111 protein-coding genes, 4 tRNA genes and 1 pseudogene (1 of these 116 only partly in view) are annotated in these 111,675 nt (G+C 66.1%); 66 read left to right on the top strand and 50 right to left on the bottom strand.

The window, feature by feature from the left end; translation table 11 throughout:
* A protein-coding gene (locus tag DDE75_RS07950) for an NUDIX domain-containing protein (RefSeq protein ID WP_108501850.1) crosses the window boundary here: on the top strand, window positions 1–67 show its final stretch. The gene continues 386 nt to the left of window position 1, outside the view; 67 of the gene's 453 nt are visible here — the last part of the coding sequence; the start codon falls outside the window, past its left edge; its stop codon occupies window positions 65–67.
* Here the strand turns inward: DDE75_RS07950 and DDE75_RS07945 are convergent.
* The 3 genes from DDE75_RS07945 to DDE75_RS07935 all read right to left on the bottom strand — a co-directional run bounded on the left by DDE75_RS07945 (window position 64) and on the right by DDE75_RS07935 (window position 3,322).
* On the bottom strand, window positions 64–1,356 hold the full coding sequence (locus DDE75_RS07945) for a PP2C family protein-serine/threonine phosphatase (protein ID WP_108501849.1): 1,293 nt from the start codon (window positions 1,354–1,356) through the stop codon (window positions 64–66). The two genes, DDE75_RS07950 and DDE75_RS07945, sit on opposite strands and share 4 nt — an antisense overlap.
* Before the next feature lie 102 nt (window positions 1,357–1,458).
* Entirely contained in the window at window positions 1,459–2,697 is a 1,239-nt protein-coding gene (ilvA, locus tag DDE75_RS07940; protein ID WP_108501848.1) for a threonine ammonia-lyase IlvA, read from the bottom strand.
* A gap of 40 nt (window positions 2,698–2,737) precedes the next feature.
* Complete coding sequence (locus tag DDE75_RS07935) at window positions 2,738–3,322, bottom strand: hypothetical protein (protein WP_162798949.1); 585 nt, start codon at window positions 3,320–3,322, stop codon at window positions 2,738–2,740.
* Between the two features lie 264 nt (window positions 3,323–3,586).
* Between DDE75_RS07935 and DDE75_RS07930 the strand changes: the two genes are divergently transcribed.
* Together DDE75_RS07930 and mog are read left to right on the top strand one after the other, a co-directional pair.
* Entirely contained in the window at window positions 3,587–4,816 is a 1,230-nt protein-coding gene (locus tag DDE75_RS07930; RefSeq protein WP_108501846.1) for an argininosuccinate synthase, read from the top strand.
* Window positions 4,813–5,349 carry a molybdopterin adenylyltransferase gene (gene mog, locus DDE75_RS07925; protein ID WP_108501845.1) on the top strand — a complete coding sequence of 179 codons (537 nt, stop codon included), beginning with the start codon at window positions 4,813–4,815 and terminating at the stop codon, window positions 5,347–5,349. The genes DDE75_RS07930 and mog overlap by 4 nt, the downstream gene beginning before the upstream one ends.
* Window positions 5,350–5,415: 66 nt before the next feature.
* Here the strand turns inward: mog and DDE75_RS07920 are convergent, their stop codons facing one another.
* Together DDE75_RS07920 and DDE75_RS07915 are read right to left on the bottom strand one after the other, a co-directional pair.
* The gene (locus tag DDE75_RS07920; RefSeq protein WP_108501844.1) at window positions 5,416–6,135 is read right to left on the bottom strand and encodes an LrgB family protein; all 720 of its coding nucleotides are present in this window, start codon (window positions 6,133–6,135) and stop codon (window positions 5,416–5,418) included.
* Window positions 6,128–6,508: a CidA/LrgA family protein gene (locus DDE75_RS07915; RefSeq protein ID WP_108502072.1), complete on the bottom strand. Its 381-nt coding sequence runs from the start codon at window positions 6,506–6,508 to the stop codon at window positions 6,128–6,130. The genes DDE75_RS07920 and DDE75_RS07915 overlap by 8 nt, the downstream gene beginning before the upstream one ends.
* A 178-nt stretch (window positions 6,509–6,686) precedes the next feature.
* Between DDE75_RS07915 and DDE75_RS07910 the strand changes: the two genes are divergently transcribed.
* The 4 genes from DDE75_RS07910 to DDE75_RS07895 all read left to right on the top strand — a co-directional run bounded on the left by DDE75_RS07910 (window position 6,687) and on the right by DDE75_RS07895 (window position 12,612).
* A complete protein-coding gene (locus tag DDE75_RS07910) occupies window positions 6,687–10,136 on the top strand; it encodes a chromosome segregation SMC family protein (RefSeq protein WP_108501843.1) in 3,450 nt (1,149 codons plus the stop codon).
* Between the two features lie 48 nt (window positions 10,137–10,184).
* Window positions 10,185–10,640, top strand: coding sequence for a RidA family protein (locus DDE75_RS07905; protein ID WP_108501842.1), 456 nt, complete (start codon window positions 10,185–10,187; stop codon window positions 10,638–10,640).
* The gene (locus tag DDE75_RS07900; protein WP_108501841.1) at window positions 10,640–11,395 is read left to right on the top strand and encodes a glycerophosphodiester phosphodiesterase family protein; all 756 of its coding nucleotides are present in this window, start codon (window positions 10,640–10,642) and stop codon (window positions 11,393–11,395) included. Before DDE75_RS07905 ends, DDE75_RS07900 begins: the two co-directional genes overlap by 1 nt.
* 86 nt (window positions 11,396–11,481) lie before the next feature.
* The gene (locus tag DDE75_RS07895) at window positions 11,482–12,612 is read left to right on the top strand and encodes a GNAT family N-acetyltransferase (protein WP_108501840.1); all 1,131 of its coding nucleotides are present in this window, start codon (window positions 11,482–11,484) and stop codon (window positions 12,610–12,612) included.
* Between the two features lie 36 nt (window positions 12,613–12,648).
* Here the strand turns inward: DDE75_RS07895 and DDE75_RS07890 are convergent, their stop codons facing one another.
* On the bottom strand, window positions 12,649–13,134 hold the full coding sequence (locus DDE75_RS07890; protein ID WP_108501839.1) for a peroxiredoxin: 486 nt from the start codon (window positions 13,132–13,134) through the stop codon (window positions 12,649–12,651).
* A gap of 87 nt (window positions 13,135–13,221) precedes the next feature.
* Here DDE75_RS07890 and DDE75_RS07885 point away from each other — a divergent pair, with 87 nt between their 5' ends.
* Both DDE75_RS07885 and rsmD read left to right on the top strand, forming a co-directional pair.
* A complete protein-coding gene (locus DDE75_RS07885) occupies window positions 13,222–14,424 on the top strand; it encodes an NAD(P)/FAD-dependent oxidoreductase (RefSeq protein WP_108501838.1) in 1,203 nt (400 codons plus the stop codon).
* Window positions 14,425–14,509: 85 nt separating this feature from the next.
* A complete protein-coding gene (rsmD, locus tag DDE75_RS07880) occupies window positions 14,510–15,079 on the top strand; it encodes a 16S rRNA (guanine(966)-N(2))-methyltransferase RsmD (protein ID WP_108501837.1) in 570 nt (189 codons plus the stop codon).
* Here the strand turns inward: rsmD and DDE75_RS07875 are convergent.
* Window positions 15,076–16,245, bottom strand: a complete 1,170-nt coding sequence (locus DDE75_RS07875; protein WP_108501836.1) for a pyridoxal-phosphate-dependent aminotransferase family protein — start codon at window positions 16,243–16,245, stop codon at window positions 15,076–15,078. The genes rsmD and DDE75_RS07875 overlap by 4 nt on opposite strands.
* A gap of 313 nt (window positions 16,246–16,558) precedes the next feature.
* Here DDE75_RS07875 and DDE75_RS07870 point away from each other — a divergent pair, with 313 nt between their 5' ends.
* From DDE75_RS07870 to dinB, 3 genes are read left to right on the top strand one after another with little or no spacing between them, the layout of a single operon-like run.
* Window positions 16,559–18,229, top strand: coding sequence for an ABC transporter ATP-binding protein (locus DDE75_RS07870; RefSeq protein WP_108502071.1), 1,671 nt, complete (start codon window positions 16,559–16,561; stop codon window positions 18,227–18,229).
* Window positions 18,226–18,957, top strand: coding sequence for a CAF17-like 4Fe-4S cluster assembly/insertion protein YgfZ (gene ygfZ, locus DDE75_RS07865; protein WP_108501835.1), 732 nt, complete (start codon window positions 18,226–18,228; stop codon window positions 18,955–18,957). The genes DDE75_RS07870 and ygfZ overlap by 4 nt, the downstream gene beginning before the upstream one ends.
* Window positions 18,954–20,057 carry a DNA polymerase IV gene (gene dinB, locus DDE75_RS07860; RefSeq protein ID WP_108501834.1) on the top strand — a complete coding sequence of 368 codons (1,104 nt, stop codon included), beginning with the start codon at window positions 18,954–18,956 and terminating at the stop codon, window positions 20,055–20,057. Before ygfZ ends, dinB begins: the two co-directional genes overlap by 4 nt.
* On the opposite strand, the gene DDE75_RS07855 is transcribed toward dinB, so the two are convergent.
* Window positions 20,054–20,419 carry a DoxX family protein gene (locus DDE75_RS07855; RefSeq protein ID WP_108501833.1) on the bottom strand — a complete coding sequence of 122 codons (366 nt, stop codon included), beginning with the start codon at window positions 20,417–20,419 and terminating at the stop codon, window positions 20,054–20,056. The genes dinB and DDE75_RS07855 overlap by 4 nt on opposite strands.
* 92 nt (window positions 20,420–20,511) lie before the next feature.
* On the opposite strand from DDE75_RS07855, the gene pdxY reads away from it, so the two are divergent.
* Window positions 20,512–21,363: a pyridoxal kinase PdxY gene (gene pdxY / locus DDE75_RS07850; RefSeq protein WP_108501832.1), complete on the top strand. Its 852-nt coding sequence runs from the start codon at window positions 20,512–20,514 to the stop codon at window positions 21,361–21,363.
* A 66-nt stretch (window positions 21,364–21,429) separates the two neighbouring features.
* Here the strand turns inward: pdxY and efp are convergent, their stop codons facing one another.
* Entirely contained in the window at window positions 21,430–21,993 is a 564-nt protein-coding gene (efp, locus tag DDE75_RS07845) for an elongation factor P (protein ID WP_108501831.1), read from the bottom strand.
* A gap of 360 nt (window positions 21,994–22,353) precedes the next feature.
* Between efp and DDE75_RS07840 the strand changes: the two genes are divergently transcribed.
* Window positions 22,354–22,680 carry a DUF6280 family protein gene (locus tag DDE75_RS07840; protein WP_042251710.1) on the top strand — a complete coding sequence of 109 codons (327 nt, stop codon included), beginning with the start codon at window positions 22,354–22,356 and terminating at the stop codon, window positions 22,678–22,680.
* 60 nt (window positions 22,681–22,740) lie between these two features.
* Here DDE75_RS07840 and DDE75_RS07835 read toward each other — a convergent pair whose 3' ends face one another.
* Both DDE75_RS07835 and DDE75_RS07830 read right to left on the bottom strand, forming a co-directional pair.
* Window positions 22,741–23,703 carry a 1-phosphofructokinase family hexose kinase gene (locus DDE75_RS07835; protein WP_108501830.1) on the bottom strand — a complete coding sequence of 321 codons (963 nt, stop codon included), beginning with the start codon at window positions 23,701–23,703 and terminating at the stop codon, window positions 22,741–22,743.
* Window positions 23,700–24,107: a metallopeptidase family protein gene (locus tag DDE75_RS07830; protein WP_108501829.1), complete on the bottom strand. Its 408-nt coding sequence runs from the start codon at window positions 24,105–24,107 to the stop codon at window positions 23,700–23,702. Before DDE75_RS07830 ends, DDE75_RS07835 begins: the two co-directional genes overlap by 4 nt.
* 79 nt (window positions 24,108–24,186) lie before the next feature.
* Here DDE75_RS07830 and gltX point away from each other — a divergent pair, with 79 nt between their 5' ends.
* On the top strand, window positions 24,187–25,506 hold the full coding sequence (gltX, locus tag DDE75_RS07825; RefSeq protein ID WP_108501828.1) for a glutamate--tRNA ligase: 1,320 nt from the start codon (window positions 24,187–24,189) through the stop codon (window positions 25,504–25,506).
* A 161-nt stretch (window positions 25,507–25,667) separates the two neighbouring features.
* A tRNA-Met gene (locus DDE75_RS07820) sits at window positions 25,668–25,744 on the top strand.
* 20 nt (window positions 25,745–25,764) lie between these two features.
* On the opposite strand, the gene DDE75_RS07815 is transcribed toward DDE75_RS07820, so the two are convergent.
* From DDE75_RS07815 to DDE75_RS07805, 3 genes and pseudogenes are all read right to left on the bottom strand, one after another.
* On the bottom strand, window positions 25,765–26,082 hold the full coding sequence (locus DDE75_RS07815; protein WP_245894658.1) for a hypothetical protein: 318 nt from the start codon (window positions 26,080–26,082) through the stop codon (window positions 25,765–25,767).
* Window positions 26,079–26,615 carry a DNA-3-methyladenine glycosylase gene (locus DDE75_RS07810; RefSeq protein WP_108501827.1) on the bottom strand — a complete coding sequence of 179 codons (537 nt, stop codon included), beginning with the start codon at window positions 26,613–26,615 and terminating at the stop codon, window positions 26,079–26,081. The genes DDE75_RS07815 and DDE75_RS07810 overlap by 4 nt, the downstream gene beginning before the upstream one ends.
* Before the next feature lie 38 nt (window positions 26,616–26,653).
* A pseudogene (locus DDE75_RS07805) lies at window positions 26,654–27,084 on the bottom strand (MgtC/SapB family protein).
* On the opposite strand from DDE75_RS07805, the gene DDE75_RS17625 reads away from it, so the two are divergent.
* Window positions 27,001–27,177 carry a hypothetical protein gene (locus tag DDE75_RS17625; RefSeq protein WP_245894680.1) on the top strand — a complete coding sequence of 59 codons (177 nt, stop codon included), beginning with the start codon at window positions 27,001–27,003 and terminating at the stop codon, window positions 27,175–27,177. The pseudogene DDE75_RS07805 and the gene DDE75_RS17625 sit on opposite strands and share 84 nt — an antisense overlap.
* On the opposite strand, the gene DDE75_RS07800 is transcribed toward DDE75_RS17625, so the two are convergent.
* Together DDE75_RS07800 and DDE75_RS07795 are read right to left on the bottom strand one after the other, a co-directional pair.
* Window positions 27,174–28,838, bottom strand: coding sequence for a mechanosensitive ion channel family protein (locus tag DDE75_RS07800; RefSeq protein ID WP_162798948.1), 1,665 nt, complete (start codon window positions 28,836–28,838; stop codon window positions 27,174–27,176). The two genes, DDE75_RS17625 and DDE75_RS07800, sit on opposite strands and share 4 nt — an antisense overlap.
* A gap of 147 nt (window positions 28,839–28,985) precedes the next feature.
* The gene (locus tag DDE75_RS07795; RefSeq protein ID WP_108501825.1) at window positions 28,986–30,626 is read right to left on the bottom strand and encodes a BCCT family transporter; all 1,641 of its coding nucleotides are present in this window, start codon (window positions 30,624–30,626) and stop codon (window positions 28,986–28,988) included.
* Window positions 30,627–30,836: 210 nt separating this feature from the next.
* Between DDE75_RS07795 and DDE75_RS07790 the strand changes: the two genes are divergently transcribed.
* On the top strand, window positions 30,837–32,321 hold the full coding sequence (locus DDE75_RS07790) for a phospholipase D-like domain-containing protein (RefSeq protein WP_108501824.1): 1,485 nt from the start codon (window positions 30,837–30,839) through the stop codon (window positions 32,319–32,321).
* Here the strand turns inward: DDE75_RS07790 and DDE75_RS07785 are convergent.
* Complete coding sequence (locus tag DDE75_RS07785; RefSeq protein WP_108501823.1) at window positions 32,310–32,792, bottom strand: helix-turn-helix domain-containing protein; 483 nt, start codon at window positions 32,790–32,792, stop codon at window positions 32,310–32,312. The genes DDE75_RS07790 and DDE75_RS07785 overlap by 12 nt on opposite strands.
* Before the next feature lie 540 nt (window positions 32,793–33,332).
* Between DDE75_RS07785 and DDE75_RS07780 the strand changes: the two genes are divergently transcribed.
* Together DDE75_RS07780 and DDE75_RS07775 are read left to right on the top strand one after the other, a co-directional pair.
* Window positions 33,333–34,391 carry an aldo/keto reductase gene (locus DDE75_RS07780; RefSeq protein ID WP_108501822.1) on the top strand — a complete coding sequence of 353 codons (1,059 nt, stop codon included), beginning with the start codon at window positions 33,333–33,335 and terminating at the stop codon, window positions 34,389–34,391.
* Between the two features lie 57 nt (window positions 34,392–34,448).
* Window positions 34,449–35,375 (top strand): DnaJ C-terminal domain-containing protein, encoded by a 927-nt coding sequence (locus DDE75_RS07775; protein ID WP_108502069.1) that lies wholly within the window; start codon window positions 34,449–34,451, stop codon window positions 35,373–35,375.
* On the opposite strand, the gene DDE75_RS07770 is transcribed toward DDE75_RS07775, so the two are convergent.
* From DDE75_RS07770 to ccmI, 3 genes are all read right to left on the bottom strand, one after another.
* Window positions 35,372–35,545, bottom strand: coding sequence for a DUF1289 domain-containing protein (locus DDE75_RS07770; protein ID WP_108501821.1), 174 nt, complete (start codon window positions 35,543–35,545; stop codon window positions 35,372–35,374). The genes DDE75_RS07775 and DDE75_RS07770 overlap by 4 nt on opposite strands.
* A gap of 78 nt (window positions 35,546–35,623) precedes the next feature.
* A complete protein-coding gene (gene ruvX, locus DDE75_RS07765) occupies window positions 35,624–36,094 on the bottom strand; it encodes a Holliday junction resolvase RuvX (RefSeq protein WP_108501820.1) in 471 nt (156 codons plus the stop codon).
* The gene (gene ccmI / locus DDE75_RS07760) at window positions 36,091–37,323 is read right to left on the bottom strand and encodes a c-type cytochrome biogenesis protein CcmI (protein ID WP_108501819.1); all 1,233 of its coding nucleotides are present in this window, start codon (window positions 37,321–37,323) and stop codon (window positions 36,091–36,093) included. Before ccmI ends, ruvX begins: the two co-directional genes overlap by 4 nt.
* Window positions 37,324–37,513: 190 nt before the next feature.
* Between ccmI and DDE75_RS07755 the strand changes: the two genes are divergently transcribed.
* The 9 genes from DDE75_RS07755 (at window position 37,514) to der (ending at window position 47,371) form a co-directional block, all read left to right on the top strand.
* Complete coding sequence (locus DDE75_RS07755) at window positions 37,514–38,779, top strand: sarcosine oxidase subunit beta family protein (RefSeq protein WP_108502068.1); 1,266 nt, start codon at window positions 37,514–37,516, stop codon at window positions 38,777–38,779.
* Between the two features lie 91 nt (window positions 38,780–38,870).
* Complete coding sequence (locus DDE75_RS17495) at window positions 38,871–39,101, top strand: hypothetical protein (RefSeq protein WP_211659314.1); 231 nt, start codon at window positions 38,871–38,873, stop codon at window positions 39,099–39,101.
* Window positions 39,102–39,215: 114 nt separating this feature from the next.
* Window positions 39,216–39,548, top strand: coding sequence for a sarcosine oxidase subunit delta (locus DDE75_RS07745; RefSeq protein WP_108501818.1), 333 nt, complete (start codon window positions 39,216–39,218; stop codon window positions 39,546–39,548).
* Window positions 39,548–42,478 (top strand): sarcosine oxidase subunit alpha family protein, encoded by a 2,931-nt coding sequence (locus DDE75_RS07740; protein WP_108502067.1) that lies wholly within the window; start codon window positions 39,548–39,550, stop codon window positions 42,476–42,478. Before DDE75_RS07745 ends, DDE75_RS07740 begins: the two co-directional genes overlap by 1 nt.
* Window positions 42,471–42,989 (top strand): sarcosine oxidase subunit gamma, encoded by a 519-nt coding sequence (locus tag DDE75_RS07735; RefSeq protein WP_108501817.1) that lies wholly within the window; start codon window positions 42,471–42,473, stop codon window positions 42,987–42,989. Before DDE75_RS07740 ends, DDE75_RS07735 begins: the two co-directional genes overlap by 8 nt.
* A 98-nt stretch (window positions 42,990–43,087) precedes the next feature.
* Window positions 43,088–43,687, top strand: coding sequence for a superoxide dismutase (locus DDE75_RS07730; protein WP_108501816.1), 600 nt, complete (start codon window positions 43,088–43,090; stop codon window positions 43,685–43,687).
* 159 nt (window positions 43,688–43,846) lie between these two features.
* Window positions 43,847–44,518 carry a tetratricopeptide repeat protein gene (locus tag DDE75_RS07725; protein ID WP_108501815.1) on the top strand — a complete coding sequence of 224 codons (672 nt, stop codon included), beginning with the start codon at window positions 43,847–43,849 and terminating at the stop codon, window positions 44,516–44,518.
* Window positions 44,519–44,558: 40 nt separating this feature from the next.
* Window positions 44,559–45,884 (top strand): outer membrane protein assembly factor BamB family protein, encoded by a 1,326-nt coding sequence (locus tag DDE75_RS07720; protein ID WP_108501814.1) that lies wholly within the window; start codon window positions 44,559–44,561, stop codon window positions 45,882–45,884.
* A complete protein-coding gene (gene der, locus DDE75_RS07715; protein WP_108501813.1) occupies window positions 45,881–47,371 on the top strand; it encodes a ribosome biogenesis GTPase Der in 1,491 nt (496 codons plus the stop codon). Before DDE75_RS07720 ends, der begins: the two co-directional genes overlap by 4 nt.
* Window positions 47,372–47,410: 39 nt before the next feature.
* Here der and DDE75_RS07710 read toward each other — a convergent pair whose 3' ends face one another.
* The 4 genes from DDE75_RS07710 to DDE75_RS07695 all read right to left on the bottom strand — a co-directional run bounded on the left by DDE75_RS07710 (window position 47,411) and on the right by DDE75_RS07695 (window position 50,453).
* Window positions 47,411–48,175, bottom strand: coding sequence for a hypothetical protein (locus DDE75_RS07710; RefSeq protein ID WP_108501812.1), 765 nt, complete (start codon window positions 48,173–48,175; stop codon window positions 47,411–47,413).
* 88 nt (window positions 48,176–48,263) lie between these two features.
* A complete protein-coding gene (gene serS / locus DDE75_RS07705; protein ID WP_108501811.1) occupies window positions 48,264–49,556 on the bottom strand; it encodes a serine--tRNA ligase in 1,293 nt (430 codons plus the stop codon).
* Between the two features lie 91 nt (window positions 49,557–49,647).
* Entirely contained in the window at window positions 49,648–50,043 is a 396-nt protein-coding gene (locus DDE75_RS07700; RefSeq protein WP_418304176.1) for an ArsR/SmtB family transcription factor, read from the bottom strand.
* Window positions 50,040–50,453 carry a thioredoxin domain-containing protein gene (locus tag DDE75_RS07695; RefSeq protein WP_245894656.1) on the bottom strand — a complete coding sequence of 138 codons (414 nt, stop codon included), beginning with the start codon at window positions 50,451–50,453 and terminating at the stop codon, window positions 50,040–50,042. The genes DDE75_RS07700 and DDE75_RS07695 overlap by 4 nt, the downstream gene beginning before the upstream one ends.
* 167 nt (window positions 50,454–50,620) lie before the next feature.
* Between DDE75_RS07695 and meaB the strand changes: the two genes are divergently transcribed.
* The 5 genes from meaB to DDE75_RS07670 all read left to right on the top strand — a co-directional run bounded on the left by meaB (window position 50,621) and on the right by DDE75_RS07670 (window position 54,154).
* Window positions 50,621–51,592: a methylmalonyl Co-A mutase-associated GTPase MeaB gene (meaB, locus tag DDE75_RS07690; protein WP_108501810.1), complete on the top strand. Its 972-nt coding sequence runs from the start codon at window positions 50,621–50,623 to the stop codon at window positions 51,590–51,592.
* Window positions 51,593–51,656: 64 nt separating this feature from the next.
* On the top strand, window positions 51,657–52,736 hold the full coding sequence (locus DDE75_RS07685) for a bifunctional transcriptional activator/DNA repair enzyme AdaA (protein ID WP_108501809.1): 1,080 nt from the start codon (window positions 51,657–51,659) through the stop codon (window positions 52,734–52,736).
* 132 nt (window positions 52,737–52,868) lie between these two features.
* Window positions 52,869–53,168: a 50S ribosomal protein L28 gene (rpmB, locus tag DDE75_RS07680; protein WP_072295908.1), complete on the top strand. Its 300-nt coding sequence runs from the start codon at window positions 52,869–52,871 to the stop codon at window positions 53,166–53,168.
* Window positions 53,169–53,293: 125 nt separating this feature from the next.
* Window positions 53,294–53,635 carry a hypothetical protein gene (locus tag DDE75_RS07675; RefSeq protein ID WP_162798947.1) on the top strand — a complete coding sequence of 114 codons (342 nt, stop codon included), beginning with the start codon at window positions 53,294–53,296 and terminating at the stop codon, window positions 53,633–53,635.
* A gap of 39 nt (window positions 53,636–53,674) precedes the next feature.
* Window positions 53,675–54,154 carry a copper chaperone PCu(A)C gene (locus DDE75_RS07670; RefSeq protein ID WP_162798946.1) on the top strand — a complete coding sequence of 160 codons (480 nt, stop codon included), beginning with the start codon at window positions 53,675–53,677 and terminating at the stop codon, window positions 54,152–54,154.
* A gap of 3 nt (window positions 54,155–54,157) precedes the next feature.
* On the opposite strand, the gene DDE75_RS07665 is transcribed toward DDE75_RS07670, so the two are convergent.
* Both DDE75_RS07665 and DDE75_RS07660 read right to left on the bottom strand, forming a co-directional pair.
* Entirely contained in the window at window positions 54,158–54,802 is a 645-nt protein-coding gene (locus DDE75_RS07665) for an arylesterase (protein ID WP_108501806.1), read from the bottom strand.
* Window positions 54,799–57,198 carry a heavy metal translocating P-type ATPase gene (locus tag DDE75_RS07660; protein WP_108502064.1) on the bottom strand — a complete coding sequence of 800 codons (2,400 nt, stop codon included), beginning with the start codon at window positions 57,196–57,198 and terminating at the stop codon, window positions 54,799–54,801. The genes DDE75_RS07665 and DDE75_RS07660 overlap by 4 nt, the downstream gene beginning before the upstream one ends.
* Before the next feature lie 202 nt (window positions 57,199–57,400).
* Here DDE75_RS07660 and DDE75_RS07655 point away from each other — a divergent pair, with 202 nt between their 5' ends.
* Both DDE75_RS07655 and mnmH read left to right on the top strand, forming a co-directional pair.
* A complete protein-coding gene (locus DDE75_RS07655) occupies window positions 57,401–57,970 on the top strand; it encodes a L,D-transpeptidase (protein WP_108502063.1) in 570 nt (189 codons plus the stop codon).
* A 35-nt stretch (window positions 57,971–58,005) separates the two neighbouring features.
* Window positions 58,006–59,025, top strand: a complete 1,020-nt coding sequence (mnmH, locus tag DDE75_RS07650; protein WP_245894655.1) for a tRNA 2-selenouridine(34) synthase MnmH — start codon at window positions 58,006–58,008, stop codon at window positions 59,023–59,025.
* A 34-nt stretch (window positions 59,026–59,059) separates the two neighbouring features.
* Here mnmH and DDE75_RS07645 read toward each other — a convergent pair whose 3' ends face one another.
* The 9 genes from DDE75_RS07645 to DDE75_RS07605 all read right to left on the bottom strand — a co-directional run bounded on the left by DDE75_RS07645 (window position 59,060) and on the right by DDE75_RS07605 (window position 66,802).
* A complete protein-coding gene (locus DDE75_RS07645; protein WP_108501804.1) occupies window positions 59,060–59,866 on the bottom strand; it encodes a purine-nucleoside phosphorylase in 807 nt (268 codons plus the stop codon).
* Window positions 59,850–60,878, bottom strand: coding sequence for an ABC transporter permease (locus DDE75_RS07640; protein ID WP_108501803.1), 1,029 nt, complete (start codon window positions 60,876–60,878; stop codon window positions 59,850–59,852). The genes DDE75_RS07645 and DDE75_RS07640 overlap by 17 nt, the downstream gene beginning before the upstream one ends.
* Window positions 60,875–61,978 carry an ABC transporter permease gene (locus DDE75_RS07635; protein WP_108501802.1) on the bottom strand — a complete coding sequence of 368 codons (1,104 nt, stop codon included), beginning with the start codon at window positions 61,976–61,978 and terminating at the stop codon, window positions 60,875–60,877. Before DDE75_RS07635 ends, DDE75_RS07640 begins: the two co-directional genes overlap by 4 nt.
* Complete coding sequence (locus DDE75_RS07630; RefSeq protein WP_108501801.1) at window positions 61,978–63,627, bottom strand: ABC transporter ATP-binding protein; 1,650 nt, start codon at window positions 63,625–63,627, stop codon at window positions 61,978–61,980. The genes DDE75_RS07635 and DDE75_RS07630 overlap by 1 nt, the downstream gene beginning before the upstream one ends.
* Window positions 63,627–64,616, bottom strand: a complete 990-nt coding sequence (locus DDE75_RS07625) for a BMP family lipoprotein (RefSeq protein WP_108501800.1) — start codon at window positions 64,614–64,616, stop codon at window positions 63,627–63,629. Before DDE75_RS07625 ends, DDE75_RS07630 begins: the two co-directional genes overlap by 1 nt.
* Before the next feature lie 79 nt (window positions 64,617–64,695).
* Entirely contained in the window at window positions 64,696–65,118 is a 423-nt protein-coding gene (locus tag DDE75_RS07620) for a GNAT family N-acetyltransferase (protein ID WP_108501799.1), read from the bottom strand.
* Window positions 65,115–65,711 (bottom strand): tRNA (adenosine(37)-N6)-threonylcarbamoyltransferase complex dimerization subunit type 1 TsaB, encoded by a 597-nt coding sequence (gene tsaB / locus DDE75_RS07615; RefSeq protein WP_108501798.1) that lies wholly within the window; start codon window positions 65,709–65,711, stop codon window positions 65,115–65,117. Before tsaB ends, DDE75_RS07620 begins: the two co-directional genes overlap by 4 nt.
* Window positions 65,704–66,264 carry a NifU family protein gene (locus DDE75_RS07610; RefSeq protein ID WP_072295918.1) on the bottom strand — a complete coding sequence of 187 codons (561 nt, stop codon included), beginning with the start codon at window positions 66,262–66,264 and terminating at the stop codon, window positions 65,704–65,706. The genes tsaB and DDE75_RS07610 overlap by 8 nt, the downstream gene beginning before the upstream one ends.
* An 82-nt stretch (window positions 66,265–66,346) precedes the next feature.
* The gene (locus DDE75_RS07605; protein WP_108501797.1) at window positions 66,347–66,802 is read right to left on the bottom strand and encodes a universal stress protein; all 456 of its coding nucleotides are present in this window, start codon (window positions 66,800–66,802) and stop codon (window positions 66,347–66,349) included.
* Between the two features lie 159 nt (window positions 66,803–66,961).
* Here DDE75_RS07605 and DDE75_RS07600 point away from each other — a divergent pair, with 159 nt between their 5' ends.
* Window positions 66,962–67,777, top strand: coding sequence for a sugar transferase (locus tag DDE75_RS07600; protein ID WP_108502062.1), 816 nt, complete (start codon window positions 66,962–66,964; stop codon window positions 67,775–67,777).
* On the opposite strand, the gene truA is transcribed toward DDE75_RS07600, so the two are convergent.
* The 9 genes from truA to tsaD form a co-directional block, all read right to left on the bottom strand.
* The gene (gene truA / locus DDE75_RS07595; RefSeq protein WP_108501796.1) at window positions 67,717–68,529 is read right to left on the bottom strand and encodes a tRNA pseudouridine(38-40) synthase TruA; all 813 of its coding nucleotides are present in this window, start codon (window positions 68,527–68,529) and stop codon (window positions 67,717–67,719) included. The two genes, DDE75_RS07600 and truA, sit on opposite strands and share 61 nt — an antisense overlap.
* The gene (locus DDE75_RS07590; protein ID WP_108501795.1) at window positions 68,529–69,509 is read right to left on the bottom strand and encodes a 5-bromo-4-chloroindolyl phosphate hydrolysis family protein; all 981 of its coding nucleotides are present in this window, start codon (window positions 69,507–69,509) and stop codon (window positions 68,529–68,531) included. The genes truA and DDE75_RS07590 overlap by 1 nt, the downstream gene beginning before the upstream one ends.
* 145 nt (window positions 69,510–69,654) lie before the next feature.
* Complete coding sequence (lpxK, locus tag DDE75_RS07585) at window positions 69,655–70,644, bottom strand: tetraacyldisaccharide 4'-kinase (RefSeq protein ID WP_245894654.1); 990 nt, start codon at window positions 70,642–70,644, stop codon at window positions 69,655–69,657.
* Window positions 70,641–71,822, bottom strand: a complete 1,182-nt coding sequence (locus tag DDE75_RS17620; protein WP_108501794.1) for a 3-deoxy-D-manno-octulosonic acid transferase — start codon at window positions 71,820–71,822, stop codon at window positions 70,641–70,643. The genes lpxK and DDE75_RS17620 overlap by 4 nt, the downstream gene beginning before the upstream one ends.
* On the bottom strand, window positions 71,822–72,067 hold the full coding sequence (locus DDE75_RS07575; RefSeq protein WP_108501793.1) for a DUF4170 domain-containing protein: 246 nt from the start codon (window positions 72,065–72,067) through the stop codon (window positions 71,822–71,824). Before DDE75_RS07575 ends, DDE75_RS17620 begins: the two co-directional genes overlap by 1 nt.
* A 43-nt stretch (window positions 72,068–72,110) precedes the next feature.
* Window positions 72,111–72,530: an EVE domain-containing protein gene (locus tag DDE75_RS07570; protein ID WP_108502060.1), complete on the bottom strand. Its 420-nt coding sequence runs from the start codon at window positions 72,528–72,530 to the stop codon at window positions 72,111–72,113.
* On the bottom strand, window positions 72,530–72,802 hold the full coding sequence (locus DDE75_RS07565) for a YciI family protein (protein ID WP_108502059.1): 273 nt from the start codon (window positions 72,800–72,802) through the stop codon (window positions 72,530–72,532). Before DDE75_RS07565 ends, DDE75_RS07570 begins: the two co-directional genes overlap by 1 nt.
* Window positions 72,802–73,743, bottom strand: a complete 942-nt coding sequence (locus tag DDE75_RS07560; RefSeq protein WP_108501792.1) for an NAD(P)H-dependent glycerol-3-phosphate dehydrogenase — start codon at window positions 73,741–73,743, stop codon at window positions 72,802–72,804. Before DDE75_RS07560 ends, DDE75_RS07565 begins: the two co-directional genes overlap by 1 nt.
* On the bottom strand, window positions 73,740–74,807 hold the full coding sequence (gene tsaD, locus DDE75_RS07555; protein WP_108501791.1) for a tRNA (adenosine(37)-N6)-threonylcarbamoyltransferase complex transferase subunit TsaD: 1,068 nt from the start codon (window positions 74,805–74,807) through the stop codon (window positions 73,740–73,742). Before tsaD ends, DDE75_RS07560 begins: the two co-directional genes overlap by 4 nt.
* A 66-nt stretch (window positions 74,808–74,873) precedes the next feature.
* Between tsaD and DDE75_RS07550 the strand changes: the two genes are divergently transcribed.
* From DDE75_RS07550 to DDE75_RS07535, 4 genes are all read left to right on the top strand, one after another.
* Window positions 74,874–75,539 carry a uroporphyrinogen-III synthase gene (locus tag DDE75_RS07550; RefSeq protein WP_108501790.1) on the top strand — a complete coding sequence of 222 codons (666 nt, stop codon included), beginning with the start codon at window positions 74,874–74,876 and terminating at the stop codon, window positions 75,537–75,539.
* Between the two features lie 95 nt (window positions 75,540–75,634).
* Window positions 75,635–76,957 carry a COG4223 family protein gene (locus DDE75_RS07545; RefSeq protein ID WP_108501789.1) on the top strand — a complete coding sequence of 441 codons (1,323 nt, stop codon included), beginning with the start codon at window positions 75,635–75,637 and terminating at the stop codon, window positions 76,955–76,957.
* A gap of 10 nt (window positions 76,958–76,967) precedes the next feature.
* A complete protein-coding gene (locus tag DDE75_RS07540; protein ID WP_108501788.1) occupies window positions 76,968–78,689 on the top strand; it encodes a heme biosynthesis protein HemY in 1,722 nt (573 codons plus the stop codon).
* Between the two features lie 84 nt (window positions 78,690–78,773).
* Window positions 78,774–78,849, top strand: a tRNA-Thr gene (locus tag DDE75_RS07535).
* Between the two features lie 69 nt (window positions 78,850–78,918).
* Here DDE75_RS07535 and DDE75_RS07530 read toward each other — a convergent pair.
* From DDE75_RS07530 to secG, 3 genes are all read right to left on the bottom strand, one after another.
* Window positions 78,919–79,470 (bottom strand): MrcB family domain-containing protein, encoded by a 552-nt coding sequence (locus DDE75_RS07530; protein WP_162798945.1) that lies wholly within the window; start codon window positions 79,468–79,470, stop codon window positions 78,919–78,921.
* Window positions 79,471–79,514: 44 nt separating this feature from the next.
* Window positions 79,515–81,158, bottom strand: coding sequence for a CTP synthase (locus DDE75_RS07525; RefSeq protein ID WP_108501787.1), 1,644 nt, complete (start codon window positions 81,156–81,158; stop codon window positions 79,515–79,517).
* Between the two features lie 155 nt (window positions 81,159–81,313).
* Window positions 81,314–81,841, bottom strand: coding sequence for a preprotein translocase subunit SecG (gene secG, locus DDE75_RS07520; protein WP_108501786.1), 528 nt, complete (start codon window positions 81,839–81,841; stop codon window positions 81,314–81,316).
* Window positions 81,842–81,913: 72 nt separating this feature from the next.
* On the opposite strand from secG, the gene DDE75_RS07515 reads away from it, so the two are divergent.
* The 6 genes from DDE75_RS07515 (at window position 81,914) to queF (ending at window position 86,613) form a co-directional block, all read left to right on the top strand.
* Window positions 81,914–83,344: a cobyric acid synthase gene (locus DDE75_RS07515; protein WP_108501785.1), complete on the top strand. Its 1,431-nt coding sequence runs from the start codon at window positions 81,914–81,916 to the stop codon at window positions 83,342–83,344.
* Between the two features lie 63 nt (window positions 83,345–83,407).
* The gene (gene ispH / locus DDE75_RS07510; protein WP_108502057.1) at window positions 83,408–84,364 is read left to right on the top strand and encodes a 4-hydroxy-3-methylbut-2-enyl diphosphate reductase; all 957 of its coding nucleotides are present in this window, start codon (window positions 83,408–83,410) and stop codon (window positions 84,362–84,364) included.
* A 28-nt stretch (window positions 84,365–84,392) separates the two neighbouring features.
* Window positions 84,393–84,992: a glutathione S-transferase family protein gene (locus DDE75_RS07505; RefSeq protein ID WP_108501784.1), complete on the top strand. Its 600-nt coding sequence runs from the start codon at window positions 84,393–84,395 to the stop codon at window positions 84,990–84,992.
* The gene (rnhA, locus tag DDE75_RS07500) at window positions 84,985–85,434 is read left to right on the top strand and encodes a ribonuclease HI (protein WP_108501783.1); all 450 of its coding nucleotides are present in this window, start codon (window positions 84,985–84,987) and stop codon (window positions 85,432–85,434) included. The genes DDE75_RS07505 and rnhA overlap by 8 nt, the downstream gene beginning before the upstream one ends.
* Complete coding sequence (locus tag DDE75_RS07495) at window positions 85,431–86,069, top strand: trimeric intracellular cation channel family protein (RefSeq protein ID WP_108501782.1); 639 nt, start codon at window positions 85,431–85,433, stop codon at window positions 86,067–86,069. The genes rnhA and DDE75_RS07495 overlap by 4 nt, the downstream gene beginning before the upstream one ends.
* 82 nt (window positions 86,070–86,151) lie before the next feature.
* On the top strand, window positions 86,152–86,613 hold the full coding sequence (gene queF, locus DDE75_RS07490; protein ID WP_108501781.1) for a preQ(1) synthase: 462 nt from the start codon (window positions 86,152–86,154) through the stop codon (window positions 86,611–86,613).
* Window positions 86,614–86,622: 9 nt separating this feature from the next.
* On the opposite strand, the gene DDE75_RS07485 is transcribed toward queF, so the two are convergent.
* Complete coding sequence (locus DDE75_RS07485; RefSeq protein WP_108501780.1) at window positions 86,623–87,450, bottom strand: DUF6635 family protein; 828 nt, start codon at window positions 87,448–87,450, stop codon at window positions 86,623–86,625.
* Between the two features lie 207 nt (window positions 87,451–87,657).
* Between DDE75_RS07485 and ileS the strand changes: the two genes are divergently transcribed.
* Window positions 87,658–90,582, top strand: a complete 2,925-nt coding sequence (ileS, locus tag DDE75_RS07480; protein ID WP_108501779.1) for an isoleucine--tRNA ligase — start codon at window positions 87,658–87,660, stop codon at window positions 90,580–90,582.
* Window positions 90,575–91,624 carry an L-glyceraldehyde 3-phosphate reductase gene (gene mgrA, locus DDE75_RS07475; protein ID WP_108501778.1) on the top strand — a complete coding sequence of 350 codons (1,050 nt, stop codon included), beginning with the start codon at window positions 90,575–90,577 and terminating at the stop codon, window positions 91,622–91,624. Before ileS ends, mgrA begins: the two co-directional genes overlap by 8 nt.
* 33 nt (window positions 91,625–91,657) lie before the next feature.
* Here mgrA and DDE75_RS07470 read toward each other — a convergent pair whose 3' ends face one another.
* Together DDE75_RS07470 and DDE75_RS07465 are read right to left on the bottom strand one after the other, a co-directional pair.
* Window positions 91,658–92,662 carry a hypothetical protein gene (locus tag DDE75_RS07470; RefSeq protein WP_108501777.1) on the bottom strand — a complete coding sequence of 335 codons (1,005 nt, stop codon included), beginning with the start codon at window positions 92,660–92,662 and terminating at the stop codon, window positions 91,658–91,660.
* A 185-nt stretch (window positions 92,663–92,847) separates the two neighbouring features.
* Window positions 92,848–92,931 (bottom strand) — tRNA-Tyr (locus tag DDE75_RS07465).
* Window positions 92,932–93,053: 122 nt separating this feature from the next.
* On the opposite strand from DDE75_RS07465, the gene rlmB reads away from it, so the two are divergent.
* The 17 genes from rlmB to DDE75_RS07380 all read left to right on the top strand — a co-directional run.
* Window positions 93,054–93,857, top strand: a complete 804-nt coding sequence (gene rlmB / locus DDE75_RS07460) for a 23S rRNA (guanosine(2251)-2'-O)-methyltransferase RlmB (protein ID WP_108501776.1) — start codon at window positions 93,054–93,056, stop codon at window positions 93,855–93,857.
* A gap of 93 nt (window positions 93,858–93,950) precedes the next feature.
* On the top strand, window positions 93,951–94,361 hold the full coding sequence (locus DDE75_RS07455; protein ID WP_108501775.1) for a YHS domain-containing (seleno)protein: 411 nt from the start codon (window positions 93,951–93,953) through the stop codon (window positions 94,359–94,361).
* Between the two features lie 212 nt (window positions 94,362–94,573).
* Window positions 94,574–94,999: a CoA-binding protein gene (locus tag DDE75_RS07450; RefSeq protein ID WP_211659313.1), complete on the top strand. Its 426-nt coding sequence runs from the start codon at window positions 94,574–94,576 to the stop codon at window positions 94,997–94,999.
* 101 nt (window positions 95,000–95,100) lie between these two features.
* Window positions 95,101–95,176, top strand: a tRNA-Trp gene (locus tag DDE75_RS07445).
* Window positions 95,177–95,280: 104 nt separating this feature from the next.
* Window positions 95,281–95,478, top strand: coding sequence for a preprotein translocase subunit SecE (secE, locus tag DDE75_RS17240; protein ID WP_072295946.1), 198 nt, complete (start codon window positions 95,281–95,283; stop codon window positions 95,476–95,478).
* Between the two features lie 170 nt (window positions 95,479–95,648).
* Window positions 95,649–96,185, top strand: coding sequence for a transcription termination/antitermination protein NusG (gene nusG, locus DDE75_RS07435; RefSeq protein WP_108501772.1), 537 nt, complete (start codon window positions 95,649–95,651; stop codon window positions 96,183–96,185).
* 76 nt (window positions 96,186–96,261) lie between these two features.
* The gene (gene rplK, locus DDE75_RS07430) at window positions 96,262–96,714 is read left to right on the top strand and encodes a 50S ribosomal protein L11 (RefSeq protein ID WP_108501771.1); all 453 of its coding nucleotides are present in this window, start codon (window positions 96,262–96,264) and stop codon (window positions 96,712–96,714) included.
* Between the two features lie 3 nt (window positions 96,715–96,717).
* Window positions 96,718–97,416, top strand: a complete 699-nt coding sequence (gene rplA, locus DDE75_RS07425; RefSeq protein ID WP_108501770.1) for a 50S ribosomal protein L1 — start codon at window positions 96,718–96,720, stop codon at window positions 97,414–97,416.
* A gap of 262 nt (window positions 97,417–97,678) precedes the next feature.
* Window positions 97,679–98,194, top strand: a complete 516-nt coding sequence (gene rplJ / locus DDE75_RS07420) for a 50S ribosomal protein L10 (protein WP_108501769.1) — start codon at window positions 97,679–97,681, stop codon at window positions 98,192–98,194.
* 65 nt (window positions 98,195–98,259) lie between these two features.
* Entirely contained in the window at window positions 98,260–98,631 is a 372-nt protein-coding gene (gene rplL / locus DDE75_RS07415) for a 50S ribosomal protein L7/L12 (protein WP_108501768.1), read from the top strand.
* 230 nt (window positions 98,632–98,861) lie between these two features.
* Window positions 98,862–103,007, top strand: coding sequence for a DNA-directed RNA polymerase subunit beta (rpoB, locus tag DDE75_RS07410; protein ID WP_108501767.1), 4,146 nt, complete (start codon window positions 98,862–98,864; stop codon window positions 103,005–103,007).
* A gap of 52 nt (window positions 103,008–103,059) precedes the next feature.
* Window positions 103,060–107,292 carry a DNA-directed RNA polymerase subunit beta' gene (gene rpoC / locus DDE75_RS07405; RefSeq protein ID WP_108501766.1) on the top strand — a complete coding sequence of 1,411 codons (4,233 nt, stop codon included), beginning with the start codon at window positions 103,060–103,062 and terminating at the stop codon, window positions 107,290–107,292.
* Between the two features lie 121 nt (window positions 107,293–107,413).
* The gene (locus DDE75_RS07400; protein ID WP_162798944.1) at window positions 107,414–108,229 is read left to right on the top strand and encodes a glycosyltransferase; all 816 of its coding nucleotides are present in this window, start codon (window positions 107,414–107,416) and stop codon (window positions 108,227–108,229) included.
* 264 nt (window positions 108,230–108,493) lie between these two features.
* Window positions 108,494–108,865: a 30S ribosomal protein S12 gene (gene rpsL / locus DDE75_RS07395; protein ID WP_022705687.1), complete on the top strand. Its 372-nt coding sequence runs from the start codon at window positions 108,494–108,496 to the stop codon at window positions 108,863–108,865.
* Between the two features lie 12 nt (window positions 108,866–108,877).
* Window positions 108,878–109,348 carry a 30S ribosomal protein S7 gene (gene rpsG / locus DDE75_RS07390; RefSeq protein WP_072295953.1) on the top strand — a complete coding sequence of 157 codons (471 nt, stop codon included), beginning with the start codon at window positions 108,878–108,880 and terminating at the stop codon, window positions 109,346–109,348.
* An 18-nt stretch (window positions 109,349–109,366) separates the two neighbouring features.
* A complete protein-coding gene (fusA, locus tag DDE75_RS07385) occupies window positions 109,367–111,490 on the top strand; it encodes an elongation factor G (protein ID WP_108501764.1) in 2,124 nt (707 codons plus the stop codon).
* Between the two features lie 59 nt (window positions 111,491–111,549).
* A partial coding sequence (locus DDE75_RS07380; RefSeq protein ID WP_240758241.1) for a GTP-binding protein occupies window positions 111,550–111,675 on the top strand: 126 nt, incomplete at its 3' end.

The raw sequence follows: 111,675 nt of genomic DNA, 5'->3' as shown, positions 1-111,675 counted from the left end.
TCTTCTGGTCGATCCTGGATCGCGCCACGCGGTCCGCAGGTGGCTGGACCTGGGCGGGCGGGCCTAGCGCGACTTGCGGGGCAGGCGCACCAGCTGTGCATCCTCGCGGATTTCCAAAAGCACGGCAGAGATGTCGTCCTGACGTTCGCCCCGGCAATATTCCGACACCGACCATGCCATGGATTCCAGGAAGGGATGCCCCTTGAGGAAGGCGTTAGTGCGCAGTATCGCCTCCAGCCCCTCATTCCCCAACTGCTGGCCGTTGGGGGTCGTGGCCTCGGTCAGCCCGTCCGAGGCGATCAGCAGCCGGTCGCCCGGCAGCAGCTGGACCTCGATCTCGTCGAAGACGGGGTTCTCGAAGACGCCGACGGGCATGCCGCCCTGACCCAGGTGGATGATGCTGCCGTCCGCGCGTTGCAGCACCGGGTGGGGGTGGCCCGCCTGCACCATGCTCAGCGCGCCGGTGCTGTGGTTCAGCTCGGCGAAGATCATGGTGAAATAGCTGTCGGTGTTCATCTCCTCCAGCATCATGTTGTTGAAGAAGCGGGCCAGCGCACCGGGGCCGACAGCCTCACCCCCGGATTGCGCGCCGCGCAGCGCCACGTTCTGATCCGACGACCCCGACAGATGCACCGACAGCTGCGCGGTCAGCAGCGCCGCCGTCACGCCATGCCCCGACACGTCCAGCGCATAGATGCCCACGCGTTCGCTGTTGATCGGGAAGAAGCCGACCAGATCGCCGCCGATGTGACCGGCGGGGCGCAGCAGCAGGCTGATCTCGGCCTTGCCGAAGCGGCCCGATCGTTCGCGCACCAGTCCCTGCTGCAGCTTGCGCGCCTCGCGCAGGTCGCGTTCGATCGCGGCCTGAGTCTCGTTCAGCTGATCAAGCGCCTGCTGAAGCTGGGTGTTGCTGGCGCGCAGTTCGTCTTCCACGCGCAGGATGCGTTCGGCGGCGGCGATGCGGGCCAGCAGTTCCTGCGCCACGACCGGCATCGACAGAAAGTCGTCCACCCCCGCCTGCAGTCCCGCGTCCAGCGCCTGCCGATCACCCGTCGTGGTCAGAAGCACGAAATACCCGTAGGACGACCGTTCCAGCTTGCGAAAGGCTTGGCAGAACTCCAGCCCCGAGATGCCGGGCAGATCCCAATCCGACAGGACCAGGTCCGGCGTCAGGTCCCGGCACAGCCGCAGCGCATCTTCGCCCGAGGCGGATTGCACGACGGTATAGCCGCGCCCCTCCAGCACCGCCGCGATGGGCAGGCGGTGATCGGGGTTGTCTTCCACCAGCAGCGCCAGCCGATGCACCTTGTGCTGGCTGTCATCCTGGTCAGAGAGGGAGAGATTCGCGGCTTTCATGCGCCCTGTCTAGCGCCTTGGTCGTAAACAGACGGTAAAGGCGGGCCGCGATGCGCGCTTAACTTTTCGCAGCCCGCCCCCGGGGACCGGGGGCGGAAATCCTCATACCAGGAATTCCGACAGGATCTGGTCGTTGGTGATGTCGCGATAAGCGAAACCGCCCTGTTCCAGCCGCGCCATCAGCGACGACAGGTTCGCCGGCTGCGAGGTCTCGATCCCGATCAGGACCGAGCCGAAGTTCCGCGCCGATTTTTTCAGGTATTCGAAGCGCGCGATGTCGTCATCGGGTCCCAGCATCTCCAGGAAATCGCGCAATGCACCGGGGCGCTGCGGCATGCGCAGGATGAAGTATTTCTTCACGCCCTGATAGCGTTGGGCACGTTCCTTGACCTCGGGCAGACGCTCGAAGTCGAAATTGCCGCCCGAACAGACGCAGATGACGGTCTTACCGGTCAGATCGCCCAGATCCTCCAGCACGTCCAGGGCTAGGGCGCCTGCGGGTTCCAGAACGACGCCTTCGGTGTTCAGCATTTCCAGCATGGTGCGGCAGATGCGGTCTTCGGGGGCCAGATGGACGTCATCGGGGGAAAAGCGCGACAGGGCCTCGAAGGGCAGGGCGCCGATGCGGGCCACGGCCGCGCCATCGACGAAGCTGTCGACGGCGGGCAGGGCCACGGGCGCACCCTGACGCAGCGCCGCCTGAAGGCTGGCCCCGCCAAGCGGTTCGGCAAAGGCGAAGCGCGTGTCGGGGGCCTCGGTCCGCAGATAGGTCGTGACGCCCGCCGAGAGGCCGCCGCCGCCCACGGGCAGGACCACCAGATCGGGCGCGCGGCCCAGCTGGGCCAGCATTTCCAGCCCTACCGTCGCCTGTCCCTCGATTACGTCGGAGGCGTCGAAGGGCGAGAGGAACTGTGCGCCCTCATCGGTGCAGAAGGCCTGGGCCGCGGCCAGCGTCTGGTCGAAGTAATCGCCGGTCAGCACGACCTTGATGGCATCGCCGCCGAAGATCTTGGTCTTGTCGATCTTCTGCTGCGGCGTGGTCACGGGCATGAAGATCGTGCCGCGCGCGCCGAAATGGCGGCAGGCGAAGGCCACGCCCTGCGCGTGATTGCCCGCGCTGGCGCAGACGAAATGGCCGGGACCATCGTCGATCAGCTTGCGCATGGCATTGAAGGCGCCGCGCAGCTTGTAGCTGCGCACGGGCGTCAGATCCTCGCGCTTGAGCCAGATGTCGGCGCCGAACTTGGCGGACAGGTGGTCGTTGCGCTGCAACGGGGTAGGCTCGAACAGGTCGCGAAGCGCGGCCTCGGCCAGACGGACGGAGGCGACAAAGTTTTCCATGCCCTCGCCAATGCCGCGAATGCGCCCAATTGGCAAGGGTTCAGCGCAGATCGCGCCCTTCGACGAAATACCCCCACATCGTGGTCAGCAGCGACAGCGCCAGCAATGCGGCCGCCCATGAGACCACCACGCCTGTCGCAAGCGCCGCTGTGACCGACCCCGTTCGCGATATCACCGCCGCCGGCAACAGCGGCATTGCCGCCTGCGCGACCATGGCAAGGGCCGCCAGCAGCAGGAAGCTGCCAGCATGGCCCCGCGTCGCGCGCCATGCGGTCCTGATCGGGCGAACCGATCGTAGCGCGGCCCCCGGCAGGGCGACGCATAGCCGCATGACTATGGCATTCGCCAGCACATAGAACAGGATCACCAGCATGAAGGGCAGCCACAGCGTGTCGCCCATCTGCGACAGCTGCGCAAACGATATGCCAATCAAGGCCGATGTGATCATGACGGGCGGGATAAAGGCCAGCGCGATCAGGACGGCCGTCCCTTGATAGGACAGCATCTGCCATCCCCGCCTTGGCGCGACCAGCCGCGGCGCATCGCCCAACAGCACATGCCGGTGCCACGACACGGCCAGCGCCAGGAACAGCAACGCCGCAATCAGCACCATTGGCAGGGTCATTGCACTATTGCCGGGCTGTAACGCGCGACCTTGTCCTGCCAACCCCGCGAACTGTGATGCCGATATGACCAGAAGATAGGGAAGCGACATTCGCGCGACAGCAAGACGTGCATCAAGAAGCATCAGCACCGAATGGCGCAAAAGTCGAAATACCAGCATGAAATCACCTGAATGAATGCTGTCGGACCCTAATCGGTGTCAAACCCTTGTGACAACGCGCGGAACGCCGTATTCCCTGCGAAAATTCGATGAAGGGTTAACCGCATGACCGACGCGCCGAAAAAAGTCGTCCTTGCCTACTCGGGTGGGCTGGACACCTCGATCATCCTGAAGTGGCTTCAGACCGAATACGGCTGCGAGGTCGTGACCTTTACCGCCGATCTGGGCCAAGGCGAGGAACTGGAGCCTGCCCGCGCCAAGGCGGAGCTGCTGGGCATCGCCCCCGAGAACATCCATATCGAGGATCTGCGCGAGGAATTCGTCCGCGATTTCGTCTTCCCGATGTTCCGCGCCAATGCGCTCTACGAGGGGCTGTACCTGCTGGGCACCTCGATCGCGCGGCCGCTGATCTCGAAGCGGTTGGTCGAACTGGCGCAGCAGCACGGTGCTGATGCCGTGGCGCATGGCGCGACGGGCAAGGGCAACGACCAGGTCCGGTTCGAGCTGTCGGCCTATGCGTTGGACCCCGCCATCAAGGTCATCGCGCCTTGGCGTGAATGGGACTTGTCCAGCCGCACCAAGCTGATCGAATTCGCGGAAAAGAACCAGATCCCGATTGCCAAGGACAAGCGCGGCGAGGCGCCCTTCAGCGTGGATGCGAACCTGCTGCACACCAGCAGCGAGGGCAAGGCGCTGGAAAACCCCGCCGAGGCCGCGCCCGACTACGTCTATCAGCGCACCGTGAACCCCGAAGATGCGCCCGACACGCCCGAATTCATCGAAGTGACCTTCGAGAAGGGCGATGCGGTCGCCATCAACGGTGAGGCGATGTCGCCCGCCACGATCCTGACCAAGCTGAACGAGCTGGGCGGCAAGCATGGCATCGGTCGTCTGGACTTCGTCGAGAACCGCTTCGTCGGCATGAAGTCGCGCGGCATCTATGAAACCCCCGGCGGCACCGTCCTGCTGGAGGCGCATCGCGGGATCGAGCAGATCACCCTGGACAGCGGCGCGGGCCATCTCAAGGACAGCCTGATGCCCCGCTATGCCGAGCTGATCTACAACGGCTTCTGGTTCAGCCCCGAGCGCGAGATGCTGCAGGCGGCCATCGATAAGTCGCAGGAACATGTCAGCGGCACCGTCCGTCTGAAGCTCTACAAAGGCATGGCGACCTGCGTGGGCCGCTGGTCGGATCACTCGCTCTATTCCGAGGCGCATGTGACCTTCGAGGATGACGCAGGGGCATACGATCAGAAAGACGCGGCGGGTTTCATCAAGCTGAACGCCCTGCGCCTGAAGCTGATCGCCAACCGCAACGCCCGCGTCGCGAAATGACCGCCCGGGCCGCCCGCATTGCCATCGTCACCGTCAGCGACCGCGCGGCCGCCGGCGTCTATGAGGACAAGGGCGGCCCCGGCGCCGAAAGCTGGCTGCGCGACACCATCACATCCCCGATGGAGATCGCGCGCCATATCATCCCCGACGGACGGGCCGAGGTCGCCGACAAGCTGCGCGAGTTGGCCGATGGCGGGGCCGACCTCATCCTGGTCACCGGCGGCACCGGCCCGGCACCGCGCGACCTGACCCCCGAGGCCGTGGCCGATGTCATGGACAAGGAGTTGCCCGGTTTCGGCGAGGCAATGCGCCGTGCCAGTCTGGCCGAGGTTCCCACCGCCATCCTGTCACGCCAGACGGCCGCGATCCGTGGGGCGACACTGATCATCACCATCCCCGGCAAGCCCTCGGCCATCGCGACCTGCCTGAATGCGGTCTTTGCGGCCGTGCCCTATTGTCTGGATCTGATGGGTGCCGCCCGGATCGAAACCGATCCCGCCCGTATCAAGGCTTTCCGCCCCAAGTCGGGCTGAGCGCCTGCGGCGGCCGATGAGATCGGGTATTTGGGCAACCGAGAAGGGCTGTCCGTCAAAGTGTGATCACCCGCCGAATAGCTGCAGGGCCAAGGGCGCGATGATCGCCGTCAGCACCGCGTTCAGCCCCATGCCGATGCCGGAAAACGCGCCTGCGGTCTGGTTGACCTGAAAGGCGCGCGCCGTCCCGATGCCATGGGCCGCCACCCCGATGGCAAAGCCCCGCGCGCGCCAGTCGCGGATGCGCATGGCGTTCAGCAGGGGCGTCACGATGATTGCCCCGAAGATGCCGGTCAGCAGGACCAGCGCGGCGGTCAGGGTGGGTTGCCCGCCGATACGCTCGGCGATGCCGATGGCCACGGGGGCGGTGGTGGATTTCGGTGCCAGCGAGGCCAGGACCGATCCGGTGATGCCGAAGGCCCGCGCGATCATCAGGGCCGATACGACCGCCGTGATTGACCCGGCCAGCAGACCCGCCAGCATCGGCAAGGCGGCTTTGCGCACCAGTGGCAGGTTGTCGTAAAGCGGCAGGCCGAGGGCCACGGTCGCAGGCCCGAGCATGAAGTGGACGAATTGTGCGCCCTCGAAATAGGTGGCGTAATCGGTGCCCGTGCCGATCAGCAGCAGCGCCAGCAGGATCACGGCGACCAGCACCGGATTGGCCCAGCTTTTGCGATTCGCCGCGCGAAAACAGGCGTCACCGATCAGATAGGCGACCAGCGTGGCCGTCAGCCAGACCAGCGGGCCTTGCGACAGATAGGACCAGATCAGCAGCGGATCACTCATGCCCCTGGTCCCTTAAGGCATCCGGTTCCTCGGATCCGGTCAGGCGGGCGACCCAGGTGAAGGCCAGCGCCCCTGCCGCGATCGCCAGCAGGGTCGATGCCATCAGTGCCACGGCGATGCCCAGACCGTCGCTGCGCAGCGATTGCCAATGCGCGATGATCCCCACGCCTGCGGGCACGAAGAACAGCGACAGATGCGACAGCAGCCCCGATGTCGTGGGCCGGATGCGGTCTGCGACGGCAGGACGTGCGATGCAGGTCGCGACCAGCAGCAGCATTCCCGCCACTGGCCCTGGCAAGGGCAGGTCGGCGATGCGGGAAATGACCTCTCCGGCAAGCTGGAAGCCAAGGATGATGGCAAGCGTCTGAATCATGGGGGCGAACTTATCGCGCCCTGCGGCATGGCGCCAGCGGGCAGCGGACATGGCGGGGTTGCGCGCGATGCATCTTGTGGATATCCGCTGGCTTTCCGCGATATCTTGCGGTGCCATTGACACGATGGGGCCATGCAGGAACAATCCCTGATCGCCTCAGCCATGACGGACCCGACCTTTGCGCTTTGACCGCCTGCGATTGAACGGCTTCAAGAGCTTCGTGGACCCGACCGATCTGGTCATCCGCGAGGGGCTGACGGGTGTGGTCGGTCCCAACGGCTGCGGCAAGTCCAACCTGTTGGAGGCGCTGCGTTGGGTCATGGGGGAAAACCGTCCCTCGGCCATGCGTGGGGGCGGGATGGAAGACGTGATCTTTGCGGGCACCACGCGCCGCAGCGCCCGCGCCCATGCCGAGGTGTCGCTGACCATCGACAACCGCGACCGGCTGGCACCCGCGGGCTTCAACGAGGACGACCAGTTCGACATCACCCGCCGCATCACCCGTGACGCGGGCAGCGCCTACAAGATCGCAGGCAAGGATGTGCGGGCGCGCGACGTGCAGATGTTGTTTGCCGATGCCTCGACGGGGGCGCATAGCCCGGCGCTGGTGCGGCAGGGGCAGATCAGCGAGTTGATCAACGCCAAGCCCAAAAGCCGCCGCCGCATTCTGGAAGAGGCAGCCGGGATTTCGGGTCTTTACCAGCGGCGGCATGAGGCCGAGCTGAAGCTGAACGGGGCCGAGGCGAACCTTTCGCGGGTCGATGATACGCTGGACAGCCTGTCCACGCAGGCCGCATCGCTGGCGCGTCAGGCCCGTGCCGCCGCGAAATACCGACAGATCGGCGCGGCGCTGCGCCTGGCCGAGGGCGTGCTGCTGTATCGTCGTTGGGCCGAGGCCGAGGCGGCCCGCACCGCCGCCGCCGAAGCCCTGTCCCAAGCCGTCCGGCAGGCAGCCGAGGCCGAAGCCGCCGCCGAGGAGGCCGAGGCTCGGCGTGTGCAGGCAGACGACGCCCTGCCGCCGCTGCGCGAGGAGGAGCAGGTCGCCGCCGCCATCCTGTCCCGTATCACCGCCGAACGCGAGGCCCTGGACGAGGCCGAGGCGCGCGCCGATGCCGCCATCGCTGCCCTGACCGCCCGCATCGCCCAGCTGGACCGCGATATCGAGCGCGAGGAAGGGCTGAACCGCGATGCCGGCGAGGTCGTCGAAAAGCTGGCCGCCGAGCGCGATCAGCTGGAGGCCGCAGGGCAGGGCCATGACGACCGGCTGGAGGCTGCGACCGCCATGGCCGATGAGGCCAGCGAAACCCTGCGCGATCTGGAAGGTCGTCTGGCCGAACTGACTGACGAATCGGCCCGCCTGGCCGCCCGCCACCAATCCGCCGAACGGCTGGCCGCCGATCTGCGCGCCATGTTCGACCGTGCCGACCGCGCCGCGACGGATGCCACCCAAGCCGCCGAAACTGCCACCGCCGCAGGGACCGCCGCGCAAGCGGCCCTTGAGCAGACCGATGCCGCCCAGGATCAGGCCCGCGCCCGCGTGGACGCCGCCGAAGACGCGCTGGCCCAGGCCGAGGCCACCCGCGCCGATCTGGAGACCGGCGAAGCCGCCGCCCGCGCCGCCCGGGCGCAGGCCGAAGGCGAGGCCGGTGCGCTGGCCGCCGAAATGACTGCCCTGCGCCGTCTGGTCGAACGCGGCCAGTCCGACGGGCAGGCGCTGCTGGATCAGGTGCAGGTCGCGCGGGGGTATGAGACCGCTTTCGGTGCAGCGCTTGGCGACGATCTGCGGGCGGGGGTCTCGACCGAGGGCTCGGGGTGGCACGCGCTGCCGGGATGGGACGCGCCCCAGCCCTTGCCCGCGCAGGTGCAGCCGCTGGCGCCGCATGTCTCCGGCCCCGATGTGCTGGCCCGCCGCCTGTCGCAGACCGGACTGGTGGTCGATGCCCGCACGGGTGCTGCGCTGCAGGCCGATCTGCACCCCGGTCAGCGTCTGGTCACGCCCGAGGGCGATCTGTTCCGGTGGGACGGGTTGTGCGTCATGGCGGGCGAGGCCTCCTCTCAGGCGGCGCTGCATCTGCAGAAGGTCAACGAGCTGGCCGAGATCACCAGCCAGACCGAACAGGCCCGCGCCCGCGCCGAGACCGCGATCGAGGCGCATGAGGAGGCCAGGGCCGCGCTTGCCGACGCCGCCGCCACCGAGAAATCCGCCCGCGATGCCCGACGCGAGGCCGAGCGCCAGCTGTCGGATGCCGCGCGGGCATCCACCCGCGCCGAATCCGATCTGGCCATGGCAGGCAGCCGCGCCGAGGCTGCCCGCGCCGAACTGGCCCGCCATCAGGCCGATGCAACCGATGCCCGCACCCGTTTGGACGATGCGCAGGCTCAGCTGGATGCGCTGCCCGACCGGGCCGATGCCGCCACGGCGGTCGAACACGCCCGCACCAGCGTCGAGGCTGCCCGCATCGCCACCATGACCCGCCGTGCCAGCCTTGACGAATTGCGCCGCGACGAGGACGCGCGTCTGAAGCGGATCGCGGCGATCGACCGTGAAACCGCAGGCTGGCAGCAGCGGTTGGAACAGGCGGGCACCCGCGCCGCCGAACTGGCCACGCGCCGTGACGGGGCGCAGGATGAACTGGCGGGTGCCAAGGCCCAGCCCGCGCTGCTGGCCGAACGCCGTGATGCCCTGACCGAGCGCGAGGCGCAGGCCCAGACCCGCCTGACCCGCGCCCGCGACGCGCTGGCTGCGGCCGATGACGCCGCCCGCGCCGCCGCCCATGCCGAACGCGACACCGCGCGCCTGGCCTCCGAGGCCCGCGAGGCCCGCGCCGCCATGGATGCCCGCGCCGAGGCCGCCACTGCAGCCGAAACCGCCGCCCGCGAGCGGATCGCGGAGGAAACCGACCAGACCCCCGCGGACCTGCTGGCCAGCCTTGGCGATGTCGACCCCAAGGCCCCGGCCGACGCACTGGAACACCAGATCACCCGCCTGCGCACGCAGCGCGACGCGCTTGGCGCCGTCAACCTGCGCGCCGAGGAGGACAAGCGCGAGCTGGAGGCCGAACGCGATCAGCTCGCCGCCCAGAAGGCCGACCTCGAGGAAGCCATCCGCAAGCTGCGCGCCGGCATCGGCAGCCTGAACCGCGAGGGGCGCGAACGCCTGCTGGCCGCCTTCGAGACCGTGAACGCCAATTTTGCCACGCTTTTCACCGCCCTTTTCGGGGGCGGCGAGGCGCGGCTAGTGATGGTCGAATCCGACGACCCGCTGGATGCGGGCCTCGAAATTATGTGCCAGCCACCGGGCAAGCGCCTGTCGACGCTGTCGCTTCTGTCTGGGGGCGAACAGACGCTGACCGCGATGGCGCTGATCTTTGCGGTCTTCCTGGCCAATCCCGCCCCCATCTGCGTGCTGGACGAGGTCGACGCGCCCTTGGACGACGCCAATGTCAGCCGCTTCTGCGACCTGCTGGACGAGATGACCCGCCGGACCGACACGCGGTTCCTGATCATCACCCACCATGCGGTGACGATGGCGCGGATGGATCGCCTCTTCGGCGTCACCATGGTCGAACAGGGCGTCAGCCAGCTGGTCAGCGTCGACCTGAAACGCGCCGAGGCACTGGTCGCCTGAGGAATGCCTTGCTAGGGTCCGGCCAACGCCAACCCAAGCGAGGATATCATGAGCGTCGAACAGACCCTGGCCGACAAAGGCATCACCCTTCCCGAAGCCCCCATGCCTGCCGCGAATTACGTCCCCTTCGTGCAGACCGGCAACCTGGTCTTCATCTCGGGTCAGATCAGCGCGGATGAGAACGGCTTGATCACCGGCAAGCTGGGCGATGGCACCAGCGTCGAGGACGGCGCCGCCGCCGCCCGCCGCTGCGGTCTGGCCCTGATCGCGCAGCTGAAGTCCGCCGTCGGCGATCTGGACCGCGTGACCCGCGTCGTGAAGCTGACCGGCTTCGTGAACTCGACCCCCGATTTCACCGATCAGCCCAAGGTCATCAACGGCTGCTCGGACCTGATGGTCGAGGTCTTCGGCGATGCGGGCCGACATTCGCGCGCTGCCGTCTCGGCACCCTCGCTGCCCTTCGGCGTCGCGGTCGAGATCGAAGCCATCTTCGAGGTGAAGTGATGACCGCGCTGCCGCAAGCCTTCCTGACCGCCCCCATCGCCCATCGCGGGCTGCACGGGGACGGCGTGCCGGAAAACAGCCTTGCGGCAGCGCGTGCCGCCATTAAGGCCGGCTACGGGATCGAGCTGGACATCCAGCCCGCAGCCGACGGCACGCCCATGGTCTTTCACGACTATGACCTGACGCGGCTGACAGGGCAGACGGGGCTGGTGTCCCAGACCTCGGTCGATACGCTTCAGGGCTATCGCCTGCTGGGCAGCGACCAGCATGTGCCGACGCTGTCCGAATTCCTTGAACTGGTCGCGGGGCAGGTCCCGCTGCTGATCGAGATCAAGGATCAGGACGGCACCCTTGGCCCCGATATCGGCGATCTGCACCTGCGCGTGGCCGAGGCGCTGGAGGGTTACGACGGGCCGGTCGCGATGATGTCCTTCAACCCCCATCAGGTCACGGCCTTCCACGCGGCCGCACAGGGCATCGCCGTCGGGCTGACCACCTGCGATTACAGCGAGGAACACTGGCCCACGGTCCCGCCGGAACGCCGCCTGGAACTGGCCGGGATCGGCGATTTCGACCGCAGCGGGGCCAGCTTCATCTCGCATGCCATCGGCGATCTGGACAACCCGCGCGTAGATGCCCTGGCCGCCCAGGGAGTACCGATCCTTTGCTGGACGGTCCGCACGCCCGAACAGGAAACCGCCGCCCGCAAGGTCGCCCAGAACATCACCTTCGAGGGCTTCACGCCCACCGAATGACCAGCCGTCAGGGCGTCACGCGATTGCGACGTCCTGACCGCATCTGCCCCCTGACATTCGCGCGCCCGCACCCTATCTTGCGGGACATGAGCGACATGCTGACCCTGACGACCCATCCCTCCATCGCAGAGATCGATCCGCAAACCTGGGACGGTCTTGGCGACGGCAATCCCTTCACCTCGCACCGCTTTCTGCTGGCGCTGGAGCAATCGGGATCGGTGGGCACCGGCACCGGCTGGCAACCGCTGCACCTGACCGCCGAACGCGACGGCCATATCGTCGGGGCCGTGCCGCTTTATGCCAAGGGGCACAGCCAGGGCGAATACATCTTCGACCACGCTTGGGCGCAGGCCTATACGCGGGCGGGTGGGCGCTATTACCCCAAGCTGCAGGCGGCGGTGCCCTTCACCCCCGCCACCGGCCAGCGCCTGCTGGCCCGCGATGACGGGGCGCGCATGGCGCTGCTGCAGGGCATGATGCAGGTCACCGACCACGTTCAGGCATCCGGCGCGCATGTCACCTTCTGCACCGAGTCCGAGGCTGCCTTGGGCGAACAGGCGGGTTTCCTGCCGCGCATCACCCAGCAGTTTCACTGGCTGAACCGCGGCTATGCCAGTTACGACGATTTCTTGGCCGCTTTGTCCTCGCGCAAGCGCAAGGACCTGCGCAAGGAACGCGCCCGCGCCCAAGGCTTCGGCGGCACCATCCGCCATCTGACGGGCGACGATCTGCAACCCCGCCACTGGGACGCCTTCTGGGAGTTCTATCAGGACACCGGCGCCCGTAAATGGGGCCAGCCCTATCTGACGCGCCGGTTCTTCGACCTGATGCAGGAAACGATGCGCGACGACATCCTGCTGGTGCTGGCCGAACAGGACGGCGAACCCATCGCCGGGGCGCTGAACTTCCTTGGCCCCGACGCCATCTATGGCCGCTATTGGGGCTGCACCGAGGATCACGCCTTCCTGCACTTCGAGCTGTGCTACCATCAGGCCATCGACCATGCGATCGCCCATGGCCTGTCGCGGGTCGAGGCGGGGGCGCAGGGCGATCACAAGCTGGCCCGCGGATACGAGCCCGTCCCGATCCATTCGCTGCATTGGGTTCAGGACGCTGGCTTCCTGAAGGCGCTGGAAAACTATCTGGATCAGGAACGCCACGCCATGGGAGATGAAATCGAGGCGCTTGCCGATTTCACCCCGTTCCGGAAGGGCTGACCGGGGCCAGCCCCTCCGGGTCTTGCTACTCAGGGATCAGACTTTTTCCAGCAGGGTCTCGCCCGCGCTGACACTGCAGGTGCCGGGCGAATCCTCGACATCGACCGTCTGGAAGGTGCCGTCGCTCAGCAGCGAGGCGAAGCGCTTGCAGCGGCCCTGGAAACCGACCGGCGGCGCGTCGAAGTCAAGGCCAAGCGACTTGGTCAGGCTGCCGTCCGCATCGGCCAGAACCTCGATGCCCGCATCCTTGGCGCCGGTCTGTTCGGCCCATGCCGCCGCCACGAAGGGGTCGTTCACGGTGATGCAGACGATGCGCGACACGCCCTTGTCGCGGAACTGGTCCGCGGTGCGCACGAAGCTGGGCATATGGGCGTTGGTGCAGGTGCCGGTGAAGGCGCCCGGCAGGCCGAACAGCGCGACGCGTCCGCTGGTCAGCTCGGTGGTCGAGACGCTTTCGGGGCCGTTCTCGCCCACGCGCAGCAATTGCCCCTCGGGCAGCTTGTCTCCAGCCTTGATGGTCATCGGTCTCTCCTGAATTGCAACGGATTCGGCGCGACTATAGGGTGCGGCCCGAAGACAGGCCAGACGACAGCAGAGGGGCGCAGGCGGATGCGGATCGTGATACTGGGGGCAGGGCAGGCGGCGGCCTCGATGGCGGCGCGGCTGCGGGCCAAGGAACATGACGGCCCGCTGACCGTGATCGGCAGCGAACCTGCCGCGCCCTATCAGCGCCCGCCCTTGTCCAAGGCCTATCTGCTGGGCGAGATGGCGCTGGACCGCCTGACGCTGCGCGCGCCCGACTGGTGGCGCGATCAGGAGATCGACCTGCGCACCGGCGAAACCGCGACCGCCATCGATGCGCAGGCCCGCGTGGTCACGACCGATGCGGGCGAATACCCCTATGACGCGCTGGCCCTGACGCTTGGCGCGGAACCCCGCCGCCTGCCCGCCGCGATGGGGGGCGATCTGCCCGGCACCCATGTCATCCGCGATCTGGCCGACATCGACGCGTTGGCCCCCGAATTGACCGCGGGGCGCAAGCTGGTCGTCATCGGCGGCGGCTATATCGGGCTCGAGGCCGCAGCCGTCGCCCGCAAGCTGGGTCTGGACGTCACGCTGGTCGAGGCCGCCCCGCGCATCCTGGGCCGCGTGGCCTCGCCTCAGACCTCGCAGATCATCGCGGCCCTGCACCGTGCCCATGGCGTGACCATCCTGGAAGACACCGGCATCAGCGCCATCCAAGGCGATGACCGCGTCACCGGCGTCGCGCTGAACGACGGGCGCATCCTGCCCGCCGATCTGGTGGTGATGGGCATCGGCGTGCTGCCTCGGGTCCAGCTTGCCGAAACCGCCGGCCTGGCGCTGGACAACGGGATCGCCACGGACGCCACAGGCCGGACCTCGGACCCCGCCATCTGGGCTGCGGGCGATTGCGCCAGCTTCCCGCATCAGGGCGCGCAGATCCGGTTGGAGAGCGTCGGTGGCGCCATCGACATGGCCGAATGCGTGGCCGACAACATGCTGGGGCAGACGCGCGATTACGTCGCCAAGCCATGGTTCTGGTCGGATCAGTTCGACGCCAAGCTGCAGATCGCGGGGCTGAACACCGGCTATGACAGCACGGTGCTTCGGGCAGGGCAGGGCGATCATTGCGCCTCTGTCTGGTATTACCGTGATGGCCGCCTGATCGCGGTCGATGCCCTGAACGACGCCCGCGCCTATATGATCGGCAAGCGGCTGATCGAGGCCGGACGCAGTCCCGATCCGCAACAGATCATCGACGCCCCTGACCTGAAGGCGCTGATGTCATGACCCAGCCCATGCACCGCCCTTGCCACGATCCCGCCCCCGGGGGGTGCGGGGGGCAGGCAGCCCCCCGCTGTCGCGGGACGCAATCATGAGGATCGTCGGCGGCTCGATGCGCGGTCTCAAGCTGGTCGATATCGGCGCGGGCGATCCCGCCGCCCATCTGCGCCCGACCACCGACCGGGTGCGCGAATCCATCTTCAACCTGCTGATCAACGGCAGCCACGGCAATCCCGTCCCCGGCGCACGGGTGCTGGACCTTTTTGCAGGCACCGGCGCCTTGGGCCTCGAGGCATTGTCGCGCGGCGCGGCCCATGTCTCTTTCGTTGACGACGGCGCCAAATCCCGCACGCTGATCCGCCAGAACATCGAACGCGCCCGCGCCGAAGGACGAAGCGATCACTGGCGCCGCGACGCGACCAAGCTCGGCCAGAACCCCGGCGCGCCCTATTCGTTGATCCTGCTGGACCCGCCCTATGCGCAGGGCAAGGGCGAGGCCGCTCTGGCCTCGGCCACAGATGGCAACTGGATCGCCCCCGGCGCCACCATCGTGTGGGAGGAATCGCGCCCGCCCCTGCTGCCGATCCGCGCCAAGCTGCTGGACCGGCGCAGCTATGGCGATACGATCGTCACGCTGGCCCGCTGGTCCGAGGGCGCTTAGGCCGACCGCGCGATGCTGGTGGCCGCAGCCTCCAGCGCGCCTTTTCCATGGGGGATGTCCAGCGCGGTCAGGCCTGCCTCGATCGCGCCAAGCGTGCCCATCATCATGGCGGCGTTGCAATGCCCCATATGGGCGATGCGCAGCGCGTTGGCAGGGTCCTGCGCCCCCAGCCCCACCCCAAGCGTCACGCCGCATTCACGCGTGACCCATGCCCGCAGATCGTCCGCGCGCGGCATCCGCACCGCGGTGACCGACAGCGCCCGCGCCGCCGGAGCCTTGACCGGCAGCGCGATGTCGCCCTGCATCCCCCAGGCATCGACCGCAGCCCAGACCACCTGCGCCAGACGGGCGTGGCGTGTCCAGACAGCCTCCAGCCCTTCCTCGTCCAGGATCATGGTCAGCGCCTCCTGCAACGCGAAGACCTGCTGGACCGGCGGCGTGCCACCCCAGAAGCGCCACAGCGCCTCGGCATCGGCACGCAGCTGCCAGTCCCAATAGGGCGACGCGCCGTCCTTGCGCCCACCCTTGGCCGCGCGGTCTGAAAACCAGACGAAGGCGGTGCCTGGCAGGCACATCATCCCCTTCTGGCTGGCCGCGATCAGCACATCGACGCCCCATTCGTCCATCTTCATCGGCGCACACCCAAGCGAGGCGATGGCATCCACCACCAGCAGCGCCGGATGATCGCCCATCGCCGCCTTGATGGCCGGAATATCGGCCATGGTCGCGCTGGCGGTATCGGTCTGGCAGACCAGCACGGCGCGGATGCTGCCCGCGCGGTCCTGCGCCAACCTGTCGGCCAGACGGTCGGGGTCGGCGGGCAGGTTGCCAAAGTCCAACCGCTCGACCCGGATACCGGTCTGGGTCAACATCTCGGCCCAGGACCGCCCGAAATGACCGCAGGTGACGACCAGCACGTGATTGCCCGGATCGAACAGGTTGTCCGCCGTCGCCTGCCACCCCGCATGGCCGTTGCCGATATAGGGCGCCAGGTTCTGCGAGGTGCCCGCCAGCCGCTTCAGCTGCCTCATGACGTCGCGGTTCACCTGCGCCAGAGCATCGCCATAGATGTCGGGCGAGGCGCGATGCGCCGCATTCAGCACGCGGGCCGGAACGGGCGAGGGGCCGGGAATGGCAATCAGGTCGTGACCGTGGGCAAGGCTCATCTGTGGTATCCTTCACATCATGCAGTGATCGGTAGGGCCACGCCCTGCCATCGTCAACAGCCGCGGGCCGGGGATGGGCTTGGCCTTGTGGGGGGATGGCGGAACGCGGTAAAGCAGGGGCGAGCCATGGCGTGCCCGACCGGGGCGGGCCGCCCACCCCGTGACCGAAAGGCCGACCAGACCCGTGGACCCGCGCAAAGACAGCCCCGCCCGCCTGATCGCAGCCTCGCACAGGGGCGATCCCGCACCGACACCCGGCAAGGTTCCGGGCCTGCTGCGGCGGCTTTATGACGGTTACCTGCGGCCCCACCGGATGGGCATGATCCTGGCCTTCGTGCTGATGACGCTTGAAGGGTCGACGCTGGCGCTGATCAGCTGGATGCTGAAGCCGCTGTTCGATCTGGTCTTCATCGGCAAGGAACCGGGCGCCATCTGGTGGGTGGGCAGCGCCATCTTCGGCATCTTCCTGCTGCGGGCGGTGACGCTGATCGCCAGCCGTGCCCTGCTGACGCGGGTGTCGCTGTCGGTCTCGACCGCGATGCAGACGAACCTGCTGGCCCATATCCTGACGCTGGACCAGCGCTTCTTCCGCGACAATTCCCCCGGCGCCATGATCGAACGTATTCAGGGCGACACCATCGCCGTGCAGGGGGTCTGGGCCACGCTGATCACCGGTGCGACGCGCGACGCCATCGCGCTGGTCATGCTGTTCGGGGTGGCGATGTCCATCGACCCGGTCTGGACGCTTGGCGCGCTGATCGGCGCGCCGATCCTGATCATGCCCGCAGCACTGGTCCAGCGATACATCCGCCGCAAGGTCCGCCAGAACCGCGCCAATGCCAGCCTGCGCGCCACCCGCCTGGACGAGGTGCTGCACGGCATCGCCTCGATCCGCCTGAACCGGGCCGAGGCCGATCAGACCGCGCGTTTCGCCAGCATCGTCGGCCGCATCCGGCGGGCCGAGACCAAGGTCGCCGCGACCTCCAGCGTGATCCCGGCGCTGACCGACATCGTCACGGGCATCGGCTTCGTCGCCGTGCTGGCACTTGGCGGCAATGAGGTGATGGAGGGCGACCGCAGCGTCGGCGACTTCATGGCCTTCTTCACCGCCCTTGCGCTGGCCTTCCAGCCCATGCGCCGCCTTGGCGGTCTGGCCGGCACATGGCAGACCGCCGCCGCCAGCCTTGAGCGCATCTATCAGGTCTTCGACACGCAGCCGACGGTCGTCTCCGGTCCGCGCAAGTATGCACCCGACAGCACCCGGATCGAGCTGGACGACGTCTGGCTGTCCTATGACGGCCAGCCGGTGCTGCAGGGGCTGTCGCTGGTCGCCGAGGAAGGCCAGACGACCGCCTTGGTCGGACCTTCGGGGGCGGGGAAATCCACCGTCTTCAACCTGCTGACGCGGATGGTCGATGCCGACCGGGGCCGGGTGCTGCTGGGCGGCGTTCCGGTTACTGAATACGACCTTGGGCTGCTGCGCGACCAGTATTCGACCGTGGCGCAGGAATCGGCGCTATTCGACGAAAGCCTGCGCGACAACGTGCTGATGGGGCGTCCCAACGCCTCGGAGGAGGATCTGCAGAAGGCGCTGGATGCCGCCTATGTCAGCAACTTCCTGGACGATCAGCGCAGCTTGGACAGCGCGGCGGGTCCGCGCGGATCATCCCTGTCGGGCGGCCAGCGTCAGCGCGTGGCCATTGCCCGCGCCCTGTTGCGTGACGCGCCCATCCTGCTGCTGGACGAGGCGACAAGCGCCCTGGACACGGCCAGCGAACGCATGGTCCAGCAGGCCTTGGACAGCCTGTCCAAGGGCCGCACCACGCTGGTCATCGCACACCGACTGTCGACCGTCCGGGATGCCGATAAGATCGTGGTGATGGATGCGGGCAGGGTTGTCGAACAGGGCAGCCATGACCAGTTGATGGCCAAGGGCGGTGCCTATGCCCGCCTTGTTGCCCTTCAATTCGGAGACCAGGAATGACCCGCAAGATCATCCGCGTGACCGGCGCCGACAGCACCGCCTTCCTGCAGGGGCTTGTCACCAACGACGTCACCCGCGCCCCCTGCTGGGCGGCCATGCTAACGCCGCAGGGCAAGTATCTGGCCGATTTCCTGATTGTTCCCGATGGCGATGCGCTGCTGATCGACGTGGATGCGGGGCTGGCCGACGACCTGCTGCGGCGGCTGACCATGTACAAGCTGCGCAGCAAGGTCGACCTGGAAGTGACCGATCTGGCCGTGGCCCGTGGCACCGGACCCGCCCCCGATGGCGCCATCCCCGATCCGCGCCATGATGCGCTTGGCTGGCGGCTCTATGGCGCGCCCGCCGATCTGCCCGCAGATGACGGCACCGATTGGGACGCCATCCGCGTAGCCCATCTGATCCCCGAGACGCTGATCGAGCTGATCCCGAACGAGACCTTCATCCTTGAAACCGGGTTCGAGCGTCTGAACGGCGTTGACTTCCGCAAGGGCTGCTATGTCGGGCAAGAGGTCACCGCCCGCATGAAGCACAAGACCGAACTGCGCAAAGGCCTGAAGACCCTACGGATCGAGGGGCAGGCCCCCGTGGGCACCGCCATCACCGCGGACGGCAAGGATGTCGGCACGCTGTTCACGCAATCGGGTGGCGGGGCCATCGCCCATGTCCGCCACGACCGCGTGACCGATGCCATGCAGGCCGCAGACGCGCGGCTGTTCCCTGAATGAGCGGCGGGGCGGCAACGCCCCCTGACGGTGCAGCCCCGCCGCTGCGCAAGATCATCCATATCGACATGGATGCCTTCTTCGCCTCGGTCGAACAGCGGGACTTTCCCGAATTGCGCGGCAAGCCCGTGGCCGTCGGCGGATCGGCGGCCCGCGGCGTCGTCGCCGCCGCCAGCTACGAGGCGCGGGTCTTCGGCGTCCGCTCGGCCATGCCCTCGGTCACGGCGGCGCGGCTCTGCCCCGACCTGATCTTCGTGCGCCACCGCTTCGAGGTCTATCGCGCCGTCAGCCAGCAGATCCGCGAGATCTTCGCCGAACACACCCCCCTGATCGAGCCCCTGTCGCTGGACGAGGCCTATCTGGACGTCACCGACCACCTGGCCCCCGGCCAGACCGCCACGCAGGTCGCCAAGGCCATCCGCGCCCGCATCAAGGCCGTGACCGACCTGACCGCCAGCGCCGGCGTTAGCTACAACAAGTTCCTGGCCAAGCTGGCCTCCGATCAGAACAAGCCGGACGGGCTTTGCGTGATCACGCCCGACAAGGGGCCGGACTTCGTGCTGTCCTTGCCGGTGGGAAAATTTCACGGCATCGGCCCGGCGACTGTCGCCAAGATGCAGGCCATGGGCATCCACACCGGCGCCGATCTGCGCGCGCAGGATCTGGACTTCCTGACCCGGCGCTTCGGCAAATCGGGTCGCTATTACTGGAACATCTCTCGTGGGGTGGATTACCGGCGGGTCAGCCCCGACCGCATCCGCAAGTCGGTGGGGGCGGAGAACACCTTCTCGGCCGACCTGATGACGCTGGAGGCCGCGTCGGATGCGCTGGCCCCCCTGGCCGAGAAGGTCTGGACGCATGTGTCGAAACACCGCCTGCAGGGCCGGACTGTGACGCTGAAGGTCAAGTTCAGCGATTTCCAGCAGATCACCCGCGCCCGCAGCAAGGGGTCGGCGGTGGCGACCCGCGACCAGATGCTGGCCGTGGCGCGGGATCTGGCGGCGGGGGTGCTGCCCGACCCGCGCGGGGTGCGGCTGCTGGGGATCACGCTTTCTGGCTTCGATGCCGAACCCGACGACGGGCAACTGAGCCTGTTTGACTAGCGCCAGCGCACGCGTTTGCCCGGCCCCTGCGCCGCCAAGATCAGCAGGCCCCCGGCGATGGCCCAATTCTTGACGACGATCGTCACCTGCCAGGGGTCCGCCCGCAACTGCCAGTGAAACCAGCTGGTCCCGATGCAATAGAGTGCCAGCACCAGCGCCCAGCCCCGCACCCAAGGCCCGAAGATCAGCGCCAGCCCCGCGACCAGGTTGAAGACCGCCACCGGCCAGACCAGATCGGCGGGCAGGCCGATGCTGGCGATCATGCGTTCGACCTGGCCGGGGTCGGTGAACTTCTGCGCGGCCCCGCCAAGGAACAGCAGGGCGATCAGGATGCGGCCCAGAAGGTTCAGGTAATGCTGCATGGGATATCCTCTCTGGCGGGGCGCTTTCCAATCCCCTTCCAAGGGCTTATCGAAAGACCGTCCGAACCGGCAAGCGTTTCAGCGGGGGCCCCATGAACATCCTCTCCATCCAGTCGCATGTGGCCTATGGGCATGTTGGAAATTCAGCCGCGGCCTTTGCGATGCAGCGCCTTGGAGTCGAGGTCTGGCCCGTCCATACCGTCCAGTTTTCCAACCATACCGGTTACGGCGACTGGAAGGGCCGCGTCTTTGACGGCCCCGCGGTCGAGGAGATCGTGGCGGGCATCGCGGACCGGGGCGTGCTGGGCAGCTGCGACGGCATCCTGTCGGGCTACATGGGGTCGTCGGACATCGGCAATGCGGTTCTTGGCGCGGCGCGGGCGGTCCGGGCGGCCAATCCGGATGCGATGTGGTGCTGCGACCCGGTGATCGGCGATGTGGGACGCGGCATCTTCGTGCGCCCCGGCATCCCCGAGTTCATGCGCGACGTCGCCGTCCCCGCCGCCGATATCGTCACCCCCAACCATTTCGAGCTGGAGTATCTGACCGATGCCAAGATCCATGACATCGCCGCCCTGAAGGGGGCCTTGACCAAGCTGCATGGCATGGGGCCGCGGGTCGTTCTGGCGACCTCGGTCATGCTGGAGGACACGCCCGCCGATTGCATCGACATGGTGGCCAGCACGGCGCAGGGGCAATGGCGCCTGCGCAGCCCCCGGCTGGATCTGAACGTCAACGGAACGGGCGATCTGGTCGCGGCGCTATTCTTCGTCCATCTGCTTCGCGACGGCGATGCGGCATTGGCCCTGGAACGCGCCGGTGCCGCGGTGCATGGCGTCCTGTCGGACACCGCCCGCATGGGCAGCCGCGAGATCCGCCTGATCGCGGCGCAGGATGAACTGGTCGCGCCGACCCGCAGCGTCAGGGCCGAAGCCTTGGTGTAAGCAACCTGAAACGTGAAAGGGCCGTGCGCGACGGCACGGCCCCTTTACGATGTCATCGGGCGCGGATCAGGCGCGTTCGCTGTATTCGAAGGCCTCGGTGTTGACGACGATGGCTTCGCCCTCGCCCACGAAGGGCGGGATCATGATGCGGACGCCGTTGTCCAAGGTCGCGGGCTTGTAGCTGTTGGCAGCCGTCTGGCCCTTCACGACCGGCTCGGTTTCCGCGACCGTGCAGGTGACCTTCTGCGGGATCGAGACCGAGAGGGCTTCCTCGCCATAGTATTCGATCGTGGCGATCATGCCGTCCTGCAGGAAGGGGCGGCGGTCGCCCAGCAGGTCGGCGTCCAGCTCGGTCTGCTCGAAGGTCTCGTTGTCCATGAAGACCAGCTTGCCGTCGGCCTCGTAGAGGAACTGCTGGTCCTTCTGGTCCAGGCGCACGCGCTCGACCTTGTCTTCGCTGCGGAAGCGTTCGTTCAGCTTGCGGCCGTCGCGCAGGTTCTTCATCTCGACCTGGGCGAAGGCGCCGCCCTTGCCGGGCTTGACGTGGTTGACCTTCACGGCGCCCCACAGGCCACCATCATGTTCCAGCACGTTGCCGGGACGAATTTCATTGCCGTTGATTTTGGGCATGGGATGCTCTTGCGTGTTTGCGGAAAATTCCGGCCGTCCGCGTGTTGAACGGCATGATGCTGCCCCTATATCGAGGCAGAACGGATGAGGCAACCAGAACGGATCTGCCGCGTTGTCAAGGCGCGATCTGCGGCACTGAATCGCTGACGTGACGAAACAAGGGTAAAAATTCCCGCATTTTGGGCGTCATGCGCTAAGGACATGGCAGACATGCGATCCAAGGGATACCGAATCGGCGGGCTGAAGGTCTAAGGCAGGCGTCACCGTCGGAGAAACGGATTTCAAGAAACTGGGAAAGCGCCAAGTTTTCCCCCAAGGCTCTGTTGCCTAATCAGAGCCGCAAGAGATGGACGAAACGAGATGCGCGATTTTGTTGACGGCTCGGCCTTCAATTTTGAACAGGGCCAGCGGGCCCGCAAGCTGTTTGCAGCCGTTGTTCTGGCTGCCCTTGATGATGCCATCGCCGATGACAAGAAATATGGCAATGGTCCCGAACAGATCGCCCGTTGGGCACGTTCGCGCGACGGCCGCGAAGTTCTGTCCTGCGCCGGCATCGACCCCAACGAACGCGTCGTGAAGGGTCTTATGGAATTCGTGTCGAAAGGTGTCCGCACCTCGGTCGCGTTGTCGCGCGAGGAAAGCGAACGCCGCATGGCTGCCGAGGCCGAAGAGGCCGAAGCCGCCTGATCACGCTGTCGCATCACGATTTCTGGGTCGTCCCTCGGGGCGACCTTTTTTGTTGGTGCGTCAGCCGATTGCCAGCTTGGTGATGTCACGTTGCGAATAGAAGTGGCGGACATCCTCGGGGCGGCACAATTCGGTGGCGGGGGTCATCACGGCGGCCGATGCTGCGGCGGTGCCGAGGGCCAAGGCCTCGGAGATGGGCCAATCGCGGGCCAGCGCCAGCACGAAGCCCGCGACGAAGCTGTCGCCTGCGCCCACCGTGCTGACGACATCGACGGGGGCGGCGGCGGCATGCCAAGCACCCTCGCTTGTGGCGACGACCGATCCATCGGCACCGCGTGCCACGACGACGGCATGGGCCGCGCCGTTCCGGACAAGATCGGCGGCGAAAGCGGCGCTGTCCTCTCGCAGGGGCAGGGGGCGACCGCATAGGGCCTCGGCCTCGCGGCTGTCCATGCGCAGGACGTCCACAGGGCTGGAGGATCCGGCAAGGGCACGCAGAGCCTCGCCCTCGGCATCGACCATCAGGCGGGCGCGCCCGTCCTTCAGGCGCACCGTCAGCATCTGTTCGAAGCCCGCCGCGACGCCGGGCGGGTTCGATCCCGACACCACGACCCAACCGCCGGCGCGGGCGGCCTCGGCAATGGCGGTCATCGCGGCCGAGACATGGGTCATGTGCCATTCCGGCCCGGGCATCACGAAGCGGAACTGTCCCCCGGTGGCACGGTCGGTCACGGCCAGCGACTGGCGCGTTTCACCCGGCGCGGTCATGCGCAGCACCTCCAGCCCCGAGGTCTTCAGCATCTCGGACATGCGGGTGCCGGTCGCGCCACCAAGTGCCACGATGGCGGTGGACTGCCCGCCGATCAGCTTGATCGCGCGGCTGACGTTGATGCCGCCGCCGCCGGGAAAGGTCGCGGGCTTGTCGCAACGCAGCTTGCGGTCGGGGCCGATGTGATCGGCGGCGGTGGTCAGGTCCAGCGCCGGGTTCAGCGTGACCGTCAAGATGGGGGACTGGCCGCTCATTCCCACCAGCGATCTATGCTGGCGATATCATCGTCGGACCAGCCGAAGTGATGCGCCATTTCATGGGTGACGACATGGATCACCAGTTCCTGCAGGCCGATGTCGCCGCGCGTCGCCCATTCGTCGATGATGGGGCGGCGGAACAGCCAGATGATGTCCGGCCCGCCGGGCTGATCTGCGACGGATTTCTGCGTCATGGGGATGCCGTCATAGATGCCCGTCAGCTCGAACGGGTCGTCGATCTGCAGTTCGTCCAGCATCTCCTCGGGGGCGAATTCGGCCACCTGGATGGCCACCGCCGCGGCGGCGGATGCGAATTCGGCGGGCAGCGCGTTCATGGCCGCGCGGGCCATGGCCTCGATCTCTGCGGCGTCGGGGGCTGCAAGCCCGTCCCAGTCACTCATCCGTGCCTCCTGCGTTTGGCCCATGATATGGACAAAAACCGGTCTATGTGAAAGAGCATCCGGTAACAGGAGACGCCCCATGACCATCACCCGCTTCGCGCCATCGCCCACCGGCAACATCCATGTCGGCAATCTGCGCACCGCCTTGTTCAACTATCTGATCGCCCGCAAGAACGGCGGGCAGTTCATCCTGCGCCTGGACGACACCGATCAGGAACGGTCCAAGCAGGAATATGTCGACGGCATCAAGCGGGACCTGGACTGGCTGGGCCTGCATTGGGACCGGGTGGAACGCCAGTCCCTGCGTCTGGACCGCTATGCCGAGGTCGCGGCCGAGCTGCGCGCCAACGGCCGCTTCTACGAGGTCTTCGAAACCCCGACCGAGCTGGACCTGAAGCGCAAGAAACAGCTGAACATGGGCAAGCCGCCGGTCTATGACCGCACCGGCCTGAACCTGAGCGGCGCCGAGAAGGATGCCCTGCGGGCCGAGGGTCGCCAAGGCTACTGGCGCTTCCAGCTGGATCACGAGCGTATCGAGTGGCATGACGGCATCCTTGGCGACATCTCGATCGATGCGGCCTCGGTCAGCGACCCGGTGCTGCTGCGTGCGGACGGGCAGGTGCTTTACACCTTCGCCAGCAGCGTGGACGACACCGACATGGGCGTCACCGACATCGTGCGCGGCTCGGACCATGTCACGAATACCGCGACCCAGATCCAGATCATCAAGGCCATCGGCGGAACCCCCCCCAGCTTTGCCCACCACAGCCTGCTGACAGGTGCCAAGGGCGAGGAGCTGTCCAAGCGTATCGGCGCCCTGTCGCTGAAGGACCTGCGCGAAAGCGGCGTCGCCCCCGAGGCGCTGCTGGGCCTGATGGCGCGGCTTGGTTCGGGCCAGCCGGTCACGCTGGCATCCCTGGACGAACTGGCCGACAGCTTCGATCTGTCGAACTTCGGGGCCTCGCCCACGAAATTCGACGCCGAGGATCTGTGGCCGCTGACCCGCGAACGCAACCAGTCGCTGCCCTTCGATCAGGTCGCGGACCGCATTGCCGAACTGGGCGTCCCCGCCGATCAGGCCGAGCGTTTCTGGCGCGTGGCATCGCAGAACATCACCCGGCTCGAAGATCTGGACGCCTGGTGGCAGATATTCAGTCAGGGCGCCGAGCCGCAGATCGACCCCGAGGATGCCGATTTCATCACCCAGGCCATGACCATGCTGCCGCCGCCGCCCTATACCGACCAGACCTGGGGCGAATGGACCGCTGCTGTCAAGGAGGCCACGGGCCGCAAGGGCAAGGGCCTGTTCATGCCGCTGCGCAAGGCCGTGACCGGTCAGGCGCATGGTCCCGACATGTCCGACGTCATGCCGCTGATCCAGGTGGTGAAGGCCCGCTGAGGCGACAGCCCGCACCATCATGCGACGCCGCCCCCGCGCCATCGGGGGCGGCGTTTTTCATGGGTGCATCGGGCCTCTGCAGGAATCTGGAGAATGATAAAAAAACATGTCGCAAAGCGCTTGACGCCCCCCGCCGAACCTTCTAAATCCGCCGCACTTGTGGCGGAGTAGCTCAGTTGGTTAGAGCAGCGGAATCATAATCCGCGTGTCGGGGGTTCAAGTCCCTCCTCCGCTACCAGGTCTTCCCCTCAGTCGTGATCAGCCTGACAGCGCCGCATGCCATTCGGCATAGGCCGTGTTCCGCACCATCTTGCGGTTCAGATCGGGCGCGCCGTCCTGCCACCAAACGGGGCCGCGTTCACCCAAGGCACGCTTGGCCTTGTCGACGCGGGCGCGGGCCTGACGCAGGGCTTGCGCGTCGTCCCTGGCCGATTTCACCGCGCGACGGGCATCCATCAGCTCATCGACCAAATCCTGCCGGTCCCTTTCGGGCAGATGGGGGTTGGTGGCCCGCCACAGGCGTCCCCTGACCACGATATAGCGCCCGTCCGGTGTGTGCAGCACACCCTCGGTCACGACGGAAACCTGCGGCTGAGGCCGCTTGCCCCTGCCAGCCCGAACCGCCACGGCAAGTCCTGCGCGCGGCTGATGCCGATGCGCGGGCCTTGCAGCAGGGGCTGGGGCTGGGGGGGCAGGGCGATCGCAAGGTCGCCGCCGTCGAAGGGCGCGCCATCATCGGTGATCCTGACGTCCAACGCCTGCGTCAGCCGCCCCGGGCCGTCGCAGAGGGACCGGTCCCCGCGGCGGTCCTGCATCGCATCCAGCCCGTGATCCGGGGTCAGTGCGCGGATCAGCACGGCCTCGGCCGGGCGGGCGACGACGTTCAGGCACAGGTGGATGCCGTAGGAGCGATAGACATAGGCATGCCCCGCCGGCCCGAACATCGAGGCATTGCGCGGCGTGGGGCCGCGATGGCTGTGGGAGGCGGGGTCCTCGGCGGTATAGGCCTCGGTCTCGATGATGATGCCGCCGCAGCCGCGCAGGGACAGCCGCGCCCCGATCAGCGCCTGCGCCAGATCGACCGCGCCTTGGCCCGCGATCAGTTGCATGAAATTACTGGCAGGATGATGGCTGGCCGCGTCACGCATCACTCGGCACCGTCCTTCGCGCGGCTTTCGAACCAGTCGTGCAGGTTCAGGATGGCGAAGGTAACGGCGGCCAGAAAGGCGGCCTCGGCCAGATAGCCCAAGCCGCAGGCAATGCCGATGGCGCCCGCCCCCCAGATCGCCGCGCCGCTGCCCACGCCCCGCAGGCGCTTGCTGTCCTTGCCCCCCATGATGGCGCCCGCACCCAGGAAGCCATGCCGCCGACGATGCCCTGGATCAGCCGACTGGGGTCCACCGTCATATCCTGATCGTCCGCCATGGTGCTGAGCGAGAAGTTCAGCGTCACCACCATCAGCGCCGCCGATCCAAGCGCCACGAGGATATAGGCATGCGCCCCAAGCGGCTTGTTCTTGATCTCTCGGTCCAGGCCGACAAGCAGGCCGCAGCCACCGGCGAAAAGGGTGCGCAGCATGAATTCCGAAAACTCGACCATGTTCGGTTTCCCTTCTTTGACGATGTGGCGATCCAACGCCTTGAGAAGTCTGGCGTTCCGATCCGGCCCTAGTCCGGACCGACGGGCAGGTTGGTGGGAAACACCGGCTTGCCGGTCTCGGCCTCGTATCGGGCAGCCTGTGCCACCAGCCTTTCGCGCACGGCACAGGAGAGTTCCCACGATGTGTTAGGGTCCGCGCAGGGCACGCTGAACCAGACCTCGAGGCCATAGACGTCGTGGCCCGCGACATTCACGCTGGAGCCATCCAGCTGGCTAAGGTTGTTGCCCATGTCCTCATGGGCGACATCCTCCAGGATCTGGTCGAAAATCTTGCGCAGTGCCGCGATATCGGCGCGCGAATCCAGCCGCAGCTTGATGACGCGCAGCATTTCGGGGTTCTGCAGGGTCCAGTTGGAAAAGGTCTCGGAAACGAATTCCTCGACCGGGACGATCAGGCGGGTGCTGTCCCAGTTGCGCAGCTGGACATAGGTCATGTTGATGCGCTCGACGTGGCAAAGCTCGTTCTTGTAGAGCACGCGGTCGCCGACGCGCGCCGATTGGTTCAGCGCGATCTGCAGCGATGCCATGATGTTGCCAAGGACGTTGCGCGCGGCAAAGCCCAAGATGATCGTCATGGCCCCGGCGGATGCCAGCAGCGACAGCCCCAGGGTCCCCGCCAGATCGGCCGAGGACATGACGATCCCCGCCCCGATCAGGAAGACCACGATGACCAGCACCCGTCGCGCGGCATTCAGGCGGGTGGCCAGGACGCGGGCCTCGGCCTGTTCAGCGACGGTCAGGTCGACCTCCTCTCCGGGGGCGATCAACCCGTCCAGCAGGACCTCGACACCGTTGACGATGAACAGCAGCGTGGCGGTGACGAAGCCTGCCGCGATCAGCGGTGCCAGAAAGACGTCGATCTTGCCGGAAAAGACGAAGACGTTGCCCGTGACCCACCAGATCAGGCTGGTCACGCTGATGATGATCAGCGGCTTCGAGGCTGCACGCAGGATGCCCGTGGCGATCTTGCCGTCGGCGCGACGCCACGCCATCTTGAGCGTCCGGTGGACCAGCCATCCCAGCAGCACCGCCGCCGCGATCAGCAGCGGCAAGCCGATCCATTCCCAACGCATCAGCCCGCCAAGCGTCTTTTCCCGCATCATCGGCGGCAGGGCGGTCTCGAAATTCGAGGGGCCATAGACGTCGTGAAGGGCGGGGATGTCGCGGACGGTCTGGGTCGGGAACATCCAGACCGGCGCGTCGCTGTCCGGGGGTTCCAGCCGGTTCATGCGGATCTCGGCGGGGACCAGCCCGACGGAGAGATCGCGCAGCAGCAGGGATCGGCGCGGATTGCCGGCCATCGCCTCGGTATCGCCCCCCTTGACCTGCAGCGCATCGGGGCGGTCGTTCAGCATCGACCAGTCCAGCACGGCCTTGCGGTCGATCACGTCGTAAAGCTGGCGGGCCAGTTCGGGGCCTTTCCGCGCCTGCTGGTCTTCGGGAATGTCCGAAAGGTCCAGCACATGGGCGGCGGAGGGCCAGTCCCCTTCGTCGGCAGCCTGCAGGAAGCTTGCCATGGCTGCGCGAGGGGATCTGCGATCGATGCGGTCGGGTACCGGTCCCAAGCCGACGTTCAGGGGCGGCGCCTGATAGGTGGCATCCTGCGCCTGCACGGGCTGCGGCAACGGCAGGCAAAGCGCGATGATCAGCAAAAGAACGCGCCACGGGGTCATGTCGGTTCCTCGGTCAGGATGATGGGGCATGGCATGGTCATTCGGGGTCGTCTCTCTGGGGGCTTCCGCAGCGTCATCGCGACGCGGACGCCGGTCCTGCCAAGGGGCTTCGTCGACCGGGCAGGAATATCCCGCCCGGTCGATGGCTCAGCCTCGGGCCTCGGTGGTTTCCTCGGGCTCGAACTCGCTCAGCGCGGGGCGCTTGCCGATGGTGATATGGTCGATATCCTCGGCTCCCAGCCCCCGGATCAGCGCCGGGATCATCATCGAGACCAGCAGGAAGATCGGCAGGCCGATGACTGTGATGACCTCTTGCAGGGCGGTCAGGCCTGCCTCGCCCGCCAGCAGGATCAGGGTGGCGGCAATCAACCCCTCGGCCACGCCCCAGAAGACGCGCTGATGCACGGGACCCGGTTCCGCCGTGCCGCTGCACAGCATGTCCACCACCAGCGAGGCCGAATCCGACGAGGTCGCGAAGAAGATCGCCACGACCAGCACCGCGATCCCCTGCATCACCGGTGCCCAGGGCAGTTCGGCGAAGAAGGCGAACATGGCCAGCGGGACCGATTGCTCGACCGCGGCGCTGATGCTGCCTGCGGCCCCACCCATGGCGGCACGGGCAGCCTCGCCCAGACCGTCCATCTGCATCGCCTGCCACCCGAAGATCGAGAACCAGATGATGGTGAACAGCGACGGCGCCAGAAGCACGCCGAAGACGAATTCGCGGATCGTCCGCCCGCGCGAGATGCGTGCCACGAAGAGGCCGATGAAGGGCGACCAGGTCACCGTCCATGCCCAGTAGAAGACGGTCCAGTTGCCTTGCCAGCCCCAATTGCCGGTTTCCATGCCGTCGCCGTGCAGCATGTCATTCCAGAAGGCCAAGCGCGGCAGGTTCGACAGATAGAGGCCGACGGTCTCGACCATGCCGCGCAGCAGGAACAGCGTCGAGCCGGTCACCAAGACGAAGACCATCAGACCGACCGCCATGCCGATGTTGACGTTCGAGAGGATCTTCACCCCCTTGTCCAACCCTGCAACGATCGAGGTGGTCGCAACCGCCGTCAGAACCGCAAGGATGGCCAGGCGCAGCCAAGTGCCGTTTTCCAGGTCGAACAGGGCGGAAAGACCTGCCGCCACCTGCGACGACCCCAGCCCCAACGACACGGCAACGCCGAACAGCGTCCCCAGGATCGACACGATGTCGATGGTCTTGCCGATAGGCCCGTGGATGCCTTCGCGCAGCAATGGATAGAAGACCGAGCTGACCCGCACCGGCAGGTCATAGCGGTTGATGAAATAGGCGAAGGCCAGCCCCGGCAACGCAAAGATCGTCCAGGTGTGCAGCGCCAGATGATAGAGCGAGATCGAGATCGCGTCCTGCGCGGCCTGCAGCGTGAAGGGGTCGACCCCCGGCAGGGGCGGTTCCTTGTAGTGGCTGATCGGTTCGGCCACGCCCCAGAACATCAGGACGGTGCCGATGCCGCCGGCGAACAGCATGGTGAACCACGACAGGTTCGAATATTCGGGGCGCGAGTTGCGCGGACCCAGCCGGATATGTCCGTGGCGCGACATGGCGGCATAGATCAGAAAGCCCAGCCAGACGTTCACCGCCAGAATGAAGAACCACCCCAGGTTGGTGACGATCCAGGCGCGGCCTGCCGAAAATGCGCCCCCGATCTGATCCGGCAAGGCAACCAGCAGGATGACGAAGACCAGGCTCAGCCCGGCCGAGATGAAAAAGATGGTCGGATCGACCCGAAGGCCCAGCCTCTGCGCGAATTTCTCCATGAAGATCCCCCTCGTATTCCGGTATGCCAAGGGTCAAGTTCCAGCGGGCCGGAACGTTCCATCGGATCGATTGCCCGTGGCGCGCGAATGGGCGACAGTGCCGCGCGGGGATCGTCGTGGAACGAAGCCCGCACGACCAAGTTGGAAGGGGGGCGGTCGGGCATCGGCCGTCCTTTGGACCGAATGCGACATCAGGACGGGGAATATCCTATGAACAAGCGACTGGCGCGACCCGGGCACAATTGCTGGCGGGTCGAGCAGACCGGGCGCTTCGTGATGATCGCCGATGCCGACGACTATTTCACCGCCGTGCGCCGTGCGATGCTGAAGGCGCGGCGCAGCATCCTGATGATCGGCTGGGACTTCGATGCCCGGATCGAACTTGGCGATCCCGGCGACGACGGCGGCCCGGCCAAGCTGGGCGATTTCGTCATGTGGCTGGCACGCCGGACACCCTCGCTGCATGTGCGCCTGCTGCGCTGGGACACGGGGGCGTTCAAGGCGATGTTCCGCGGGTCCACCCTGCTGACGATCCTGCGCTGGAAAGCGCACAAGCGCATCACCCTGCGGCTGGATTCGAAACATCCGCTGGCCAGCTCGCACCATCAGAAGATCGTGGTCATCGACGACTGCATCGCCTTCTGCGGTGGCATCGACATGACCGAAGGCCGTTGGGACACGCGGCAGCACGTCGACGACGACCCCCGCCGCGTCAGCCCCAAGGGCGAGCCCATGCCCCCCTGGCACGATGCGACCAGTGCCTTCGACGGCCCCGCGGCCCGTGCCATGGGCGATCTGGCGCGCGACCGCTGGCGCATCGCCTCGGGGGAAACGCTGGCGCCGGTGACCGATGGTGCGAACTGCTGGCCCGAGGGGTTGCAGCCCACCTTCCGCGACGTGGCCTTGGCCATTGCCCGCACCCGCCCCGAGATCCCCGACGTCCAGGCCTCGTTCGAGATCGAGCAGATGTATCTGGACCTGATCGCGCGGGCGAAGCATCGCATCTATGCCGAAAGCCAGTATTTCGCGTCACGTCGCGTGGCGCAGGCCATTGCCAAGCGCTTGGTCGAGGATGACCCGCCCGAGATCGTCATCATCAATCCGATCACAGCGCAGGGCTGGCTGGAACCCATCGCCATGGATACCGCCCGCGCCAAGCTGTTCGAGGCCTTGAAGCGGCTGGATCATCGCGACCGGTTCCGCATCTATCACCCCGTCACCGATGCCGGGGCCGAGATCTATGTTCACGCCAAGGTCACCATCGTCGACGACACCTATCTTCGGGTCGGATCGTCGAACTTCAACAACCGCTCGATGCGGTTGGACACGGAATGCGATGTTGTCGTGGCGGGGGAACAGGAAGGCCAGTCCGATCTGCGCCGCAAGATCACCGCACTGCGCGACGACCTGCTGGCCGAACATTTGGATATGACCCCGCAGCAGGTGACGGATGCGCTGAGGCAAAACCCCGACCTGATTGCCCTGATCGATGCGAATGCCCGCCCTCGCGGGCAGGGCCGCACCCTGATCCCCTTCAAGATGCCGGACCTGAACAGCTTTCACGAATGGCTGGCCGAGAATGAGATCCTGGACCCCGAAGGACCCGACGAGATCTTTGAATCCCTCAGCAAGCGGGGGCTGTTCCGCAAGTGGAACCTGCGCCGCTGGCGCCGGAAGAACCGATCACGCGGGTGAGGGGGCCTCCGGCAGTCCCTTGACCATCCCTGTATAGCTGTTGCTGCTGAGCAGCCCCAGATCGATGGCTCTGCGGATGGCCTCGGGGTTGTCTTCGACACCAAGCGATGCGCGGGCGGTATGCAGGCGATATCGCAGCGCGGTGCGCGAAATGCCCAAATGCGCGCAGGCCTGCGCATAGGTCATGCCGCAGGCGATGGCCTCCAGTGCCTCGACCAGAATGGGACGCATGGCGGTCGCCTGGTCCAGAATGCCATGGCCCTGTCGCAGCAGGTCCTGCATCCGCGCGATCTCGGGATCGGTGAATTCCCGGTCCGCGCGGGCGGCCCCCATGATCGATCGCGACTCGGGGGGGCCGCAGCTGACCGTGACCCCATGCTTCAGCCCCATGCATGCCGCCTGTCCCATGACGTCCAGCGGATCGGGGACATGGCCGGCAAAATCGCTCCAGCGCAGGGCGCCTTCGTTCATGACGCCCCAGATGACAGAGGGGGTCCGCCACGATCATGTTCAGCCGCGTGTATTCGGTGATCCAATCGCTTGGATATGTGCAGACCCGCCTGACGGGCCGCGAGTACCTGACGTGATAGCCGATCATGCAGCCGCGCGGGGCCATGGTGGCCAGCGACGCCTCGATACGGTTCAGCATGTGGATCGGCATAATGTGCCCGTACCGTTATAAAATGGGGACTGCCCAAAAGGATAGCATACCCGCTGGCGGGGTCAGGGCAACCGCTTCGTGCAACCTGCGGGGGGGGGGCATGGTTCTTCGCCCACGCGTTGCCACCATGTCACATAGCCCTATGGGGCTATAGGCGGTCCCGGCCATATGGCTTAGCTACGCAGCCGAGATGACCGTGTTTTTTACGAGTATTGAGCCAAGGCTTTGATTTATCCGGTAGGGGGGGTGGCCCATGGGTCGCCCCTCTTGCGTTCCGGCGTGATGTCGCTTGCACCCATGTCGCTGTCGGTTAGCTTGCCCCCGAACTTCTACCAAGGGAAAGCACAGCCATGAAGCGCGTGACATTGGGCGGCAGCGATATCGAGGTCAGCCAGATCTGCCTGGGGACCATGACCTTCGGCAATCAGACGGACGAGGAACAGGCCCATCGCCAGATGGACATGGCGCTGGATGCAGGCATGACCTTCATGGATTGCGCCGAGATGTATCCCGTGAACCCCGTCCGAGCCGAAACCGTCGGCATATCCGAAGAGGTGATCGGCCGCTGGCTGGCGCGCACCGGCAACCGCGATCGGGTCGAGATCGCCACCAAGGTCACCGGCCCCAGCCAGATGGTCCGCGACGGCAAGCCCTTCGACGGCGACACCATCCGTCAGACCATCGACGCATCCCTGCGCCGCCTGCAGACGGACCGCATCGACCTCTATCAGCTGCATTGGCCGGTGCGGGGGTCCTATGGGTTCCGGCAGAACTGGAATTTCGACCCCTCGGGTCAGGACAAGGCGCGGACGCTGGACCACATGGGCGACGTCTTGGACGCGCTGGCCGAGGGCGTGCGTTCGGGCAAGCTGCGCGGCGTGGGCCTGTCGAACGAATCCGCCTGGGGGCTGACGCGCTGGTGCGATGTCGCCGACCGGACGGGCGGGCCGCGCATGGCCGCGATCCAGAACGAATATTCGCCGCTCTATCGCCTCTATGACACCGACCTGGCCGAGGCGGCGGTGAACGAGGACGTCACGCTGCTGTCCTATTCACCGCTGGCGGCAGGTCTGCTGACCGGGAAATACGCCGATGGTGCCATGCCCGAGGGCAGCCGAGCGGCGGTGGACAAGGCCACCGGCGGTCAGGGCAACCTGGGCGGGCGCAAGACCAAGCGCGGGCTGGAGGCGGCGGCGGCCTATGGTGCGCTGGCGGCGGAACATGGCTGGGACGTGGTGCATATGGTCATCGCCTGGCAGCTGACGCGGCCCTTCAAGGTCGTGCCGATCATCGGGGCCACCACGACCGACCAGCTGGCCCATCTGATCGAGGGTCTGGGGCGCGAGCTGCCCGAGGATCTGGTGCGCGGCATCGACCGTTTGCATCGCACCCATCCGCTGCCCTATTGATGAGGGACGCGGCGCCTCTATCTTGTCGATGAGGCGATGGAAGATGAAAGGCCGGACATGGCAGGCGATCCCTATGAAGCACTTGGCGTATCGCGCGGCGCGACCGCTGACGAGATCAAGAAGGCCTATCGTCGGATCGCCAAGACCGACCATCCGGACCTGAATTCGGACCCCGCCGCCGTGGCACGCTTCACGGCGGCCTCGGCGGCCTACGACCTGCTGAAGGACCCCGAACAGCGCAGGCGCTTCGACGCGGGCGAGATCGACGCCCAGGGTCAGGAACGGGCCACCGCGCGGCAATGGCGCCAGCAGCCGGGGGGCGGCAATCCCTTTGGCGGCGGCGGTTTCGGCGGCCATGCGCAGGATCCCGATCTGGCGGATGTCTTTGCCGATCTGTTCGGGCAGCGTCAGCAACCCCGGGGCGGTTTCGGCGGCTTTGGCGGTTTCAGCGGGCGTGGCGATCAGCGCGGGCAGGATCTGCGCCTGCCGCTGCGGGTGGATTTCATGACGGCTGCCAAGGGTGGCCGCATGCGGATCACCCTGCCCTCGGGTGGGACGCTGGAGGTCGCGGTGCCCAAGGGTGTCCGCGAAGGCCAGACCATCCGCCTGCGCGGCAAGGGCGAACGCGGCATGGGGCGGGGTGAACCGGGGGATGCCTATCTGGACGTCTCGATCGCCGAGCATCCGCATTTCCGCCGCGATGGCGACGATATCCTGCTGACGCTGCCGATCAGCCTGGACGAGGCGATCCTGGGCGCCAAGGTCGCAGCGCCTACCATCGACGGGCCGGTGAACCTGACGATCCCCAAGGGCGCGACCTCGGGGCAGAAGCTGCGGTTGCGGGGGCGGGGCATCAATGGTGGCGATCAGCATGTCGAGCTGCGCGTGGCCATGCCCCCGAAGATCGACCCCGAGCTGGAGGCTTTCGCGCAGAAATGGCGGGATGCCCATGCCTATGATCCGCGCAAGGGGATGACCGGCTAGGCCTGGTCGTAGCGGCGTTCCCGTTCGGGCAGTCGGGCCATGACGGCCTTGCGCGCGGCGGGGGACATGGAGCCCCATGCGGCGATCTCGGCCAGTGTGCGGAAGCAGCCGATGCAGAGGTCTTGGTCGGGATCGATCTGGCAGATCCGGATGCAGGGGCTTTCAGTCATCTGAACCGTCTTTTCTGGTTGAAAGGGGACGGGACGGGCAAAGCCCGCCCCGGACGCTGCCGCTTGGCCCCGCGCGCCCTATCGGGCGAGATAGCGCAGCCTGTCCAAGGCGCCCTGCAGGATGTAGCCGGCAGCGACCTGATCGATGACCTCGGCCCGGCGCTTGCGCGAGGTGTCGCCTTCCAGAAGCGCACGTTCTGCCGCGACGGTGGAAAGGCGTTCGTCCCAATAGCCGATGGGCAGTTCGGTCAGCCGCGACAGGTTGCGGGCGAAGGCGCGGGTGGATTGCGCGCGGGGGCCTTCGCTGCCGTCCATGTTGCGGGGCAGGCCCAGGATCAGGCCGGTCAACCCGCGATCGGTGGCGATCTTCAGCAGCGCCTCGGCATCCAGGGTGAACTTCTGGCGCCGAATTACCGTGATGGGCGATGCAACCTGCCGCATGCCGTCGCTGACGGCCACGCCGATGGTCTTGGTGCCTAGGTCCAACCCTGCGAGGGCGCCCATGGCGGGCAGGGCGGCGGCCATCTCACTGATGTCTTCAAAGATCATTCGGTCGTTCCTGCGCTTGTTGCGGCTTCGTCGATCACCTGCATGGCTTCAGGATCCCCGGCGAAATGGCTGCGCGCCTCGGAGAGGATCACGGCGGCCTGATCCGACCGGCCCAGAACCGAAAGCGCGCCGATAAGGCGTGCCCATTCCTGGGGCGTGCCCCCTTGGGTCGCAAGGCGCTGCTGCAGGCTTTCGACCATCGAGCCGATCATCTGCGCGCGTTCGTCATCGGTCATCCCCTCGGCGGCGGCGATGGCATCTTCATCGGGGCCGGGCAGGGCGGCAGGGGCGGCGGGAGGGGTATAGTCGGGTTGTCCGGCCAGCCATGCCAATTCCCCGATCGCATTGCGGATGGTGGGCATCCAAGGGGCATCGGGGGGGCTTTCCTCCAGAAGCTGGCGCCATATGGGGAAGGCGCGGTCGGGGCGACCGTTCTGGATCAGCAGCACGCCTTGCAGATAGCGGGCCTGCGGCTGTTCGGGGTCCTGTTTCAGGGCGCGGACCAGCACGGCCTCGGATTGCGGGGTGATGATGCCGCCCGCGGCGTTGATCATCAGCGTGGCCAGTTGCATCAGCTGAACGGCATCGGCCTGATCGCCGCGCAGGTCCACAAGGTGCTGTTGGGCCTTCAGCGCCGCCGAGAGATTGCCGAGGCGCATCTCGTTCGTGGCCAGCAGGGCAAGGCCGGTCAGGTCGTCGGGGTTGCGCTCGACGGCCTCGCGCAGCTGGTCGATCATGGCCAGGAACTCGGGGTCGGTATTCGACAGGTCGGGCTTGGCGGGGGCGGGGGCCTCGGCCTCGGCCCGGTCCTGGTCGGGGCGGTTGCGATAGGCCTGATCGGCGGCGGCGATGCGTTCGCCCATCGGCATGTCGGCGGCGCCTACAGCACCCTCGCGCAGGTAAAGCGCGACGGCACCCGCCGCAAGCGCCAGGACCACCAGCCCCGCCCCCAGAACGCCGGCCGAGGTCGCGGCCGGTCGCGCCTGCGTCAGGCGGCGGTCGGCATCCAGGACCTTGCGGCCGATCTCGGCGCGCAGGCGTTGGGCGTCGTCGGGCTGGATCACGCCGCGCTCGAGGTCGTTTTCCACCTCGGCCAGCTGGTCGCGATAGACGCGCAGGTCGTAGGCCGCGGCAGGCTGCGCCCCGGCATCCGACCGTCCCCGCCAGATCGGGGCAAGTATGGCAAGGGCGACAATCGCGGTCAGACCCGCGGCCAGAATCCAGAACATCGGCATCCTCCGTTGGACCTCTTCCCTAGCGGGGTTCGCGGGGAATCGAAAGCGCCGCGACGGGCGGGCGCGCGCTGATGTGACCGCCAGAACGTCGCATGTCGCATTTTGCCGTGATCTGCCGCATGCCGCCTTGAGGTCGGGGCGCGATCGCGGCCATGTTGGCGGGACGCAACCTGTGGAATCCATCATGTCCGACGCCCCCCGTTCCGGTCGCTATTCCGTCTTTGCCATCGCCCGGCAGGCGCTGCGCCAGCATTCCGGCTGGCAGCGTGCCTGGGCCAGCCCCGCGCCGCGCGACCGCTATCAGGTGGTGATCGTGGGGGCGGGGGGTCATGGCCTGGCCACCGCCTATTACCTTGGCAAGAATTTCGGCATCACCGATGTCGCCATCATCGAGAAGGGCTGGCTGGGCGGCGGCAACACGGGCCGCAACACGACGATCATCCGGTCGAACTATCTGCAGGACCCCTCGGCTGCGATCTACGACAAGGCGCTGAAGCTGTACGAGGGCCTGAGCCAGGAGCTGAACTACAACGTCATGTTCAGCCCGCGGGGCTTGATCATGCTGGCCCAGACCGAGCACGAGGTGCGCGGATACAAGCGCACCGTCTATGCCAACAACCTGCAGGGCGTTTCGACCGAATGGGTCGATGCGCAGCGCCTGAAGGAACTGGTGCCGATCATCAACATCGACGGCCCGCGATACCCCGTGCTGGGCGGGCTGTACCAGGCCCGCGGCGGGACGGCGCGGCATGACGCGGTCGCTTGGGGCTATGCGCGCGCCTGTTCCGACATGGGCATGCACATCATCCAGAACTGCGAGGTGACGGGGGTCGAGACCGAGGGCGGGCAGGTTCGCGCCGTCAACACCAGCAAGGGCCGCATCGGCTGCGACAAGCTGGCGATGGTGGTGGCCGGTCATTCCAGCCAGCTGGCCGAAATGGCGGGCTTCCGCCTGCCCATCGAAAGCGTCGCCCTGCAGGCCCTGGTCAGCGAGCCGATCAAGCCCTGCATGGATGTCGTCGTGATGGCCAACACCGTCCACGGATACCTGTCGCAATCCGACAAGGGCGAAATGGTCATCGGCGGCGGCACCGACGGGTTCAACAACTTCACCCAACGCGGCAGCTGGCAGCATGTCGAGGAGACCGTCCGCGCCCTGGTCGAGACCTTCCCGATGATCAGCCGCCTGAAGATGCTGCGCCAATGGGGCGGCATCGTGGACATGACGGGCGACCGCTCGCCCATCCTGTCGACCACGCCCGTGGGGGGCATCTTCGTCAACTGCGGTTGGGGCACGGGGGGCTTCAAGGCGATCCCGGGGTCGGGCTGGGCCATGGCGGAACTGGTCGCCAAGGGCAGCCCCGGTCCGCTGGCCGCCGACTTCGGGCTGAACCGCTTCCGCGAGGGACGCTTCATCGACGAAAGCGTTGCCGCCGGCGTGGCGCATTGAACATGGGCGCCGGGATGCGCGCGGGCGCGGGAACTTGTCGGGCAGGCTGGGAATTGACCGGTCACAACAGATGTGACCAAGGGGCAAAGCCATGGCTGACCGCAACAACAACGGACTGTATTTCATCGTCGGCGCAATCGTCGTCGTCGTCGCCTTCCTGTTTTTCTTCATGTCGGGCGGCGACGGGGTCGATGTCGCACCGGCCGATGGCGGCGGCGACACCAACATCAGCGTGGATGCCGCGCCCGATGCGGCACCGGCCGATGCGGCACCTGCGGAAACCGCACCTGCCGAGCCGGCAGAACCCGCGCCCGCAAACTGAGGCGTCATCGGTCGCTTGCGGCCGGTTCGACGCATTCCACCCCACCACCACGCGCGCCGCACGGTCCATCCGTGGCGGCGCGTTCGCATGTCCGGACCCTGCAAGGATCACCCGATGCTGACGCTGACCTGCCCCTATTGCGGCATCCGTGCCGAGGAAACCGAACTTCATCCCGGAGGCGAGGCGCATCTGACCCGCGTCGGCCCGCAAGGCACCGACGAGGAGTTCGAGGGCTATCTGTTCGCCCGCAAGAACGCCAAGGGCGTGCATTTCGAACGCTGGCGCCATGCCTATGGCTGCGGCAAGTGGTTCCTGGCCGCCCGCTGCACCGCGACCCTGCAGGTCTTCGGCACCTACAAGGCACAGAACGCCCATCCCCCCGCCGAGATCGTCGAGGCGATCCGGCAGGCCCGCCCCGATTGGAACCCCGACTGGACGACCGAATGATGACCCATGTGCCCCCCTTCCGCCTGCCCTCGGGCGGCCGCCTGATCGACCGGGCGTTCCAGGTCCCCTTCCGCTTCGACGGCCGCCACCTGCGCGGCTTGACGGGCGACACGCTGGCCTCGGCGCTGCTGGCGAACGGCCAGATGCTGATGGGCCGGTCGTTCAAGTATCACCGCCCGCGCGGTCCGCTGGCCTCGGGCGCCGAGGAACCGAACGCGCTGTTTGGACTGGGTCAGGGTGGCCGGTTCGAGCCGAACCAGCGTGCCACCACCACGGCGCTGGCCAACGGCATGGTCATGCGCAGCCAGAACTGCTGGCCCAGCCTTGATGCCGACATCGGGGCGGTGAACAATTGGCTGGCACCCTTCCTGCCGGCGGGCTTCTACTACAAGACCTTCATCCATCCGCGCCCCTTCTGGAAGCATGTCTTCGAGCCGATCATCCGCAAAAGCGCGGGTCTGGGCCGTGCGCCGACCGACCCCGATCCCGACCGCTATGAGCAGGCCTATGGCTTTGCCGATACGGTCGTTGTCGGCGGCGGCATCGCCGGTCTGACGGCGGCACGTGATGCTGCGGATGAAGGCGGCACGGTTCTGGTGCTGGAACAGACCGCGATCTGGGGCGGACGCACGCCGACCGACCATGACGGAGGCAGTGCCGCCATCGACGCGCTGCTGGCCGATCTGCGCGGGCGCGACAACGTCATCCTGCGCCGCAACACCATGGCCACGGGGCTTTACGACCACGGCTATCTGATCGCGCGCGAGGCCTTGGCCGACCACGATCCGAATGCAGGTATCCCGCGCCAGCGTCTGTGGCGCATCCGGGCCGGACACGTCATCACCGCCACCGGCGCTTTGGAGCGTCCCCTGGCCTTCGCCTGCAACGATGTGCCGGGCGTGATGCTGGCATCCGCCGCACGCGACTTCATCGCCGATTTCGGGGTGGCGCCGGGGCAGCGGATCGTCGTGGTGACGAACAACGACGATGCCTATCGCACCGCGCTGACCGCTGTCGCGGCAGGGCTGGATGTGCCCGCGATCATCGACGCACGACCCCAGGCCACCGGCGATCTGCCGCAGGCCGCGCGTCAGGCGGGCATCACCGTCCTGACCGGCAGCGCCATCGCCAAGGTCAAGGGCAGCCGCCATGTCGAGGGTGTGGTGATCTGCGAACAGGCGGGCGACGGCAAGCCGACGCAGGCCATCGACTGCGACGTGGTCGCCATGTCGGGCGGTTGGTCGCCCGTCGTGCACTTGTGGTCCCATTGCGGCGGCAAGCTGACCTGGGATGATGCGCAGGCCATGTTCCGTCCCGACGCTGACCGCCCGCCCTTGGGCGCCGATGGCACCGGCAATGTGACCGTCGTGGGATCGGCCAATGGCGATCTGCGCTGCGCGGGCGATCTGGAACGGGCCGAGGGCGCGACCCAGCCCGTATGGGTGATGCCCGCCAAGGCCCCCTACAAGCTGCGGGCCAAGATGTGGCTGGATTTCCAGAACGACGTGAAGGTCACCGATGTCGAGCTGGCCGCACGCGAAGGCTATGCCTCGGTCGAACATACCAAGCGATATACCACGCTTGGCATGGCCACCGATCAGGGCAAGCTGTCGAACATCAACGGGCTTGCGGTGCTGTCGAACGCGCTGAACCAGCCCATCCAGGCCACCGGCACGACGACCTTCCGCCCGCCCTATACCCCCCTGACCCTTGCCACCATCGCCGCCGAGGCCAAGGGCGATGCCTTCCAGCCCCTGCGCAAGACGCCGATGCATGACTGGCATGAACGCCACGGCGTGTCCTGGGAACCGGTCGGGCATTGGCGGCGGGCCTATTGCTATCCCCGCGGGGCCGAGGATCGCCACGCTGCCGTGAACCGGGAAATCATGGCGGTGCGCAATGCAGTGGGGACGCTGGACGCATCCACCCTGGGCAAGATCATCGTCAAGGGACCGGATGCGGGTCGCTTCATGGACATGCTCTATACCAACATGATGTCCACTCTGCCGGTGGGTAAATGCCGATACGGTCTGATGTGCAGCGAAAACGGCTTCCTGATGGATGACGGCGTCGTCGCGCGCCTGTCCGAGGATACATGGCTTTGCCACACCACCACCGGCGGGGCGGACCGCATCCATGGGCACATGGAGGATTGGCTGCAATGCGAATGGTGGGACTGGAAGGTCTATACCGCCAATGTCACCGAGGAATATGCTCAGATCGCCGTCGCCGGTCCCAAGGCGCGCGAGCTGCTGGACCGCCTGCCGGGCAGCATCGACCTGTCGCAGGATGCGCTGCCCTTCATGACCTGGGCCGAGGGTGACATCGCGGGCATCCCCGCGCGCGTCTTCCGCATCAGCTTTTCGGGCGAACTCAGCTACGAGATCGCGGTGCCCGCCAACCGGGGGCTGGAGCTGTGGGAACAGCTGCACAACTCGGGCCATGATCTGGGCATTACGCCTTATGGCACCGAGGCGATGCACATCATGCGCGCCGAGAAGGGCTTCATCATGATCGGGGATGAGACCGACGGCACGATCATCCCGCAGGATCTGGGGCTGGATTGGGCGATCTCTAAGAAGAAGGCCGATTATATCGGCAAGCGCGCCCAACGCCGCAGCCATATGACCGACGGCAACCGCTGGAAGCTGGTCGGGCTGGAAAGCGTCGAGGGGCATGTCCTGCCCGATGGCGCCTATGCCGTGGATCAGGGCTTCAACCCCAATGGCCAGCGCCGCGTGCAGGGGCGTGTCACCTCCAGCTATCATTCGCCGACCCTGGGCAAGCCCATTGCGATGGGTCTGGTAAAGCACGGCCCCGCCCGCATGGGTCAGGTGCTGGATTTCCCCATGCCCTCGGGCGAGGTGATGCAGGCGCGGATCGTCGATCCGGTGTTCTTTGACAAGGAAGGAGGCCGTTTGAATGGCTGATCCCATGGCCACCGTCACCCGCCAGACCGGGCTTGGCATGATCACGATCCGCACCGATCTGGACCGCGCGGGCGATGCCATCGCCGAAGCCGCGGGCCTGGCGATCCCCGACGTCACCGGCATCACCGGCGACGGCAGCCGCGCCCTTGGCTGGATGTCGCCTGACGAGCTGCTGCTGATCCTGCCGATGGCCGAAGTGGCCGAGGCCCGCCTGGCGCTGGAACAGGCGCTGGCGGGCGAACACGCGCTGGTCGTCGACATGTCGAACGCGCGGGCGGTCTTCGACGTCGCGGGGCCGCATGCGGCCGATGTCATCGCCAAGCTTGCCCCCGTCGATGCGGCCACGATGCCGCAGGGTCACTTGCGCCGCACCCGCGCCGCCCAGACCGCCGCCGCCATCTGGCGTCATGGCGACGGGTTCCGGATCATCGGGTTCCGCTCGACCGCCGATTACCTTGGGCTGATCCTGCAGAATGCGGCCATTCCCGGCAGCCAGCTGGCGCCCCGCTGAAGAGGCGTCGGAACTGGCAAAGCACCCTTGCGTTGACCCTGCGAATGCGCGACCGTGCGCCGCGATCGCAGACTGAAACCTTTTGAAAGGACAGCGAAATGGCCTTTACCCTTCCTGATCTTCCCTATGCCCATGACGCCCTCGAATCCGCCGGCATGTCCAAGGAGACGCTGGAGTATCACCACGACAAGCACCACAACGCCTATGTCACCAAGCTGAACGAGCTGGTCGCCGGGACCGAGTGGGAAGGCAAGTCGCTGGAGGACATCGTCAAGGGCACCTATCAGAAAGACGCCGTCGCCCAGAACGGCATCTTCAACAACGCCAGCCAGCATTGGAACCACAGCCAGTTCTGGGAAATGATGGGCCCCAACCCCGGTCCGATGCCCGCCGAACTGGAAACGGCGATCAACGACAGCTTCGGCTCGGTCGAGGAGTTCAAGAAGAAGTTCGCCGAAGCCGGTGGCGCGCAGTTCGGCTCGGGCTGGGCATGGCTGGTCAAGAATGCCGATGGCAAGCTTGAGATCACCAAGACCGAGAACGGCGTGAACCCGCTGTGCTTCGGCCAGACCGCGCTGCTGGGCTGCGACGTGTGGGAACACTCCTACTACATCGACTTCCGCAATGCGCGTCCGAAGTACTTGGAAAACTTCCTGGACAACCTGGTGAACTGGGACAACGTGGCCTCGCGCCTCTGATCCCGTCGCAGCTTGACGCAAGGGCCCGCCGTTCCATCGGCGGGCCTTTTGCATAGGACGCAGAGGCGTGATGGGCGGGGCTGTGCGGCGGCATTGGCTTTTCCCTTTGTCGCGGTATAAGACCGTTGCAACGACAGAACAAATCGAGTGAAGGCGGGCATGGCCAACCAGAACGACAGCTTCATCGACGAGGTCACCGACGAACTGCGCCGAGACAGGCTTTATGGTGCTTTCCGGCGGTATGGCTGGATCGGCATTCTTGCGATCCTGCTGATCGTGGGCGGGGCGGCATGGCGCGAATACAGCCAGTCGCGCGACCGTGCCGCGGCGGAGAACTGGGGCGATGCCGTTCTGGCCGCCGTCGAGGATCAGGACCCCGAGGCCATCCGCACCATCGATCCTGCCGGTTCGGCGGGACGCAAGGCCCTTGCCGATCTGCTGGCGGCCAATGCCTTCGTGCAGGCGGGCGATGAGGCGAAGGCCGCCCAAGCCCTGCGCGATGTGGCGGGCGATGAAACCGTCGGCACGACCCTGCGCGATCTGGCCCAGCTGAAGCTGGTGATGCTGGAGGGGCAGGGCATGGACCCCTCGGAACGCGACGCCATGCTGACGCGGCTGTCGCGCGCCGGTGCGCCCTTCGAGTTGCTGGCCCTGGAACAGAAGGCCGTGGCCCTTGTCGGCGCCGGTCGGTCCGAGGATGCGATCACCCTGATCCGCCAGATCCAGCAGAAGGACGGCCTCAGCGAAGGCTTGCGTCGTCGTCTGTCCGAGATGATGATCGCCCTGGGCGTCGAGCCTGAACCGAATGATGCGATGGCCGCCCCGAACTGATCGGGACAGGCAGGATGAACGGACGAGGGGAGAGGCGAGGATGACCGCCACGCTGCGACTGACCTTGGCGATTGCCGCTGGACTTTCACTTGCCGCCTGCGGCGACCGCGACGAAATTCTGCCGGGTGAGCGGCTGGACCCCCTGGCCGTCCTCTCGCCCGAGGGTCCGGCGATCGAGGGGGCGCCCGGCGTCTCCGGCACGGCGCTGTCGCTGGCGGCCCCGGTCACCAACGGCGAATGGACGCATCGAGGTGGCAATGCCGCCCATGCGCCCGGCCATGTGCAGCTGGGTGCGGGCACGACCCGCATCTGGTCGGCCCCCATCGGGCAGGGCGACAACCGCCGCCACCGCATCACCGCCGATCCGGTCGTGGCGGCTGGCCGCGTCTTCACGCTGGACAGCCGAGCCCGCGTGACGGCCACCGCGCTGAACGGCGGGCGGGCGTGGTCCACCGATGTGACCCCGGTCATGGAAAACCCTGACAGCGCCTCGGGCGGCGGTCTGGCCTATGAAGGCGGGCGCATCTTCGTGACCACCGGCTTCGGCGAGCTGGTCGCGCTGGATGCGGTGACGGGCGCGGTGCAATGGCGCCAGCGCGTCGATGCCCCGATCAGCGGCGGCCCCGCCGTGCAGGACGGCATGGTCTATGTCGCCGCGCGCAATTCCGTGGGCTGGGCGGTGCGTGCCAGCGACGGCAAGGTGATGTGGCAGACCTCGGGGACGCCCTCGGGGTCGGGGGTGATGGGCGTCTCGGTGCCTGCGGTGCAGGGCGATACGGTCGTCTTCCCCTTCTCATCGGGTCAGATGCTGGCGGTGGACCGTCAGACCGGCCTGACCGATTGGGCCACCCAGATCGCGGGCACGCGCATCGGTCGCGCCATCGCCGTCATCCGTGACGTCACCGGCGATCCGGTGATCTCGGGCGGTCGCGTCTATGCGGGGACCTCCTCGGGGCGGATCGAGGCTGCGGACATGACCACGGGCCAGCAGGTCTGGTCGGCCCGCGAAGGCGCCAACAGCCCTGTCGTCGTGGCGGGCGGTTCGGTCTTTGCCGTGAATGACGAAGCGCAGCTGGTACGCCTGGATGCGGCCACGGGTGGCGTCATCTGGCGCCAGCCCTTGCCCTATTTCACCACAGACCGCGTCAAGAAGCAGGATGGCATCCACGCGCATTACGGTCCGGTGCTTGCAGGTGGGCGGTTGTATGTCGCCTCCAGTGATGGCATGTTGCGTGCCTTCGATCCCGCCTCCGGCGCGTTGGTCGGTCAGGGAGAGATCCCCGGAGGCGCCGCCTCTGCCCCTGTCGTCGCCGGTCAAACCCTCTACGTCGTTGCGCGCAACGGCCAGTTGCATGCGTTGAAATGACATTCACACTCGCCATCGTCGGCAGGCCCAATGTGGGCAAATCCACTCTGTTCAACCGTCTTGTCGGCAAGAAGCTAGCGCTGGTTGACGACCAGCCGGGCGTGACCCGCGACCTGCGCGAAGGCGCGGGCCGCTTGGGCGACCTGCGCTTCGTCGTCATCGACAGCGCCGGCCTTGAAATGGCCGAGGACGACAGCCTGGAAGGGCGCATGCGTCGCCTGACCGAACGCGCCGTGGACGAGGCTGACATCTGCCTCTTCGTGGTCGATGCCCGCATCGGCGTCACCGCCGCGGACGAATACTTCGCCGAAATCCTGCGCCGCCGCGCCAAGCACGTCATCGTCGCCGCCAACAAGTCCGAGGGCAAGGCGGGCGAGGCGGGCGCGATGGAGGCCTATGCCCTTGGCCTTGGCGAACCGCTGCGCATCTCGGCCGAACATGGCGAAGGGATGGATGACCTCTATGGCGTCCTGATGCCCTTGGCCGATCAGATCGAGGCCGCCCGTCCCGCCCCCATCGAAGCCACCGTCGACATCGAGCTGTCCGAGGAGGACGCCGAGACCGGCGAGGGCGAGGAGGAATGGCGTCCCTCGGAAAGCCGTCCCCTGCAGCTGGCCGTCATCGGGCGCCCGAACGCGGGCAAATCGACGCTGATCAACAAGATCATCGGCGAGGATCGCCTGCTGACCGGCCCCGAGGCCGGCATCACCCGCGATTCGATCAGCGTCACCACGGAATTCATGGGCACGCCCATGCGGATCTTCGACACCGCCGGCATGCGCAAGCGGGCCAAGGTGACCGACAAGGTCGAAAAACTGTCGGTGGCCGACGGCCTCCGTGCCGTCCGCTTTGCCGAAGTTGTCGTCGTGCTGCTGGACGTCGATATTCCCTTCGAACAGCAGGACTTGCGCATCGCCGATTTCGCGGAAACCGAGGGCCGCGCCGTGGTCGTCGCCGCGAACAAATGGGACCTGGAAGAAGACAAGCCGCAGAAGCTGAACGAGCTGCGCCAGAACTTCGAGAAGCTGCTGCCGCAGTTGAAGGGTGCGCCGCTGGTCACCGTTTCGGCCCGCACCGGCAAGGGGCTGGACCGTCTGCACAATGCCGTCGTCAAGGCGCATGAGGTCTGGAACCGCCGCGTCTCGACCGCCCGCCTGAACCAATGGCTGGGTGCCATGACCGAGAGCCATCCGCCCCCCGCACCGGGTGGTCGCCGCATCCGCCTGCGCTACATGACGCAGGTCAAGACGCGTCCGCCCGCCTTCGTCGTCAAGGCGACGCATACCGACAAGATCCCGACCAGCTATGAGCGGTATCTGATCAACGGGTTGCGCACCGATTTCGATATGCCGGGCACGCCGATCCGGATCTTTTTCCGCGATCAGGGGGGCGACAACCCCTTCAAGGCGAAGGCCGCCAAGGCCAAGACCAGCCAGTCGGGTGCCTTGTCCAAGCACAAGGTGCGGCAAAAGCCCAAAGGCAGCTGATAGGGAAGGGGGCCGCGCGTCCCCTTTTTCATGCGCGGATCAACTGGCGGCGCGGACCAGAACCGTCGCCATGGCCGATATGCCCAAGACTGCCGCCAAGGCCACCACCGGGTCGCTGCCCATGGTGGTAATGGCGAAGGCGCAGAAGGCCCAGATCATCGCGCTGCAATAGCCGATGCTGGGGCCGATCCACATCTGGGCCGCCATGCCGATGGCCGCGCCGGGCAGGATCGCCAGCGCCGACAGTGCCTGCACCGGCAGACCGAAGCGCGCCGAGGCGAACCCTGCCAGCGCCGCCGAGAAAACCGCCGCAGCCCAGCCTGCGAAGAAGCTGATGGCGGGTCGGTTGCGCCCCGCCGATCGCCGCGCGGCAGCCGTGGCCAGGATCGTGGTGGCACCGGTGCCGATCACCACCAGTTCGGGCGTGTGACCGAAATACCAGGGCCAGCTTGCCGCGACCCCCATGGCCGCCGTGATCAGGGGCCAAATCGGGCCATGCACCTGCCTCGCGCCATTGACGTCCGAGGGGTCGATGACCTGTCCGATGCCATCCAGCAGCAGCATTCCCCAGACGACGATCAGCAGACCCCACATCAGGATGTTGACGGGGTCCAGATACATTTGCGGGATGATCAGCGCGACATCGGGATTGATCTGCAGCGGTGGCGGCAACAATGGTCCGGTGGACCGCGGGCTGTCCAGCACCAGCAGGGGCAGCGGCTCGGTCTTGTTTGCAAAGGCGATCCCCGAGATCACGAAGATCACGGTGGCGATCAGTTGGATGATGGGGCCGGGTCGGGTCATGTCGTTCAACGCGCCCCGGCAAGGTGCAGTTGCGACAAAGGTGGCGTGCCGCGCGCTATTGCCGCGCGGCACCTGCCATGTGTTCCAATCAGGCCAGCAGGCCCTCGGCGGTCAGCGTCGTGGCACCGGCCAGGTAGGGATGCAGCGCGGCGGGCAGGACGACCGATCCATCCGCCTGCTGACCGTTTTCCAGAACCGCGATCAGGGTCCGGCCCACGGCCAGCCCCGAGCCGTTCAGCGTGTGCACGAACTCGGTCTTGCCGCCGCCCTCGGGGCGATAGCGCGCGTTCATGCGGCGGCCCTGGTAATCCCCGCAATAGCTGACGCTGGAGATCTCGCGATAGCGGTCCTGACCGGGCAGCCAGACCTCCAGATCGTGGGTGATGCGCGCGCCTGCGCCCATGTCGCCCGTGCAGAGGACCATGGTGCGATAGGGCAGCTCCAGCGCTTCCAGCACGGCTTCGGCGCAGCGGGTCATGCGGTCGTGTTCGGCAAGGCCGTTCTCGGCGTCGGTGATCGAGACCATCTCGACCTTCTCGAACTGGTGCTGGCGCAGCATGCCGGTGGTGTCGCGACCCGCGCTGCCCGCCTCGGAACGGAAGCACTGGCTATGGGCGACCATGCGGCGGGGCAGGGCGGATTGGTCCATCAGATCGCCGTTGACGGTATTGGTCAGCGTCACCTCCGAGGTCGGAATCAGCCAGTATCCCTCGCGGGTCTTGTAGCTGTCCTCGCCGAATTTCGGCAGCTGGCCGGTGCCCAGCATCATGTCTTCCAGGACCAGAACAGGCGTCCAGGTTTCTTCCAGCCCATGCTTGGTGACATGCAGGTCCAGCATGAATTGCGCCAAGGCGCGATGCAGGCGGGCGACCGCGCCCTTCAGAACCACGAAGCGGCTGCCCGAGAGTTTCGCGCCGGTCTTGAAGTCCATGCCGGGGACGACGCCCGTGATCTCGAAATGCTCGACCGGCTTGAAGTCCAGCGCGGAGGGCGTGCCCCAACGGCGCAGCTCGACGTTGTCATCCTCGTCACGGCCCAGGGGCACGCTGTCCAGGGGCAGGTTCGGAATGCCCAGCAACAGGTCGCGCAGCTGTCCGTCCAGATCGTCGGCCTCGGCCTGCATCCGGGCGATGTCGGCCTTCTTTTCGGCCACCAATCCGCGCAGGCGCTGGAATTCATCCTCATCCCCGCGGGCCTTGGCGGCCCCGACTTCCTTGCTGGCCTTGTTCTGTTCGGCCTGCGCGGTCTCGGCGGCGTTGATCCGGGCGCGGCGTTCACTGTCCAGCGACAGGATCTGCGCGGTCAGCCCTTCGAGGCCGCGCTTGTTCAGCGCCGCTTCGAAGGCTTCGGGGTTTTCTCGGATCGCACGGATATCATGCATGTCGGCCACCTTCGCGGAATTTGAATGTGGCCTGATTAGCCCAAGCGGCGCGCCGACAAAAGCCTGCCTTTAAGAAGGCGCGACGATGGCCCTAATCGGCGCAGAACAACCGATACATCAGCGACACCACCTCGGCGGCGCGAGGGTCGGCCACGCTGTAGAGCCGCGCCTTGCCGTCGCGTCGCGACTGGACCAGCCCTTCGGACCGCAGCCGCGCCAGCTGCTGGCTGACGGCGGCCTGTCGCTGATCCAGCAGCCTTTCCAGCTGCGAGACGGTCTTTTCCCCGCCGGACAGATGGCAGAGGATCATCATCCGGCCTTCATGGGCCAAGGCCTTCATCAGGGCGCTGGCCTCGGCCGCGCGGGCGCGCATGTCGCGTGCCACCTGTGCGGGATCGCGATCGTCCTGCGCGGGCAGGTCGGCTTGGGGGGCCATCTCAGCGACGGCGGTATCATGTGCGGTGATCGTGGCTGCGGGCTGGGTCATGCGCCCCAACGCGGCACGTCGACGCCGGCCCCTGCCATCATCCGTTCCAGGACCGGATAGAAATCCTGCGCCCCGACATAGCCTTCGATGCGGCCAAGCTCGGACCCGCGGTCCAGCAGGATGAAGCTGGGCGTCACGCGCGGACGTCCGGCCAGCGCCAGGCCGTCCGGATAGGGACCGTTCAGGTCAACCTCGAACAGCGGCGCCCTGCGTCCGGCGCCCGAACGGGCAAATCCGGGGGCGATCTGGCTGCGCCATTCCCGACAGAACTCGCAGTCGCTTTCGGATACCATCATCAGGCGCAGCGATCCGGACTTCCAGTCCGGAGCGGTCTGGCGTGCCCGTGCGATGCCGGGCATCAGCACAGCCGTCATCATCGCCAGGGTCATTCGCCGGGTTAATACGGACATTGCCGGTTCCTTTTCTTGGCATTCCGGAAAGGTATGACGTGGACCTCTTTATAGCAAGACTTCCATACCACGGGCGGTTCCGCGTCGCTTCTGGCAAGGGGGGATTGCCGCCCGCGGGCGGCTGGTCCAGATTGCCACGGGCTTGTGACATGCCGACCGGGGGACCGATGGACGACCTTTTGCAGCCATTGATCGACGGCGATCGCCGCGCGCTGTCGCGGGCCATCACCCTGGTCGAGTCGACCCGCGAAGATCACCGCCGGGCGGCACAGGACCTGATCGCGCGGCTGCCCGACCGGCAGGCGCTGCGGATCGGGCTGTCGGGCACCCCCGGCGTCGGCAAATCGACCTTCATCGAGGCTTTTGGGACCAATCTGACCCGTCAGGACCTGCGCGTGGCCGTGCTGGCGGTGGATCCGTCCTCGGCCCGGTCGGGGGGCTCGATCCTGGGCGACAAGACGCGGATGGAGACGCTGGCCCGCAACCCGCGCGCCTTCATCCGGCCCTCGCCCTCGAACACGCAGCTTGGCGGGGTTGCGCGGCGCACGCGCGAGGCCGTCCGTCTGTGCGAGGCTGCGGGACACGACATCATCGTGATCGAGACCGTCGGCGTCGGCCAATCAGAAACCCTGGTCGCGGATATGTCCGACCTGTTCATCTTGCTGCTGGCGCCCGCCGGAGGGGACGAACTGCAGGGCGTCAAGCGCGGCATCATGGAGATGGCCGACATGGTGCTGGTCAATAAGGCCGACGGCGATTTGCTGTCGCCCGCCCGTCGGACGGTCGCCGATTACGCGGGCGCCTTGCGGCTGCTGCGCAAGCGCCCGCAGGACCCCGAGGGTTTTCCCAAGGCGATGCCGGTTTCCGCCACGACCGGGCTGGGCCTGTCCGAGGCTTGGGACCAGATGCGGCACCTGGTCGATTGGCGCCGTCAGCACGGCCACCACGACCGCATCCGCGCCGAACAGGCCTGCCACTGGTTCCGGGCCGAGTTGCAGGCCGGTTTGCTGGCGCAACTGGACCGCCCACAGGTCAAGGCGCGGGTTGCCGATCTGGGCCAGCAGGTGGCACAGGGTCAACTGCCGCCCGCCTTGGCGGCCCAGCAGGTCTTGGACTGGCTGGGCGGATCGTCGCAATAGCTGCCCGATTTCGCGCCCCGCCGTTCGGGCGAATCGGGTAGTCTGGCTGGCGAAAGGAAACCCCATGCGCGATCTGCCTGACCACGACCGACTTTATACTGCGCTTCTGGCGCGTGATCCGGCCTTCGAAGGCGTGGCGCTGGTGGGTGTCGCCTCGACCGGGATCTTCTGTCGGCTGACCTGTCCGGCGCGCAAGCCGCTGGCACGGAACTGCCGCTGGTTCGCCAGCGCGGCCGAGGCACAGCGGGCCGGTTTCCGCCCCTGCCTGCGGTGCAAGCCGCAGGGGGCGCAGGCCGACGCCCATCCGGTGATCGGCCAGCTGATGAGCGCGCTGGCGCAGCGCCCCGGCCACCGCTGGTCCGAGGCGTGCCTGACGGAAATGGGGCTGGACCCCTCGACCGTGCGGCGGCTGTTCCGCCAGCATTTCGGAGAAAGCTTTCTGCAGATGGCCCGCGCCGAACGGCTGCGCCAAGGCATCGGCAGATTGCACCAGGGAGGACGCATGATCGACGCGCAGCTTGATTCGGGATTTGATTCGGCCTCGGGGTTTCGCCGGGCCTTTGCGCAGCTTTTCGGCCATGCGCCGCATCGGATGACGGCGGATGCCGACCTGCGTGCCGATTGGCTGGACACGCCGCTTGGCGGGATGATCGCCATCGCCGACACGCAGGCGCTGCATCTGCTGGAGTTCGTGGACCGCAAGGCGCTGCCCGCCGGGCTGCGCCGCCTGTCGGCCATGGCGGGCGGGCGCATCGGATTGGGGCGGACCGAGATCACCGCGCAGACCGAGGCCGCGCTTGGTGATTTCTTTGCGGGTCGTTCGGGGCTGTTGCAGGTGCCGGTGAAGCTGGCGGGAACCCCGTTCCAGCAGCGCGTATGGCAGGAGCTGCAGCGAATCCCAGCAGGCCAGACCCGCAGCTATGCCCAGCTGGCCCAAGCGATCGGGCAGCCCAGCGCCGTTCGGGCCGTCGCGGGGGCGAACGGGGCGAACCGTCTGGCGCTGGTCGTGCCCTGTCACCGCGTCATCGGTGCTGACGGCACGCTGACGGGCTATGCAGGCGGTCTGTGGCGCAAGGAAAAACTGATCGCGCTAGAGGCCGGATACCGCAATTTGGCGGGGATTTCGCAGGACACGGCCCGATAAGGGTTGACGCACCCCCTGTCTGGCTGTAACCACCCGCAAACGGAATTCCGGGCGCTGCCTCGCGGCGCCCTTTCATATTGGGACGGACCCCTTGCCGGGAACGCCCGCGTAGTTGAGACAAAGGAACACACCATGTCGCGCGTCTGCGAACTGACCGGCAAAGGCCCGATGACCGGTAACAATGTCAGCCATGCCAAGAACCGCACCCGTCGCCGGTTCTTGCCGAACCTGAACGACGTCACCCTGACGTCGGAAGTGCTGGGCCGCGGCTATTCGCTGCGCATCTCGGCTGCTGCCCTGCGTTCGGTCGACCACCGCGGTGGTCTGGATGCCTTCCTGGCGAAAGCCAAGGACACCGAGCTGTCGGACCGCGCGCTGAAGATCAAGCGCGAGATCGCCAAGCTGGACGGCGCCGCCGTTCTTTCGGCCTGATCCGGATCTGCGGGGCCTTCGTGGCCCTGTGACTGCACGGCCCCGCCAATGTGCGGGGCTTTTGCATGTCCGGACGGTGGTGATTCCAGGTGAACTCGGCTCGGCCATCGTCTAGGATGCCGGTCATGTCACTGTCGTCGCGCCTTTCCTCGCTGTTGCTGATCCTGGTCGTCGTGTTGACCGGGGTCGGTCTTGGCGCGGCGCGTGGGACGGTCCGGCAGGGCGATCAGATCGTCCTTTGCACCGGTCATGGCGTCGTCGTGACGCAAAGGCCGGACGGGCAGGGCTCGGCCCATCTGTGTCCCGATATGGCACTGTCGCTGATGGCGGCACTTGGTGCTATGCCGCCTGCGGTGCCCGAAGCCGTCGCGCGGGCGGAACGCTTCGACCCTGTGCCACCGCAAGGCCCCCTTGGGACGACCGGTCAAACCACGCGGGTCAGGGACCCGCCAGAAGCGCTGGCCTGAACCCCCAGCCTTTTTGACCCTTTCCCAAGGATGATCCTGATGAAAACCCTGATTCTGGCCGCCGTTGCGGTCACCATGCCCATTGCCGCCCTTGCCCATGACGGCATGCATGTCGAAGACGCCTATGCCCGCAGCGCCAACCCCATGACGGGGGCGATCTTCATGACGCTGGAAAACCACCGCGACGTTGCTTGCACCCTGCAGTCCGCCGAATCGGACGTGGCCGAGCGGGTCGAACTGCACAGCCATACCGAAGAGGACGGCGTCATGAAGATGGGCCGGATCGAGGGCGGCATCCAGATTCCCGCTCATCAGACCCATGCCATGAAACGCGGTGGCGATCATGTCATGCTGCTGGGCCTGACGCGTAAGCTGGCCGATGGCGACAGCATCGACCTGACTCTGGATTTCGGCGATTGCGGCCGCGAGGACGTGACCGCCACCGTGGACAACGCCCGTGCCGATGAAGGCCACGACATGGGGCATATGGAGGGTGGCGGCGAACACGCCGGGCACTGACCCTCAGGCGGTCTGCGCGACAAGTTGCGCGGCCGCCGGGCCCAGATGCTGGACGATCCGCTGCACGCCAAGCGCCGATGGGTGGATGCCGTCATCCTGCAAAAGCGGCCCGCGCTGGTCCGATGGCAGCGCGGCGATCGGCGCATAGAGGTCCTGCAGCAGCAGCGTCCCGTGGCGGTTGGCCAGCCGCGCCCAGATCTGCGTCCATTCCCGCCGCCAGTCCGCGTCCCCCGCCGGGGCGTGGATGCCGACCAGCAGGACGGGGCGATCGCCCTCGCGCGCGGTGGTCAGGATGGCATCGAGGTTCTGTTCGGACTTCAGCGGGTCGAACTTGCGCAGCATGTCGTTGCCGCCCAGCTCGACGATGACGGCATCGGGGGCGTTGCGCCGGATCGACAGCCCGATCCGCACCCGCCCCCCATAGGTCGTATCACCCGAGATCCCGGCGTTGATCAGCTGCGCGGGCCGACCCGCCTGATGCAGGAATTGCGACAGCTGCGGCACAAGCCCCTGTTCCTGCGGCAGGCCGTATCCGGCCGTCAGGCTGTCGCCAAGGCACAGCAGGCGCGGCAGGTCTTGCGCGCGCGCCGGTCCGACGGCGGCCAAGGCGGCCATCGCGGCCAGCAGGTCACGTCTGTTCAGGGTCATCCGGCTTTCCTCAACCTCAGGGCATTGCCGACGACGAAGACCGAGGACAGCGCCATCGCCCCAGCCCCCAGCATCGGCGACATCTGCGGACCACCAAAGGGCACCAGCACGCCCATTGCAACCGGCACCAGCGCGATGTTGTAGGCAAAGGCCCAGAAGAGGTTCTGCCGGATGTTGCGCATCACCGCGCGTGACAGCCGGATCGCCCGGACCACGCCGCCCGGATCGCCCGACATCAGCACGGCATCGGCGGTCTGGATTGCGATGTCGGTTCCGGTGCCGATGGCGATGCCTGTGCGGGCGGCCGCAAGGGCAGGGGCATCGTTGATGCCATCGCCGACGAAGACGCTGTCATCGCCCATGTCGCGGATATGGGTCAGCTTGTCCTCGGGAGTCAGGCCGCCTTGTGCCCGGTCGATGCCCAGGGTGCGGGCCATGGCGCGGACCGTGGCGGGCGTGTCACCCGACAGCATATGGGTGGTCAGCCCCATGTCGTGCAGATCGGCGATGGTCTTGGCCGATTGCGGGCGGGCGGCATCCATGACGGCAAAGCTGGCGAAATGGGTGCCGTCGATCGCCAGATGCACCGGCGTCGCCCCTTGATCGGCGGCCTTGGTGGCACGGGACAGCAGGTCCGGGTTGACGGCGACGCCCGCCGTTTCCAGCGCCGTCTGATTGCCGATCAGCAGGTCCCGATCCTGCACCCGCGCGCGCAGCCCTTGACCGGTGATGGCCTCGATGTTTTCGGCGGTGGGCAGATCCTGTCCCTTGGTCGCGGCCATGAAGGCGGCAGCCAGCGGATGTTCGGAGCGCGCCTCGGCGGCGGCGGCCAGGCGCAGGGCCTCATCCCGGGACATGCCGTCGGTCCAGGTTCCGGTCAGGGTCGGGTGCCCTTGGGTCAGGGTGCCGGTCTTGTCGAAGCCGACGCTGCGCGCCGTCGCCAGCTTTTGCAGCGCGTCGCCTTGGCGGAACAGCACGCCCAACTGCGCCCCTCGGCCCGTCCCCACCATGATCGAGACCGGCACCGCCAGCCCCATGGCGCAGGGGCAGGCGATGATCAGCACCGCCACCGCCGCCACGACCGCCTGCGCAAGGCCCGGACCGAAGACCAGCCACAAGACCAGCGTCAGCAGCGACAGCGCGATGATGCAGGGCACGAAGACGCGCGTCACCTTGTCGACCAGCGCCTGCACGGGCAGGCGGGCGTTCTGGGCCTGCTCGACCAAGGACACGATGCGCGACAGGACGGTGTCGCTGCCGGTGGCGGTCACGCGGATGGTCAGGGCGGCGCTGCCGTTCATCGTACCACCCGTCACCGGATCGCCCGCGGATTTCGCGACGGGGGCCGGTTCACCCGTCAGCATGGATTCGTCGATGCGTCCTGCACCCTCGGTGATGATGCCGTCCAAAGGCACGCGCTGGCCGGGTGACAGCAGCAGCAGATCGCCGGTCTGCACCTGGTCTGTGGGCAGGATCACCCGCTTGCCGTCGCGCAGCAGGGTGGCCCTGTCGGGCGTCAGATCCATCAGCTGGCGGATGGCGGCACCGGCGCGACCCTTGGCGCGGGCCTCAAGCCAGCGGCCCATCAGGATCAGGGTGACGATGACGGCGGCGGCCTCGAAATAGACATGGCGCGAGGCGGCGGGCACCAGTGCCGGCACCAGTGTCACGACCGAGGAATAGAGGAATGCCGCCCCCGACCCCAAGGCGACAAGACTGTTCATCTCGGGCGCGCCGCGGGACAGGGCCTTCAGACCGGTCGTGAAGAAGCGCCGCCCCGGAACGGCCAGCACCGCCAGCGCCAGCAGCATCTGCCCCACCCACAGCGCACGCATGGGCACCAGACCGTGCAGCCATGCATGGAAGGACGGGACCAGATGACCGCCCATCTCGATCACGAACAGCGGCAGGGTCAGCACCAGCGCGATCAGGAAGTCGCGGCGCAGGGATGCGGCCTCATCGGGGGTGTCGGGCTTGGCGCCATCGGCCAGCACCGTCGCGGGATATCCCAGATCGGTCACGATCCGCGCAACCGCCTGCGGGCCAAGGTTCGGGGCATGCGTCACCTGCGTTTGTTTCGTCGCCAGGTTGACCTGCGCGGATGCCACCTGCGGCAGCTGCTCCAACCCGCGCTGCACGCGTCCCAGACATGACGCGCAGCTCATGCCCTCAATGGACAGGCGGGTGGTGGTCAGCTGCGCGGGATAGCCCGCATCGGACAGCGCCGTCGTGATCCGCTCCAGCGGGGTGCCCTCGACCTGCATCCGGGCGCGGCGGGTGGCGGAATTGACCGCCAGATCGCTGATGCCGGGCAGGGCCGACAGCGCGCGCTCGATACGGCCCGCGCAGGCGGCGCAATTCATGCCCGGCACGGGCAGGTCCAGTTCTGCGGTCATTGCGGGTGTCGCTTTCGGTTGGTTCATCCGGTCGGGGGTTGCGCTGATGGCCTGCCCCCACCACTTCCATGTGTGAAGTTTGCGCCGCACGATCAAGGCATCGCGGGCCGATGACACGGTCATGAGTTGCGGCAACAGGCGTTTTGCCTGTATCCAGATCGAAACCGATCCAGATCAGAACCACCGGACGAGGAATACCGCCATGAACCGCCGTCAGATGATTTCGCTGGCCCTGCCGCTGATCGCCGCGCCGTCGCTGGTGATGGCCCAGGCCGCGCCCAAAGCACCCGCCGCGACCGCCACCGACCCCTATATCCCGACCGAGGTCGCGATCCGCGACGACTTCGAGGTCGGCAGCATCGTCGTCGTCAGCAAGGACTTCTTCCTGTATCACGTCATCGCGCCGGGCCGCGCGATCCGCTACGGCGTGGCCGTGGGTAAGGATGAACTGGTCTGGAAGGGCAAGGCCACCATCGGTCGCAAGGTCGAATGGCCCAGCTGGCGCCCGACGCAGGACATGATCGAACGCAATCCCGCCGCCTACAAGAAATACGAGGACGGCATGCCGGGCGGTCCCAAGAACCCCTTGGGGGCACGCGCGCTTTATCTCTACAATGCGAATGGTCAGGATACGGCGATCCGCATCCACGGCACGACCCAGCCCGGATCCATCGGCTCGGCCGTCTCGAACGGCTGCCTGCGGATGCGCAACGAGGCGGTGATCAGCCTGTTCAACCAGGTGCCGGTCGGCACGCCCGTCTACGTCTTCTGAACTTGACGCTGGAATTGAACAGGGTGGCGGGCCCCTTGATCGACGGGTTCGACGACATCATCGACGTCCGCGCCCCGGCTGAATTCGCCGAGGACCACCTGCCCGGCGCGATCAACCTGCCGGTGCTGGACGACGAGGAACGCGAAAGGGTCGGCACCATCTACAAACAGGTGTCGCCCTTCGATGCACGCAAGATCGGCGCCGCCCTTGTGGCGGCCAATGCAGCGCGCCATATCGCGGGCGCTTTGGCCGACAAGCCGGGCGGTTGGCGGCCCCTGGTCTATTGCTGGCGGGGCGGTCAACGCTCGGGCAGCTTTGCCACCATCCTGGGCCAGATCGGCTGGCGCGTCAGCCGGGTCGAAGGGGGCTACAAGTCGTGGCGCCGCCTTGTGGTCGACCGAGTGCAGAACGGGCCGATCCCCTCGCGCGTGATCGTGCTGGACGGCAATACCGGCAGCGCCAAGACCGAGATCCTGAACCGCCTTGCCGCCCGCGGCCATCAGGTGATCGACCTGGAAGGCTTGGCCAACCACCGCGGCAGCCTGTTCGGCGCCATGCCCGGCGGCCAGCCCAGCCAGAAGATGTTCGAGGGTCGTCTGGCCATCGCGCTGGAATCGCTGGACCCCGCACGCCCGGTCCTGGTCGAGGCCGAAAGCAGCCGCATCGGCACCATCACCGTTCCCAAGGCCATGTGGCAGGCCATCTGTGCTGCCCCACGGCTGCAGATGCATGTGCCGGTTCAGGCCCGCGCCGCCTTTACCGCCCGTAGCTATGACGACATGGTCGAGGACCCAGATCGCGTCGCCCATATCCTGAACCTGATGACGCCCCTGCACCCGGCAGAACGGATCGAGGGTTGGCGTGCGCTGCTGCGCGACCGGCAATGGCAGGCCCTGTCCGAGGGGTTGCTGCGCGACCATTACGACCCCCGCTATGACAAGCACCGCGCCCGCCATGACGACGGGACGGGGCAGGCGGTCCATCTGACCGAACTGACCGATCTGGAGGCCGCGACGGGGGCGGTCGAAGACGCTTTGATGCAGATGCAGCCCTGAGGCGCGCCGCCGGGTCCCGCCCGGCGGCAGCCTGTCAGGTTTCGGCGTGGCGCAGGAAATGCCGCAGCAGCTTTTCCAGCTTGGCCGCGCCAAGCGGCGCCATTGCCTTGGTGTGGTCGTGGCTGATCGCTTCGTCCGACAGTCCCGCGCCCATGTTCGTGATGACCGAGATGGCCGCGCAGCGCAGGCCTAGGAAGCGTCCCAGGATGATTTCGGGGACGGTGGACATGCCGACGGCATCCGCGCCCAGGACCTGTGCGGCCCTGATCTCGGCCGGGGTTTCGAAGCTGGGCCCCGAGAACCAGCAGTAAACGCCCTGAGGCAGATCGACCCCTTCGGCCTTGGCGGCATCCGACAGCGCCTGACGCATTGCGACGTCATGGGCATCCGTCAGTGGCACGAAACGCGCATCGGTCTTTTCCCCGATCAGCGGGTTCGTTCCGGCAAAGGCGATGTGATCGTTCAGCATCATCAGCCCGCCGGGCTGGATGTCGGGGCGCAGCGATCCGGCCGCATTGGTCAGGACCAGCTTGTCGCAGCCCAGATCACGCAGCACCTCCAGCGGCAGGCGCATGGCATCGGCACGGCCCGATTCGTAGTAATGCGACCGCCCCCCGAAGACTGCGACGCGACGCCCCTCAAGCTGGCCGATGACCAGCTTGGGCACATGCCCCGAGACGCCCGCATGGGGAAAGCCCGGCAGGTCGTCATAGGGGATGGCCACGCCATCGACCATGTCGGACAGGTGCCCAAGGCCCGACCCCAGGATCAGGCCGTATTCGGGGGCATCTGCTCCGGCACGGTCGCGGATCAGTTGCGCCAGCTCAGCGCTCTTTGACATAGGGCTCTCCTCCGGCGCGGGGGGGGATGGCGCGGCCGACGAAGCCCGCCAGGATGATCACGGTCAGGATGTAGGGCAGGGCGTTCATGAACATCGAGGGGATCGTGATGAAACCTAGATCGAGGTTCGGATAGAGGTTGGCGATCGCCTCGAGAAGACCGAAGAGGAAGGTCGCGAAGAGCGCCTGCCACGGACGCCACTTGGCGAAGATCAGCGCCGCAAGGGCGATGAAGCCGCGACCGGCGGTCATTTCCTTGACGAAACCGGCTGACAGGCCCGTCGCCAGATAGGCCCCGGCGATCCCGCAGAGGATGCCGCAGATGGCGACGGCAGCATAGCGCAGCCGCGTGACGGATACGCCCGCCGTATCGACCGAAGCGGGGTTTTCCCCAACGGCCCGCAGGCGCAGCCCGAAGCGGGTGCGGAACAGCACCCACCAGGTCACCGGCACCATCAGCAGCGCCACATAGACCAGGATGGTGTTCCCCGAGATCAGCCCGGAATAGATCGGCCCGATCACGGGCACGTCCCGCAGCGTTTCCGCAAACGGCAGATTGATGGGCTGGAAGCGGCCCGCCCCGGTCAGCGCAGGCGTGCGCCCGCCCAGACCGAAGGCGTTCTGTCCCACCAGCACCGTCAGGCCCGAGGCCAGGAAGTTGATCGCCACGCCCGCGATCAGCTGGTTTCCCCGGAAGGTGATCGAGGCCAGCCCGTGGACCAGCGACAGGGCCAGCGACCCGCCGATGCCCGCCAGCAGGCCCAACCATGCACTGTCGGTCAGATAGGCGACCGATGCGGCAGTGAAGGCCGCCATCAGCATCTTGCCCTCAAGCCCGATGTCGAAGACCCCGGCGCGTTCGGAGTAAAGCCCGGCCAGACAGGCCAGCAGCAGTGGCGTCATCAGGCGAAGCGCGCTGCCGATGCCCTGCTCGGCGGCGCTGCCGTCGACGAAGGCCCAGATCAGGCAGATGCCCAGAACGATCAGCGCGATCAGCGAATCCTTGATCTTCATTTCGCGCCCCCTTTCGTGCGTCGCATCGACAGGAACAGCCGTTCCAGCGGCATGCGGACCATGTTGTCCAATGCACCCGTGAAAAGAATGACCAGCGCCTGGATGACGACGATCAATTCGCGCGGGATGCTGGTCCAGAGCGCCAGCTCGCCCCCGCCCTGATAGAGGAAACCGAACAGCAGCGCTGCCAGCAGGATGCCGAAGGGGTGGTTGCGGCCCATCAGGGCGACGGCGATGCCGATGAAGCCCGCCCCCTCGACCGCGTTCAGGACCAGACGTTCGGATTCGCCCATGACGTTGTTGATCGCCATCAGCCCCGCCAGCCCGCCCGAGATCAGCATGGCGATGACGGTGATCTTGACCGGGCTGATGCCGGCATAGACGGCGCCCGGTTCGGATTTGCCCAGCACGCGGATCTCATATCCCAGCTTGGTGCGCCAGATCAGCAGCCAGACCAGCGCGCAGGCGGCGATGGCCACCAGGAAGGTGATGTTGACCGGAGTGTTCTTGCCCCAGGTCATCCCCAGTCCCGCGGCCAGATCGGTCAGGGCGGGGATATGCGTCGCCTCGGGGAAGCGGGCGGATGCCGGGTCCATGCTGCCCACGGGGCGCAGCTTGTTGACCAGCACATAGTTCAGCGCTGCGGCGGCGATGAAGTTGAACATGATCGTGGTGATCACGATATGGCTGCCGCGCTTGGCCTGCAGATAGGCAGGAATGAAGGCCCATGCCGCACCGAAGGCCGCCGCCCCGATCATCGCGACCGGCAAAGCGATGGCCCAATGCGGCAAGGGCAGGTACAAAAGCACCAGCGCCACGCCAAGGCCGCCCATGGCCGCCTGACCCTCGCCGCCGATGTTGAACAGGCTGGCGTGATAGGCGACCATCACGGCCAGCCCGGTGAAGATGAAGTTCGTCGCGTAATAAAGCGTGAAGCCCCAGCCATAGCTGGACCCCAAGGCACCCTCGACCATGGTCTTCATGGCCATCACCGGGCTTTCCCCGATGGCCAGGATCACCAGCGCCGATATCGCCATTGCAAGCACCAGCGAGATCAGCGGCGTCAGGATCACATCGGCCCATTTCGGCATCTTGTCCATCAGACGGGCTCCTGCGGCAGCGTGTCGACATGGGCGGATCCGGGGGGGATGCCCGCGTCGTCGGGGGTGTGTTCGGTATCGGTGACGCCCGCCATCAACAGGCCCAATTCGCCCGTGGTGGTATTTTCGGGCAGGCGTTCGCCCATGATGCGGCCGTCGAACATGACGGCGATGCGGTCCGACAGGGCCAGGATCTCGTCCAGCTCGACGCTGACCAGCAGGATCGCCTTGCCCGCATCGCGCAGGGCCACGATCTGCTTGTGGATGAATTCGATCGCGCCGATGTCGACGCCGCGCGTCGGCTGGCCGATCAGCAGCAGGTCGGGGTTGCGCTCGATCTCGCGGGCCACGACGATCTTCTGCTGGTTCCCGCCCGAGAAGTTGCGCGCCGCCAGGTTGGGGTTGCGCGGACGGACGTCGAAGCGTTCCATCTTGGCTTCCGCATCGGCCTTGATGGCGGCATTGTCCATCAACATGCCCTTGGTGAATTCCGGCGCGTCCTGCCAACCGAAGGCGACGTTTTCCCAAGCCGCGAAATCCATGATCAACCCTTCGACCTGACGATCCTCGGGGATGTGGCCGATGCCCGCGCGTCGGCGCTGCGCGGCATCGCAGCCGCGACCGCCGATGGGCAGGGGCTGGCCGTTCATGCGGATCTCTCCGCCAAGCTTGCTGCCCTTGGGGGGATAGCCGCCAAGGATCTCCAGCAACATGGTCTGGCCGTTGCCGCTGACACCGGCGATGCCCAGGATCTCGCCCGCGCGGATGTCCAGATCGATGCCGCGCAGGCGCTGCACGCCCTCGTCGTCGGTCATCGTCAGGTTGCGGACCTCGAGGACGGGCGCGGCAGGGGCGGCGGGCGTCTTTTCGACGTTCAGCAACACCTTGCGGCCGACCATCAGCTCGGCCAGATGTTCGGGGCTGGTCTCGGAGGTCTTGACCGAGGCGACCATTTCCCCGCGCCGCATGACGCTGACGTTGTCGGTGATGTCCATGATCTCGCGCAATTTATGCGTGATCAGGATGATGGTCTTGCCCTCGTCGCGCAGCCCTTCAAGGATGCGGAACAGGTGGTCGGCCTCGGCGGGGGTCAGCACGCCCGTGGGTTCGTCCAGGATCAGGATGTCGGCCTGCCGATAAAGCGCCTTCAGGATCTCGACCCGCTGCTGGTGACCGACCGAGAGGTTCTCGATCACCTCGTCGGGGTCGACGTTCAGCTGGTATTCGGCGGCCAGCTTCTTCAGCACGCCGCGCGCCTTGGACAGCGAGGGGCGCAGCAGCGCGCCATCCTCGACGCCCAAAATGATGTTTTCCAGCACCGTGAAATTCTGCACCAGCTTGAAATGCTGGAAGACCATGCCGATGCCCGCGCGGATCGCGGTCTGGCTGTCGGCAATGGTGATCGGCTGGCCGTTGACCAGCACCTGACCGCTGTCAGGTTTGTAAAAGCCGTAGAGGATCGACATCAGCGTGGATTTGCCCGCGCCGTTTTCGCCGATGATGCCGTGGATGCTGCCCTTGGGGACGGACAGGTTGATGTTGCGGTTCGCCTGAACCGGCCCGAATGCCTTCGAGATGCCCCGCAGCTCGATTGCAGCGGGGGCGGTCGTGGCCGACCGCCCCCCCATCATGTCGTTTTCGACGGTCATTACGATGCCGGGCAGCTGTTGTCGGACATGTAGTCGTGGACGGCGATCTCGCCCGAGCCGATGCCGGCCTTGGCTTCCTCGACGGCGGCCTGCATTTCGGCATCGACCAATTCGCGGTTGGAATCGTCGATGGCGACATCGACGCCGCCCGCGGCCAAGTCCATGACCTTGACGCCGGGGACCAGATCCTCGCCCGCGGTGAAGGCGTCATAGACGGCGTTGTCCACGCGCTTGACCATCGAGGTCAGCACCTGGCCCGGGTGCAGGTGGTTCTGGTTGCTGTCCACGCCGATTGACAGGATGCCTTCGTCGGCCGCGGCCTGCAGCACGCCGATGCCGGTGCCGCCGGCAGCCGCATAGATCACGTCCGCGCCCTGCGATTTCTGCGCGCGGGCAAGTTCACCGCCCTTGACCGGGTCGTTCCAGGCGGCAGGCGTGGTGCCGGTATAGTTGATGACGACCTTGCCTTCGGGCTGGGTGGCCTTGAAGCCTTGGGCAAAGCCGCATTCGAACTTGTGGATCAGTGGGATGTCCATGCCGCCGATGAAGCCCACGGTGCCGGTTTCCGACTTCATGCCCGCCATGACGCCGGCCAGATAGCTGCCCTGCTCCTCGGCAAAGACGACCGACTGGACGTTCGGGGCATCGACGACCATGTCGATGATGGCGAATTTCGTGTCCGGGTAGTCGCCCGCGATCTGCGTCAGCACGTCGCCGAAGGCAAAGCCGGTCATGACGATGGGGTTCGCGCCGACCTCGGCCAGACGGCGCAGGGCCTGTTCGCGCTGCGCCTCGGACTGCATCTCCAGCTCGCGATAGGTGCCGCCGGTCTCCTCGACCCAACGCTGTGCGCCTTGGAAGGCGGCCTCGTTGAAGGACTTGTCGAACTTGCCGCCCAGATCGAAGATCAGGGCCGGTTCGGCAAACACCACGCCCGCCGTCAATGCCGTCAGGGCCGAGCCCGCCAGAAGCGATTTGATCAGAGACATTCGTAACCTCATCCTGTTTTTGCGGGCGATTCAGACAGCCCTGCTGATAGCGCGATTAGGGCGCATCGGTCTGTGCCGGTCAACCGCCTTTCTGGGCGGCACGCAGCGTCAGGCGCATCACGATGGCATTCGTTCGGGGGCCGTAATAATGCGGTCTGATCCCGGCTTCCACCCAGCCCGTGCCGGAATAGAGCGCCCGTGCCGCAAGGTTGTTGGATGCGACCTCCAGAAAGGCGTCATCTGCGTCCATCGCTTGCGCGGTGCTGGCGAAACGGGCAACCAGCCGACGCCCCGCGCCCATGCGCCGCGCCTCCGGATCGACGGCCAGCGTCAGCAGCTCGGCCTCTCCGGCGATGGCGCGGCCCAGCAGAAAGCCGTGGTCGTCATCCAGCAGGAAGCAGCCGCGGCTGTCCAGAAGGCCCATGAATTCGGCGGCGCTCCAAGGGCGGGGGGTGGTGAAGCAACGCGCGTGAAGCGCCGCCAGCCGGTCGACGGTCTTCATGGCAGGATGAGGGGCGGTGTGTCACGGCCGGGTGCCGCATCGGCAGCGCGCAGATAGATCGGCGCCGGGCGCGGGGCGGGGGTGTCCGCACGCGCCGCCGCCAGCTGCGCGATGGCCACGGCGGTCGGGACCGCCGGCGCAGCCGGCGTGGGGCCGGGCGGCAGCGCGCCGGTCGCAGCTTGCTGCGGCCGGCCCCCCTCGCTGCCCTCCGCGGTGAAATCCTGCCAGATCACCTCGGCGCCCCGGGTCGGGATCACGATGCGGCAGGGGCGGGGCAGATCATGCGCCGCGGCTTCCGTCGCGCCGATGCCGATGGCGGGGATCTTCAGCGACAGCGCAAGGCCCCGCGCCGCCGCCACCGCAACGCGCACGCCGGTGAAGTTCCCCGGCCCGGTGCCGACGCCGATGACGTCGATGTCGCGCCAGCTGACGCCCGCCTCGGCCAGCACCTCCTCCAACAGGGGCATCAGCCGTTCGGCCTGCCCCTTTGTCATCTCTTCCCGGCGCTGGACCAGAACCCGGTCACCACGCAACAAAGCGGCCGCGCAATGCGCGGCCGATGTGTCGAACCCAAGGGTCAGTCGATCAGGCAACGGGACGGACCTCGATCACCTCGGGGATATAGTGGCGCAGCAGGTTCTCGATGCCCATCTTCAGCGTCAGGGTCGAGGACGGGCAGCCCGCGCAGGCCCCCTGCATGTGCAGGTAGACAATGCCGCGATCAAAGCCGTGGAAGGTAATGTCGCCGCCATCCTGCGCCACGGCAGGGCGGACGCGGGTGTCCAGCAGTTCCTTGATCTGGCCGACGATCTCGTTGTCGGGGCCGTCATGGGCGGCATGGCCCGCGCTCTGCGGCGCATCGCCTTCGATGGCGGGGGCGCCGGACTGGAAATGCTCCATAATGGCGCCCAGAACCGAGGGCTTGAGGTGATCCCACGGCTGGTCGTCCGCCTTGGTGACGGTCACGAAATCACGGCCCAAGAAGACGCCGGTGACCCCCTCGACCGCAAAGATGCGACGCGCCAAGGGCGAGCTTGCCCCGGTGTCGGGCGAGGGGAAATCGGCCGTGCCGCTGCCAAGCACCGTCTCGCCGGGCAGGAATTTCAGCGTGGCTGGGTTCGGGGTGGTCTCGGTCTGGATGAACATGGGGCAGCTCCTTTGAGCCTGATATGGCGACGGGCGGGCCTTGGGTCAAGCCGTCGGGGCAGGCCGTCGGGGCAGGCTGCGATCAGGTGATCGCCTCCAGCCGCTCCTTGGACAGATCGCCCGGCACCAGGGTGATGGCGCAGGGAAGGTCCATTGCATCGCGCAGCATCCGTGACAGCACGGGGTTCGTCCCGCCCTTGTCGCCGTTCAGCCCCAGCACGACGACGCCGATCTGGCCGTCCTCGGCGATCTGGGCCAGCAGTTCCTCGGCGGGGTCGCCCTCGCGGATCACCAGCTCGGGCTCGATCTTGGCGCGGGACCGCATCCATTTGGCAAAGACCTCGAAATGCGCCTCGATCCTCTCGCGGGCCTCGGCGCGCATCAGGTCGGCCACGCCAAAGCCATGCTGGATGTCGTCGGTGTTGACCACCGACATGATGACCACCGCGCCGCCGGTGTTGGATGCCCGCATCGCCGCGAAACGCATGGCGTTCAGGCATTCCATGCTGTCGTCCAGAAGGACAAGAAATTTACGCATCTTCCCGGATGTGTCCTGTCAATTTCCCCGAACAGTGGCCGAACTGCCATGCTGGCGCAAGTGATTGCGCGGGAAACCGCCCGCCCCGTTTTCATCGTATGCAAGCTGTGCTAGCCGATCTAGGGTTCTTTGCATGCAACATTGGAAACGGACGGTATCGTGACGATCCACCATGACTGGGACAAGGCCGACGCGGCGCAGCTGAATGTGCTGACTGCCCCCAAGATGGCATGGTTCATCGGCGAGGCATCCGCCCCCGGCGTCAATCCCATGCCCGTTTCCAAGCGGTTGTTCGACATTTCCTTCGCCCTGTTCCTGCTGGTGCCGCTGTCGGTGGTCATGCTGGTCGTCGCGGTCATTCTGCTGATTCTGCAGGGCCGCCCGATCTTCTATGCCGCCCACCGGATGAAGACGCCCGACCGCCCCTTCACCCAGTGGAAGTTCCGCACCATGCTGTGCGAGGAGGGCGATTTCGGCGCCACCGGTGCCCACAAGTCATGGCGCATCACGCCGATGGGGCGCTTCCTGCGCCGGTCGCGCATCGACGAGCTGCCGCAGCTGTTCAACATCCTGCTGGGCGACATGAGCTTCGTCGGACCCCGCCCGCCCTTGCGCGAATACGTCGAACGCTTCCCGGCCGTCTATGCGCAGGTGCTGCACAGCCGTCCCGGCGTCACGGGACTGGCGACGCTGATCTATCACCGCCACGAGGACCGCATCCTGGCACGCTGCAAATCGGCCCGCGCGACCGAGGCGGCCTATTACCGCCGCTGCCTGCCCGCCAAGCTGAAGATCGACCTGATCTATCAGCGCCACCGCTCGCTGCGGCTGGATCTGTGGATCTTGTGGAGCACGCTGAAGATCGTCATCGCCCGCAAGGACGAACGCCCGCGTCGTCGCAAGCGCGGCAGATCCTATCCGCCGGTCGGACCGTCGCCGCGTGCGGCCGGGTCCTCGAACGGATCGCGCGGGTAACCCACCCCCGACAGATAAAGGCCTTGCGGCGGGCAGACCGGACCGCAGGCCGCGCGGTTGCAGGCGGCCAGCGCCTCGGCAACGCGATCGGGGTGCCACGACCCTGCGCCTACCCGTTCCAGCGTGCCGACGATGGATCTGACCTGATTGTGCAGGAAGGACCGGGCCCGCAGGTGGAAGCGATACTCGGTGCCATGCGGGACGGGAATTTCTTGAATGGTGATCTGGTCGATGGATTTCACCGGGCTTTTCGCTTGGCAGATCGAGGATCGGAACGTCGTAAAGTCGTGCAGCCCGATCAGATGCTGCGCCCCCTGCTGCATCGCGCCCAGATCCAGCGGCGACAGCACCTGCCAGACATTGCCAAGTTCATGCGTCATGGGCGCACGGCGGCTGATCAGCCGGAAGGTATAGCGCCTTTCACGGGCCGAGAACCTTGCGTGAAAATCGTCATCGACGCGCGCGGCGGCCAGGACCACGACGGGGGCGGGCTTCAGGTGCCAGTTCAGCGCCTCGGACAGGCGAAAGGGGTCCCAGTCCCGCAGCAGATCGGCATGGGCGACTTGACCCGTGGCATGGACCCCCGCATCGGTGCGACCGGCGGCGGCGATCCGGGCGCCTGCGGCAAAGCCGGGGTCCAGCTTGGCCAAGGCGCTTTCGATGGCGCCCTGCACGGTGGGTTGATCGGCCTGCGCCTGCCACCCGGCGAAGGGCGCGCCGTCATATTCGATCTTCAGTGCAAAACGAGGCATTACTGGCGAGGTTCTTTCCGGGGCATCTTCAGCAGGTCGTCGAAGGTCTGCGCATCCTGGCTTTGCAGGGCGGGCGGGTCTTCGGGCGGGGACGCGGTGGCGGCACCCGTCAGCCCTTCGCGGGCCAGCCGGTCGCGCAGAACCGACATCTCGATGTCCAGCGCATCACGGTCGCCGTCCAGCAGCCGGTCGGACCGGGCAATGAAATCTTTTTCCAGGTCGTTCAGGAATGCCATGTACTTGGCCCGCGCCGATCCGTCCTGCGTCTGCGAATAGAGGTCGGCAAAGCGGATCGTCGCATCGCGCGCGCCCATCAAATAGACGCCAAGGTATCGCCGGGCCGAGGCCAACGCGCCGGGATTGTCCCGTACCCGGTCGAACAGATGCCGCACGGTGGCCGCGAACAAGTCCACGCGTGCCGTCAGGCGACGGTCGCCCGCACGGGCGATGGCATCAGTCATCTGGTCCAGATAGCCCTCGCCCTCGTCGATCATGCGTTGGGCGCGGTCCTGCTGAAAGCTGTCGATCCCCTCGCGGCCCTTGTCGCGCATCGGGTCCAGCCCGAAGCCGATCTGATGCAGGACCAGACCCGCACCGCCGACCAGCGCCGCTTGTCCCCAAAGCCCCGGCTCGGCCGCGCCGATGCCCAGGCCGACACCGCCTAGGATGCCGCCGAACAGCTTGCGCGGAATGGCGGGACGGCGGGCGACGCGGCGGGCTTCATAGGCAGCCTGCGCCACCAGACCCTCGCGGGTCATCCACATGCCGCTGGCGATCAGCCCGAAAGCTGCCAGATCGGTGACCAGACCCGTCGCACCTTGGAAGAACGCGCCCAGCAGGAAGGGCGTCGCGGCCAGCGTGATCCACTTGGGCCGCCCTTCATGCGGGTGGCGCGGGGTGGGGGGAAGGGCCGGACCGCCGGGCAGGTTGTTGCGCAGCAGATCCTTGGGCGAGAAACGCCCGCCGAAACGTTCCGCCATGACCTTACCCCACCCCCACGACCGAGGCATAGAGCGTCAGCATCAACAGCAGATAGAAGCTGAGCCTGGCTTGGGCGTTGCGCGACATGGGCGTCCTTTCGGGGGCGTGAATGACAGCTTCTATATCGGCATTCGTCGCCGGATTTCAAACCTGCGGCGGAAACAGCCCGTCCAGCGCGGCATCCAGCGGCGCGGGATCGGCCAGCGACAGGCGCACGGGCAGCGCCATGACCTTCATGCGGAAGGACCGCGGCAGGCGGGCGGCATCCTTTTCGGTGGTGACCAGCTGCGCCCCCATCATCCGCGATTCGGTTTCCAGCCGTGTCAGCAGGCTTTGGGTGAAGGGCTGATGATCCTCCAGCGGCTCCGACCGGATCAGGACCGCGCCCAGATCGCGCAGGGTGGCAAAGAATTTCTCGGGGTGGCCGATGCCCGCAAAGGCCAGGACGCGGTGGCCCTGCCAGTTGATGCCGGTCTGCAAGGGGGCCAGTTGACCGCGCAGATGCGGGGGCGCGCCTTTGGGCGTCGCAAAGCCTGCCTGCGCGGTATCAGGGCCGATCGACAACAGCAGGTCGGCGCGGGCCAACCCGCGCGCCACCGGTTCGCGCAAGGGACCGGCGGGCAGGCACAGCCCGTTGCCGAAGCCCTTGGCGGCATCGACGACCACGATCCCCAGATCATGCGTCAGCGCGGGGTCCTGAAAGCCGTCGTCCAGGATGATCGCCTGCGCGCCTGCCGCGACCGCTGCCCGCGCGCCAGCCAGTCGGTCGTCGCTGACCCAGACCGGGCCGAAGGCCGCCATCAGCAGTGGCTCGTCCCCGGTCAGTTCGGCGTCATGGGTCGATTCGATCACCCGCAACGGCCCCTTGGCGCTGCCGCCATAGCCGCGCGAGACGACATGCGCCTCGATCCCGCGGGCCGCCAGCAGGGTCTGCAAATGGATCACGGTCGGCGTCTTGCCGGTGCCGCCCGCGTTCAGGTTGCCCACGCAGATGACCGGCACGCCGACCCGCGCCCGCGCGCCCTTTGCCAGCCGCCGCGCCGTCGCCGCCGCATAGGCCGCGCCGAGCGGAGCCAGCAGCCGCGCCTTGGCGGTGGGTGGGCGGAGGAACCAGAACGCGGGGGCCTTCTTCACGGGGCGGTCCTTTCGGTCAGGGCGGATTGCACCGCGCGGGCGATGGTCACGGCGACATCCGCGCCGCCGGTGCTGACGGTCCAGGCGTTGCTGGCCAGGGTGGCGATCATCTCGGGCTGGGTCAGTTCGGTGATGGTGACGGCCAGATCCTCGGGGGTGCGGACGTGGCGGGCGGCATTCGCGCCGTCCAGCTGCTGCCATTCGGTGGCGAAAGGCCCCGATTGCGGACCATGCACGATGGCCGATCCAAGCGCCGCGGGTTCGAAGGGGTGGCGCATGGCGGTATCCTCGCCCGACAGGGTGCCGCCCATGAAGCTGACCGGGGCCAGGCGATACCACAGGCCCATTTCCGTCGGGCCGTCGGTCAGCAGGACCTGAACTTCGTCGGTCAGATCCTCATCCTCGGATCGGCGGGCGACGATCATCCCCGAGGCCTCGATGTCCAGCGCCAGCTGATCGATGCGGGCGCTGTCGCGGGGGGCCAGGATCAGCAGCGCGCGATGCGAATGGCGCAGGGCCGCGTGATGGGCGGCCAGGACGGCGGCTTCCTCGGGCTGGGGCAGGCTGGCGGCGAACCAGGCGTGGCGGCCGTTCATCTGCTGGGCCATCGAGACGCGCTCGGTTTCCGAACAATGCAGCGGCTCGCGGATTTCCGAGACGGGGCCGGTCATGGCGATGCGCGACCGGTCCAGCGACATGCGGTGGGCGATTTGCAGGCTGGCGCTGTCGGTCAGCATGATGGCCGCCATGCGCGACAACAGCTGACGGCGCATCGCGGCCTGTGCGCCCCATCCAAGATCACGCGCCTGAAGGCGGCATTCGGCCAGAATCACGGGAATGTCGCGGGCGTTGGCCGCAGCGATCAGGGCCGCGGGAAGATCGGACCCGATCAGCAGCACCACGCCCGCGTGGGCGCGATCCAGCAGTTGGGCGGCGGCCTGCGGATCGCAGCCCGCGTCATCGCCATCGGGATCGGGGATGCGGATGATGCGCAGGTCCGGATCGGCCTGCGTCAGGCGGCGCAGGATCTGCGCCTCGGCCCGCGCGGCGTCGGCCGAGACATGCAGCACCAGCCCCGGCGCCTGTCCGGCCGGGATGGCGGGCAGGGCGGGGTCAAGCCCGTGCCGGGTGCGCAGATGCCACCACAGCGCAAGTCGTCCCAGCCCCGCCCCTGGCATCAGTTGCCCAGTTCCTCGGTCGGGCTGACTTCGCGTTCCTCGTCGCGCAGGCGGTGAAGATGCGCGATGAAGTAACGCGTATGGGCGCTGTCGACGGTGCGCTGCGCCTCGGCCTTCCATGCGGCGAAGGCGGATTTGTAGTCGGGAAAGATGCCGACCATGTGGATGTCGTCGGGGTTGCGGAACTGGGTGCCCTGGGGGTCGATCAGTTCGCCGCCAAAGACGAAATGCAGACGTTGTGCCATGTTGACCTCTGATGGTTGGAGGGGTTGCGGGGGTGGGGAAGGATCAGCCCTGATCGCCCGAAAGTTCCATGATGACGGCCCATTCGGCCTCGGACACGGGCTGGACGGAGAGGCGGGTGTTGTTGACCAGCACCATGTCGGCAAGGCGCGGTTCGGCCTTGGCTTCCTCCAGGGTGATGGCGCGGGGCAGCTTGCGGACGGCCTTGATGTCGACGCATTCCCAACGCGGATCGTCGGCCTTGCTGTCGGGATGGGCGGGCGCGATGACCTGGCAGATGCCGACAGCCTCTTTCCCGACATTGGAGTGATAGAACAGGCCCAGATCGCCCACCGCCATCGCCCGCATCATGTTGCGCGCCTGGTAGTTGCGGACACCGTCCCATTCCTCGCCCTCGTCGCCCTTGGCGACCAGATCGTCCCAGCCAAAGACGTCGGGTTCGGATTTGAAAAGCCAATAGGCCATCAGCCGACCACCTTCTTCCATTCGATCACCTCGACCGAGGCAAAAAGATCGGCCGCCTTGTAGGGGTCGGCATCGGCCCAGGCTTGTGCGGCGGCCAGGTCGGTGGTGTCCAGCACGACCAGCGAACCGCACATCTGTCCGTCCTGCAGGAAGGGACCTGCGTATGTGACGATGCCACTGTCGCGGATATGCGCCAGATGAGCGTCGCGATTGGCAAGGCGGGTTTCAAGGGCGCCGGGCTTGTCCCGGCAGATCACGGCGAACAGGGGCATCATTCCTCCTTCAGGGGGCGGCTGAGCAGATGGTCCATGGCTTTTTCCACCGAAACCGAGCCTTCGGCAAGACGGGCGACCATGGTGGCGATGGGTAGGTCCACATCGTCGCGTGCCGCCAGGCGGACAAGCGCCCGGGCGGTGGCTGCACCTTCGACGGTGGTCGAGGGGTCGAATTCCTCGCCCGCCCCAAGCGCCGCGCCGAAGCGAAAGTTGCGCGACCCTGCCGAGGTGCAGGTCAGCGTCAGATCGCCCAGGCCCGACAGGCCGGTCAGCGTTTCGGGCCGTGCGCCCAGATGGATGGCAAGGCGGGTCATCTCGGCAAAGCCGCGGGTGATGATGGCGGCGCGGGCGCTGCCGCCAAGACCCGCGCCGATGACCGTGCCAGCCGCGATGGCCATGACATTCTTCAACGCGCCGCCCAGTTCCGCGCCCGTGACGTCGCTGCTGCGGTAAAGGCGTAGGACGGGCGTGGACAGCGCCTGCTGCATGTCGCGGCCAGCGTCGTCGTCGGTGCAGGCCAGCGTCAGCGCAGTCGGTAAGCCCCGCGCGATATCGGCGGCGAAGGAGGGTCCGGTCAGCACCGCGACCACGGCATTGGGGCAGGCCTCGGCAATCATGACCGAGGGGCCGGTCAAACGCTCCAGATCGATCCCCTTGGCGGTGCTGACCAGACGCTTGCCCTGCAGTTTCGCGCCATGCAGCGACAGGAACCCGCCAAGCGCCTGCGCGGGCAGGGCCAGCAGGATCAGCTCGGCTTTCAGCGCTGCATCCAGGTCCTGCGTCACGGTCAGGGTATCTGGCATGGCGACGCCGGGCAGGCGGGGGTTTTCGCCCTGCCAGTCAATCTGGCGACCCCAGAGCGTCACCGGACCGTTCGCGGTCAGCGCCACGGCCAAGGCGGTTCCGAAGGCCCCTGCGCCAAGAACCGCGACGCTCATGCCTTGGCGCCTTTCTTGCCGCTGCCCAGCATCGGTTGCGCCTTGCGGTCAAGGGGCCAGCGGGGGCGGGCGGCAAGGGTCATGTCGTCGCGGTGGCCCTGGCGGAACCTCTCGATCCCGGCCCATGCGATCATCGCGCCATTGTCGGTGCAAAGCGCCAGGGGCGGTGCAAGGAAGCGGGCACCGGCGTCGGCGGCGACCTGTTCCAGCGCGGCGCGGATCTGGGTGTTGGCGGCGACGCCGCCCGCGACCGCCAGCACCGGGACGGGGCTTTCGGCCAGGGCGCGGCGCGACTTTTCGGCCAGCACATCGGATACGGCGGTCTGGAAGGCCGCGCACAGGTCGCGCCGGTCCCCCTGACGCAGCCCGCCATGTTCGGCGATCAACGCATCGCGCTGGCGCAGGGCCGCGGTCTTGAGCCCCGAAAACGACATGTCGCAACCGGGGCGGTCCAGCAGAGGGCGGGGCAGGGAAATGCGTTTCGCATCACCCGAGGCTGCCTCGGCCTGCACGGCGGGACCGCCGGGTTGCGGCAGGGCCAGAAGCCGGGCGATCTTGTCGAAGGCCTCGCCCGGGGCGTCGTCGATGGTGCCACCCATGCGGGTGAAATTGTCGGGGCCGTCCACTCGCAGGAACTGGCAATGCCCGCCGGACACCAGCAGCATCAGATAGGGAAAATCGATGCCATCCGTCAGTCGCGGCGTCAGCGCATGACCGGCCAGATGGTTCACGCCGACCAGCGGCAGTCCCGATCCGGCGGCCAGCCCCTTGGCGCACATGACGCCCGACATCACGCCCCCGATCAGCCCGGGACCCGCCGTGACGGCGATGCCCGACAGATCCGTCAGCGCCAGCCCGGCCTGATCCAGCGCCTGCTCGACGGCCAAATCCAGACGCTCGGCATGGGCGCGGGCGGCGATCTCGGGGACGACGCCGCCGAAATCGGCATGCAGCGTGGTCTGGCTGCTGACGACGCTGGACAGGATGCGCCGGTCGCCGGTCACGACGGCGGCGGCCGTGTCGTCGCAGCTGCTTTCGATGCCCAGAAAGATCAGATCATCCATGCTCTTGCCCTGAAGGATGCGGAGGCTTACCCCTGAAGGCCCTAGCACCGGCGCAAGGATAAGCCAATGCCAGCGGACCCGCGACCCACGCTGCTGCTGACCCGCCCCCAACCCGGGGCCGAGCGGTTTGCCAAGCTGATGAAGGGCTGGCGCAGCGTGATCTCTCCGGTCCTGCGGATCGCGCCGGTGGATCACGATGGCGATATCCTGGCGGCGGCGCAGGGGCTGGTGTTCACCTCGGCGCATGCGGTTGCCTCGGCAGGTCCGGGGCGGGGACGGCCCGCGCTTTGCGTGGGGGCGCAGACCGCCCGACAGGCCCGCGACGCGGGTTTCGACGTGACCGAGGGCGGGGGCACCGCCGACAGCCTGCTGCCGCTGATAAAGGGGGCATCGGTGCCGCTGATCCATCCGCATGGCCGCCATCTGGCGCGGATGCTGCCCGTGCCGGGGGTCGTCGTCTATGACCAGCAGGCGGTCGATCTCTCCGAAGAGGCGCGCGGATTGCTGATGGGGAAGGCCCCGGTGATCTTGCCGATTTTTTCGCCACGGACGGCCCTTGTGCTGGCGCAGCACGCGGCCGATGCGCGGGCGCCCTTGTGGGTCGTCGCCATCAGCGATGCCGCCTTGGGCAATTGGTCCGGGCCCGCGCGACATGCCATCACCGCCGAGAGGCCCGATGCCCATGGAATGCGCGATGCGATCCTGCGGCTATGGGCCTCGGAACAAAGCTGAACACGGCGGGTTGAGCGCGGAGCCATCGCTGTTTAGGCTGCAAGTCATGCGCTTACAGGCGGCCATGCCGACATGGCACCAGACGGGGACAAGACGTGAAACAGCCAGACAAGACCAAGACCACCCAACCGGCCTCCAAGACCGCCAGCCCGAACCCGGCAGATGCCACAGCCAAGAAGCAGCCCGCCGCGCCGGGTGCCCTGCCCAACGACCCGATCGAGGCGGGCAAGCCCGCGCAGGCCGGCCAGCCCGGCACGATCAGCCCCGTCGGCTCGACGCTGGTCGGTGATCCGAAGGGCGGTCTGACCGCCGCCGCCAAGGCCGATACCGCGAAGCCGCATGTCGAAGCGAAGGACGCCGACGCCAAGCCGGCCGTCCCGACGCAAGCGCCCGCCCAGCAGACCGCATCGACGAAGCCGGCGCCGCAGCAGCCTGTCAGGAAAACCGGCTTCTGGCCCGTGGCTTTCGGCGGGGTGGTTGCTGCAGGTCTCGGCGCTGCCGCCGCGATCTATGCGCTACCCCATCTGCCCCCCGAATGGCGGCCTTCTGGCGCAACGACCGATCAGGCCGATGTCGCCGCCTTGGCCCAGCAGGCCGCCCGCCGCGCCGTCGCCGAGGAGATCTCGGCCATGCCCGCACCGGCTGGCGTCCCCGACGATCTGGAAGCCCGCCTGAGCGCGCTGGAAGATCGCCCGGACGCTGCCGCCGATCCGGCCGCAGGACAACAGGTCGCCGATCAGCTTCAGGCCCTGACGCAGCGGTTGGATGAACAGCAGGCGCAGCTGGACAAGATGGCACAGAACGGCAGCTTCGACCCCGAGGCCGCCGGTGCCCTGCAGCAGCAGATCGAGGCCGCCGCCGCAGATGCCGAGGCCCGCCTGGAAGCCGCCCGCGCCGAGGCCGAGGAGCTGCAGGCCGCCGCCGAAGAAAGCACCCGCCGTGCCGAGGCCGTCGCCGCCATCGCATCCCTGCAGGCGGCATTGGACCGCGGCGTGACGCCCGAGGATGCGCGCGCCACGCTGGAAGGTGCCGGACTGGAAACGCCCGAGGCGCTGGCGACCGAGGTTCCCAGCCTGACCAGCCTGCAGGCTGATTTCCCCGAGGCCGCCCGCGCGGCCCTGCGTGCATCTCTGCGCGACAGCAGTTCCAGCGGTCAGGGGAACATGCTGACGAATTTCCTGAAGGCCCAGACCAACGCCCGCTCGATCGAGGCCCGCGATGGCGACGATCCCGATGCCGTCCTGTCCCGCGCCAATGCCGAGGTCGAGGCAGGTCGCATCGCCGAGGCTCTGTCCAAGATCGAGACCCTGCCCGACGCAGGCCGCGATGCCCCGGCGATGGCAGATTGGCTGAACCGCGCAAACGCCTATACGCAGGCACAGTCGGCGCTGACCGATCTGTCCTCCGGCCAGAATTGAGGTCCGCAAGATGCTGTTGTCCCTGCTGAAAATCCTGTTCTTCTTCGCGGTTGTGCTGGCGCTGGCGCTTGGCGCGGTGCATCTGTCGGAAACCGCGCAGATGCTGCGCATCCAATATGGCGGCACCGAGATCGCGCTTACACCGGTCAAGGCCGTGGTTGCGCTGATCGTGCTGATGGTCGCGGCCTGGATCGTCTTCAAGCTGCTGGGCCTGCTGCTGGCAACGCTGCGCTTCATTGCGGGCGATGAAACCGCGGTGAACCGCTATTTCGCGCGCTCGCGCCAGCGCAAGGGCTATGCCGCCTTCAGCGAAGGCATGCTGGCCGTCGCCTCGGGCGAGGGCAAGCTAGCGCAGGACAAGGCCGCCAAGGCCGCCAAATACCTGGACCAGCCGCATATGACCAACCTGCTGGCCGCCCAGGCCGCCGAGACCGCAGGCGATTCGCGCCGGGCCGAGGCCGTCTATCGCCAATTGCTGGAAGACGACCGCACCCGTTTTGTCGGCATTCGCGGTCTGATGCGCCAGAAGCTGGCCGAGGGCGATACTGCCAAGGCGCTGATGCTGGCCCAGAAGGCCTATGCGCTGAAGCCCCGCCACAAGGAAACGCAGGACACCCTGCTGGAACTGCAGACCCGCGAACACGACTGGAAAGGCGCGCGCGAGACGCTGAAGGACAAGCGTAACCAGGGCGATCTGCCCAAGAATGTCGCCCTGCGCCGCGATGCCGTTCTGGCCTTGCAGCAAGCCAGCGACGTTCTGGCCGAGGGCAACTCGATCAGCGCCCGCGAGGCCGCGATCTCGGCGGCCAAGGCATCGCCCGACCTGATCCCGGCGGCGGTGCTGGCGGCGCGCAGCTATACCGCGCAGAAAGACTTCCGCAGTGCCTCGCGTATTCTGGAGAAGACCTGGTCGGTGCGCCCACACCCCGATCTGGCCAAGGCCTATGCCGAGATCGTGCCGGACGAATCGCCCTCGGCCCGCCTGCGCCGCTTCGACGCGCTGATGCGCAAGAACCCCGACCACGAGGAAACCCGCCTGCTGAAGGCCGAACTGCTGCTGGCTGCCGAAGATTTCCCGGGCGCCCGCCGCGCGCTTGGCGATCTGGCCGAGAAGCATCCCACCGTCCGCACGCTGTCGATCATGGCCGCGGTCGAACGGGGCGAGGGAGCCGACGACAGCGTCGTGCGCGGCTGGCTGACGCGCGCGCTGACCGCGTCGCGCGGCCCGCAGTGGGTCTGCGACACCTGCCATAACGTGATGCATGACTGGGCGCCTGTCTGCGACAGCTGCAACGGCTTCGACACGCTGACCTGGCGCGAGCCCGAGGGATCGCGCAGCACCGCCAGCGCCTCGCCCACGGGGGCCGAGATGCTGCCCCTGCTGGTCGGATCGCCGCGTGACCATGTCGAGGATGTCCCTGACCTCTCGGAACCCGTGCAGCCCCATCCCCCCGGTCCCGCCGAGCCCGAGGTGACGGCACCCAAGCCGCCAAAGGCCGCCGAGGTTCGGGAACGTCAGCCCGACGTCGCACCGGGCATGGTGCCGCGCGAAAGCGATTACGTGGTCGCGGAGCCTTCGGCCACGGTCACGACGCCGGAACCCGAGGTCAAGCCCGAGCCTGAACCCGTGGCACCCTCGCCTGCGGAACCAAAGCCAGAGGCCGAACCGACGATGGTCCGCCCCGATGTCGAGCCGGCGGACGAATCCGACTGGTCCAAACCGAAATCCTGACACGAAGGGGGCGGGTGCAAAAAAAGCACTCCGCCCTCTTCCCCCTGCTGTGGGAAAGTGCTATCCGCCGCCTCACAGTCTGATGCCGGTGTAGCTCAGCTGGTAGAGCACATCATTCGTAATGATGGGGTCGGGGGTTCGAGTCCCTTCACCGGCACCACTTGATCAAAGTGGACCCAAGCAAAAACCCGCCCCTGCAAGGGCGGGTTTTTGCTTGGGTGCTTGTCATTCAGATCGGGGGCACCAGATCGCGATAGATGTCCAGCATCCGCGACAGATCCTCGGCCAGCCCTTGTTCGGTCAGATCATCCACCGCCCATGTCCGCGACAGGGCACAACCTGCCTGATAGGCAAGCGGCAGGGCCGATGGCGACCCCAGGTCGATCGGACCATCGTCGAAGTCGTGCGGGGCGGTCACCGATGCCCGTGTCGCCGATGCCACATGCCGCAAGTGGCGATGCGCCTTGTCGGCCCCCAGCTGCGTCAGTGCCGCGCCCGCGCCATGCTGCAGCGACAGGATGCCCCGCTCGTCATGGGCGTTGATCAGGAAGACGACATAGAGGCCATGTCGCATGCTGCGCGTCACATGGGGCGCGAAGAAGGCCAGCCAGGGGATGCTGGCCCAACCTTGCGCGCCGACGCTGGCGCGGACCATCAGGGGTTCGGGGCGGGGTGCTGCCAGATTGCGGCCCATGCGGGCGACATCCTGACGGAAGAAGCGGGCGAAGGGGCTGCCCGCATAGGGGCGCTGGCGTTCGTGGACGAACCGCCTTGCAGTCAACGACAGGGCCGCTGCCAGCCCTGTCGGATATTCGAGGGGCTGGTTCAGACCAGCCGCCCTTCCTCCATCGCGGCCCGGACGAAGCCTGCAAACAGGGGCGCGGGTTCGAAGGGCTTGGACTTCAGCTCGGGGTGGGATTGCACGCCGATGAACCACGGGTGGTCGGGATATTCCACGACTTCGGGCAGCTTGCCGTCGGGCGACATGCCCGAAAAGACCAGCCCGGCCTTTTCCAGCTGTTCGCGATAGGTGGCGTCGACCTCGTAGCGGTGACGGTGGCGATCCTCGATCTCGGTCGCGCCGCCATAGATCGACGAGATGCGCGAACCTTCGTTCAGGATGGCGGTATAGGCCCCAAGGCGCATCGTGCCGCCCTTGTCGTCGCCCAGCTTGCGCTTGACGGTGTAATTGCCCTGCACCCATTCCTTGAGGTGATAGACGACGGGCGTGAAGCGGGTCTTGCCGGCCTCGTGGTCGAATTCCTCGGAACCCGCGTCGGGCATGTCGGCCAGGTTGCGTGCGGCCTCGATCACGGCCATCTGCATGCCAAGGCAGATCCCCAGGTAGGGCACCTTCTTTTCGCGGGCATAGCGGGCGGCGGCCAGCATGCCTTCGGTGCCGCGCTCGCCGAAGCCGCCCGGCACGATGATGCCGTGATAGCCGTCCAGAAGATGAGCGCCGTCGCCTTCCAGCTTTTCGCTGTCCACCCAGTTCGCCTTGACGCGGACGCGGTTGGCCATGCCGCCATGGGTCAGCGCCTCGGCGATGGATTTGTAGGCGTCTTCCAGCTGGGTGTACTTGCCGACGATGGCCACGCGAACCTCGCCCTCGGCGTGGTCAAGACGGTCCATAACGTCTTCCCAACGGGTCAGGTCGGGGCGGGGCGCGGGGCTGATCTGGAAGGCATCCAGCACGGCGCGGTCAAGCCCCGCGCGGTGATAGGCCAGAGGCGCCTCGTAGATGGATTTCAGGTCGTATGCCGGGATGACGGCGTCGGGACGCACGTTGCAGAACAGCGCGATCTTGGCGCGTTCCTTTTCCGGGATCGGGTGTTCGGAGCGGCAGACCAGCACGTCGGGGGCCAGGCCGATGGATTGCAGTTCCTTGACGCTGTGCTGTGTCGGTTTGGTCTTCAGCTCTCCGCTGGCGGCCAGATAGGGCAGCAGCGTCAGGTGCATCAGGATGCATTCGCCGCGGGGGCGTTCGTGGATGAACTGGCGGATCGCCTCGAAGAAGGGCAGGCCCTCGATGTCGCCGACGGTGCCGCCGATCTCGCAAAGCATGAAGTCGACCTCATCGGCGCCGACCGAGAGGAAGTCCTTGATTTCATTGGTGACGTGGGGAATGACCTGAATGGTCTTGCCCAGGTATTCGCCGCGGCGTTCCTTTTCCAGCACGTTGGAATAGATCCGCCCCGAGGACACGCTGTCGGTGCGGCGTGCGCTGACACCGGTGAAGCGTTCGTAGTGCCCAAGGTCCAGGTCGGTTTCCGCGCCGTCGTCGGTGACGAAGACCTCTCCGTGTTCGAAGGGCGACATCGTGCCGGGATCGACGTTCAGATAGGGGTCCAGCTTGCGCAGCCTGACCGTGAAGCCGCGGGCCTGCAGCAGGGCGCCCAACGCCGCCGAGGCCAGACCCTTGCCAAGGGACGAAACCACGCCGCCGGTGATGAAGATGTAACGCGCCATGGAAGGCCCCCGTGATGTGCAAGTTCGGATCGGCTGCGGGCCGCGTATCGACCGGCATCACGGGATCAGAGCAATAACTGATTCGCCCCGTGGTCGCAACGGACCGCAAGTTGGTGTCGGGCAGGTGACCCCGCCCATGGATTTTCGTGACAGCCTCAGTTGGCGGGCTGGTCGTCGGTCGTTGCTTCGGCGGGCTCCGCCTCGGCAGCGGGCGGTGCCACGGGGGCTGCTGCCTCGGCTGCCGGCGCTTCTGCGGCGGGTGCTTCCGCGGCAGGGGCGTCCGTCACGGGTGCTTCCGCTGCAGGTGCCTCGGCGTCCGGTGCCGGGGGCGTTAGCGGGTTGCCGCTGGTCGTCGGCGGAGGCGTATAGGCGGGCAGCGTGGGCAGGTTGCCCTCGGACTGCTCCTGCGTCTCCGCGCCGCTGAACTGATCCATGATCGACCCGTTCGTCGCCTGGCGTGCCGCAAGGATGGTCAGCGCGATCGAGGTGCAGAACAGCGCGACCCCGAAGATCCAAGTCAGACGCGTCATCGCGTTCGCGGCCTGGCGACCGGTCATGACGCCACCACCGCCGCCACCACCGCCGCCCATGCCCAGCCCGCCCCCTTCGGAACGTTGCAGCAGGACAACCCCGGCCAACAGGACTGCCAGGATCAGATGGACGGTCAGAATGACGTTTTCCACGGCTTTCGGCCTTTCATTTGCGGACGGGCCTATCTAGTCACCTCAGGGGATGATGGCAAGCAAGAGTGTCCCATGGTTGCGGTGATGATTCAGGGCACCGGCTCGAACGTCGGAAAGTCGTTGCTGGTCGCGGGGTTGTGCCGCGCGGCGCGGCGCCGCGGCCTGTCCGTCGCCCCCTTCAAGCCGCAGAACATGTCCAACAATGCCGCAGTGACGGCGGACGGGGGCGAGATCGGGCGCGCACAGGCGCTGCAGGCACGGGCCTGCGGGCTGGACCCTGTCACTGACATGAACCCCGTGCTGTTGAAGCCCGAGACCGATACCGGGGCGCAGGTCCTGTTGCACGGACGCCCCATCGCAAGGGCTCAGGCGCGTGACTATGCCACCCTGAAGCCGCGCCTGCTGCAGGGCGTGCTGGACAGCTTTCGCCGCCTGAGCGCCGCCCACGACCTGGTCATCGTCGAGGGCGCGGGCAGCCCCGCCGAGGTGAACCTGCGTCCCCGCGACATCGCCAACATGGGTTTTGCCCGCGCCGCAGGGGTGCCCGTCGTGCTGGCAGGCGATATCGACCGCGGCGGCGTCATCGCCCAGATCGTCGGCACGCAGGCGGTGATCGATGCGGATGACGCAGCGATGGTGCGAGGTTTCCTGATCAACAAGTTCCGTGGTGATCCGCGCCTCTTCGACGATGGATACGCGATGATCGCGCAACGCACCGGCTGGCCCGGTTTCGGCGTGATCCCCTGGTTCGCGGACGCCCATCGCCTGCCGGCCGAGGATGCGGTCGATCTGCGGGCCAGCCGCGGGCAGGGGCTGCATGTCGTCTGCCTGACCCTGTCACGGATCGCCAATTTCGACGATCTGGACCCTCTGGCCGCCGAACCGGGCGTGCGGCTGACCATGCTGGGGCCGGGTCGGCCCATTCCCGGCGATGCCGACCTGGTGGTCATTCCGGGCACGAAATCCACCATCGGCGACCTGGCCTTCCTGCGCGCGCAGGGCTGGGACATCGATCTGGCCGCCCATCGCAGGCGGGGTGGCCATGTGCTGGGCATCTGCGGCGGCTTCCAGATGCTGGGGAAGGTGATCGACGATCCGTCAGGGACCGACGGCACGGCGGGGCAGGTGTCGGGTCTTGGTCTGCTTGACGTGCAGACTGTGATGGCGCCCGACAAGCGCGTGGTGCAGGTCTCGGGGCAGGCGCTTGGCCAGCCGGTCCGGGGATACGAGATCCACATGGGGCGCACGACCGGCCCCGATTGTGCGCGTCCCTTCGGGATGATGCCGGAGCCCGACGGCGCGATCAGCGCGGATGGGCGGGTGATGGGCAGCTATCTGCACGGGCTGTTTTCCGACGACCGCTTCCGCGCGGCATTCCTTGCGCGGATGGGCGCGCCCTCGGCACCGGGATACGAGGCGGGCGTCGATCAGGCGCTGGACGATTTGGCCGACCACTTGGAAACGCATATGGATGTCGCAGGTCTGCTGGCGGTGGCACGCTGACGCATGGCAGATGTGACCGCGCGGGTGCTGGACGAAGCGCCTGCCGCGCGTTACCTGATGGGCATGGAACATCAAAAGCCCCCGTTGACCCTCTATCTGGCTGCGCCGCGCGGTTTCTGCGCGGGCGTGGACCGTGCCATCAAGATCGTCGAAATGGCGCTGCAGAAATGGGGCGCCCCGGTCTTTGTCCGGCACGAGATCGTGCACAACAAGTTCGTCGTCGATTCGCTAAAGGCCAAGGGCGCCGTCTTCGTCGAGGAGCTGGACGACTGTCCGACCGACCGGCCCGTGATCTTCTCGGCCCATGGCGTGCCGAAATCTGTCCCGGCCGAGGCGCAGCGCCGCCAGATGGTCTATGTCGATGCGACCTGCCCGCTGGTCAGCAAGGTCCACGTCGAGGCTGAACGCCATCACGCCAATGGCCTGCAGATGGTGATGATCGGCCATGCCGGTCACCCCGAGGTGCTGGGCACCATGGGCCAGCTGCCCGAGGGCGAGGTGATCCTGGTCGAGACCGAGGCCGATGTCGCCACCATCGCGCCGCGCGATCCCGAAAGCTTGGCCTTCATCACCCAGACCACGCTCTCGGTCGATGATACCGCGGGCATCGTGGCAGCGCTGAAGGCGCGCTTCCCCGCCATCGTGGGTCCGGCCAAGGAAGACATCTGCTATGCCACCACCAACCGCCAGGCGGCGGTCAAGGCGGTCGCGCCCAGGATCGACGCGCTGCTGGTGATCGGGGCGGAAAACTCCAGCAACTCCAAGCGGCTGGTCGAGGTCGGGCGCGCCGAGGGTTGCGCCTATTCCCAGCTGGTGATGCGGGCCGATCAGATCGACTGGCGTGCCATCGAAGGATCGCGCGCTGTCGGCGTCACCGCCGGTGCCAGCGCCCCCGAGGTTCTGGTGAACGAGGTCGTCGATGCCTTCCGCGCCCGCTTCGACGTGACGCTGGAAGTGGTCGAGACCGCCGTCGAGAACGTGGAATTCAAGGTGCCGCGCGTCTTGCGCGAACCCGCCTGACGCGCCCCAAGGGCAACACGAGGATCAGATGCAGCTTTATTCCATGCCCTCTTCGGGCAACAGCCTGAAGGTCCGCATCCTGCTGGCATTGACCGGTGCAAAAGCACAGATCATCGATTGCGACTATGGGTCTAACGCGCTGGCGCAGGCCAAGGCGGATGGGGTGCTGCCCTATGGTAAGGTTCCCGCCTTGGCGCTGGACGACGGACAGGTGCTGGCCGAATCGAACGCCATCCTGTGGTATCTGGGCGAGGGCAGCGCCTTCGTCCCCGCCGATGCCGTGACCCGCGCGCAGATGCTGGGCTGGATGTTCTGGGAACAATACAGCCACGAACCCGTCATCGCCGTGCGTCAGGCGCTGGTCAGCTATCCCCATCGCGCCGCAGATGCCACGCCCGAACGTCTGGCCGAGCTGCTGGATAGCGGTCATGCCCTGCTGCAGGTGATGGAGGACCGCTTGGCCCATCACGACTGGCTGGCGGGCCAGATGGTCAGCCTGGCCGACATCTGCCTCTATGGGTACACCTGCACCGCCGGATCGCGGGGCGGTTTCGACATGGAACGCTTCCCCGGGGTGGGTCGCTGGCTGGACCGGATCGCGGCCCTTCCGGGGGTGCTTGATGCCTGACCTGTTCGCATGGACCGACGGTGCTTGCAGCGGCAATCCCGGCCCCGGTGGCTGGGGCGTGCTGATGCGCGCCATGGATGGCGAAACAGTGGTCAAGGAACGTGAACTCTCGGGGGGCGAGGCCGCCACCACCAACAACCGGATGGAGCTGATGGCCGCCATCAGCGCGTTGGAAACCCTGACCCGTCCCAGCCAGATCGTGATCGTCACCGACAGCGCCTATGTGAAGAACGGCGTCACCCAGTGGATCCACGGCTGGAAGCGCAACGGCTGGAAGACCGCCGATCGCAAGCCGGTCAAGAATGTCGAATTGTGGCAGCGCCTGGATGATGCGCAGAAGACCCACAAGGTCGAATGGCGCTGGATCAAGGGCCATGCCGGACACGCCGAAAACGAACGCGCCGACGAACTGGCCCGTGGCGGCATGGCCCCGTTCAAATGACCCCCGAGGCTTTCGTCGCGGTTCTGGATTACTGGTCCGTGCTGATCTTCGCGATCACCGGCGCGCTGGTGGCCAGCAGGGCGCAGCTTGATCCGGTGGGCTTCATCTTCATGGCGGCGCTGACGGCGGTGGGGGGCGGCACCCTGCGCGACCTGATCCTTGGGCGGGACATGGTCTTCTGGGTGGCCCAACCTGCCTATGTGGTGATCGCGGCGGCGGCGGCGCTGGTCGTCTTCTGGACGGCGCATCTGTTCGAAAGCCGCTATAAATGGCTGATCTGGCTGGACAGCGTCGCGCTGGCCGTGGCGGTGGCCGCAGGCGTCGGCGTCGCGATCGAGGGCGGCTTTGGCCCCGTCATCATCACCATCATGGGCGTCGTCACGGGCACCTTCGGCGGGCTGATGCGCGATGTCGTCGGCAACGAGGTTCCCTTGGTCTTGAAGCAGGGCCAGCTGTATCTGACGGCGGCTTTCGGCGGCGCGGTGACGGCGGTCGTGCTGATGTGGGCGGGGCTTCCGCAGGGACAGGCGCTTGTGGCCTGTTCCGTGGTGGTCTGGGTGCTGCGGGCGGGCAGCCTGCATCGGGGCTGGCAGTTGCCGGTCTATAAGCCGCGTCCCCCGCGGATGCGCGGCTAGGACCCTCTTGGCGGCGGGCGGCGGGGCTGGTATCGGGTCCGCTCCGGTCGCAGCCCACCCGGTCAAAACAGGAGCCATCGACATGAGCCATTACACCGACGCGCTGACCCAGCTTGGCGCCAATACCACCCAACCCCAAAGCCCCGAAGAGGCCGTTCTGGAACGGGTCCCGAACCCGCAGCCCGGCACGCTCTACGCGGTGCGCTTCACCCAGCCCGAGTTCACCAGCCTCTGCCCAATCACCGGCCAGCCCGATTTCGCGCATCTGGTCATCGATTACGTGCCGGGCGACTGGCTGGTCGAATCGAAGTCGCTGAAGCTGTTCCTAGGCAGCTTCCGCAACCACGGCGCCTTCCACGAGGATTGCACCGTCGGCATCGGCAAGCGCATCGCCGAGCTGCTTGACCCGCAATGGCTGCGCATTGGCGGATACTGGTATCCGCGCGGCGGCATGCCGATCGACGTCTTCTGGCAGACCGGTGCCGCGCCGCAGGGCCTGTGGCTGCCCGATCAGGGCGTGCCGACCTATCGCGGACGGGGCTGACCCCACGCCTTATCCGCGCCAGGAACGCCAGATCAGCGACAGCGTATCGGCGACATCGCCAAGCCGCGCCACCAGGTGTTCCGGGGCGGGGGCGGCGCTGTCGCCTTGCGCGTCCAGCCGCGCCATCAGGCGCGTCAGGCGACGGCGGTGAATGCCCGTCGCTCTCTGCACCGGATCGGCGATGACGCCCGCAAAGGTCGTCACCACCGATCCGATCAGGGCCAGCACCACGCCCGTGGCGATCACATAGATCGGCGACAGCTCGACCGGAAACGCCCAATACCAGGCACGGCCCAGGGTCTCGCCCAGGGCGAAGTCGCGCAGGGCGGCGCCCTCGGCCCGCATCTGCGCCATGGGACCGGCCAGCGATATCAGCCCCGGTGTCGCGCGCTGGAACAGCAGGAACCCCGAGGCCAGCACGATCAGCGATGTGGTGATCTCGGCCACGGCATTTCGGGTCTCGACATGGGCACGCAGGGCACGGTCGATCTGCGCGGGGCTTGCGTCCGGACCCAGCCCCTGCGCCTGCAGATCCGCGATCAGGGCGGTCAGGTCGCGGTGAATATGGCGCGACATGTCCGAGGGCAGGAAGACCCGCCACCCGCCGATCCGCGACCCCGCCCGGCCCGCCCCAAGACGTCTCAGCAGCGCCGCGACGATCTGCAGGATCAACGCCACGGGTGCCAGCATCACGTTCACCGGCGCGCGCAGCAGGTCCGCCCCGAAGGCATGGCGGTGCAGCGCCAAGGTGCCCCGCAACCCATAGCGGCGCGCCACGAAACGGCGTAGCTGCGCGTCGCGGCGTGACTGGCGGGAACGCAGGGGGCTGGGTTGCATGCGGACTCCGGTCGGGTGGGGCCATCCTAGCGCAGGGCTGTCGCGGCCGCCACGGCCAAGGTTCCCCGCTTGCAGCGCCCTGCCGCGCTTCATATAGAGGGTGCCATGGAATTTCCGGCGTTCGGATCTCGAATTAGCAGCCCGGTGGCGTGACCCTTCACGCTGCCGGGTCAGCCTTGTCCGAACATCTATCAAAGGAACGCCCCGATGGCCGCCGAAAACAGCGCCGATACCCCCGATTACCGCGACACCGTCTTCCTGCCCCAGACCGATTTCCCCATGCGGGCCGGTCTGCCGCAGCGAGAGCCCGAATGGCTGGCCCGTTGGGCCCGCATCGGGATCTATGACCGGCTGCGCGAACGCGCGGAAGGTCGTGCGCCCTTCGTGCTGCATGACGGCCCCCCCTATGCCAACGGCCACCTGCATATCGGCCACGCGCTGAACAAGACCATCAAGGACATCATCGTGCGCAGTCACCAGATGATGGGCCGCGATGCCCGCTATGTGCCGGGCTGGGATTGCCACGGTCTGCCCATCGAATGGAAGATCGAGGAGAAATACCGCAACGAGGGTCGTGATAAAGACGCCGTCGATGTGGTCGAATTCCGTCAGGAATGCCGCCGCTTTGCCGATGACTGGGTGTCCATCCAGCGCGACGAATTCAAGCGCCTTGGCATCACCGGCAAATGGGACGACCCCTATCTGACCATGGATTACCACGCCGAGGCTGTGATCGCCGGCGAATTCATGAAGCTGCTGATGAACGGCAGCCTGTATCAAGGCTCCAAGCCCGTGATGTGGTCGCCGGTCGAAAAAACCGCCCTGGCCGAGGCCGAGGTCGAATACCACGACCACACCAGCCACACCATCTGGGTGCGGTTCAAGCCGGTCGGCGATGCACTGCAGGGTGCCTCGGTGGTGATCTGGACCACGACCCCTTGGACCATCCCGCAAAACCGCGCCGTCGCCTTCAACCCCGACATCGCCTATGGCCTGTATAAGGTCGGTGAGGTTGCGGAAAACGCCACCACCACCACCGGTGAACTGCTGGTTCTGGCCGACGCGCTGGCCGAAGGCGTGATGGCCTCGGCCAAGGTTCAGGACTGGACCCGCGTGTCCGATGTTCCCGCCGCCGAACTGGAGGGCGTCATGCTGGCGCATCCCTTCCGCGGTGTCGAAGGCGGGCAGGGTGAATGGGACTATGACGTTCCGCTGCTGCCGGGCGATCATGTGACCGATGATGCGGGGACGGGCTTTGTCCATACCGCGCCCAGCCATGGCGATGACGATTATCAGCTGTACTTGAAGTTCAAGGATCGACTGCCTGGGCTCAAGATGACCTACAACGTCGAACCTGACGGCAGCTATCGCAAGGACCTGCCGATCTTCGGCGGGCAGGCGATCATCGCGCCGGACGGCAAAGATGGTCCCGCCAATGTCAGCGTCATCAAGCAGCTGGCCTGGGCCGGCGCGCTGCTGGCCAAGGGCAAGATCAAGCACAGCTATCCCCACAGCTGGCGGTCCAAGGCGCCGCTGATCTATCGCAACACCGCGCAGTGGTTCGCCGCCATCGACAAGCCGCTGGAAGACGGTATGGGCCAGCATGGCGACAGCATTCGCGCCCGCGCCCTGACCAGCATCGACAAGCTGGTGAAGTGGTGGCCGCAGTCGGGGCGCAACCGCATCCATTCCATGGTCTCGAACCGCCCGGATTGGGTGCTGTCGCGCCAGCGTGCCTGGGGCGTGCCGCTGACCTGCTTCGTCAAGAAGGGCGTCCAGCCGACGGCCGAGGACTTCCTGCTGCGCGACGCCCGCCTGAACGACCGCATCATCGCCGCCTTCGAGGCCGAGGGTGCCGATGTCTGGTACCGCGACGGCTTCAAGGCGCAGATGCTGGAAGGCATCGCCGACCCCGACGATTACGATCAGGTCATGGATGTGCTGGACGTGTGGTTCGACAGCGGCTCGACCCATGCCTTCGTGCTGCGCGACCGCCAGGATGGCGTGCCGGATGGCATTGCGGATGTCTATATGGAGGGCACCGACCAGCATCGCGGCTGGTTCCAGTCGTCCCTGTTGCAGGCATCGGCCACGAAGGGCCGTGCGCCCTATCGCAATGTGGTGACGCATGGTTTCACGTTGGACGAAAAGGGCATGAAGATGTCCAAATCGCTTGGCAACACCATCGTCCCCGCCAAGGTGATCGAACAATACGGCGCCGACATCCTGCGTCTTTGGGTGGCGCAGGCCGACTACACCGCCGACCAGCGGATCGGGCCGGAGATCCTGAAGGGCACCGCCGACAGCTATCGCCGCCTTCGCAACACGCTGCGCTTCCTCTTGGGGGCGCTGTCGGAATTCGACGAATCCGAACGGGTCGAACCCGCGCAGATGCCCGAGCTGGAGCAGTGGGTCCTGCACCGTCTGGCGCAGCTGGATCATCAGGTCCGCAGCGGCTATGACCGGTTCGACTTCCAAGGTGTCTTCCAGACCCTGTTCCAGTTCTGCACGCTGGAAATGTCGGCCTTCTATTTCGACATCCGCAAGGATGCGCTGTATTGCGACGCAGCCGACAGCCCGCGCCGTCGTGCGACGCGGACGGTTTTGGACCTGCTGTATCACCGCTTGGTGACCTGGCTGGCCCCGATCCTGCCCTTCACGATGGAGGACGTCTGGCTGTCGCGCTTCCCGTCCGAAGACGACAGCATCCACCTGCATGATTTCGCCGTCACTCCTGCCGACTGGCTGAACGAGCCCTTGGCCGCCAAATGGGACAAGGTCCGCCGCGCCCGCCGCGTCGTCACCGCCGCATTGGAGGTCAAGCGGTCCGACAAAACCATCGGCGCCAGCCTTGAAGCCGCCCCCATCGTCCATGTCGAGGATGCGGACACGCTGGCTGCGCTGCAATCGGTGGCCTTCGCGGACATCTGCATCACCTCGGGCCTGTCGCTGACCAGCGATCCGGTCCCGTCCGAGGCCTTCCGCCTGTCCGAGGTGCCGGGCATCGGTGTCGTCTTCGAAACCGCCGAGGGCGAAAAGTGCCAACGGTGCTGGAAAATCCTTCCGGATGTGGGCAAGCATTCGCATCCGGGCGTTTGTGCCCGATGCGAGGAGGTCCTGTCCGATGGTTGAAGAACACCGTTACCAGCCTGCGGGTGATCGTTACGCGGCGATGGAGTATCGCCGCTGCGGTCGCTCCGGGCTGAAGCTGCCCGCGATCAGCCTGGGGCTGTGGCATAATTTCGGCCATGACACGCCCCATCAGACCAAGCGCGACATCTGCCGCACGGCCTTCGATCTGGGCATCACCCATTTCGACCTGGCCAACAACTATGGTCCTCCGCCGGGCAGCGCCGAGGAGGCCCTCGGAGAGATCCTGCGCAATGATTTCGCGGGACACCGGGACCAGCTGATCATCAGCAGCAAGGCGGGATACGACATGTGGCCCGGCCCCTATGGCGAATGGGGCAGCCGCAAGTCGCTGATCGCCAGCTGCGACCAATCCCTGAAGCGGATGGGGCTGGATTACGTCGACATCTTCTATTCCCACCGCTTCGATCCCGACACGCCGCTGGAGGAAACCATGGGCGCGCTGGATCACATCGTGCGGTCGGGCAGGGCGCTCTATGTCGGCATCAGCAGCTATAACAGCGCCCGCACCCAAGAAGCCGCCGCAATCCTGAAGGATCTGGGCACCCCCTGCGTGATCCACCAGCCCAGCTACAACATGCTGAACCGATGGGTCGAAAACGACGGGCTGCTGGATACGCTGGACGATCACGGCATCGGCAGCATCGTCTTCACGCCCCTGGCGCAAGGGATGTTGACGGGGAAATACCTGAAGGGCATCCCCGAGGGCAGCCGCGCCGCCCAGGGTAAGTCCCTGTCGCCTGACTGGCTGAGCGACGACATGATCACCCGCCTGAACGGCTTGAACGACATCGCGCAGGCACGCGGTCAGTCGCTGGCGCAGATGGCCGTGGCCTGGGTGCTGCGGGGCGGACGTGTGACCAGCGCGCTGATAGGCGCGTCGCGGCCGGAACAGGTGCGCGATTGCGTGGGCGCGCTTGGCAATACCGGCTTTTCGGACGCCGAGATCGCGCGCATCGACGAGCTGTCGGCCAAGGGCGATGTCAACATCTGGGCCCGGTCGTCCGAGGGCGCGGGCGAGTAAACAATCCGCTGCCGGGTCAGCCCGGCGGCAGGATCAGACCAGCCACCAGCCGCGGCTTTTCAGCTGGTTGCGAATCACCTTTTCCTTCACCGGCTGCGGGCGATCGGCAAAGATGGGCTGGACCTTGGTCCGGCCCTTTTGCTGATAGACCAGCTTGCGCGCGGGTTCCCATTCCCGCAGCACGCGCTTGATCTTCTTGTCGGCGACAGCTTCCTCCAGCACGTCGATCGCGTTCACGTCGAAGCGTGCATAAAGCAGGGGAAGCTTGCGGTAATGCGTCGTCACATTGCCGTCCAGCCCCTCGAGGGCGGGGCCGGGACGCCCGCCGCCGAAGCTGTGGATGACCAGCGGCAGCACAACCTGGTCCAGCCAGGGGTCCATTGCCTGGCAGGCCAGCTCGTCGTTGGGATCGTCGCGCAAGGCCAAGGCCCATTCCAGATAGCGTCTGCCGAATTCGGCGGGATCGGCGCCGAAGAACCAGCCCGCGTTGAAATAGAGAAAGCGTTCCCAATGCTCCTCGGGTTGCGACAGGTCCAGCGAGCTGTCGAATTCCAGCCCGAAGCGATCATAGAGCGACCGCCAGATGTCCGCATAGCCCGGGCCATAGAGCGGTGGCAGGGGCCATGTCCCCTCGCGCCGCATCGAGGCCGAAGGGCGGGCGAAATCGAACTTTACCTGATCCAGCGGTCCCGTGATCAGCGTGTCGGTGTCGAAGAAGAGGAAGGGTTGATCGGATGGCAGGATCTGCAACGCCTCGATCTTGTTCCCCTGGGGATAGGATGCGCCAAAATGGGTGGCCGTGAATGGCAGGATCTCGGCCCCGAAATCGGTGATGGTCTGTCGGCATTCCTCGGACATCAGCGTGTCGTGGCCGGCCCATGCGCCCTCGGGGCGGGGTTCGGCGACGATGATGCGCCCGGTCCATTTCGGCGCCGAGGCGCGCAAGCTGGCAAGAAAGATGATCGCTTCGTATTGCAGGCGTCCGGCCTGGGCGATGATCAAGAGATTCGGCTGCTTCTTCTTGCGTGCTGATACCATCGACCCCGGCCCCAATCATCCTTGTCGGATGCTAGCGGCAGTCAGTGCGAATCAAAAGCCCCGGAAAGGCCGCAACCTCAAGGAATTGCTGCGCAATTGGGCTTACATTAAGAATGACTTGGAAGGGCGCCCGCGGGACAGGCAGTCAATCACCGACTTCCGTTCCCGACACGGGAAGGCGAAAGTGGTGGGCGACCCTGGAATCGAACCAGGCGTGGGTCTCCCCGGCGGAGTTACAGTCCGCTGCCGCACCTTGCAGCACGTCGCCCGCCGATCGCTTTCGGCGTGGGGGGTGATTAGCTGCCCTGTTTCGGGGCGTCAAGCAGATTTCCGGGGCTTGCGCGATTGCCCTGTCCCGCGCACAGAGGGTTGGCATGAAAGGACACTGAAAATGGCCGAGAAGACCGGAAATTCGAAGAAGCCCAGCTGGGTCATCGACAAGGAACGCGCCCGTCGCGCTGCTGCGGCCGAGACCGTGTGGCTGTTCGGTCTGCATGCCGTTCGCGATGCGCTGGCCAATCCCGACCGCGTCAAGCTGCGCCTTGTGGTGACGCAGAATGCGCTGGCCCGTCTTGGCGATCTGCACGGCATGGAGCCCGAGGTGACGGATTCGCGCGTCTTCGACAAGGCGGTGCCGCTGTCGCCCGAAAGCGTGCATCAGGGTGCCGCGCTTGAGGTCAAGCCGCTGAAATGGGGCAGCCTCTCCGAGGTGGCGCTGCGCGAGGCTCCGGGCGAACGCCGCCCCCTGCTGGTCGCGCTGGACCGCGTGACCGACCCCCACAACATCGGCGCCATCCTGCGTTCGGCCGAGGTCTTCGGTGCGCGGGCGGTGATCGCACCGCACCGCCACTCGGCCCCCGAAACGGGTGCGCTGGCCAAGACCGCCTCGGGCGCGCTGGAACGTCAGCCCTATCTGCGCGTGCCGAATCTGGCCGAGGCGCTGAGCCAGCTGAAGGGGATGGGTTTCATTCTGGTCGGGCTGGACGGCACCGGCACCGAATCGCTGCCCAAGCTGATGGACGACCTGAAGGGCCGCGCCGTCTGCCTTGTCATGGGCGCCGAGGGGCCGGGGATGCGCGATCTGACGATGAAGACCTGCGATCACGTCGCGCGCATTCCCTTCGCCGCCGATTTCGGGTCGCTGAACGTCTCGAACGCGGCTGCGATCGGGCTTTATGCCGCTGGCGGTGCGTGAATATCACAACCCTGCGACGTTTATGTCACGCCCGTTGAGAATCGGGCCGGGGGCTGTCACATAGGTTTCATTCCAGACAGCCCCCGGATTTTCATGCGCCAGCTCGCCTCCATCATCGCCTTGACGGTCCTGACGTCCCTGCCTGCCCATGCCCAGGATTGGGCATTGGGCGGTTTCGACCCCGTGGGGTATGCCAATGCGGGGCGTGCCGTGCCGGGTCGCAGCGACATCGCGACCATGTGGCGGGGCAAGCTGTGGCATTTTGCCTCCGAGGAAAACCGCGCTCGCTTCGAGGCCGATCCGCGCAGCTTTGCGCCTGATTTCGACGGCATCTGCCCGGTGTCACTCTCCGAGGGCGATCCCCGGCGCGGCGATCCGCGGTTCTTCGCCGTCATCAAGGGGCATCTTTATCTGCTGCAGTCCGGGGCGGCCGAACGCAAACTGCGCCAGAATACCGAAACGGTGCTGGATCACGCCCGCGTTGCTTGGCAGTCCGGCAACTGACGATTCGATAATTATCACAAAACGGTGATATGGGTGGAACCAAGTCCGGGTGATGCCCATTTACATCACGGAACATGACCCCGGAACGGTCATGTTCAGATCACTGTCCCTCGTTCCGTGACTTGCGCTCGGCCACCCTTGGTGGTTCGGGCGCCTTTTCTATGAGAGGGACGCACAACTTCAGGGTGTGGCGACGGGAGGAAATCATGGACATGCAGCAACTGGAAGATCGCGATATCGAATGGATTGCCCGTAATGTCGACGTCATCGCGGTCGTGGGGCTGTCCCCGAACGAGACGCGGCCAAGCTGGGGTGTCGCGCGTTACTTGCAGGCCAAGGGCAAGACGATCATTCCGGTCAATCCGGGCCATGCGGGCGGGACGATCCTAGGTCGCACAGTTTATGCCAGCCTGACGGATATTCCGAAGGATGCCGGTGTTCAGATGGTCGACGTCTTTCGCCAGTCCTCGGCCGTCGCGGGAATCGTCGACGAGGCGCTGACCAATCTGCCCGATCTGAAAGTCATCTGGACCCAGCTTGGGGTGCGCGACGACGTGGCTGCGGCCAAGGCCGGCGGAGCAGGGGTCACGGTGGTGCAGGATCGTTGCCCCAAGATCGAATTTCCACGTTTCCTGTGATCTTCGCCCGGGCGCGAGGAGGGTTCCGTCGCGATCGACGTGAAAACTGCCCCTTATCTGCTTGACGGCGCTGCGGGCAAATTCTAATCAGGCCCAACCTCAGGGGTATAGCTCAGTTGGTAGAGCATCGGTCTCCAAAACCGAGGGTCGTGGGTTCGAGTCCCTCTGCCCCTGCCAGGTCCTTCCGCCAGAACAACCGCAACCGGCCCAAGCGTCATGCAGGGTTGTCATGGCCGGACGGCTTCGTTACATCAGCGCCTGCACTTGCGAAGGAGCCTGTCGTGGCCACCAATCCCGTTCAGTTCATCAACCAGGTCCGTGCCGAGGCCGCCAAGATCACTTGGCCGACCCGCCGTGAGGTCATCACGACGACGATCATGGTCATGATCTTCGCCTCGATCACTAGCCTATTCTTCTTCCTGGTCGATCTGGCCGTGCGGACGGGGCTGACCGAAGGGTTGCGACTGATCAGCGGCTGATCAGGGCTTGCAATTCGCGGGCAGGGGCGGTATCTGCCCACGACTGTCCGGAAGACGGCGTGCTTGGGAAAACCCTGCGCGCCGATTTCAATTTTCCGGATGTATTCAGAATTCAAGGGGTTGCGCGGTTCAGTGTGATTCCCCCGAGATGAGCAGGGGTCGATCGAGACATGGCAAAGCGTTGGTATTCGGTCAGTGTCCTCTCGAACTTCGAGAAGAAGGTGGCCGAGGCGATTCGTCAGGCCGTCGCCGAGAAGGGTCTGGAAGATCTGATCGACGAGGTGCTGGTCCCGACTGAGGAAGTGATCGAGATCCGCCGTGGCAAGAAGGTCACGTCCGAGCGTCGCTTCATGCCGGGCTATGTCCTTGTCCACATGGACATGATGGACCGGACCTATCACCTGGTGAACTCGATCAACCGCGTCACCGGCTTCCTTGGTGCACAGGGCAAGCCGATGCCGATGCGGGACGACGAGGTCAACTCGATGATGAACCGCACCAGCGACGGCGAGGCCGCCGCGCCGCGCAACCTGATCCGCTTCGACGTGGGCGAACAGGTCAACGTCACCGACGGTCCCTTCGAGGGCTTCTCGGGGATGGTCGAGGAAGTGGACGAGATCTCGTCGCGCGTGAAGGTCACCGTGTCGATCTTTGGCCGGCCCACGCCGGTCGAACTGGAATTCACGCAGGTCTCCAAGACCTCGTGATCAGCCGCGGGAGGCGCAAGCCGCACCGCTAAGTCAAGGCCTGCCATCGCAGGCGTGATGATGAAGGAGAGGCCACATGGCCAAGAAAGTTGTCGGGCAGCTGAAGCTGCAGATCAAGGCGGGCCAAGCGAACCCGTCGCCCCCCGTCGGCCCCGCACTGGGTCAGCGCGGCATCAACATCATGGAATTCTGCAAGGCGTTCAACGCCAAGACGCAGGAAATGGAAGCGGGCTCGCCCGTTCCCGTCGTGATCACCTATTACGCGGACAAGTCGTTCACCTTCGTGACCAAGACCCCGCCGGCATCCTTCCTGCTGAAGCGCGCCGCCGGTCTGAAGCCCGTCGGCAAGCGCAACCGTGCACGCGGTTCGGAAAAGCCCGGTCGCATGAACGCCGGTTCGGTCACGGTCAAGCAGGTCCGCGAGATCGCCGAAACCAAGATGGCTGACCTGTCGGCAAACGACATCGATCAGGCCATGAAGATCATCGTCGGCTCGGCCCGTTCGATCGGTATCGAGGTGAAAGGCTAAGTCATGGCAAAGTTTTCGAAAAAGAAAGTTGCAGCCCGCGCTGCCTTTGAAGGCAAGTCCAACCTGACCGTCGAAGAGGCTGTCAAGCTGGTCAAGTCCGCCGCGACCGCCAAGTTCGACGAGACCGTCGAGATCGCGCTGAACCTGGGCGTCGATCCGCGTCACGCTGACCAGATGGTCCGCGGTGTGGTGACCCTGCCCGCAGGCACCGGCAAGGACGTCCGCGTCGCCGTTTTCGCACGTGGTCCCAAGGCTGACGAAGCCAAGGCCGCCGGTGCCGAGATCGTCGGCGCCGAGGACCTGATGGAAGCCATCCAGGCCGGCAAGATCGACTTCGACCGTTGCATCGCGACGCCGGACATGATGCCGCTGGTCGGCCGTCTCGGCAAGATCCTGGGCCCGCGCAACCTGATGCCGAACCCCAAGGTCGGCACGGTGACGATGGACGTCAAATCGGCCGTCGAAGCTGCCAAGGGCGGCGAAGTGCAGTTCAAGGCTGAAAAGGCTGGCGTGGTTCACGCAGGCATCGGCAAGGTCTCGTTCGACGAGGACAAGCTGGCCCAGAACCTGCGTGCATTCGTCGATGCGGTCAGCAAGGCGAAGCCCACTGGCGCGAAAGGGACTTATATGCAAAAAGTCTCGATCAGCTCGACCATGGGCCCGGGCGTTTCGGTGGATGTCGCTTCGGCAGCCGCCAGCTGAGTTTTCGGATGCGCCCAAGGCGCATCCCACAAGTTTCCTGACCTTCGGGTCGGGAATGGCGGGGCTGCCGAGGCCGCCCCGTCCTGTCCGAGACGGAGGGTGCAGGCAACCGCCTGCTTAATGTCCTTCCTGAGACGGGGAAGCATTTTTCCGAAGGCCAGTCCTTCGGGCGATCTTGCCCCGATGCGGACCCGACCTGTTGCCCGGTTCCGGGCGCAGGAAAGTGAGAGCCGGGGGGAAACCCCCAACTTGGAGTGAAACCGTGGATAGAGCACAAAAAGAACAGGTGGTCGACGAGCTCGGCCAGATCTTTGAAAGCTCTGGCGTCGTGGTGGTTGCCCACTACGAGGGGATGACGGTTGCACATATGCAGGACCTCCGGGCGCGCATGCGCGAAGCCGGTGGTTCCGTTCGCGTTGCCAAGAACAAGCTCGCCAAGATCGCCCTGGAAGGTAAGCCTTGCGCAAGCATCGCCGACTACCTGACGGGCATGACCGTGATCACCTATTCGGAAGATCCCGTGGCTGCCGCCCGGATCGCCGACAAGTACGCCAAGGACAACGAACGTTTCGTGATCCTGGGTGGTGCGATGGGTGACTCGGCCCTGGATCCGGCCGGTGTGAAAGCCGTCGCCTCGATGCCGTCGCGTGAGGAGCTCATCGCTCAGATCGCGTCCTGCATCGGTGCGCCCGCCTCGAACATCGCCGGTGCCATTGGCGCGCCTGCTTCGAACATCGCGAGCATCCTCACGACCTTGGAAGAGCGTGAGGCTGCGTAAGCAACTGATCCCCGACTGGTGGTTCGAAACCCGACGTTGGAACACTAACTGGAAAGAACGGAAAAATGGCTGATCTGAAGAAACTCGCCGAAGAAATCGTGGGCCTGACCCTGCTGGAAGCCCAGGAACTGAAGACCATCCTGAAGGATGAGTACGGCATCGAGCCGGCTGCCGGTGGCGCCGTCATGATGGCTGGTCCCGCTGCTGCTGGCGAAGCCGCAGAAGAAAAGACCGAATTCGACGTCGTCCTGGTCGACGCCGGCGCAAGCAAGATCAACGTGATCAAGGAAGTTCGCGGCATCACCGGTCTGGGCCTGAAAGAAGCCAAGGACCTGGTCGAAGCTGGCGGCAAGGTCAAGGAAGGCGCTGCCAAGGCAGAAGCCGAAGAAATCAAGGCGAAGCTGGAAGCAGCTGGCGCCAAGATCGAACTCAAGTAATCGGTCGCAAGATCGGTTTGAGACAGGCAGGGTCCGGGTTTTCCCGGTCCCTGCCGAACCTGTCTTGAAGGGCGGTCCGCGCGGCGGACATTCCTTCAGGGCATGTTCGAGGTTCGGGAGCCGCACGGTGGGACGGGCGGCATGAATGGAACCTCACCCCTGCATTCGTAGGCCGTATTCCGGGGGCCCCGACCCGGAACGCGCGCGAAGACGAAAGGTGACAAGACCCCATGGCGCAAGCTTATGTCGGCCAGAAGCGTATCCGGCGCTACTATGGCAACATCCGTGAAGTTCTGGAGATGCCGAACCTGATCGAGGTTCAGAAATCCTCCTACGACCTCTTCCTGAATTCGGGCGAAGGCACCGGCCACAATGATGGCGACGGGATCCAGGGCGTGTTCCAGTCGGTGTTCCCGATCAAGGACTTCAACGAGACCGCAACGCTGGAATTCGTGAAATACGAGCTTGAGCACCCCAAGTACGACGTGGACGAGTGCCAGCAGCGCGACATGACCTATGCCGCGCCGCTGAAGGTCACCCTGCGTCTGATCGTGTTCGATGTCGATGAAAACACCGGGGCCAAATCGGTCAAGGACATCAAGGAGCAGGACGTCTTCATGGGCGACATGCCCCTGATGACCCAGAACGGCACCTTCGTCGTCAACGGCACCGAGCGTGTCGTCGTCAGCCAGATGCACCGCAGCCCGGGCGTCTTCTTTGACCACGATCGCGGCAAGACCCATTCCTCGGGCAAGCTGCTGTTCGCATGCCGGATCATTCCGTACCGCGGCAGCTGGCTGGACTTTGAATTCGACGCCAAGGACCTGGTCTTTGCGCGCATCGACCGTCGCCGCAAGCTGCCGGTGACGACGCTTCTCTATGCTCTGGGCATGGACCAGGAAGCGATCATGGACAGCTTCTACGAAACGGTCAGCTACACCCTGCGCCGCGATGGCCGCGAGCAGGGCTGGGTCACGCGCTTCTTCCCCGAGCGTGTCCGCGGCACCCGTCCGTCCTTCGATCTGGTCAACGCCGACACCGGCGAGATCATCGCCAAGGCAGGCGAGAAGGTCACGCCGCGCACCGTGAAGAAACTGCAGGAGACCGGCGAACAGCTGAACCTGCTGGTTCCCTTCGAGCGCATTGTCGGCCGCTTCGTCGCCAAGGACATCATCAACGAGGAAACCGGCTTCATCTATGCCGAGGCCGGCGATGAGATCACCGTCGAATACGCCAAGGACGGCGAAATGAACGGCGGCCTGCTGAAGGTCCTGCTGGACAACGGCATCGAGGACGTCCCGGTTCTGGACATCGACCATGTCAACGTCGGCCCCTACATCCGCAACACCATGGCGGCCGACAAGAACATGAACCGCGAACAGGCGCTGATGGACATCTATCGCGTCATGCGTCCGGGCGAGCCGCCCACCGTCGAGGCCGCCTCGAACCTGTTCGACAGCCTGTTCTTCGACAGCGAGCGTTACGACCTCTCGGCCGTCGGTCGCGTCAAGATGAACATGCGCCTCGACCTGGATGCCCCCGACACGCAGCGCACGCTGCGTCACGAGGACATCGTCGCCTGCGTCCACGGTCTTGTGGAACTGCGCGACGGCAAGGGCGAGATCGACGACATCGACCACCTGGGCAACCGTCGTGTGCGTTCGGTCGGCGAACTGATGGAAAACCAGTATCGCGTCGGCCTGCTGCGCATGGAGCGTGCCATCCGCGAGCGCATGTCCGGCGTCGAGATCGACACCGTCATGCCGCAGGACCTGATCAACGCGAAACCCGCGGCGGCGGCTGTGCGTGAATTCTTCGGCTCGAGCCAGCTGTCGCAGTTCATGGACCAGACCAACCCGCTGTCCGAAGTGACGCACAAGCGTCGCCTCTCGGCGCTTGGGCCGGGCGGTCTGACGCGCGAACGCGCAGGCTTCGAGGTCCGCGACGTTCACCCGACCCACTATGGCCGGATGTGCCCGATTGAGACCCCGGAAGGTCAGAACATCGGCCTGATCAACAGCCTCGCGACTTTCGCGCGGGTGAACAAGTACGGCTTCATCGAGACCCCCTATCGCAAGGTGATCGAGGGCAAGGTGACCGACGACGTGGTCTATATGTCCGCGACCGAGGAAATGCGTCACACGGTGGCCCAGGCCAACGCGACGCTGGACGCCGATGGCGGCTTCGTCGACGAACTGATCAGCACCCGCCAGTCGGGCGACTTCATGTTGAACCCGGTCGACGCCATCGACCTGATCGACGTGTCGCCCAAGCAGCTGGTTTCGGTCGCTGCGGCGCTGATCCCCTTCCTTGAAAACGACGACGCCAACCGCGCCCTGATGGGCTCGAACATGCAGCGTCAGGCCGTGCCGCTTCTGCGCGCCGAGGCTCCCTTCGTGGGCACCGGCATGGAAGCGACCGTGGCCCGCGATTCCGGCGCCGCCATCATGGCACGTCGCGGCGGTGTCATCGATCAGGTCGATGCGCAGCGTATCGTGGTGCGCGCAACCGAGAGCCTGGGTGCGGGCGACGCGGGCGTGGACATCTATCGTCTGCGCAAGTTCAAGCGTTCGAACCAGTCCTCGACCATCAACCAGCGTCCGCTGGTCAAGGTGGGCGAGAAGGTCGTGGCCAACCAGGTCATCGCGGACGGTCCCTCGACCGACCAGGGCGAACTGGCCATCGGTCGCAACGTGGTCGTCGCGTTCATGCCGTGGAACGGCTACAACTATGAAGACTCGATCCTGATCAGCGAACGGATCCACCGCGACGACGTGTTCACCTCGATCCACATCGACGAATACGAAGTGGCGGCCCGTGACACCAAGCTGGGGCCGGAAGAGATCACGCGCGACATCCCGAACGTGGGCGAAGAAGCCCTGCGCAATCTGGATGAAGCCGGCATCGTCTATATCGGTGCGGAATGCGGTCCGGGCGACATCCTGGTAGGCAAGATCACCCCCAAGGGCGAAAGCCCGATGACGCCGGAAGAAAAGCTGCTGCGCGCCATCTTCGGTGAGAAGGCTTCCGACGTCCGCGATACCTCGCTGCGTCTGCCGCCGGGTGCCTATGGCACGATCGTCGAAGTCCGCGTCTTCAACCGCCATGGTGTGGACAAGGACGAACGCGCGCTGCAGATCGAACGCGAAGAGGTCGAGCGCTTGGCGCGCGACCGTGACGACGAACAGGGCATCCTGGATCGCAACGTCTATTCGCGTCTGAAGGCGCTGATCCTGGGCAAGGTTGCCGTCAAGGGGCCGAAGGGCGTCAAGGCGAACACCGAAATCACCGAGGACCTGCTGGGCACGCTGAGCCGTGGTCAGTGGTGGCAGCTGGCCGTCGGCGAGGAAGACGTCGCGAAGGACGTCGAGGCGCTGAACCAGCAGTACGACGCCCAGAAGAAGCTTCTGGAAGCCCGCTTCGAGGACAAGGTCGAGAAGGTCCGTCAGGGCGACGACCTGCCCCCCGGCGTGATGAAGATGGTCAAGGTCTTCGTGGCCGTGAAGCGCAAGCTTCAGGCCGGCGACAAGATGGCCGGTCGTCACGGCAACAAGGGTGTCGTCTCCAAGGTCGTGGCCATGGAAGACATGCCGTTCCTGGCCGATGGTACCCCCGTCGACCTGGTGATGAACCCGCTTGGCGTGCCCTCGCGCATGAACGTGGGTCAGATCCTCGAAACCCACATGGGTTGGGCATCGCGCGGTCTTGGCATCAAGATCGACGAGGCGCTGGAGTCCTATCGCCGTGACGGCGACATGACCCCGGTCCGTGACGCGATGAAGAACGGCTATGGCGACGATCTCTATGCCTCGACCTTCGACGGCATGGAGGACGAGCAGCTGCGCGAACACGCCAATACCGTTCGCACGGGTGTTCCGATCGCCACCCCGGTCTTCGATGGCGCCAAGGAAGCCGACATCAACGATGCGCTGACACGTGCCGGGTTCGATACCTCGGGTCAGTCGGTGGTGTTCGATGGCCGCACGGGTGAACAGTTCGCCCGCAAGGTCACCGTCGGGATGAAGTACATCCTGAAGCTGCACCACCTGGTCGATGACAAGATGCACGCCCGTTCGACGGGTCCGTACAGCCTTGTCACGCAGCAGCCCCTGGGCGGTAAGGCCCAGTTCGGTGGCCAGCGCTTGGGTGAGATGGAAGTCTGGGCACTTGAGGCCTATGGCGCCGCCTACACCTTGCAGGAAATGCTGACCGTGAAGTCGGACGACGTCGCAGGCCGCACCAAGGTCTATGAGTCCATCGTCAAGGGCGAGGATAACTTTGAAGCAGGCGTGCCGGAATCGTTCAACGTTCTGGTCAAGGAGGTCCGGGGTCTGGGCCTCAACATGGAACTCCTGGATGCGGAAGAAGACGAGTGAGGGCCCAAGCCCCCACTCACCCTTCCACCGTGCCCTTCATTAGGAATTGGAAATGAACCAGGAACTTGCCACCAACCCTCTGAACCCGCTGGCCCCCACGCGGCAGTTCGATGAGATCAAGATCTCGCTGGCCTCGCCGGAAGAAATTCTGGCCTGGTCCTTCGGCGAGGTGAAGAAGCCCGAGACGATCAATTATCGCACGTTCAAGCCGGAACGCGATGGTCTGTTCTGCGCGCGCATCTTCGGTCCGATCAAGGACTACGAATGCCTCTGCGGCAAATACAAGCGCATGAAGTATCGCGGCCTGGTTTGCGAGAAATGCGGCGTGGAAGTCACGCTGCAGAAGGTCCGTCGCGAACGCATGGGCCATATCGAACTGGCAGCGCCCGTCGCGCACATCTGGTTCCTGAAGTCGCTGCCCTCCCGCATCGGCCTGATGCTGGACATGACGCTGCGCGATCTGGAACGCATCCTCTACTTCGAGAACTATGTCGTCATCGAGCCGGGTCTGACCGACCTGACCTATGGCCAGTTGCTGGGCGAAGAGGAATTCCTCGACGCGCAGGACAACTATGGTGCGGACGCCTTCCAGGCCGACATCGGCGCCGAAGCCATCCGTGCGATGCTGGCCAACATCGATCTGGCTGCAACTGCCGAGCAGCTGCGCGAGGACCTGAAGGCCGCCACCGGCGAGCTGAAGCCCAAGAAGATCATCAAGCGCCTGAAGATCGTCGAGAGCTTCCTGGAGTCGGCCAACCGTCCCGAGTGGATGATCATGACGGTCATCCCGGTCATCCCGCCGGAACTGCGTCCGCTGGTTCCGCTGGACGGCGGCCGCTTCGCGACGTCCGACCTGAACGACCTCTATCGTCGCGTCATCAACCGCAACAACCGCCTGAAGCGCCTGATCGAGCTTCGTGCGCCCGACATCATCGTGCGCAACGAAAAGCGGATGCTGCAGGAATCGGTCGATGCGCTGTTCGACAACGGCCGTCGTGGCCGCGTCATCACCGGGAACAACCGTCGCCCGTTGAAGTCGCTGTCGGACATGCTGAAGGGCAAGCAGGGCCGCTTCCGCCAGAACCTTCTGGGCAAGCGGGTCGACTTCTCGGGCCGTTCGGTCATCGTGACCGGTCCGGAACTGAAGCTGCATCAGTGCGGTTTGCCCAAGAAGATGGCCTTGGAACTGTTCAAGCCCTTCATCTATTCGCGCCTTGAAGCGAAGGGGCTGTCCAGCACGGTCAAGCAGGCCAAGAAGCTGGTCGAGAAAGAGCGTCCCGAGGTCTGGGACATCCTGGAAGAGGTCATCCGCGAGCATCCGGTTCTGCTGAACCGTGCGCCCACGCTGCACCGTCTCGGTATCCAGGCCTTCGAACCCACGCTGATCGAGGGCAAGGCGATCCAGCTGCACCCGCTGGTCTGCTCGGCCTTCAACGCCGACTTCGACGGCGACCAGATGGCCGTGCACGTTCCGCTGTCGCTGGAAGCGCAGCTGGAAGCGCGCGTCCTGATGATGTCGACCAACAACGTCCTGTCGCCCGCCAACGGCGCGCCGATCATCGTTCCCTCGCAGGACATGATCCTTGGCCTGTATTACACTTCGATGCAGCGCGAAGGCATGAAGGGCGAGGGCATGTCCTTCGCCAACATCGAGGAGGTCGAGCACGCCCTGGCCGCAGGCGAGGTGCATCTGCACTCGAAGATCACCGCCCGGATCCGTCAGATCGACGAGAACGGCAACGAGGTTCTTCAGCGCTTCGAGACCACACCGGGCCGCATGCGCCTTGGCGCACTGCTGCCGATGAACGCCAAGGCTCCGTTCGAGCTGGTGAACCGTCTGCTGCGCAAGAAGGACGTGCAGGTCGTCATCGACACCGTCTACCGCTATTGCGGCCAGAAGGAATCGGTCATCTTCTGCGACCAGATCATGGGTCTGGGCTTCCGTGAAGCATTCCGCGCCGGCATCAGCTTCGGCAAGGACGACATGGTCGTTCCCGACAACAAGTGGTCGATCGTCGAAGAGGTCCAGGAGCAGGTCAAGGAATTCGAACAGCAGTATCTGGACGGCCTGATCACCCAGGGCGAAAAGTACAACAAGGTTGTCGACGCCTGGTCCAAGTGCAACGACCGCGTGACCGAAGCCATGATGTCCACCATCTCGGCCACCAAGATGGACGAGAGCGGCGCCGAGATGGAGCCGAACTCGGTCTACATGATGGCCCACTCGGGTGCGCGTGGTTCGGTCAACCAGATGAAGCAGCTGGGCGGCATGCGCGGCCTGATGGCCAAGCCCTCGGGCGAGATCATCGAGACGCCGATCATCTCGAACTTCAAGGAAGGTCTGACCGTTCTTGAATACTTCAACTCGACCCACGGCGCCCGGAAGGGTCTGTCGGACACCGCGTTGAAGACGGCGAACTCGGGTTACCTGACCCGTCGTCTGGTCGACGTGGCGCAGGATTGCATCATCCGCGAGCATGACTGCGGCACCGAGAACTCGATCACGGCTTCGGCCGCGATCAACGACGGCGAGGTGATCAGCCCGCTGAGCGAGCGTGTTCTGGGCCGCACCGTGGCCGAGGACGTGCTGGTTCCGGGCACGGATGAGATCATCATCCGCGCCGGCGAAGTGGTCGACGAACGCAAGGCCGATGCCATCGAGAAGGCGGCTGTCCAGCAGATCCGCATCCGTTCGGCGCTGACCTGCGAATCCGAGGACGGCATCTGCGCGCTCTGCTATGGTCGCGACCTTGCACGCGGCACGCTGGTCAACATCGGCGAGGCTGTCGGCATCATCGCCGCGCAGTCGATCGGTGAACCGGGCACCCAGCTGACGATGCGGACCTTCCACATCGGCGGCATCGCCCAGGGTGGTCAGCAGTCCTTCCAGGCGGCCTCGCACGAGGGCACGATCCAGTTCCGCAACGAGAGCATCCTGGAGAACGCTAACGGCGAGCAGGTCGTGATGTCGCGCAACATGCAGCTGATCGTCCTGGACGACCAGGGGCAGGAGCGCGCCAGCCACAAGCTGTTCTACGGTTCGAAGCTGTTCGTGAAGGAAGGCGATCGGGTCATCCGCGGCGCCAAGCTGTTCGAATGGGATCCCTATACCCTGCCGATCATCGCGGAAAAGGGCGGCGTGGCCAAGTTCGTCGACCTGATGTCGGGGATCTCGGTCCGCGACGAGACCGACGATGCGACCGGCATGACCCAGAAGATCGTGACCGACTGGCGGTCGGCGCCGAAAGGCAACGACCTCAAGCCCGAGATCATCATCATGGACGCCAATGGCGAACCGGTGCGCAACGACCAGGGCAACCCGGTCAGTTATCCGATGTCGGTGGATGCCATCCTGTCGATCGAGGACGGCCAGGAGATCCGGCCCGGCGACGTGGTGGCGCGTATCCCGCGCGAAGGTGCACGGACCAAGGACATCACCGGGGGTCTTCCCCGCGTGGCGGAACTGTTCGAGGCCCGTCGTCCCAAGGATCACGCGATCATCGCGGAAATCGACGGCTATGTGCGCTTTGGCAAGGACTACAAGAACAAGCGCCGCATCAGCATCGAGCCCGCAGAAGAGGGCGTGGCGCCGGTCGAATACATGGTGCCGAAGGGCAAGCACATCCCGGTGCAGGAAGGCGACTTCGTGCAGCGTGGCGACTACATCATGGACGGCAACCCCGCCCCGCATGACATCCTGCGCATCATGGGTATCGAGGCCTTGGCCGACTACCTGATCGACGAGGTGCAGGACGTCTATCGACTGCAGGGCGTGAAGATCAACGACAAGCACATCGAGGTGATCGTTCGCCAGATGCTGCAGAAGATCGAGATCATCGACAGCGGCGAGACCACGCTGCTGAAGGGTGAACACGTCGAGCGTGACGACTTCGAGGCTGAAAACGCCAAGATCGAGGCACGCGGCGGACGTCCGGCCACGGGCGAACCGGTCCTGCTGGGCATCACCAAGGCGTCGCTGCAGACCCGCAGCTTCATCTCGGCCGCGTCCTTCCAGGAAACGACGCGCGTGCTGACCGAGGCTGCCGTTCAGGGCAAGCGCGACAAGCTGGTCGGGCTGAAGGAAAACGTCATCGTCGGCCGTCTGATCCCGGCCGGTACCGGTGGCGCGACCGCCCGCGTGCGTCGCATCGCCTCCGAGCGCGACTCGGAAGTGATCGAGGCACGCCGCGCCGAGGCGGAGGCCGCAGCCGCATTGGCCGCACCCGAGCCTGCCGCCGAGGCAAGCCCGATCATCGACATGCCTGAGACCAATCCCGAGGATTGATCCCGGTCACATGACAAGGCAAGGGCCCGGCATCACGCCGGGCCTTTGTCGTTTGAGGGGGCGAACTTGCGGCAATCGCGCCACCGCGCTATCGCTGGAAGGGCGAAGCGAGGAGGCGGGCATGAAGATCCAGATGCTGGGATTATGCAGGTTCTCCTATGTCGGATTGCGTGGCTTTCAGGTCGAACATGACGACTATGCGGCGCGGCGGGCCTATCTTTACGATCCCGACCGGCTGGAGCGGCGCTGGCTGTGGTTCGAACGCGTCGCCATACCCGGCTGGCTGGCACAGACCGATCCCGATTTCACGCTGGTCGTGATGACCGGCCCCGATCTGCCCGAACCTTATCTGTCGCGGCTGACCGCGCTGTGCGACCGGGTCGCACAGCTGCGGCTGTCTCTGGTGCCGCCGATGGAGAAGCACCGGGAGGCCTGCCTGAAAGCGGTCGCCCCGCATGTCGATGCCTCTGCCGATGTCGTGGGGCATTTCCGACATGACGACGATGATGCCGTGGCGTTGGACTACATCGAACGCAGCCGCGCCGATTTCCTGCGCGTCAGGGACCTGTGGCTGACCGAGGAGCGGCTGTCGCTGGATTACGGGCGCGGCCTGATGGTCACGGCGGCGGGGGGCAAGCTGTCGATCAAGCCCTGGCTCTGCCACAACATGGGGGTCGCGCTGACGATCTTCCTGCGGCCCGATGCGGGGCTGACGGCGCTCAGCTTCAATCACGTCGCGCTGGCGAAATGGATGCCGGGGGTCTCGGTCAATGCGCCTGTGATGTTCATCCGCTCGATCCACCAGGACAGCGATTCCGGTGCCATGGGACCGGGCACGCCATGGCAACCCGAGGACGAGCCGCTGGCCCGCCTGATCCCGCGCCGCTTCGGTTTCGGACGACGCGTGCTGGAGGATCTGGCGGCGCTGACCGGGTGACGCTTGGGTGACGCGCCGGGGGGCGATGTTGACAGTCCGCCGGAATCCGCCTATAGCCCCGCTACCCGGCGGGAAACCGTCTTGGGCACATGAACATATGAGGTCACGATCCGGGCCGAAATACGCCCCGATCCTCTGAAATCATGCCCGTCACCCGGTTTCCGGCGCGGCGGGCTTGGTATTTTGCGATTCGCGCAAGATGCCGTCGAGAAGAGGCGCAACCGGTCTGGTTGCGAGTATTGACAGAGCAAGACGGGGAACCGAATGCCTACGATCCAACAGCTGATCCGCAAACCGCGGCAGCCGAAAGTGCAGCGCAGCAAGTCGCAGCACCTTCAGGGCTGCCCGCAGAAGCGCGGCGTCTGCACGCGCGTCTACACCACGACGCCGAAGAAACCGAACTCCGCTATGCGTAAGGTGGCCAAGGTCCGCCTGACGAATGGCTTCGAGGTCATCTCCTACATTCCGGGCGAAAAGCACAACCTGCAGGAACACAGTGTCGTGCTGATCCGCGGCGGCCGCGTCAAAGACCTTCCGGGTGTCCGTTACCACATCCTGCGCGGTGTTCTGGATACCCAAGGCGTCAAAGACCGTCGTCAGCGTCGTTCGAAATACGGCGCCAAGCGTCCGAAATAAGGAGAGGCATCAATGTCCCGTCGTCACGCCGCTGTAAAGCGCGATGTCCTGCCCGACGCCAAGTTTGGCGATCGCGTGCTGACCAAATTCATGAACAACCTGATGGTTGACGGCAAGAAGTCGGTCGCCGAACGGATCGTCTACAACGCGCTCGAGCGCGTCGAGACGCGCCTGAAGCGCGAACCGATCGAAGTCTTCCACGAGGCCCTGGACAACGTGAAACCCTCCGTCGAAGTGCGTTCGCGCCGCGTCGGTGGTGCCACCTACCAGGTTCCCGTCGAAGTCCGCCCGATCCGCCGCGAGGCCCTGGCCATCCGCTGGCTGATCACTGCCGCTGCCAAGCGCAACGAAAACACGATGGAAGAGCGCCTTGCAGGCGAGCTTGCCGACGCGGTCAACGGCCGCGGCACCGCCGTGAAGAAGCGCGAAGACACGCACAAGATGGCCGACGCCAACAAGGCGTTCAGCCACTACCGCTGGTAAGGCGAAAGGATCCCGACCATGGCACGCGATTATCCGCTGCAGCGTTACCGCAACTTCGGCATCATGGCCCACATCGATGCCGGCAAGACCACGACGACCGAGCGTATTCTGTTCTACACCGGCAAGTCGCACAAGATCGGCGAAGTGCATGACGGCGCCGCGACCATGGACTGGATGGAGCAGGAGCAGGAGCGCGGCATCACGATCACGTCTGCCGCGACCACCACGTTCTGGCAGCGTCAGGAAGACCCGACCACCGAAGGGACTTCCGACACCAAGTACCGCTTCAACATCATCGACACCCCCGGCCACGTCGACTTCACCATCGAAGTCGAACGCTCGCTGGCCGTTCTGGATGGCGCGATCTGCCTTCTGGACGCCAACGCCGGTGTCGAGCCCCAGACCGAGACCGTCTGGCGCCAGGCCGACCGCTACAAGGTTCCGCGGATCGTGTTCGTCAACAAGATGGACAAGATCGGCGCCGACTTCTTCAACTGCGTGAAGATGATCAAGGACCGCACCGGCGGCACCCCGTGCCCGATCGCTCTGCCGATCGGCGCCGAGGACAAGCTGGAAGGCATCGTCGACCTGATCAAGATGGAAGAATGGGTCTGGATGGGCGAAGACCTCGGCGCGAGCTGGGTCCGTCAGCCGATCCGCGAAGAGCTGCAGGATCTGGCCGTCGAATGGCGCGCCAACATGGTCGAGCTTGCCGTCGAGCAGGACGATGAAGCCATGGAAGCCTACCTGGAAGGCACCGAGCCCGATGAGGCGACCCTGCGCCAGCTGATCCGCAAAGGCACGCTGTCGCTGTCGTTCTTCCCGGTCACCGCCGGTTCCGCGTTCAAGAACAAGGGCGTTCAGCCCCTGCTGAACTCGGTCATCGACTTCCTGCCGACCCCGCTGGACGTTCCGCCGTACATGGGCTTCTCGCCCGACGACGAAACCGAGACGCGCAACATCGAACGCCGCGCTGACGATGCGCAGCCGTTCTCGGGTCTGGCCTTCAAGATCATGAACGACCCCTTCGTCGGTTCGCTGACCTTCACGCGCATCTATTCGGGCGTGGTGAAGAAGGGCGATCAGATGCTGAACGCCACCAAGGGCAAGCGCGAGCGCGTCGGCCGCATGATGATGATGCACTCGATCAACCGCGAGGAAATCGAGGAAGCCTTCGCAGGCGACATCATCGCGCTGGCAGGTCTTAAGGAAACCACCACGGGTGACACGCTGTGCGATCCCGCAAGCCCGGTGGTTCTGGAAACCATGACCTTCCCCGATCCGGTCATCGAGATCGCCGTCGAGCCCAAGTCGAAGGCCGACCAGGAAAAGATGGGCATCGCCCTTCAGCGCCTGGCAGCCGAAGATCCGTCCTTCCGCGTGGAAACCGACCTGGAATCGGGTCAGACCATCATGAAGGGCATGGGCGAACTTCACCTCGACATCCTGGTCGACCGCATGAAGCGCGAGTTCAAGGTCGAGGCGAACATCGGTGCGCCCCAGGTGGCCTATCGCGAAACGATCTCGACCTCGGCCGACATCGACTACACGCACAAGAAACAGACCGGTGGTACCGGCCAGTTCGCACGCGTGAAGATGACCATCACCCCGACCGAGCCGGGCGAAGGCTATTCGTTCGAAAGCAAGATCGTCGGTGGCGCGGTGCCCAAGGAATACATCCCGGGCGTCGAGAAGGGCATCAAGTCGGTCATGGACTCGGGTCCGCTGGCAGGCTTCCCGGTCATCGACTTCAAGGTCGCGCTGACGGATGGTGCGTTCCACGACGTCGACTCCTCGGTGCTGGCATTTGAAATCGCTGCCCGTGCAGCCATGCGCGAAGGTCTGCGCAAGGCCGGTGCGAAGCTGCTGGAACCGATCATGAAGGTCGAAGTCGTGACGCCGGAAGAATACACCGGTTCGATCATCGGCGACCTGACCAGCCGTCGCGGCATGGTGCGTGGACAGGACAGCCGCGGCAACGCGAACGTCATCGACGCCGCCGTTCCGCTGGCCAACATGTTCGGTTACATCAACAACCTGCGTTCGATGTCTTCGGGCCGCGCGGTGTTCTCGATGCAGTTCAGCCACTATGAAGCTGTGCCGCAGAACATCTCGGACGAGATCCAGAAGAAATACGCCTGATTTTGCAGCGGGGCTTCGGCCCCGCTCCTGACCCGAATTGAAGAACAAGGAGCCATTCCATGGCAAAGGCAAAGTTTGAACGGAACAAACCGCACGTCAACATCGGGACCATCGGTCACGTTGACCACGGCAAGACGACGCTGACGGCTGCGATCACGAAGTACTTCGGCGACTTCCGCGCCTAC

The sequence above is a fragment of the Paracoccus indicus genome (genome assembly GCF_003056335.1).
Classification (GTDB): domain Bacteria; phylum Pseudomonadota; class Alphaproteobacteria; order Rhodobacterales; family Rhodobacteraceae; genus Paracoccus; species Paracoccus indicus.
The sequence above is the reverse complement of the archived record's forward strand: the minus strand, read 5'-3'. Positions and strand labels throughout refer to the sequence as shown.

Coding starts and splice junctions, on each gene's coding strand:
- DDE75_RS07945 (WP_108501849.1), bottom strand. CDS start 1,356: ATGAAAGCCGCGAATCTCTCCCTCTCTGACCAGGATGACAGCCAGCAC.
- ilvA (WP_108501848.1), bottom strand. CDS start 2,697: ATGGAAAACTTTGTCGCCTCCGTCCGTCTGGCCGAGGCCGCGCTTCGC.
- DDE75_RS07935 (WP_162798949.1), bottom strand. CDS start 3,322: ATGACCCTGCCAATGGTGCTGATTGCGGCGTTGCTGTTCCTGGCGCTG.
- DDE75_RS07930 (WP_108501846.1), top strand. CDS start 3,587: ATGACCGACGCGCCGAAAAAAGTCGTCCTTGCCTACTCGGGTGGGCTG.
- mog (WP_108501845.1), top strand. CDS start 4,813: ATGACCGCCCGGGCCGCCCGCATTGCCATCGTCACCGTCAGCGACCGC.
- DDE75_RS07920 (WP_108501844.1), bottom strand. CDS start 6,135: ATGAGTGATCCGCTGCTGATCTGGTCCTATCTGTCGCAAGGCCCGCTG.
- DDE75_RS07915 (WP_108502072.1), bottom strand. CDS start 6,508: ATGATTCAGACGCTTGCCATCATCCTTGGCTTCCAGCTTGCCGGAGAG.
- DDE75_RS07905 (WP_108501842.1), top strand. CDS start 10,185: ATGAGCGTCGAACAGACCCTGGCCGACAAAGGCATCACCCTTCCCGAA.
- DDE75_RS07900 (WP_108501841.1), top strand. CDS start 10,640: ATGACCGCGCTGCCGCAAGCCTTCCTGACCGCCCCCATCGCCCATCGC.
- DDE75_RS07895 (WP_108501840.1), top strand. CDS start 11,482: ATGAGCGACATGCTGACCCTGACGACCCATCCCTCCATCGCAGAGATC.
- DDE75_RS07890 (WP_108501839.1), bottom strand. CDS start 13,134: ATGACCATCAAGGCTGGAGACAAGCTGCCCGAGGGGCAATTGCTGCGC.
- DDE75_RS07885 (WP_108501838.1), top strand. CDS start 13,222: ATGCGGATCGTGATACTGGGGGCAGGGCAGGCGGCGGCCTCGATGGCG.
- rsmD (WP_108501837.1), top strand. CDS start 14,510: ATGAGGATCGTCGGCGGCTCGATGCGCGGTCTCAAGCTGGTCGATATC.
- DDE75_RS07875 (WP_108501836.1), bottom strand. CDS start 16,245: ATGAGCCTTGCCCACGGTCACGACCTGATTGCCATTCCCGGCCCCTCG.
- DDE75_RS07870 (WP_108502071.1), top strand. CDS start 16,559: ATGGGCATGATCCTGGCCTTCGTGCTGATGACGCTTGAAGGGTCGACG.
- ygfZ (WP_108501835.1), top strand. CDS start 18,226: ATGACCCGCAAGATCATCCGCGTGACCGGCGCCGACAGCACCGCCTTC.
- dinB (WP_108501834.1), top strand. CDS start 18,954: ATGAGCGGCGGGGCGGCAACGCCCCCTGACGGTGCAGCCCCGCCGCTG.
- DDE75_RS07855 (WP_108501833.1), bottom strand. CDS start 20,419: ATGCAGCATTACCTGAACCTTCTGGGCCGCATCCTGATCGCCCTGCTG.
- pdxY (WP_108501832.1), top strand. CDS start 20,512: ATGAACATCCTCTCCATCCAGTCGCATGTGGCCTATGGGCATGTTGGA.
- efp (WP_108501831.1), bottom strand. CDS start 21,993: ATGCCCAAAATCAACGGCAATGAAATTCGTCCCGGCAACGTGCTGGAA.
- DDE75_RS07840 (WP_042251710.1), top strand. CDS start 22,354: ATGCGCGATTTTGTTGACGGCTCGGCCTTCAATTTTGAACAGGGCCAG.
- DDE75_RS07835 (WP_108501830.1), bottom strand. CDS start 23,703: ATGAGCGGCCAGTCCCCCATCTTGACGGTCACGCTGAACCCGGCGCTG.
- DDE75_RS07830 (WP_108501829.1), bottom strand. CDS start 24,107: ATGAGTGACTGGGACGGGCTTGCAGCCCCCGACGCCGCAGAGATCGAG.
- gltX (WP_108501828.1), top strand. CDS start 24,187: ATGACCATCACCCGCTTCGCGCCATCGCCCACCGGCAACATCCATGTC.
- DDE75_RS07810 (WP_108501827.1), bottom strand. CDS start 26,615: ATGCAACTGATCGCGGGCCAAGGCGCGGTCGATCTGGCGCAGGCGCTG.
- DDE75_RS17625 (WP_245894680.1), top strand. CDS start 27,001: ATGCGCCCCAAGCGGCTTGTTCTTGATCTCTCGGTCCAGGCCGACAAG.
- DDE75_RS07800 (WP_162798948.1), bottom strand. CDS start 28,838: ATGACCCCGTGGCGCGTTCTTTTGCTGATCATCGCGCTTTGCCTGCCG.
- DDE75_RS07795 (WP_108501825.1), bottom strand. CDS start 30,626: ATGGAGAAATTCGCGCAGAGGCTGGGCCTTCGGGTCGATCCGACCATC.
- DDE75_RS07790 (WP_108501824.1), top strand. CDS start 30,837: ATGAACAAGCGACTGGCGCGACCCGGGCACAATTGCTGGCGGGTCGAG.
- DDE75_RS07785 (WP_108501823.1), bottom strand. CDS start 32,792: ATGAACGAAGGCGCCCTGCGCTGGAGCGATTTTGCCGGCCATGTCCCC.
- DDE75_RS07780 (WP_108501822.1), top strand. CDS start 33,333: ATGAAGCGCGTGACATTGGGCGGCAGCGATATCGAGGTCAGCCAGATC.
- DDE75_RS07775 (WP_108502069.1), top strand. CDS start 34,449: ATGGCAGGCGATCCCTATGAAGCACTTGGCGTATCGCGCGGCGCGACC.
- DDE75_RS07770 (WP_108501821.1), bottom strand. CDS start 35,545: ATGACTGAAAGCCCCTGCATCCGGATCTGCCAGATCGATCCCGACCAA.
- ruvX (WP_108501820.1), bottom strand. CDS start 36,094: ATGATCTTTGAAGACATCAGTGAGATGGCCGCCGCCCTGCCCGCCATG.
- ccmI (WP_108501819.1), bottom strand. CDS start 37,323: ATGTTCTGGATTCTGGCCGCGGGTCTGACCGCGATTGTCGCCCTTGCC.
- DDE75_RS07755 (WP_108502068.1), top strand. CDS start 37,514: ATGTCCGACGCCCCCCGTTCCGGTCGCTATTCCGTCTTTGCCATCGCC.
- DDE75_RS17495 (WP_211659314.1), top strand. CDS start 38,871: ATGGCTGACCGCAACAACAACGGACTGTATTTCATCGTCGGCGCAATC.
- DDE75_RS07745 (WP_108501818.1), top strand. CDS start 39,216: ATGCTGACGCTGACCTGCCCCTATTGCGGCATCCGTGCCGAGGAAACC.
- DDE75_RS07740 (WP_108502067.1), top strand. CDS start 39,548: ATGACCCATGTGCCCCCCTTCCGCCTGCCCTCGGGCGGCCGCCTGATC.
- DDE75_RS07735 (WP_108501817.1), top strand. CDS start 42,471: ATGGCTGATCCCATGGCCACCGTCACCCGCCAGACCGGGCTTGGCATG.
- DDE75_RS07730 (WP_108501816.1), top strand. CDS start 43,088: ATGGCCTTTACCCTTCCTGATCTTCCCTATGCCCATGACGCCCTCGAA.
- DDE75_RS07725 (WP_108501815.1), top strand. CDS start 43,847: ATGGCCAACCAGAACGACAGCTTCATCGACGAGGTCACCGACGAACTG.
- DDE75_RS07720 (WP_108501814.1), top strand. CDS start 44,559: ATGACCGCCACGCTGCGACTGACCTTGGCGATTGCCGCTGGACTTTCA.
- der (WP_108501813.1), top strand. CDS start 45,881: ATGACATTCACACTCGCCATCGTCGGCAGGCCCAATGTGGGCAAATCC.
- DDE75_RS07710 (WP_108501812.1), bottom strand. CDS start 48,175: ATGACCCGACCCGGCCCCATCATCCAACTGATCGCCACCGTGATCTTC.
- serS (WP_108501811.1), bottom strand. CDS start 49,556: ATGCATGATATCCGTGCGATCCGAGAAAACCCCGAAGCCTTCGAAGCG.
- DDE75_RS07700 (WP_418304176.1), bottom strand. CDS start 50,043: ATGACCCAGCCCGCAGCCACGATCACCGCACATGATACCGCCGTCGCT.
- DDE75_RS07695 (WP_245894656.1), bottom strand. CDS start 50,453: ATGTCCGTATTAACCCGGCGAATGACCCTGGCGATGATGACGGCTGTG.
- meaB (WP_108501810.1), top strand. CDS start 50,621: ATGGACGACCTTTTGCAGCCATTGATCGACGGCGATCGCCGCGCGCTG.
- DDE75_RS07685 (WP_108501809.1), top strand. CDS start 51,657: ATGCGCGATCTGCCTGACCACGACCGACTTTATACTGCGCTTCTGGCG.
- rpmB (WP_072295908.1), top strand. CDS start 52,869: ATGTCGCGCGTCTGCGAACTGACCGGCAAAGGCCCGATGACCGGTAAC.
- DDE75_RS07675 (WP_162798947.1), top strand. CDS start 53,294: ATGTCACTGTCGTCGCGCCTTTCCTCGCTGTTGCTGATCCTGGTCGTC.
- DDE75_RS07670 (WP_162798946.1), top strand. CDS start 53,675: ATGAAAACCCTGATTCTGGCCGCCGTTGCGGTCACCATGCCCATTGCC.
- DDE75_RS07665 (WP_108501806.1), bottom strand. CDS start 54,802: ATGACCCTGAACAGACGTGACCTGCTGGCCGCGATGGCCGCCTTGGCC.
- DDE75_RS07660 (WP_108502064.1), bottom strand. CDS start 57,198: ATGACCGCAGAACTGGACCTGCCCGTGCCGGGCATGAATTGCGCCGCC.
- DDE75_RS07655 (WP_108502063.1), top strand. CDS start 57,401: ATGAACCGCCGTCAGATGATTTCGCTGGCCCTGCCGCTGATCGCCGCG.
- DDE75_RS07645 (WP_108501804.1), bottom strand. CDS start 59,866: ATGTCAAAGAGCGCTGAGCTGGCGCAACTGATCCGCGACCGTGCCGGA.
- DDE75_RS07640 (WP_108501803.1), bottom strand. CDS start 60,878: ATGAAGATCAAGGATTCGCTGATCGCGCTGATCGTTCTGGGCATCTGC.
- DDE75_RS07635 (WP_108501802.1), bottom strand. CDS start 61,978: ATGGACAAGATGCCGAAATGGGCCGATGTGATCCTGACGCCGCTGATC.
- DDE75_RS07630 (WP_108501801.1), bottom strand. CDS start 63,627: ATGACCGTCGAAAACGACATGATGGGGGGGCGGTCGGCCACGACCGCC.
- DDE75_RS07625 (WP_108501800.1), bottom strand. CDS start 64,616: ATGTCTCTGATCAAATCGCTTCTGGCGGGCTCGGCCCTGACGGCATTG.
- DDE75_RS07620 (WP_108501799.1), bottom strand. CDS start 65,118: ATGAAGACCGTCGACCGGCTGGCGGCGCTTCACGCGCGTTGCTTCACC.
- DDE75_RS07610 (WP_072295918.1), bottom strand. CDS start 66,264: ATGTTCATCCAGACCGAGACCACCCCGAACCCAGCCACGCTGAAATTC.
- DDE75_RS07605 (WP_108501797.1), bottom strand. CDS start 66,802: ATGCGTAAATTTCTTGTCCTTCTGGACGACAGCATGGAATGCCTGAAC.
- truA (WP_108501796.1), bottom strand. CDS start 68,529: ATGCCTCGTTTTGCACTGAAGATCGAATATGACGGCGCGCCCTTCGCC.
- DDE75_RS07590 (WP_108501795.1), bottom strand. CDS start 69,509: ATGGCGGAACGTTTCGGCGGGCGTTTCTCGCCCAAGGATCTGCTGCGC.
- DDE75_RS17620 (WP_108501794.1), bottom strand. CDS start 71,822: ATGCCAGGGGCGGGGCTGGGACGACTTGCGCTGTGGTGGCATCTGCGC.
- DDE75_RS07575 (WP_108501793.1), bottom strand. CDS start 72,067: ATGGCACAACGTCTGCATTTCGTCTTTGGCGGCGAACTGATCGACCCC.
- DDE75_RS07570 (WP_108502060.1), bottom strand. CDS start 72,530: ATGGCCTATTGGCTTTTCAAATCCGAACCCGACGTCTTTGGCTGGGAC.
- DDE75_RS07565 (WP_108502059.1), bottom strand. CDS start 72,802: ATGCCCCTGTTCGCCGTGATCTGCCGGGACAAGCCCGGCGCCCTTGAA.
- DDE75_RS07560 (WP_108501792.1), bottom strand. CDS start 73,743: ATGAGCGTCGCGGTTCTTGGCGCAGGGGCCTTCGGAACCGCCTTGGCC.
- tsaD (WP_108501791.1), bottom strand. CDS start 74,807: ATGGATGATCTGATCTTTCTGGGCATCGAAAGCAGCTGCGACGACACG.
- DDE75_RS07550 (WP_108501790.1), top strand. CDS start 74,874: ATGCCAGCGGACCCGCGACCCACGCTGCTGCTGACCCGCCCCCAACCC.
- DDE75_RS07540 (WP_108501788.1), top strand. CDS start 76,968: ATGCTGTTGTCCCTGCTGAAAATCCTGTTCTTCTTCGCGGTTGTGCTG.
- DDE75_RS07525 (WP_108501787.1), bottom strand. CDS start 81,158: ATGGCGCGTTACATCTTCATCACCGGCGGCGTGGTTTCGTCCCTTGGC.
- DDE75_RS07515 (WP_108501785.1), top strand. CDS start 81,914: ATGGTTGCGGTGATGATTCAGGGCACCGGCTCGAACGTCGGAAAGTCG.
- ispH (WP_108502057.1), top strand. CDS start 83,408: ATGGAACATCAAAAGCCCCCGTTGACCCTCTATCTGGCTGCGCCGCGC.
- DDE75_RS07505 (WP_108501784.1), top strand. CDS start 84,393: ATGCAGCTTTATTCCATGCCCTCTTCGGGCAACAGCCTGAAGGTCCGC.
- rnhA (WP_108501783.1), top strand. CDS start 84,985: ATGCCTGACCTGTTCGCATGGACCGACGGTGCTTGCAGCGGCAATCCC.
- DDE75_RS07495 (WP_108501782.1), top strand. CDS start 85,431: ATGACCCCCGAGGCTTTCGTCGCGGTTCTGGATTACTGGTCCGTGCTG.
- queF (WP_108501781.1), top strand. CDS start 86,152: ATGAGCCATTACACCGACGCGCTGACCCAGCTTGGCGCCAATACCACC.
- DDE75_RS07485 (WP_108501780.1), bottom strand. CDS start 87,450: ATGCAACCCAGCCCCCTGCGTTCCCGCCAGTCACGCCGCGACGCGCAG.
- ileS (WP_108501779.1), top strand. CDS start 87,658: ATGGCCGCCGAAAACAGCGCCGATACCCCCGATTACCGCGACACCGTC.
- mgrA (WP_108501778.1), top strand. CDS start 90,575: ATGGTTGAAGAACACCGTTACCAGCCTGCGGGTGATCGTTACGCGGCG.
- DDE75_RS07470 (WP_108501777.1), bottom strand. CDS start 92,662: ATGGTATCAGCACGCAAGAAGAAGCAGCCGAATCTCTTGATCATCGCC.
- rlmB (WP_108501776.1), top strand. CDS start 93,054: ATGGCCGAGAAGACCGGAAATTCGAAGAAGCCCAGCTGGGTCATCGAC.
- DDE75_RS07455 (WP_108501775.1), top strand. CDS start 93,951: ATGCGCCAGCTCGCCTCCATCATCGCCTTGACGGTCCTGACGTCCCTG.
- DDE75_RS07450 (WP_211659313.1), top strand. CDS start 94,574: ATGCAGCAACTGGAAGATCGCGATATCGAATGGATTGCCCGTAATGTC.
- nusG (WP_108501772.1), top strand. CDS start 95,649: ATGGCAAAGCGTTGGTATTCGGTCAGTGTCCTCTCGAACTTCGAGAAG.
- rplK (WP_108501771.1), top strand. CDS start 96,262: ATGGCCAAGAAAGTTGTCGGGCAGCTGAAGCTGCAGATCAAGGCGGGC.
- rplA (WP_108501770.1), top strand. CDS start 96,718: ATGGCAAAGTTTTCGAAAAAGAAAGTTGCAGCCCGCGCTGCCTTTGAA.
- rplL (WP_108501768.1), top strand. CDS start 98,260: ATGGCTGATCTGAAGAAACTCGCCGAAGAAATCGTGGGCCTGACCCTG.
- rpoB (WP_108501767.1), top strand. CDS start 98,862: ATGGCGCAAGCTTATGTCGGCCAGAAGCGTATCCGGCGCTACTATGGC.
- rpoC (WP_108501766.1), top strand. CDS start 103,060: ATGAACCAGGAACTTGCCACCAACCCTCTGAACCCGCTGGCCCCCACG.
- DDE75_RS07400 (WP_162798944.1), top strand. CDS start 107,414: ATGAAGATCCAGATGCTGGGATTATGCAGGTTCTCCTATGTCGGATTG.
- rpsL (WP_022705687.1), top strand. CDS start 108,494: ATGCCTACGATCCAACAGCTGATCCGCAAACCGCGGCAGCCGAAAGTG.
- rpsG (WP_072295953.1), top strand. CDS start 108,878: ATGTCCCGTCGTCACGCCGCTGTAAAGCGCGATGTCCTGCCCGACGCC.
- fusA (WP_108501764.1), top strand. CDS start 109,367: ATGGCACGCGATTATCCGCTGCAGCGTTACCGCAACTTCGGCATCATG.